Source organism: Streptomyces sp. NPDC026062 (genome assembly GCF_055568375.1).
On the sequence record NZ_JBVHOQ010000017.1, the window covers coordinates 29,987 to 143,906 of the forward strand.

Below are 113,920 nucleotides of genomic sequence, written 5' to 3' on the forward strand. Positions count from 1 at the left end.
CGTCAGCGCACGGCCGCGTCAGCGCACGGCCGCGTCAGCGCACGGCCGCGTCAGCGCACGGCCGCGTCAGCGCACGGCCGCGTCAGCGCACGGCCGCGTCAGCGCACGGCCGTGGGAAGGGAATCAGGCCCGGCGCCCGGCGCGGGGCCGCACCGCAGCCGACGCGGGAAGTGGACCGGAGCCGGCGTCCGGAGTGGATCAGGGTGTGCGGAGACGCGCTCAAAACGGTCCGCACCCTTGACCGGAAGTTATTTTCTGGATATCCGTGATCCTTGGCAGTTTCTTTCACCACGGTTTCTCTCACCGCAGTTCCATTCATCACCCCCTCGTCACCGAGTACGGCCGAAGGAGCTCACGTGCACGACCGCACCTCCAGACGCACCCTCCTCACCGCCACCGCAGCCACGGCTGTCGCGGCGGCCGCGGGTATGGCTGTCGCCCCCGGCGCCGTCGCCGCCCCGAAGTCCGCAAGCAGCAGCCACACCTCCGCCGCCACCACGCGTCGGCTGAAGAGGCTCATCTCCCGGATGAGCCTGGAGGAGAAGGTCGGCCAGCTCTTCGTCATGCGGGTCTACGGGCACTCCGCGACCGAGCCCGACCAGGCGGACATCGACGCCAACCTCGCCGAGATCGGGGTGCGCACCGCCGCCGAGATGATCGCCAAGTACCACGTGGGCGGCATCATCTACTTCGCGTGGGCGCACAACACCCGTGACCCGCACCAGATCGCCGATCTCTCCAACGGCATCCAGCGGGCCGGTCTGGCGGAGCCCAACGCCGTGCCGCTCCTCATCTCCACCGACCAGGAACACGGCATCGTCTGCCGGGTCGGCGAGCCCGCCACGCTGATGCCGGGCGCGATGGCGCTGGGCGCGGGCGGTTCGCGGTCCGACGCGCGGCGGGCCGGGCAGATCGCGGGCGCCGAACTGGCGGCGATCGGGATCTGCCAGAACTACGCCCCGGACGCGGACGTCAACGTCAACCCGGCCAACCCGGTCATCGGCGTGCGCTCCTTCGGCTCCGACCCGCAGTCCGCGGCCGCGATGGTCGCCGCCCAGGTGAAGGGGTACCAGAGCGCCGGGATCGCCTCCACGGCCAAGCACTTCCCGGGTCACGGCGACACCAGCACCGACAGCCACACCGGCCTTCCGGTGATCACCCACACCCGCGAGCAGTGGGCCGAGCTGGACGAGCCGCCGTTCCGGGCGGCGATCGCGGCGGGCATCGACTCGATCATGACGGCGCACATCGTGGTTCCCGCCCTGGACCCGTCCGAGGACCCGGCGACGCTGTCCAGGCCCATCCTCACCGGCATCCTGCGCGAGGAACTCGGCTACGACGGTGTCGTGGTCACCGACTCGCTCGGCATGGAGGGCGTGCGGACGAAGTACGGCGACGAGCGGGTGCCGGTGCTGGCGGTCCAGGCCGGCGTCGACCAGCTGCTCAACCCGCCGAGCCTGGATGTGTCCTGGAACGCCCTCCTGGCGGCCGTCAGGAGCGGCGAGGTCAGTGAGGCCCGCCTCGACGAATCGATCCTGCGCATTCTGCGGCTGAAGGCGAAGCTGGGGCTGTTCGACGACCCGTTCGTCAGCCACCGGGGGGTGGACCGTACCGTCGGCACCCGCTCGCACCTCGCCGAGGCCGACCGGATCGCGGAGCACACCACCACGCTGCTGGCCAACCCCGGTGCGCTGCTGCCGATTTCGCGCCGCTCGCACAAGAACGTGCTGGTGGTGGGCGCCGACCCGGCCTCCCCCTCGGGCACGACGGGCCCGCCGACCACCACGATGGCGCAGGAGTTCAACGCGCTGGGGTACACGGCCACCGCGCTGTCCACCGGCATCACCCCGACCAAGGCGGGCATCGAGGCGGCGGTGGCCGCCGCCCAGGGCAAGGACGCGGTGGTGGTGGGGACGTACAACGTCTCGGCGGCCAGTCCGCAGCGCGCCCTGGTGACGGCGCTGGCCGCGACCGGCGTGCCGGTGATCACGGTCGCGATCCGCAATCCGTACGACATCGCCCAGCTGGCCGGGACCGGATACGCGGCGAGCCTGGCCGCGTACTCCTGGACCGACGTCGAACTGCGGGCCGCCGTACGGGTGATCGCGGGCCGGGCCGAGCCGGAGGGGAAGCTCCCGGTGCCGGTGCAGCGCGCGGACGATCCCGCGCAGGTGCTGCACCCGGTGGGTTACGGGCTGAGTTACTGAGCGTTCCCGCGCCGGCGGCCCCTCGGAGGGGCCGCCGGCGCGGGGTTCCGCTACGGGCGCCGGACGCCGAGCCGGTGCTCGGTCGTCAGGTCCTTCTTGTCGAGCCGCGCGTCGAACTTCGCGAGCGGCTTCGCCTGCGAGGGGTCCGCCTGGACGGCGGCCGGGGCGACGCCCGCCCAGCGCAGGATCGCGGCGGTGGCCGTGGCGTTCTCCGCGGGGGCCAGACCGGCGACGTTGGAGCCGTGGTTGCCGCCGGGCACCGTGAAGACGTAGCTGTCACGGGCACCCGCGCCGAGCCGGAAGCGCTCGGCGCCCCACGGGTCGTTCTCGCCGTACACGTACAGCATGTTGCTGGCGTGGTGCTTCACCCAGGTGTCGATGTCGCGCATCACCGAGGGCTGGAACTTCATCGGGATGGAGCGCGGCACGAAGGTGCGCGGCGGCTGGTAGCCGTAACGGCTGAGCCCGCCGAGCCAGGGCTGCTTGATGTCGGGCGAGCCGAGCTGGGTGCCCGCCTGGTAGTAGTACGGCGTGTAGGTGGCCAGGCCCTGGTCCGCGTAGGCGGAGAAGCCGGAGATCGAGTCGATCGAGTCCCAGATCGCCTGGTCGGTGGCGTTCGGGGCGTCGGCCGGGATGGTGTCGCAGTCGGCGAGCAGGCTGTACTGCCAGTACGCCCAGACGTAGTCCATGACGACGGCCTCGTAGGCCTTGTCGAGAGTACCGACGGTGGTGAAGGTGTAGCCGTTGTCGGCGGCGTACTGCTCGTACTTCTTCTCCAGCGGCTCCCGGCGGACCAGTGCCTCGCGCTGTACGCCCTGGAGCCTGTCGCGGCACTCCTTGGTGCCGACGTTCGCGAAGAACCGGTCGTACGCCGAGTCCTCCTTGTTGACCGCGTCGTTGGGCGCGACGTACGCGACGACGCCGTCCATGTCCTTCGGGTAGAAGCGCTCGAAGTACGTGGCGGTCATGCCGCCCTTGGAACCGCCGGTGGTCAGCCAGTTCTTGGAGTAGATCCCCTTCAGCGCGGTGAAGACCCGGTGCTGGTCACTGGCCGCCTGCCAGATGTCGAGCTTGGACCAGTCGGCGGGCGACGGGCGCGACGGGGTGAAGAACCGGTACTCCAGCGAGACCTGGTTGCCGTCGATGATCCGGGTCGGCTCCGAGCGGCTGGGGTTGGTGGAGACGTTGTAGCCGCTGGTGTAGAAGACCGTGGGGCGGGAGGTGTCCTTGTGCAGCAGGGTGACGCGCTGCTGGAAGGTGCCCTTGGACGGGTGCCGGTGGTCGACGGGCTGGGTGTAATTGAGTACGAAGTAGCGGTACCCGGCGTACGGCTTCTCCTCGATCAGGCTCATTCCCGGGATGGCCAGGATGCGGTCCTTGATGTCCGTGCTCGTACCGCTGTCGCCGGCGGCGGTACGGACCGCGGCCGGTTCCGCGGCGGTGGCCGCCCCGGCCGAGGCGCCTGTCGCACTCACCGTGCCGATGAGCACCGCAAGCGACAGAAACCCTCTGAGCGCCTTACGCATTCACCCTCCCCAAGATTCACAACAGACGTCGTGAACCTAGCCGGGCGATACCCGCACCACCAGCCCCTGCCGCCCGGTCATGCACGCGTGTCGCCGGGTCGTGCGCTCGCGTCGCCCGGTCAGCACAGGATCCAGCTCGTGGTTCCGGTCTTTCCGGCGATCGTCCCCGAGGCCCGGACGCAACGGTTCAGCGCGTGGACGGTCACCGGTCCGGCCCGCTGGGTGAAGGAGCCGCTGTCGACGACGGGCCGGCCGCCGCGGGGCTGGATCTGTACGGACATCTGGCGGCGCTTGCCGGGCTTCGCCGCGACGGCGGTGGCACAGGCGTAGTCGCGGGTGCGGTAGACGCGGAGCTCTCCCGTCGAGAACTTCACCGTCTTCGCGGGCCGTCCGGCACACACCGAGGCGGCATGGGCGGTGCTCGCCTCCACACCGCCGGCGACGAGCCCCAGGCTGGTCGTCAGCGCGAGGACGAGCAGGCGGCGCGGGCCCCCGCCTCCCGTGCGCCCGCCGTGTCTTCCGGTCCCTCTGGTCACCAGCAGCCCCCTCACCTCATCGAACGCACACGCCCCTACCCGACCCCCGTACGCGCACACATGTATCTGCCTACGACGCGGAAGGCCGTCCGGAGGTTGCGTCCGCGTTCCGCCCGCTCACACCCCCGCGGGCTCGTCCTCCCCTATGAAGGTGCGCCACAGCACGGCGTAGTGACCGTCCAGGGCGAGAAGTTCGTCATGGGTGCCGTCCTCGACGACCCGGCCGTGGTCCAGCACCACGACCCGGTCGGCGCGGGCCGCGGTGGTGAGGCGGTGGGCGACGACGAGCGTGGTGCGGCGGCCCGCGAGGCGGTCGGTCGCCTGGTTGACCAGGGCCTCGCTGGCGAGGTCCAGGGACGCGGTGGCCTCGTCGAGCAGCAGGATGTCCGGGTCGACGAGCTCGGCGCGGGCGAGCGCGATCAGCTGACGCTGGCCGGCCGAGAGGTTGCGGCCCCGTTCGGCGACCTCGTGGAGGTAGCCGCCCTCCAGGGTGGCGATCATGTCGTGCGCGCCGACCGCCCGTGCCGCCGCCTCCACCTCGGCGTCGGTGGCCTCCGGCCGCCCGTACGCGATGGCGTCCCGCACCGGGCCTGCGAAGAGGTACGCCTCCTGCGGTACGACCCCGAGCCGGTGCCGGTACGCGGTCATGTCCAGTGCACGCAGATCGGTGCCGTCCGCCGTGATCCGGCCGCCCGTCGGGTCGTAGAAGCGGGCGACGAGCTTGACCAGGGTGGACTTGCCCGCGCCGGTCTCGCCGACGAACGCGACGGTCTGCCCCGCCGGGATCCGCAGGTCGATGCCGGTGAGCGCGGCCTCCTCGCCGCCGTACGCGAAGGACACGTCCTCGAACGCGATGTCGCCGCGCAGCGACCGCACCTCCAGCGGTTCGTCCGGTCCCGCGGTGGATGTCGGTTCCTGGAGGAGTTCCTGGATGCGGCCCAGCGAGACGGTGGCCTGCTGGTAGCCGTCGAAGACCTGCGAGAGCTGCTGCACGGGAGCGAAGAACAGATCGATGTAGAGGAGGTAGGCGACCAGCGCACCCGCGGTCAGTGTGCCGTTGTCGACCCGGCCCGCACCGACGACCAGTACGGCGGCGGCGGCCACCGAGGACAGCAGCTGGACGAACGGGAAGTACACCGAGATCAGCCACTGGCCCCGGACCCGGGCCTCGCGGTAGTGGTCGCTGCGCGCGGCGAACCGGTCGGCGCCGTCCCGCTCGCGGCGGAAGGCCTGCACGATCCGCAGACCCGAGACGGACTCCTGGAGGTCGGCGTTGACGACGCCGATGCGCTCACGGGCCAGCTCGTAGGCCTTGACGCTCTTGCGGCGGAAGTAGAACGTGCCGACGACGAGCACGGGCAGCGTCGCGAAGACGACCAGGGCCAGTTCCACGTCGAGGACCAGCAGCGCGACCATGATGCCGAAGAAGGTGACGGCGGAGACGAAGGCGGTGACCAGACCGGTCTGGAGGAACGTGGACAGGGCATCCACATCGGTCGTCATCCGGGTCATGATCCGGCCGGTCAGCTCGCGCTCGTAGTAGTCCAGTCCGAGGCGCTGGAGCTGGGCGAAGATCTTCAGCCGCAACGAGTAGAGCACCCGCTCGCCGGTGCGGCCGGTCATCCGGGTCTCACCGATCTGGGCGGCCCACTGCACGAGTACGACGAGGAGGCCGAAGGCGGAGGCGGTCCAGACGGCGCCGAGCGCGAGCTGGGTCACGCCCTCGTCGATGCCGTTCCTGATCAGGACCGGCAGGAGCAGGCCGGCCCCGGCGTCCATGGCCACCAGTACCAGGCTGACGAGCAGCGGCAGCCCGAAGCCGCGCAGCAGCCGCCGGAGCCCGTAGGAGTCCTCGGCGTGCACGGCGCGGGCCTCGTCGACGTCCGGGGTGTCCGTCGCCGGGGGCAGGGCCTCGACCTGGGCGAGGAGCTCGGGGGTGGCGGGGGCGCCGGCCGTGTCGGTGCCGCGCGCCTCCTCCTTGCGGACCCACAGCTCGGGGGTGATGCCGCGCTCGGCGTCGGACTCGGCGTCGATCTCCTCCTGGAGGGTGCGGTCGTCCTCGGGGTCCGGGGCGGCGGCCCCGAGCCGGTGACCGGGTGAGGTGCCGCCCAGCTCGTCCGGGTCGGTGAGCAGGCGCCGGTAGAGGGCGGAGCGCAGCTCCAGCTCCTCGTGGGTGCCGATGTCGGCGAGCCGGCCGTTGTCCAGAACGGCGATCCGGTCGGCGAGGCCCAGGGTGGAGCGGCGGTGCGCGATCAGCAGGGTGGTGCGGCCGGCCATGACCTGGCGCAGCGCCTCGTGGATCTCGTGCTCGACGCGGGCGTCGATGGCGGAGGTGGCGTCGTCGAGGAGGAGCAGCCGGGGGTCGGTGAGGATGGCGCGGGCGAGCGCGATGCGCTGGCGCTGACCGCCGGAGAGGGTGAGCCCGTGCTCGCCGACCGTGGTGTCGTACCCGTCGGGCAGCTCGGCGATGAACCGGTCGGCCCGGGCGGAGCGGGCGGCCTCCTCGATCTGTTCGTCGGTGGCACCGGGGAGCCCGTAGGCGATGTTGGCGCGGATGGTGTCGGAGAACAGGAAGCTGTCCTCCGGTACGAGTCCGATGGCGGCCCGCAGGGAGTCGAGGGTCAGTTCCCGGACGTCGTGTCCGCCGACGAGGACGGCGCCGTGCGTCACGTCGTAGAACCGGGGCAGCAGCAGCGAGACGGTGGACTTGCCGCTGCCGGACGCGCCGACGAGGGCGACGGTCTCGCCGGGTTCGATGGTCAGCGAGAAGCCGTCGAGGACGGGGCGCGACCCGGCTCCGCCTCCGAGGTCCCCGTCACGGGCGGGGACGGAGGGCGACGGAGCGTAGCCGAACCGTACGTCCTCGAACTCGACGCCGGCCGGGGCGTCGGCGGGGAGGTCCTTGGTGCCGTCCTGGAGGGACGGCTCGGTGTCGATCAGTTCCAGTACGCGCTCCACGCCTGCGCGGGCCTGCTGGCCCACGGTGAGGACCATGGCGAGCATCCGGACCGGGCCGACGAGCTGGGCGAGATAGGTGGAGAACGCGACGAAGGTGCCGAGGGTGATCTCGCCGCGGGTGGCGAGCCAGCCGCCGAGGGCCAGCATCGCGACCTGGCCGAGGGCGGGGACCGCCTGGAGCGCGGGGGTGTAGCGGGAGTTCAGCCGGACGGTGCGCAGCCGTCCGGCGAAGAGCCGGCGCCCGACCTCGCGCAGCTTGCCGGTCTCCTGGTCCTCCTGTCCGAAGCCCTTGACGACGCGGACGCCGGAGACGGCCCCGTCGACGACTCCGGCGACGGCAGCGGCCTGCGACTGGGCGTACCAGGTGGCGGGGAAGAGGCGGGAGCGGGAGCGGCGGGCGATGAACCAGAGGGCGGGGGCGACGGCGATGGCGACGAGGGTCAGCAGCGGCGAGAGCCACGCCATGATCACCAGGGAGATGAGGAAGAGCAGAACGTTCCCGATGGTCATCGGGAGCATGAACAGCAGGCTCTGGATCAGCTGGAGGTCGCTGGTGGCACGGCCGACGACCTGGCCGGTGGAGAGCTCGTCCTGGCGCTTGCCGTCGAGGCGGGTGATCGTCCCGTACATCTCGGTCCGCAGGTCGTGCTGGACGTCGAGGGCGAGCCGGCCGCCGTAGTAGCGGCGGATGTAGGTGGAGACGTACACGAGCGCGGCCGCCACGATCAGCAGCCCGGTCCAGACGGCCAGGGAACGGGTGTGGCCGACGACCACGTCGTCGATGATCACCTTGGTGACCAGCGGGACGAGTGCCATCACCGCCATTCCGGCGAGCGACGAGCCGAGCGCCAGCAGCACGTTGCGCCGGTAGCGCCAGGCATAACCGCAGAGCCTCCGCGCCCAGCCGCGCGGCTGCCCGCCGTTTCCTTGCTCCGCTGCGTCCGACACCCGGTGCCTCCCGTTCGACCTGCTCTGCCGGAAGGCACCAACGCGGTGGGCTGCGGATTTCATCCCGCCGCAACAAATACGGGACCTTCGGCGTAGGACCTCGGACGGGGCGTTCCGCGCGGGACTGCGGACAGGGCGGCGGCCGGGGCCCGCGTCGCTGGACCGCGGACAGGGCGGCCGGGCCCTCCGCTCAGGAGGACCGCGGACAGGGCGGCCGGGCCCTCCGCTCAGGAGGACCGCGGACGCGGTGGTCGGCGGCCTCCCGGCGGGCGTGGAACGCGACGGTCCGGGCCGGGCCGGTGGAGGCCGGTTCCCGTTCGTGGTGACCGGTGATGGCGGCCTCCTCGGCAAGCCGGAAATGTCCTCGCCGCCCCGGGCGGGGACATTCCAGTCCCACCCGGAATCTTCGGGCACGGGATTGCGATATCCGGTCGTCCGGCGTTCACCTGAAGGTCCTCAATCTGTTCGCATACACCGACAGGTTGTACAGAGATACGAAGCATCCGGCTTGAAGGGGTAAATCGCCGAGGTATCAGGACAGCCCAGGTCGCAGGGGTGAGTCCAGGGGGTTCGCGGGCTGTTGGATGAAGATTTTTTTCGTACGATGTGACAGCGCGCGTCGCGGTATACACGTAGATTGCCAACATCACTACGAGATGGAAATCGACCTGCCAACTACAGTTCACCGGCTGACATTTGGTGGTCAGTCAACATGTTGAGAGTTCCTGGCGAACACCGAGTCCGAGCAGTACGTCGGTCCGCAATCGAGCCCGGCAGGGCCGACTGCGCTGGACGGTCACGGTGTTCGCTGTCGTTTCCGACCTGATCCGGCTGTCCGGGGACACCCCCCATGCGGCCGGCCGAGAGCATGAGGAACGTTCTGTGAAAGTTCGCACGAGGCTGCCCAGCACCCTGATCGCCGGGGGGCTGGCAGCAATGTTATTGACGGGTTGCAGCTCTCAGGGCTCCGACAGCCGGATGGTCGTCGGGATGTCCGACGCCATCCTCGCCACGGATCCTGCCTCGGGATACGACCCGGGGTCCTGGCTGTTGTTCAACAACGTATTCCAGTCCCTGCTGAGCTTCCCGCCCGGAGCGTCCACTCCCGTGCCGGAGGCCGCCAAGGAGTGCAAGTTCTCCGGCGGCAGCAAAACGTACACCTGCACCTTGCGTGACGGGCTGAAGTTCAGCAACGGCAACAGCCTCACCTCGGAGGACGTCAAGTACTCCTTCGACCGGACGATCAGGATCAACGACCCGGCGGGCCCCGCCCCGCTGCTCTCCACGATCTCCTCGATCAGCACCCCGGACGACGAGACCGTCGTCTTCCGCCTCAAGGTGCCCGACGCGACGTTCCCCAGCAAGATCGCCTCGGGCGGCGGTTCCATAGTGGACAGTGAGGTCTACCCCGAGGACAGCCTGCTCGAGGGCGGCAAGGCGGTCGGTTCGGGTCCCTACAAGCTGAACTCCATCGACAAGGAGAAAGCCGTCTTCTCGGTCTACCCGGACTATCACGGGACCGCCGAGGTGAAGAACTCGGGCGTGACGCTGGAGCTCTACCGGGGCAACCAGCAGGCCTTGCAGTCCGCTCTGCAGAAGGGCGACGTCGACATCGCCTATCGCGGCCTCAGCGCCAAGGCGATAGCCGCTCTGGATACCTCGTCCACCGCGGCGAAGGGTGGCATCGAGGTGGTCCAGGGCAACAGCGCCGAAGTCCAGCACATGGTCTTCAACATGGACGACCCGGTCGTCGGCAGGCTCGCCGTCCGGAAGGCCATCGCCTACCTCGTCGACCGCAACTCCCTGGTCAGCGAGGTCTACGAGTCCACGGCCGCACCGCTCTACTCGATCATCCCGGTCGGCATCACCGGCCACGGCACCTCCTTCTTCGACACCTACGGGGACAGCCCGAAACCGAAGCAGGCGAAGGCGGAGCTGCGGGGCGCCGGCATCACGGACAAGGTGAGGCTCACCCTCTGGTCCACACCGGACCGGTACGGGCCCGCCACCGACGACGAATTGCAGACCATCGCCGATCAGTTGAACCGGAGCGGGCTCTTCGACGCCAGCATGAAGTCCGTCCCCTTCGACGAGTACGAGAAAGGCATCGCCGACGGCAAATACGGCATCTACGTCAAGGGCTGGGTGCCGGACTACCCCGATCCGGACAACTTCACCCAGCCGTTCTTCGGCAAGGGCAACGTCCTGTCGAACAACTACGACAACGGCGAGATCGTCGACCGGATCATCCCGCGGACCTCGTCCATGACGGATCGCGCGAGCACGCGGCAGGAGTACACGAAACTGCAGAACATCGTGGCGCAACAACTGCCGATTCTGCCGCTCTGGCAGGGCAAGCAGTACGCGGTCGCCCATGAGAACGTCCGAGGCCTGCAGAACTGCCTGGACACCTCGACCGTCTTCCGGTTCTGGGAACTCAGCACCGCTTACTGAGACGCGCCGCACGTCGAGTGAGCCGGACCCGAGGCATCAGAACTGCCTCAGGTCCGGCCCACTCGTCAGCTGACGGCTCCGGCGCCCGGCAGCGGGCGGGGGCGCCTCGTCGCGGAAACGGCCGGGACAGCCCTCAGGCCGAAGGCCCGGCGACGCCCTCCATATGCGTCGGCTCGAACATCCGCAGCAGCGCCGGCAGCACGACGACCGAGGGGCCGGGCCGCGCGAGCGCCTCGGCCAGGTCGTCGGCGAGCGTCCCGGGGCTCGTAAGGACCCCGGGGACACCGAAGGACTCGGCGAGGGCGACGAAGTCCGGGCGGGACAGTTCCGTCGCGCTGGTCTCGCCGAACGCCTCGGTCATGTACTCGCGCAGGATGCCGTAGCCGCCGTCGTCGACGATCAGCCAGGTGACCGGGAGGCCGTACTGGCGGGCCGTGGCGAGTTCCGCGATCGAGTACATCGCGCCGCCGTCGCCGGAGACCGCGAGGACGGGCTTCGTGCGGTCGGCGACGGCCGCGCCGATGGCCGCCGGGAAGGCGTAGCCGAGGCCGCCCGAGCCCTGGGCGGAGTGCATGGTGCCGGGCCGTCGGGCGTCGAAGGCGGCCCAGGCCCAGTAGGCGAGGATCGTCATGTCCCAGAAGCTGGGGGACGCGTCGGGCAGGGCGGCCCGGATCGCGGCGAGGAGGTGCTGTTCCAGGGTGCGTTCCTGGGCGGCGATCCGGTCCCGTACCCGCCCGAGCAGGGCAGTGACGCGCTCGGCGGCGGCCGGGTCCTCGCGCGGGGTGACCGCTTCGATGAGATCGGACAGCGCGTCGCGGGCGTCGGCGTGGATGCCGAGGGCGGGGTGGTTGGACTCCAGCTTCCCGGCGTCGGCCTCGATCTGCACGACCCGCCCGCGCGGGGCGAAGGTGTGGTAGTTCGAGGACAGTTCGCCGAGGCCGGAGCCGACGACGAGCAGGACGTCGGCGTCCTCCAGGAAGTCCGTCGTGTGCCGGTCCTCGATCCAGGACTGGAGCGAGAGCGGGTGCTCCCACGGAAAGGCGCCCTTGCCGCCGTAGGTGGTGACGACGGGGGCGCCCAGCTTCTCCGCGAGGACGCGCAGCTTGCCGGAGGCGTCGGAGCGTACGACTCCGCCACCCGCGATGACCGCCGGACGCTCCGCGTTCGACAGCAGGTGGGCGGCGACGGCGATGAGCTCGGGACGGGCGTGCACCTCGCGCGGGGCGGCGTCCATCGCCGTGACGACGGGCAGGGTCGTCACGGCGGTGAGCACGTCCTGCGGGATCTCGATCCAGACCGGGCCGTGCGGGGCCGTGAGCGCGGACTCCCAGGCGGCGGCGATCGCGGACGGGATCTGCGAGGCGGTGCGGACGGTGTGGACCGACTTCACGATGTCGCGGAACGACGCCTTCTGGTCGCGCAGCTCGTGCAGATAGCCGTGGCGTCCGCCGCCCAGGCCCGCGGTCGGGATCTGGCTGGAGATCGCCAGTACGGGTGCGGAGCCGGCCGCCGCCTCCTGGAGGGCGGCGAGCGAGGTGAGCGCGCCGGGCCCGGTGGACAGCAGGAGCGGGGCGACCTCGCCGGTGACGCGCCCGTACGCGTCGGCGGCGAAGCCCGCGTTGTTCTCGACGCGCAGGCCGACATAGCCGAGGGACGAGCGGCGCAGCGCGTCGAACATGCCCAGCGCGTGCTGACCGGGCAGGCCGAAGACGGTGGTCGCGCCGAGGCCCCGGAGCGTCTCGACGACGAGGTCGCCGCCGGTGCGTCCGGGCGGGGGGTCCAGTGCGGCGGCGATCTGCGCGGGGGTGAGCTCGGGCCGCTCGTCGTGGTGGTCGTGACTCACTTCTCGCGCGCCTCCGCGATCTGCCGGGTCATGATCGTCGTCAGTTCGTACGCGGTGTGCGAGGCGGCGACGGAGGTGATCTCGGCGTGGTCGTACGCGGGGGCCACCTCGACCAGATCGGCGGAGACCAGGTTGCAGGAGGACAGCCCGCGCACGATCTCCAGCAGCTCACGGGAGGTGAGGCCGCCGGCCTCGGGGGTTCCGGTGCCGGGGGCGTGTGCCGGGTCCAGCACGTCGATGTCGATGGAGATGTAGAGCGGCCGGTCGCCGATGCGCTGCCGCAGCTGGTCGGCGACCTCGTCGACGCCGCGCCGCATCACATCGGCGGAGGTGACGATGCCGAAGCCCATCTTGGCGTCGTCGGTGAGGTCCTGCTTGCCGTACAGCGGGCCGCGGGTGCCGACGTGGGAGAGCGCGGACGTGTCGAGGATCCCTTCCTCGACGGCCCGGCGGAACGGGGTGCCGTGGGTGTACGCGGCACCGAAGTAGGTGTCCCAGGTGTCGAGGTGCGCGTCGAAGTGGAGCAGCGCGACGGGTCCGTGCTTCTTGGCGACGGAGCGCAGCAGCGGCAGCGCGATGGTGTGGTCGCCACCGAGCGTCATCAGCCGGGCACCGGTGGCGAGAAGGTCGTCGGCGGCGGCCTCGATGGTCTCGACGGCCTCGTCGATGTGGAACGGGTTGGCCGCGATGTCCCCCGCGTCCGCGACCTGGGCCAGGGCGAACGGCGAGGCGTCCTGTGCCGGGTTGTACGGGCGGAGCAGCCGCGAGGCCTCACGGATCGCGTTGCCGCCGAAGCGGGCGCCGGGCCGGTAGGAGACACCCGAGTCGAAGGGCACACCGACGACGGCGACGTCCGTCGCGCCCACCTCGTCGAGGCGGGGCAGCCGCGCGAACGTCGCGGGTCCCGCGTACCGCGGGACGCGGGACGAGTCGACGGGGCCGCGCGGCGTTTCGTTGCTGCTCATGGGCGGGTGGCCTTTCCTTCGGTTACGCGCTGCTCGGAGTGTGCCGGATCTCCCGCGACGGCACGGCGGCGCTCAACGGCACGGAGCACTCGTACGGGTCCGTCGATGGCGCCGGGGCGGCGGGGCATCCCTCTGAAGCGTACGTTTCGCCCGTTCTCACCGGAGGAGGGGGATGACCGGTGAGGAGGCGGACCGGCGGGAGGACGGCCCATGGGCGGACGGCCGGGGACGGGGCGTCCGTACCGGCTTTCGGGGACCGGCCCGAACGGCCTTCTCCCCCGCCCGGACATCAGCTCGTGGCCGGCCACTGCGACCGTGCCAGCGAGGTGAGGGTGCGCAGCGCGGCCGTGGGGCGGCGGTCCTTGTGGACGACGAGGTAGATGCCGAGGACAGGGCGGTGCGCCCACGGCAAGGGGCTGAGCTCCCCCCTGGCGATCTCGTCGGCAACGGCGACGGTCGGCAGCAGCGCCACACCCAGTCCGGCCGCGGCGCAGCGCTTGAGGGCCTCCGTGCTGACGAACTCCATGGTCGCGGGCCGGATCGCGGCTCGCCCGAGCTCGCGGTCCATCACCTCTCTCTGTGCGCATCCCTTCTCGATGAGCAGCAGGGTCTCCTCGGCCAGATCCGCTGTCCGGACGGGGCCGCCGTGTGCCAGCCGGTGCTGGGGGCGGGCGACCAGGCTCAGCTCTTCCTCCGCAAGTCTCCCGGCGGTCACGTTGGGCCCGCTGACCTCCTCCTCAAGCAGGAACCCGGCATCCAGACTGCCTTCGCTGAGCGCGTTCATCAGGGCCGTCCTGCTCGCCGCGCCGAAAGCCACCTGGAGATAGGGGAAGCGGTCCTTCAGCGCTCCCAGCACGGTGGGCAGCCGGTGTGCGCACAGGCTCTCCGGTGCGGCGATGCGCAGCGTTCCCCGTACGCGCTGCGGGTCGCTGCTCGCGCCGCGCACGGCTTCGGTCGCTCGCTCCGCGTGATTGAGGAGTGTCCGGGCGTGCCCCCGCAGCTCGCGGCCGGCGTCCGTGAGGGTGACCCGGCGGCCGAGGCGTTCGAAGAGCGGAACGCCGAGATCTGTTTCGAGCGCCTTGATGTGTGCGGTGACGCTGGACTGCACGTATCCCAATTCCTCGGCCGCCCGGGTGAAACTCAGCCGCCGGGCGACCACGACGAATGTCGCAAGATGCTTCAGCTCCACCCATCGATCGTATTCATCGATCGAAACCATTGCAATCATTCGTTGGACGCGATGGATGGGAGTCGGAAGACTTCACGCATGGCCTTCTCCGCAACAAAGCGCGGCAAGAGCTCCGGCAGGAACACCCGCACCGGCCTGGCCGGGCGCGACTTCCTTCTCCTCCTGGCCGCGACGCTCGGCACCTTCTCCAACTACGCGCCGCTGTTGTCGGTCGCACCGCTCTGGTCCGCGGAGGGCGGCTCGGGCTACACCGCCGTTGGCGCCGCGACCGGTGTGACGATGGCGACGACGGTGGGCGTGCAGCTGTGCATGTCATGGCTGCTGAAGCGGGTGAGCCTGCGCCGGATGCTGGTCATGGGATCGCTCCTCCTGGGCCTGCCCACCTTCGTCTACCCGGTCTCGGCGGCCATGGAATGGGTGCTGGCCATCTCCGCCGTGCGAGGTGTCGGCTTCGGAATGGTCGCGGTGGCCGGCAGCGCGCTCGTCGCCGAGCTGATCCCGGCGGACAGCAGGGGCAGGGCGGTGGGCTGGTACGGCGTCGCCGTCGGTCTCCCCCAGGTGGTGTGTCTTCCCCTGGGGGTGTGGGCCGCCGAACACGTCGGGTTCACCGCGGTCTTCGTCACCGCGGGCGTCCTGAGTGTGCTGGCGGCGCCCCTTGCCGCCGCGATCAAGGTGCCCCCACCCGCCGACGGCGCCCCCCGGCAGCCCCGGGCCAGGACGGGCCCGCTCCGTCTGCGTGCGGTCGGCAATCCGTTCACCGTCCTGATCACGACCGCCTGTGCGCTGGGTGCGGTCACGTCCTTCCTCCCCCTCGCCCTGGCGCAGCCGTCCGCGGCCACCCCCGCGCTGTTCCTCCTGTCGGGCGCGGTCATCGCCGGCCGCTGGGTCGCCGGCATCGTCAGCGACCGCTCGGGCGTGGGCCGTCTGATGGGGCCGAGCGTGCTGGCGTGTGCCGTGGGAATGGGCGGCTTCGGGCTTGCCGCCGCGCACCCCGACGGTGTGGCGGTGCTGTCGGCCGCGGCGGCGGTGATCTACGGCCTGGGCTTCGGCGCGCTCCAGAACGACACATTGGTGCTGATGTTCCAACGCTCCGGCCGCAACGGCCACGGCATGGCCAGCACTCTGTGGAACATGGCCTATGACGCGGGCACCGGAGCCGGAGCCGTGGCGGTCGGCCTGACCTCCCATGCCCTGGGCATCGACGGCGCCTTCGCCGCGGCCGCGACCCTGATCCTTCTCGTCGTCCCCCTCGCGTTCCGCGACGCACGCGCCGCCCGCCTCCCGGACACGGCCTCCGCGCAGAGCCCTCCGGCCGAAACTGCCGCACGCAAGCAGCAGTAGGCATATGGCCAAAACCTGAAAGGCCTTCTTGTACCGGACCGAACCCGCCGACCATCCTTGTTCGAATGCAGCAGAAAGGCAGTCCCGATGGTGAACAGCTCACCTCTGCCCCGTTCCCAGGGCAGGTTCCGCCACGGCGGACCCGGAAACATGTTCATAGATCTCAGCCATGAGATCGTGCCCGGCACGAGCGCCTACCCGGGCCTGCCGCAGCCCGTCCTGACGAGCCAGATCTCCCGCGAGCAGTCGCGCGAGACATACGCGCCGGGGACAGAGTTCCACACGGGCAAACTCTGCCTGGTGGGCCAGACGGGCACCTACCTCGACGTGCCCTTTCATCGCTACGCGGACGGGTACGACCTCACGGCTCTCGATCTCGCCCGAGTCGCCGGTGTGCCGGCCACCGTGATCGAGACGGACAAACAGGAGATCTCCCCCGAGTGCTTCTCGGGCCATACCCTGCGCGGCCGTGCCGTGCTCATCAGGACCGGATGGTCCCGATACTGGGGCACGGACAGCTACGCAAGCGGTGAGCACCCCCACCTTTCCGCCGCTTCCGCCGCACTGCTCGCCGACGCGGGACCGGCGCTCGTGGGGATCGACTCCCTCAACATCGACGGTACGCACACGCGCGAACGCCCCGCGCACACCGAGCTGCTGGGTTCGGGAATTCCCGTCGTCGAGCACCTGACGAACCTGTCTCTCATTCCAGAACAGGGCGGAAAATTCACCGCGGTTCCCATCAAGGTGGCAGGCCTCGGCACATTCCCGGTGCGCGCGTTCCTCACGTACTCCCGCTGGATGTGACGTTGCTCGGCCCCTGAAGAGAGCGGAGTAATGGCCAACCTGCAGCAGTTCCGGACGTTACACACTGTGCACTCATACGGAGGCATCCATGCCGCGGCCAAAGCGCTCCATCTGTCGCCTTCCGCGGTGTCCCAGCAGATCAAGGTGCTCGGCGCGGAGTGCGGGTTTCCCCTGGTAGAGCCCGAGGGGCGCGGTATCAGGTTCACGGACGGGGGCTCCGTGATCGCTCAGGTGGCCTCGCAGATCGCCGAACTCTGGGAAACGTCCGTCTCGCGTCACCAGGACACCGAAACGGCTCAGCCCCGTAGCAAACCGACCGTCGCCCTCGGCTCCTTCCCTTCCGCCATGGGAAGTTGCGTACTCCCGGCCCTGGGCGGCGCCGGCGATCTGCCCTTCAATCTCCAAGTGTTCGAGACCTCGCCCCATGAGGGCCGCGACCTGGTCCAGGCCGGCAGCCTGGACGCCGCGGTTTCCATACAGGAGGCCGCCGAACACGAGGACGTGCGCTTTCGGACGGTGCCGCTGCGGCACGAACCCTTCCTGCTGGTCGGCCCGCCGAGTCTGCTCTCCACGGCGGTCCGGTCCGGCGCCGAGTCGCTGTCCATGCTTCCGTGGGTTCTGCCGCGCGTCGGCTCGGACTGCGACCGTCTGGTCACCTCGCACTTCGCACGCTACGGGGTTCTCACCCGCCCGGTCGGCCGCACCGACGACTGGGCCCTGGCACAGGAGATGGCCTTCGCCCTCCAGGCGATCACCTTCGTTCCCTCGTCGGCGCTCATCCGACGCGACGGACTGACCCGCTCGATGGACATTGCCGGTATACCCGCCCCCACCCGGACGATCGTCCTGGTCACCAAGGCGTCGGAAGCGCCGTCCAGTTGGTCCGTCATCCTTCAACAGCGGCTCAAGCGCGCCTATACCCGCACCTCAGGTTTCGCCCACGGTGGCTGAGAAGTCCCTACGGGTTCCGCAGACGCACCAGGCCCTCGTACTCGGCCTTGAGCTTCCAGTCGGGATCCGGCGTGACCCGGTCCGGGCGCGGGATGTACTTCGAGTACGCGCCGTGCCGCACGTCGTGCAAGTAGCGCGGGCAGTTCTCGAAGACCTGCCTCACCTCGACCTCGACCACGGCATCGGCCTCGGGGAACGAGGCGAGGACACGGTCCTCCGTCGACACCCGTGCCGTGCCGTTCACGCGTAACTTGATCGGCTTCTCGTAGTCGATGAACAGCAGTCCCACATGCGGGTTCTCCAGTATGTTTCCCAGACTCCGGAACATGCCGTTTCCGTCATAGCTGGGAAACCGGAGCAGGCCGGGAGTCGGCGCCTGCACAAATCCCGGCAGCCCGCCCTTGTACGAGCAGTCCGGGAAGCCCTGGGAATCAGCCGTGGCGAGATAGAAGCAATCCGCCCTGCCCACCAGGGTGAGCGCGGCCTCGTCCAAGCTGTCCGTGACGTAATTGGCCGCGATGTGATCGGCCACTCGCCGTGTGCCGAGATCGGCCTGGATCCGCCTCGCCCCGCTGTTGTAAAAATTCTCATTGCTCACGATTGGGACATCCTCCCTCGGTGCGTTCCCTGGGCGCCCGCGTGCCCGCATGCGTCGCCAGAGAGAATCATGCGGCCGTCACATACGGCCGGCAACAACCGTGCACATTTGCCGCATGGTTGTTCCCCGCGCATGGCCGGGCCGCGCGAAATTCCCCGGTGAGGCGCCACCCAGGATTTCCCCAGGTGGCACGTGTCCATATCTTCCGGGCCATCGACGCCGATCCCGAATGACCCGATTTCGATCGTTCCGATCTTCTGAAGAGTCCAGAGACCTCACGGCGAACGCCGGAATACTCTTCCGCAGCAGGTCAGCACAGCCCGGTCGAGCTGTGCACCACACCCGAACCGCCTCTGACAGGAGGAGATCATGCCGGCCTCGGATTGGGCAAAATTACTCGTGGATCAGCTCTTCGTGAGCGGGGACGTAACCGACCTGATCGACGACCAGAAGAGCTTCGAAAAAGAATGGCCAACTTTCGTCGAAAGCTGGTCCCGGCTCCCGGTGGACTCCTTCATGGCCCACGGCGAGACCTACCGCCTGCGGAGGCATTCCGTCTTCAATGTCTCGGGAACCGGGGACATAGAGGAGACGGCAGCGAAGCCCTACGTGCAACCGCTCGCCATCAACCACCTCAACGGTGACGTGCTACGGACTTATGAACCGATCGAGAAGGAGATCGCTCCGAGTGAATTGTTCCGGGGCCTCCTTATCGGAATAACATCGGTTCTGAATTCCGTTCACGACCCCCAGACATGGCACCATCAGTGCTTCCAGAACCGCATACTGGCCAGTAGCGAAAAATCCGGCAATCCGACTCCCGAAGGAATACACCGGGACGGCGTCGACTATGTGGTGACCTTGCTCGTGAACCGTCACAACATTGACGGTGGAGAAAGCGGGATCTACGACGCGGAGAGCCGGAGAAAAATTCACTCAGAAACACTCCTGCGCCCCGGAAGCATGCTGCTGGCGGACGACGCGAAGACACTGCACGACGCGACCCTCATCACACCGCAGCAGGACGGCGAGGAGGCCTTCCGAGACGTATTCATCGACGTCATCACGCGCGGAACCAGGCCTCACTGAAATTTCCACACCCTGTCCGTCGACAGAAAGGGAAAGCACCGTGACCACATTTTCCGCAGAACGCACATCCGCAACTTCCCACCAGGACCGGATCAACCAGGCATTTCCCCCCGAGGGTGGCACCCCCGACCCCACCGTGCGGGAAGCGCTACTGAGCCGGCTGCACACGCACTACATCGATTACATGTCGGGACCCGAGGATTTCTCCCGGATTCCTCGGCTCAATGCGGACCCGGAAATAGTCTCCATCGAGAATTCGTGGCTCGCCTGGGAGGACGCCCAGGTCGCCCCCCACTCGCTGCCCGGAAGCGGTGCCGAATTCCACGACTGGTTCCTTGAGGTGTCGGCGCAGCACACACAGCCCGAATTCTGCGACTACCTCGCCCGGAAAGCCACCATGGAAGAAATGGCACTCTTCTTCATGGGAGAGGAGCTGGTAGACAGTAAATTCGACGACCTCATGGCGATGGTGCAGATCGGCACCGAGGGCCACACAAAACTCACCATTGCCGAGAACTACTGGGACGAGATGGGCGAGGGGGACATCTCCCGCGTCCACACCCGCATGTTCGAGCACTCCGCCGTCTACATGCGGGCCCGGCTGGCAGACGCCGGCATAGGCCGGGAGGCACTGCTGTGCCCCGAGGCATTCGAGAATGCCTGCCTGCTGCTCATGTACGGCATCCACCGCCACCTCAATCCCCGCGCGCTCGGGGCGATGGGCGTGCTGGAGCAGAGTGCCTCGCCCCGCTTCCAGGCCATGGTGGACGGATGCAACCGCCTGGACGTTCCCCCGGACGTCATCGACTACCAGCGGGTGCACGTGCACGTCGACGCCGACCACGGCGCGGAGTGGTTCAAGGGCGTGTTCCTGCCGCTGGTGGACCGGTCGCCCGAGCTTCTGCGGGAGATCGCGCTCGGCGTCGCCACCCGGGTGCGGGTGGCCAACGCCTACTACGAACGGATCTGGGACGCGATGCGCAAGCTGTCCGGCTGAGAGGGGAGAAGAAGATGGCCGTCACCACGCCGAGCGGTTCGCCTCAACTGCTCTTCCGTAAGCGCCGGGTCTCGGACTGGGACCAGGCGGTCTTCACCACCAAGGTCGCGCTGGCCTGCTGTCTTGCCGTGGCCGCCGGGTATCTCGCGCTGAGCCCCAGGTGGCCGGTGGCGCTGACCGGCGCGCTGCTGCTCGGCGCCGTCTACACCCACATGGTCGAGCTCCAGCACCAGTGCCTGCACCATTCCGCCTTTCAGTCCGCGAGACTCCACCGGTGGGTGGGGGTGCCCCTGGGTATTCCCCTGCTGGTCACCTACAGCCACTACCGGGTGAGGCACCTCCAGCATCACCGGTACCTGGGGACCCCGCAGGACTCCGAGTTCTTCGGGTTCGACAACCGCAAGCCGATCACTCCGGGCCTGCTGGTGCGCGGCCTGCTGGACTACCCCCGGCTCGTCACGGTGCTCCGGGACATCATGCGCAGCTGGACCGGCAGGTGGTCGTACGACGTCGGCCAGATCGCCGAGCGGCGGCGACGGGAGATCGTCACCGAGTACCGGCTGCTCGGACTGGTGATCGTGGCGGCTGTCTCCGCTGCCGCCCTCGGTCTGGCCGAACCCCTGGTCCGGCTCTGGTTGCTGCCCCTGGTCTTCGCTGTTCCGCTCCACTTCCTGGTGGAGGTCCCGGAACACCTGATGTGCGAAACAAGCACCAGGGACGTGCTGCGCAACACGCGCTCGATCCGGGGCAGTTGGCTGTCCACCTGGTTCACCAACGGGAACAATCTGCACATCGAGCACCACGCGGCGATGGTCGTTCCGATCAACAGGCTGCGCGAACGCCATCATGAGGCGGAGGAACAGGGCGTCCACGTGGAGCGCAGCTACGGCACCTTCTTCCGCAAGCTGGCAGCAGTCGCGTGGCAGAACAGGAAGTCCACCGGCACGGCGTCGGACGGAGCCGCTCATGACTGACGTACGTCACCAGTACGCCGTGCTGGGCAGCGCCGTACGCCACGCGAGCCTGCTCGCCACCGAGGTCGTGCCCGACGCGGACAGGATGTCGTGCATCGAGGACGTTGTCCGTATCGAGGTGCGGGAAGGCGAATTCAGCATCCGGCTGGAGTCGTCGGCACCGGACTCGACACAGCTGCGGTTCCAGGCCACGTTCCGTGAGAACAAGTCCGCCGGTGGCACCTGGTGGTCGAGCTGGGAGGTCGAGGTGCCGTCGGGTCCGGGCTCCCCGGAAGTGGGCGAAGTCCTGGCCACCGAGATACGGCAGAGCCGGCGCGCGTTCGCCCGGGCGCTCAACGACACGAAGTACGGCCACGCCGCCTGACCGGACCGGACCGCGCCTCGGACCACCGGTCCGCGAAGCGCGCGCCGACGCCGGCAGGCCATCCCCTCAGGGGCGCCGCCCCGGAACGGGCCACCGGATCCTCCGGTGGCCCGTTCCGGGGTGGTCGGCTCCCGGCCCGCCCGGCCCGGCGCCCGACAGCAGCCGCAGGCGCGGCAGTTCGACGAGCAACCGGGCCTCGCCGGAGTGTCAGTGGCAGCGCCTAGGGTTCGGTCCATGAGTTCTTCCCTGAGCGTCTACCTGCTGGACGTCGCTGCCACCCGCGCCCTGGTCGGATCCCGCGACGACCAATTGCTGAACGTGATACGCACCAGGTTCGGGCAGGATCTGGCCCGCGACGACGACTACCACGGTGACGCGATCGAGCAGGGCTCTCCCACGGCGGACGAGGCACTCACCGCGGTCATCCACGGCGGCCCCTTCAGCGACAACCGGGACCATGCCTTCCAGTACGGCTACGCCTACCAGCGCATATGCTCGCTCACCGGCGTGTTCCTGCGCAACGACTGCTTCACACCGCACAGGGGCGACTGGCTGTCCGTCGTCGATCAGGGTCTGGAGGCCCTGGGCATCACCGCGGTGTCCGTGGACGCCTTCAGTCACGGCGGTCCGCCGGATCCACTGCCGTACACCTACACACCGGGCTGCGGCGAGTGGTCGCCCGAAGACATCGCCCTGGCGCTCCAGCAGTTCGAGGCCGCCAAGCGTGCCGCCGACGAGTCGGGGAAGGCGCCGGCGCTTGAGCCCGAAGTCCTTGAGGCCGTTATGCAGTGCGTCGCCTGGATGCGGCGCGCGAAGGCGCGACCGGGTTTCGGCGTCATCGGTTTCCGCATCTGATGTCAGGACCTGGACGGTGGGGGTGACCTGTCGTCCCCACCGGACGGCCGGGGCCCGACGAAAGCCGGTAGCACCGAGTCCGGGCGGCGGACACCGAGCGGCCCGCCCGGGCGAGCGATGACATCACCCCCCTGATGGAGATGGCTCCGGCCATGAGGCCGCCCGTCCCGGCACGGCGCGAAGGGCGATGAGCCCCTGTTCTCCGGTCCGCCCGCTGATCCAAAGAGGAGGCCCCGGCTCACTTGCGTTCGAGCGCGGCCCTCACGGCCTCGGCGTCCGTGTCCTCGGTTTCGACGAGGTTCACTGCCTGGTCGACGAGCCACTTGCCCCGTTCCCCAGGGACGAGCCGCAGCGCGGTGTGAAAAGTCGCGCCGCGTCCCTCTGCCCCGGTCTCCAAGGTCACCCGCAGCCCGATTCCCGCCGGGTGCGGGCCGAATGCCGGTACTTCGACCGTCTCACCGGTGCTCACCCTGCTGTCCGAGTAGTTGCCGATCCTGCGCGCAGCGGTGATCTCGACGCACTCGGCGATACTGTCCGCCCCCCAACTCAGCCGCAGACGTTCGGTCCGGCCCTCGCAGGCTGCCTCCCAGTCCTGGTTCACCGAAGCCTGCTGGTAGGTCCGTGCGGCTTCGATCGCAGCAGCCGCGCGCCCCTTGGCCCCACCTCCACCGCCGCCGCAAGCGGCCGACGGCAGAGCCATCGCCATCACAAGCACCGCGACAGCGCGTCCAGCCCGAGCAGCCACGTCCTGTCCCCCTCTCGCTCACCGGCCGTCCCCAGCACCGTTGGAGGATTACAGCACAGGGCCGTAGTCCGGCGGTCAGAGCGGAGCGGCGGGGACAGCCCTTTGGTCGCCGACCGGTGGATTCACAGCGGGTGATCGCCGACATGGAGAATGCCGGGGACCGGCCGACCAGCGGCGGAAGGGCCGGTGGCCGAGCCCCCGCACCCGCACCCCGCCCCGTCACTTCTCCCGCAACCGCGCGTCCCGCATCAGCCAGGCCACCAGGAAGGTCACGACACCCAGCAGCGCCGCGCCGAGCAGCACCCCGTGCAGGCCCTCCGTGACCGCTGTCCGTACCGCCTCCCGGATCCCCTCCGGCATCCCGCGCACCGCCTCGGGCGTCCAGGCCGTGCCGCCGTCAGGCATACCGGACGCGTGGAGGCGGCTCGTGTAGACGGCGCCGAGCACCGCGATGCCCAGGGAGCTGCCGATCGTACGGACGAGGGTGACGGTTCCCGTCGCGGCGCCCATGTCGCGCGGGGTCGCGGTGCTGATGGTGGCGAGCAGGGTGCTCTGCGTCAGCAGGCCCAGGCCCACGCCCAGGAGGAGGGTCATGGCTGAGGTCACCGCCGTGGGAGTGCCGCTCTCCACCGACAGCAGGACGAGCGCGCCCACGGCCGACAGCGCGCCGCCGATGATGGGGTACGGGCGGTAGCTGCCGCCGCCCGCGAGGAGCTTGCCGACCAGGATCTGGGCGCCGAACATGCCCGCCATCAGGGGGAGCAGCAGCATGCCGCTGACCGTCGAGGACGCGCCGCGTACGAACTGCATGTACAGCGGCAGATAGGTGGAAGCCCCGAGCATGACGGCACCGGCAAGGAACGTGAGCACCTGGGCGAGCGTGAAGTTGCGGTCGGCGAACAGGCGGGGCGGGATGACCGGTTCGGCCGCCCGTCGCTCGACCCGGACGAACCAGGCCAGGGCAAGGGCACCCGTCGCCCCGAGGCCGAGGATCTGCGGCGACGACCAGGCGTACGCCGTACCGCCCCAGCTGCCGACCAGGGTGAGGGCCAGGATCGCGGCGCAGAGCAGGCCGGCGCCCTCGTAGTCGATCCGCGCCCTCACCCGCTCGGTACGCAGGCGCAGGCCCAGCCCGACGGCGAGCAGGGTGAGCGCGCCGAATGGGATGTTGACGTAGAAGACCCAGCGCCAGTTCAGCTGGTCGGTGAGGAAGCCGCCGAGCAGCGGCCCGCCGACCAGGGCGACCGGCACGATCCCCCCGATCATCGCCTGCGAGCGGCCCGCCTGGGACGGCGGCAGCATGACACCGATGATGGAGACGGCGCCGACCATGAGGCCGCCCGCGCCGAGTCCCTGCACGGCGCGGAAGGCGATGAGTTGTCCCATGTCCTGGGCGAGTCCGGAGAGTACGGATCCGGCGAGGAACACCGAGACCGACCAGATGAAGCTGCCTTTGCGCCCGTACAGGTCGCCGAGCTTGCCCCAGACGGGAGTGGAGACGGAGGCGGTGAGCAGATAGGCCGTCACCACCCAGGACAGGTGGTCGAGGCCGCCCAGGTCGCCGACGATCGTGGGCAGGGCGGTGCCGACGATCGTGCCGTCGAGCAGGCCGAGCATCAGGCCGAGGAGAAGACCGAACAGGACGGTCTTCGACGGGCCTCCGCCTTCTTCGGCGGATGGCTGGGCGGCCTCCGGCCCCGGCCGGTCGTGCGTGTCCTTCGTGTCCTGGCTCATGGTCGTTGCCCCCGGATCCTCGATGTGTCGTCAGGCCGCGTACGGAGTGGCGGCCCTGGCGGCCCGCAGGGCGTGCGCCCACCAGGCGAGCTGGTCCAGCAGCGCCTTGGCCGCCGCGTCGACCCGGGCGTCGTCGACGGTCCCGTCCGTGCCGAACTCGCCGTAGGCGTTGTGGAAGCTGACCGTGTTGCGGATGGTCGTGGCGTTCAGCTCGGCCATCACGACGCGGAGCTGTTCCACCGCGCGCAGGCCGCCGTAGGAGACGAAGGCGACCGGCTTGGCGTGCCACTGCTCGTTGTGCCAGTCGATGCCGTTCTTCAGGGACGCGGGAAAGCTGTGGTTGTACTCCGGCGTGACGAAGACGAACGCGTCGGCCGCCGCGAGGCGCGGTGACACCAGGGCCAGGGCCTCCTCGGTGCCGGGCGCGGGCGGCTGTCCGAAGGCGGGGAGGACGGTGGGCAGCGGGGTCTCGGCGAAGTCGACGACATCCGCGGTCATGTCGTCGCGCTGGGACAGGTGCCCCTTCAGCCACTGGGTGACGACGGGCGCGAAGCGGCCCTCGCGGGTGCTGCCGACGACGACGGCGACGCGGAGCTGCGGACGGGTGCTGGTCATGGGTCCCCCTGGACGCGATGGCTGCGGAAGCCATTGATGTGTACGACGTATCTCGACGCGTACAACGTACACGCCGATGTGTACAGCGTCCACCGAGAGATACGTTGTACGCTGATCGCCCAGCGAGAGGAGCCCGCCCGTGGCCGAGAAGAAGAAGGACAGCAGCCGGGGCGACGGGCCCGGGCCGGACACCTCGCTCTGGCAGCGCCTGGAGCGGCCCGCGGCCGCACCCCGCACCGCACTGAACCTGGAGCGCATCGGGGCCGTCGCCGTCGAGATCGCCGACGCGGAGGGATTCGCCGCCGTCACCATGCGCAGGCTCGCCACGGAACTGGGCGTCGCCCCCATGGCCGCCTATCGGCACGTCTCCGGCAAGGACGACCTGTGGGCGCTGATGGCCGAGCGGGTGACCGCGGAGATGCGGATCCCCGGCGAGGTGACCGGATGGCGCGAGGTGCTGCGTGCCTTCGGCCTGCTGACCCGGGACATGATGCTGCGGCACCCCTGGATCGGGCAGCTGCCCACCCGCCTCTTCGTGCTCACGCCCGGCCGGCTGGCGATCGCCGAACGGCAGCTGGCGGCACTCGACGGCCTCGGCCTCGACGAGGACTCGATGATGGTCGCCTTCCGCACCGTCAGCGCCTTCGCCCACGGCGCGGCCCAGTCGGAGGTGGCACTGAAGGCGTGGACGACGTCAGCCGGCTGGTCCTCCGGCGACGAGACACGGCTGGGCCTGGCCCCGCAGATGACATATCTGATGGAGACCGGCCGCTATCCCACGTACGAGCGGTACGGACTGCGGGCGACCCGCAAGGACGACGCGACCTGGGCGTTCGAGACGGGCCTGGACTGCGTACTGGACGGGATCGCCGCCCGGTTCGGCATCTGAGCGGCCCACGGACGCGCCATCCGGCGCACCCGGTACCCGGAACGACCTGCCAACCGGCGCACCCGGTACCCGGAACGCCCCGCGAACGCGACACTCCGCACACCCCGGTTTCGGCAACCGGGGCGCCCCGCGAATGCGACACTCCGCACACCCGGCCCGACAGCCGGGGCGACTCGCGCACGCGGCGCCCCGCACCCCCGGCCCCGGCGTGCTCAGCATCACCCTGGACAGCCCAGTGACCGCCGGGTAACTTCTAGCCAAGGCTGAGCAAGCGCTTAGCCAAGCCGAGCGAAGCCGACCAGGGAGGCACCCCGTGCGCCGTACGGTATTCAACGAGGACCACGAGGCGTTCCGGGAGACCATCCGCGCCTTCATCGCGGCCGAGGTCGTGCCCGTGTACGAGGACTGGTTCGCGGCCGGCCAGGCCCCGCGCGACTTCTACCTCAAGCTCGGCGAGCTGGGTGTCTTCGGCATCAACGTGGACGAGGAGTACGACGGCGCGGGCATCGACTCGCACAAGTACGAAGCCGTCATCTACGAGGAGACCGCCCGCGCGGGCGTCTCCTTCGGCGGCTCCGGCGTGCACACGCTGCTCGGCCTGCCCTACATCAAGATGCTCGCCACCGACAAGCAGAAGAAGCGCTGGCTGCCGAAGTTCACCACGGGCGAGGAGATGTGGGCCCTCGCGATGACCGAGCCGGGCACCGGTTCCGACGTCGCGGGCATGAAGACCACCGCCAAGCTCTCCGAGGACGGCACGCACTACGTCCTCAACGGCTCCAAGACCTTCATCACCGGCGGCGTGCACGCCGACCGTGTGATCGTCTGCGCCCGCACCTCCGCCCCGCGCGAGGACGACCGCCGCTTCGGCATCTCCCTCTTCGCCGTCGACACCAAGTCCGCGGGCTACTCCATCGGCCGGAAGCTCGACAAGCTGGGCCTGCGGGTCTCCGACACCGCCGAGCTGGCCTTCGTCGACGTCAAGGTCCCGGTCGAGGACCTGCTCGGCGAGGAGAACAAGGGCTTCGGCTACCTCGGCACCAACCTGGCCTCCGAGCGCTGGGGCATCGCCTTCGGCGCGTACGCCCAGGCCGCGGCCGCCGTCCGGTTCGCCAAGGAGTACGTGCAGGACCGCACGGTCTTCGGCAAGACCGTCGCCTCGTTCCAGAACACCAAGTTCGAGCTGGCCGGCTGCCAGGCCGAGGTGGACGCGGCCCAGGCCGTCGCCGACCGCGCCCTGGAGGCACTGGACGCCGGCGAGCTGACCGCCGCCGAGGCCGCCTCCGCGAAGCTGTTCTGCACCGAGGTCGCGCACCGCGTGATCGACCGCTGCCTCCAGCTGCACGGCGGCTACGGCTTCATGAACGAGTACCCGATCGCCCGCCTGTACGCGGACAACCGGGTCAACCGCATCTACGGCGGCACCAGCGAGGTCATGAAGTCGATCATCGCCAAGTCCATGGGTCTCTAGAACGGTTACGTTCTCCCCCATGAGCGCAGCACTTGACCCACTGCACGACCTGCTCGATCTGCTCGACCTGGAGCAGATCGAGCAGGACATCTTCCGGGGCACCAGCCGTTCGGCGATCGTGCCCCGTGTCTTCGGCGGACAGGTCGCGGCCCAGGCGCTCGTCGCCGCGGGCCGCACCGTCCCCGCGGACCGGAGCGCCCACTCCCTCCACTCGTACTTCCTGCGGGCGGGGGACCCCGGGGCGCCGATCGTCTACACCGTCGACCGCATCCGGGACGGCCGTTCCTTCACCACCCGGCGGGTCGTCGCCGTCCAGCACGGACAGCCGGTCTTCCACCTCTCGGCGTCCTTCCAGACGTACGAGGAGGGGCTGGAGCACCAGGCGGAGATGCCGGCCGCACCCGACCCCGAGACGCTGCCCACGGCCGCCGAGATGCTGCCGAGGTACGGGGACCGGTTCAGCGGCCCCGGCGTGGTGGACCGGCTGATCGAGGCACGGGCCGCGGTCGACCTGCGGTACGTGGACGCCCCGCCGTTCGGCACCGTCGGCGAACCGCGCGAGCCCCGCTCGCAGGTCTGGTTCCGCACCAACGGGAAGCTGGCGGACGACCCGCTGCTGCACGTCTGCATGGCGACGTACGTCTCCGACATGACGCTGCTCGACTCGGTGCTCCTCGCCCACGGGCGCGGCGGCTGGGCCGTCGGCGACGTGGTGGGCGCGAGCCTGGACCACGCGATGTGGTTCCACCGGCCGTTCCGGGCCGACGAATGGCTGCTGTACGACCAGGAGTCGCCGTCGGCGTCCGGCGGGCGCGGGCTCGGCCAGGCCCGGATCTACACCCAGGACGGCCGGCTGGCGATCACCGTCATCCAGGAGGGCGTCGTCCGGGTCCCGCGCACGGACTGAACGGGCCGCACGCCGGCAATTCCGACATACTCCCCACCATGGGCGACGCGAAGGCCGATGCGGCCAAAGGTGCTGATGGTGCTGAACGTGCTGATGGTAGGGAGCCCGGCACGGCGTCCGGCGCATCCGGCTCCGGGGGATTCGGTCCCGGCGCATCCGGTTCCGGGGCGGCGAGCGGTGGCGAGTCCACGTTCACCGTCATCGTCGCGGCCGTGGCCAACCTCGGCATCGCCGTGGCGAAGGCCGTCGCGGGGCTGATCAGCGGATCGAGCGCGATGCTCTCCGAGGCGGCCCACTCCGTCGCCGACACCGTCACCGAAGTGCTGCTTCTCACCGCGCTCAAGCGCAGCGGGAAGCCGGCCGACGAGGACCATCCGCTGGGCTACGGCCCCGAACGGTACATCTGGGCGATGCTCGCGTCCGTCGCCACGTTCGTCGGCGGCGCGGTCTTCTCCCTCTACGACGGCATCCACACCCTGGTCGCGGGCGAGGACCTCGGCGACCCGCTCATCTCGTACATCGTGCTCGCCGTGGCCTTCCTCCTCGAGGGTTACTCCCTGCGCACCGGGCTGCGGCAGGTGCGCGGCGAGGCCTACCGGCTGGGGGCGCCCGCCAGGCGCTACTTCCGGCTCACCCCCGACACCGCGGTCAAAGCCGTCGTGATGGAGGACTCGGCGGCGCTGGTGGGTCTGCTGCTGGCCGCCGGCGGGCTGCTGGGCGGGCAGTTGTCGGGCTCCGGGGTCTGGGACGGGATCGCGTCGATCCTGATCGGCGCCCTGCTCGTGTACGTGGCCTGGGTGCTCGGCCGGTCCAACGCCCAGCTGCTGATCGGGCGGCCGGTCTCGCGGTCGATGCGGGCGGGGGTGCGCGAGGAGCTGCTTTCGGTGCCGCACATCATCGACGTACTGGAACTGACCACGCTCATCCAGGGGCCGACCGAGATCCTGATCGCCGCGAAGGTCGACTTCCGGGACGTGGCCAGTGCCGAGCAGGTCGAGTGGGCCTGCGAGGAGGCGGAGCAGCAGCTGCGGGAGCGGTATCCGACGATCCGGCGGGTGTATCTGGACCCGACGCCGGGCCTGGAGCAGCGGCGCCGGGCCCGAGCCGCCGCGGCCGCCGCCCCGGGCACCGACACCGGCCGCTGAGCCACCCGGCCGCCTGCGTCTCCTCCTCAGCCCCCGAGCAGCCCGGCCGTGTCCAGCAGGTACTCGGTCATCGGGTCGTAGAACCGCGGGTCCAGCACATGGTCGTCCAGTGGGACCGCCACTTGGAGGGTGCCCTCGGCCTCCCCCAGGAACAGCGCCGGGTCGTTGCAGTCCGCGTATCCGATGGCGTCCAGCCCGCGCTGCGCCGCGCACCCGGCCCAGCCGTGGTCGGCGACGACCAGATCCGGCAGCGGGCGTCCCTCCCGCTCCAGGCCGTCCAGGATCGCGGCCATCGGGGCCGGGGAGTGGGTGTGCCAGAGGGTCGCGCCGCGCTCCTGCACCGCGACGTCCGCGAACTGGAAGACCATGCCCTCGTCCGCCGTCAGCCCGGACGGAATCGTCACGATCTCGCAGCCCGCCGCCCGCAGCGCGTCCGCGGTCCGGCGGTGGACGTCCAGGAGTCCGCCCGGGTGACCGGTGGCGAAGAGCACCCGCTCCGAGCCCTCGGCGGCCTTTCGCAGCCGGGCCGCGGCCCGGTCCAGAGCGGCGACGGTGAGCTCGGGATCAATGGTGTCCTGGCCGAAGCGGTGCTCGGGGTCGTCGCTGACACCGCACTTCTCGGCCATGACCGCCAGGACGTCCTGCTCGTCGCGCCACCGGTCGCCGAGTTCGAGTCCCAGCCAGTAGTGGCGGTCGCCGTTGGCGAGCTTGCGGTAGTGGGAGAGGTTGTTGTCGCGCGGGGTCGCGACGTCTCCCGCTATGCGCGTGCGGACGAGCTGGTCGACGAGGGCGGCGCGGCTGGGTATCGGCATGAACCCATTGTGCCGTGGGATGTGCGCAGCGTGCCGGGTGTATTGCTCGGTGGGCAGCCCGCCGTCCGGAACGCTTCTGTGGCGGGCGGCCCACCCCGCGGTCGGCCCCGGCAGCGGGCGGCCCAGCGCCCGGGGTCGCTCATGGGCGGGCGGCCCGCCCCGGGGCCACTCGGGCCCCCGCCCCCTTCACACGGGCTTCGCCTCGCCCGCCGCCGCGAAGGCGCCCCGCGCCAGCCGGTGCAGGAGCGCCGCCGTGTCCGTGCGGCCGGGCAGCGCGCCGGGGCGGCCGAGGTGCGGGGTGGAGTTCAGCAGGCCGAACACGGCGTGGACGGTGGCCCGGGCCTCGTGCTCGGGGAGGGCCGGGTAGAGATCGCGGACGACGGTCACCCACACCTCGACGTACTCGCGCTGGAGCCGGCGCACCCGCTTGCGGTCGGTGTCCCGCAGGCGGTCCAGTTCGCGGTCGTGCAGGGTGATCAGGGACCGGTCGTCGAGGGCGAAGTCGATGTGGCCGTCGATGAGCGCGTCCAGAAGCGCCTCGGGGGATCCGGGGGAACCCTCACCGGACGCGTCCTCGGAGACCCGCTGCCGCCCGCCGGCCAGCAGCCGCTCGCTGATTCCGACGAGCAGCTCGGCGAGCATCGCGTCCTTGCCGGGGAAGTGCCGGTAGAGGCCGGGGCCGCTGATACCGACGGCGGCGCCTATCTCGTCGACGCCGACGCCGTGGAAGCCGCGCTCGGCAAAGAGGCGGGCGGCCTCCTTGAGGATCTGCTCACGGCGGGTGGGTGCCGCGACGCGGGCGGCGGCATGGGTGCTCATGACGAGTCATTCTAGACAGGCGCGTTAGCGGTCGTTAACCTGTGCAGGAACGTTAACGCTCACTAACCGCCTCTCCCGCTACCGATCAGGGGGAGGCCGTCACACTGCGGTACGGGCAAGGGGGCTCGACAGGATGCAGCAGGCACCGGTACTGGCGAGCGCGGCCGATCCCGCCTCGGAGGCCTGGCAGGCCAACGAGGCGGCGCATCACGCGCTCACCGACGAGCTGCGCAAGCGGCTCGCCACGGCCAGGCTCGGCGGGGGTGAGAAGGCCCGCGCCCGGCATGTGGCGCGCGGCAAGCTGCTGCCCCGGGAGCGGGTGGACACCCTCCTCGACGCGGGCTCGCCCTTCCTGGAGCTGGCCCCGCTGGCGGCCGAGGGGCTGTACGGGGGCGCCGCGCCGGCCGCCGGGGTGATCGCCGGGATCGGCCGGGTCAGCGGCCGGGAGTGCGTGATCGTCGCCAACGACGCGACCGTCAAGGGCGGCACGTACTACCCGATGACCGTGAAGAAGCACCTGCGCGCCCAGGAGGTGGCGCTGGAGAACCGGCTGCCCTGCCTGTACCTGGTGGACTCGGGCGGTGCCTTCCTGCCGATGCAGGACGAGGTCTTCCCCGACCGTGAGCACTTCGGGCGGATCTTCTACAACCAGGCCCGGATGTCCGGGGCCGGCATCCCGCAGATCGCGGCGGTGCTGGGGTCCTGCACGGCGGGCGGGGCGTACGTCCCGGCGATGAGCGACGAGGCCGTGATCGTCCGCGGCCAGGGCACGATCTTCCTGGGCGGTCCGCCGCTCGTGAAGGCCGCGACCGGCGAGGTCGTCACCGCCGAGGAGCTGGGCGGCGGCGAGGTCCACTCCCGTACGTCGGGGGTCACCGACCATCTCGCCGAGGACGACGCGCACGCGCTGCGGATCGTGCGGAACATCGTGGCCACCCTGCCGGACCGGGGCGCGCTGCCGTGGTCCGTCCAGCAGGTCGACGAGCCGAAGGTGGACCCCGCCGGTCTGTACGGGGCCGTCCCCGTCGACTCGCGCACGCCGTACGACGTGCGCGAGGTGATCGCCCGGGTCGTCGACGGATCGCGCTTCGCCGAGTTCAAGGCGGAGTACGGGACGACGCTGATCACCGGCTTCGCGCACATCCACGGCCATCCGGTCGGCATCGTCGCGAACAACGGCATCCTGTTCTCCGAGTCCGCCCAGAAGGGCGCGCACTTCATCGAGCTGTGCGACCAGCGCGGCATCCCGCTGGTCTTCCTCCAGAACATCTCCGGCTTCATGGTCGGCCGCGACTACGAGGCGGGCGGCATCGCCAAGCACGGCGCCAAGATGGTCACCGCCGTCGCCTGCACCCGGGTCCCGAAGCTGACCGTGGTGGTCGGCGGATCGTACGGGGCGGGCAACTACTCCATGTGCGGCCGGGCCTACAGCCCCCGCTTCCTGTGGATGTGGCCCAACGCGAAGATCTCCGTCATGGGCGGCGAACAGGCCGCGTCCGTCCTCGCCACGGTCAAGCGCGACCAGCTGGGCGACGACTGGAGCGCCGAGGACGAGGAGTCGTTCAAGGCCCCGATCCGCGAACAGTACGAGACCCAGGGCAACGCGTACTACGCCACCGCCCGGCTCTGGGACGACGGCGTGATCGACCCGATGGAGACCCGGCAGGTGCTGGGGCTCGCCCTGACCGCGTGCGCCAACGCCCCCTTGGGCGATGCCGGCTTCGGCGTCTTCCGGATGTGAGGAACAGATGACGATGTTCGACACGGTGCTCGTCGCCAACCGCGGCGAGATCGCGGTCCGGGTCATCCGGACCCTGCGCGAACTGGGCGTGCGCTCGGTCGCCGTATTCAGCGACGCGGACGCGGACGCCCGGCACGTACGGGAGGCCGATACGGCGGTACGGATCGGCCCCGCACCGGCTTCCGAGAGCTACCTCTCGGTGGAGCGGCTGCTGGAGGCAGCCCTGCGCACGGGCGCTCAGGCCGTCCACCCCGGCTACGGCTTCCTCGCCGAGAACGCGGGCTTCGCGCGGGCGTGCGCGGATGCCGGGCTGGTCTTCACCGGGCCGCCCGCCTCCGCGATCTCCCTCATGGGCGACAAGATCCGGGCGAAGGAGACGGTCTCCGCGGCCGGTGTCCCGGTGGTTCCCGGCTCCACGGGCAGCGAGCTGACCGACGGCCAACTGGCCGACTTCGCCCATGAGATCGGCATGCCGGTGCTGCTGAAGCCCTCGGCGGGCGGCGGCGGCAAGGGCATGCGGCTGGTACGCGACGCGGCGGCCCTCTCCGACGAGATCGCCGCCGCCCGGCGCGAGGCGCGCGCCTCCTTCGGTGACGACACGCTGCTCGTGGAGCGGTGGATCGACCGGCCGCGCCACATCGAGATCCAGGTACTGGCGGACGGCCACGGCAACGTGGTGCACCTCGGCGAGCGCGAGTGCTCGCTCCAGCGCCGCCACCAGAAGATCATCGAGGAGGCGCCCTCGGTCCTGCTCGACGAGAGGACCCGGGCGGCGATGGGCGAGGCGGCCGTCCAGGCCGCCCGTTCCTGCGGCTATGTCGGCGCGGGCACGGTGGAGTTCATCGTCCCCGGCAACGACCCGGCCTCGTACTACTTCATGGAGATGAACACCCGCCTCCAGGTCGAGCACCCGGTGACCGAGCTGATCACCGGTCTCGACCTGGTGGAATGGCAGCTGCGAGTCGCATCCGGCGAGCAACTCCCGTACTCCCAGGCAGACATCACCCTCACCGGGCACGCGGTCGAGGCCCGGATCTGCGCCGAGGACCCGGCCCGGGGCTTCCTGCCCTCGGGCGGCACCGTGCTGGCGCTGCACGAGCCGCGGGGCGGCGGAGTGCGGACGGACTCGGGGCTCTTCGAGGGCGGCGAGGTCGGCAGCCTGTACGACCCGATGCTGTCGAAGGTGATCGCGTACGGCCCCGACCGGGCGACGGCGCTGCGCCGGCTGCGGGCGGCGCTCGCGGACACGGTGGTCCTCGGCGTCCCCACCAACGCGGGCTTCCTGCGCCGGCTGCTCGGTCACCCGGCCGTGGTGGCGGGCGAACTGGACACGGGGCTGGTGGAGCGCGAGGTGGACGCGCTGGTCCCGGACGGGGTGCCGGAGGAGGTGTACGCGGCGGCGGCGCTGCTGCGGCAGCGCTCCCCCGCCGCCGCCCCGATGCCCGGGTCCTGGTCCGACCCGTTCTCGGCCGGTGACGGCTGGCGGCTCGGCGGCACCCCGGCGCGTACGGTGCGGCACTTCCGGATCCCCGGCCACGACCCGGTCCAGGTGGGCCTGCGGCCGTGCGGCGCGGGCGCGGAGCTGACGTTCGGTCATGTCGGGGAGGGCGCGCGGCCGCCGGCCCCCGAGTCGGGCACCTGCGGTCCGCTGGGCCCGCTGCCCGGCGGCGCGGAGACGGCCAGGACCCTGTCCGTCGACGAGGACCGGATCACGCTCGAACTCGCGGGTGTCACGCACTCGTTCGCGTACACCGCATCCCCGGAGGGCCACTGGCTCGGCCGGGACGGCGACACCTGGCACGTCCGGGACCACGACCCGGTGGAGGCGTCCCTGGCCGGCGCCGCCCGCTCCGGGGCGGACACGCTCGCCGCACCCATGCCCGGGACGGTCACCGTGGTGAAGGTGGCCGTGGGCGACGAGGTCGCGGCCGGGCAGAGCCTGCTCGTGGTGGAGGCGATGAAGATGGAGCACGTCATCTCCGCCCCGCACGCCGGCACCGTGACCGAACTCGATGTCACCGCCGGGACCACGGTGGCGATGGACCAGGTACTGGCGGTCGTGGTCCCCGCGACCGCCGCCGGGGAGGAAGCATGACGGCCAACGACCGCACCCTGCCCATGACCGTGGCGGCCCCGGACCTGCCCGCCCGGGTCCGTATCCACGAGGTGGGCGCCCGCGACGGGCTGCAGAACGAGAAGGCCGTCGTGCCGACCGAGGTGAAGGCGGAGTTCATCCGCCGGCTCGCGGTCGCCGGCCTGACCTCGATCGAGGCGACCAGCTTCGTCCACCCCAAATGGGTTCCCCAACTGGCAGACGCGGAACAGCTGTTCCCGATGCTCGGTGACATCGCGGACGTGGGCGACGTCGCGCTCCCGGTCCTCGTGCCGAACGAGCGCGGGCTCGACCGGGCGCTGGCACTCGGCGCCCGCGGGATCGCCGTCTTCGGCTCGGCGACGGAGACGTTCGCGGCCCGCAACCTCAACCGCTCGATCGACGAGTCGCTGGCCATGTTCGAGCCCGTCGTGGCCCGCGCCAAGGCGGACCAGGTGTATGTGCGCGGCTATCTGTCGATGTGCTTCGGCGACCCGTGGGAGGGGCCCGTCCCCGTCCAGCAGGTGGTCCGGGTCGCGAAGGCGCTGATGGACCTCGGCTGCGACGAGCTCTCGCTCGGCGACACCATCGGGGTCGCGACCCCCGGCCACGTACGGGCCCTGCTGTCCCTGCTGAACGAGGCGGGTGTGGGCACCGACGCGATCGGGGTGCACTTCCACGACACGTACGGCCAGGCGCTGTCCAACACCCTGGCCGCGCTCCAGCACGGCGTCTCCACCGTGGACGCCTCCGCGGGCGGCCTCGGCGGCTGCCCGTACGCGAGGAGCGCGACCGGAAACCTCGCCACCGAGGACCTGGTCTGGATGCTCGACGGCCTCGGCATCGAAACCGGGGTCGACCTCGACGAGCTCACCGCCACGAGCGTGTGGCTCGCCGGACACCTGGGCCGACCCAGCACGTCCCGTACCGTCCGCGCGCTCTCGGTGCAACAAACACAGTCCCACAAGGAGCAGTGATCCACCGATGTCCCTGGACCACCGGCTGACCGCCGAACACGAGGAACTCCGGCGCACCGTCGAGGAGTTCGCCCACGACGTGGTCGCACCGAAGATCGGCGACTTCTACGAGCGCCATGAGTTCCCCTACGAGATCGTGCGCGAGATGGGGCGGATGGGCCTGTTCGGGCTGCCGTTCCCGGAGGAGTACGGCGGGATGGGCGGCGACTACCTCGCCCTCGGCATCGCCCTGGAGGAGCTGGCCCGGGTCGACTCCTCGGTGGCGATCACCCTGGAGGCCGGGGTCTCGCTCGGCGCGATGCCGGTGTTCCGCTTCGGCACGGAGGAGCAGAAGCGGCAGTGGCTGCCGAAGCTCTGTGCGGGCGAGGCGCTCGGCGCGTTCGGCCTGACGGAGCCGGACGGCGGCTCGGACGCGGGCGGCACCCGGACGACGGCCGTACGCGACGAGGCGACGGGCGAGTGGGTGATCAACGGATCCAAGTGCTTCATCACCAACTCCGGCACGGACATCACCGAGTTGGTGACGGTGACGGCGGTGACCGGCCGCAAGGAGAACGGCGCCCCGCTCATCTCCTCGATCATCGTCCCGTCAGGCACCCCCGGCTTCACGGTCGCCGCCCCGTACTCGAAGGTCGGCTGGAACGCCTCGGACACCCGGGAGCTGTCCTTCTCGGACGTCCGCGTCCCGCTGGGGAACCTGCTGGGCGAGGAGGGCCGCGGCTACGCGCAGTTCCTGCGGATCCTGGACGAGGGCCGGATCGCCATCTCGGCGCTGTCGACGGGCCTGGCGCAGGGCTGTGTGGACGAGTCGGTGAAGTACGCCGCCGAGCGGCACGCCTTCGGAAAGCCGATCGGCGCCAATCAGGCGATCCAGTTCAAGATCGCGGACATGGAGATGCGGGCCCACATGGCCCGGATCGGCTGGCGCGACGCGGCGTCGCGACTGCTGGCGGGCGAGCCGTTCAAGAAGGAGGCGGCGATCGCCAAGCTGTACTCCTCGACCGTGGCGGTGGACAACGCCCGCGAGGCGACCCAGATCCACGGCGGCTACGGCTTCATGAACGAGTACCCGGTGGCCCGGATGTGGCGCGACTCCAAGATCCTGGAGATCGGCGAGGGCACGAGCGAGGTGCAGCGGATGCTGATCGCGCGGGAGCTGGGCATGTCAGCCTGACAGATCTCGGTGCGGGTGGGGCGGATCCGGGTGCCGGGTCCGGCGTACGAGCTGTCCGGGGACCGGCCCACCGCAGCCGGGTGATCCCACCCGCGCATCCCGGGCGGATGCCCCCGCCGGGGATACGCGCGGCCCCGCCGGGGGCCTCCGGGGGATGCCCGCAGGGCCCCGTCCCGCCGCCTGTCGCACCCGTCGCCGAGCAATCCGTTCGACAGCGGCAGGCCCGCCCCGGGACAGTCTGTCCATGAAGCCGCAGCACCGGCCCCCGTACAGGCTCCGTACGGGCTCCGTGGCCGCACCCCCGCCTGGAACCTCGCCTCCTGGAGCTGACGTTGCCGGCCGAGCCCTCCCCGGTCGCCGCCGACCGGGCGCATGCCCCGGATGTCCTGCCGTTCGCCGTTCCCCGGACCGGCTGTCCGCCCGTCGAGCGCCGGCGGGCGGTGTTTCGGCACGTGCCGAGTGCCGTCACCGACTGGTCCGCGCAGGACCGGCCGGGCGACCGCGTCACGCTCCGGCGGCCGCGCCTTGAACGGGCGCGCCGGGAGGGGCACCGCACGGCCGAGGTCACGGTCGAGGGGCTGGACGACTGCCGGGGGATGTTCGGATGAGCCTGCTGGTGCACACGTACGTACGCGGCCGGAGCGGCACCGACCACTTCCTGGAGGATCCCGAACACGGCCTCACCCTCGCCGGGTTCGAGAGCAGCCGCACCGAGCTGTGGGGCTCGCAGCCGGTGCGCGGCCTCGGGGCCCGGTTCCTCCCGGAGCTGGCCACCGCAGACCTCTGCGTCGATCCGGAGGACGTGCCGGCCTTCCTCGACGAGTGCGAGCTGCTGGGCGGCCACATCGCGGAGCTCGCCGCCCACAGCGGCTACGCCGAGGACTACGTGGCGGCCCGGCTGGCCAACATCAGGGCGGCCGCCGTGCGCGCCCTGGACGTGGGCGGTGGCGTCATCGTCTGGTGAGCGGGGGCGGGGGACGAAGTACCGGCACGGGGGCGTCCGCAGGCCCGACAGTTCGTGAGGTTAGGCTAACCTTCGCTCGAACTTGCTCGAACTGTCATCGGCCGGTCTCCGGCTCGTACGAAAGCGGACTCCGTCATGCGCACTGCCCGAGTGTCCACCCCCACCCGCCGCGGCCTGCTGGCCATGGGCGGCGCCGTTGGCCTGGGCGCTGTGCTGGCCGCCTGCGGTGACAGCGACTCGAAGGACTCCGGTTCGTCCGCCGCCAAGAACACCGACGCCGGGCCGTGGAGCTTCAAGGACGACCGGGGGCAGAACGCCGAGGCCAAGTCCGTCCCGAAGAACATCGTCGCCTTCACCGGTGTCGCCGCCGCCCTCCACGACTACGGCGTCGAGGTCAAGGCCGTCTTCGGACCGACGAAGACCAAGGACGGCAAGGCCGATGTGCAGGCCGGCGATCTGGACGTCAGCAAGGTCGAGATCCTCGGCAACGTCTGGGGCGAGTTCAACGTCGAGAAGTACGCCGCGCTCGGCCCGGATCTGCTGGTCACCGCGATGTGGGAGAAGGACGCCCTCTGGTACGTGCCGGACGCGTCCAAGGCCAAGATCCTGAAGCTCGCCCCGAGCGTCGCCCTGTGGGCGGCCCAGACCACGATCCCCAAGGCGATCCAGCGCCACGAGGACCTCGCCGCCTCGCTCGGCGCCGACGTCAAGGCCAAGACGGTCACCGACGCGAAGGCCCGCTTCGAGAAGGCCGCGGCCCGGCTGCGCGCCGCCGCGAAGGCCAAGCCGAACCTCAAGGTCATGATCGGCTCGGCCAGCCAGGACCTGTTCTACGTCTCGCTCGCCAAGATGTCCGCCGACACCCTGTACTTCCAGGAGCTGGGCGTGAAGTTCGTCGAGCCGAAGGTGGACGAGGCGGGCTTCTTCGAGTCCCTGAGCTGGGAGAACGTCGACAAGTACGGGGCCGACATCATCATGATGGACAACCGTTCCTCGGCCTTGCAGCCCGACGCCCTGACCTCCAAGCCGACCTGGACGCAGCTGCCCGCGGTCAAGGCCGGCCAGGTCGTCCCGCGCACGACCGAGCCGATCTACAGCTACGACAAGTGCGCGCCGATCCTCGAAGACCTCGCGAAGGCCATCGAGGACGCCAAGAAGACCGCCTGACCATGACCGCCGCCGCCACCCCCGCCGCCGATCCCTTCCGGCTCTTCGGGCTGACCGTTCTGCGTACCGAGCGGCTGGGGCCGTCCATGCTCCGGGTCACGTTCGGCGGACCGGGGCTCGACGGGTTCGCCTCCGGGGGCCGCGACCAGAGCCTGTCGCTGTTCCTTCCGCACCCCGGACAGCCGGAACCAATCGTTCCGGTCGACGACGAGGGCAACTGGTTCGCCCCCTGGCGGGCGCTTCCGGCCGAGGAGCGTGCGGTACTGCGCTCGTACACGGTGCGCGCCCAGCGTCGCGCGGACGGCGGTACGGCCACCGAGATCGACATCGATTTCGCGCTCCACGAGGACGGCGGTCCGGCCTGCCGCTGGGCGGCCGGCGCCTCCCCCGGTGACGTCATCAAGGCGCTCGGACCGGCCGTCGAGGACAACACGGCCGTCCGGTTCCGCCCGCCCGAGGACACCGACTGGGTGCTGATCTGGGCCGACGAGACGGCCCTGCCGGCCGCGACGGCGGCGCTGGAGTGGCTGCCGGCCCGGCTGCGGGCCCGGGTCTGGCTGGAGGTCCCGCACAGCGGGGACCGTCTGCCGGTCGCCACCTCCGCCGACGCCCGGATCAGCTGGCTGGTACGGGACGAGGCGGGGACGCCGGACGCCGTGGAGGCCGTGCGCGCGGCGGAACTGCCCGAGGGAAACCCGTACGTCTGGATCGCGGGCGAGGCGGCGAAGGTGCGCGCGATGCGGCGGCACCTGGTGCGCGAGCGCGGCTTCGACCGCAAGCGGGTGACGTTCGTGGGGTACTGGCGCCGCGGCCTGAGCGAGGAGCAGCTGCGCGCGGAGGCGGAGGCGACCACCACGTCGGGCGACTGAGCCCCGTCCGGCGCCCCCCTCCCAGCCGGTCCGGCACCTCAGGCCTGTCCGGCGGTTCAGGGCATCCCGGACGGCCCGTCCGACGCTCGGGGGCACCTTCCGACGGCCCGTCCGGCGGCCGGGGCCGCCGGACGGCCCCGCTCACCCCTCCACAGCCGGCTCATCCGGCCACGGCACCTGGGGCGACCGGTAGTAGTCGATCCCCAGCGCGGTGAACCTCGGCCCGAGCGCCGCCAGCCGCAGTTTGTACGTGTCCCAGTCGTGCGTCTCGGCCGGGGACCAGCCCAGCTCCGCCGCACCGGGCAGCCTCGGGAAGGCCATCGCGTCGATGTCGTCGCCGTCGGTCAGCGTCTCCGCCCAGATCGGCGCCTCGACCCCGAGCACCGCGTCCGGCGGGGTGTCGGCGAGGTACGTCGCCGGGTCCCAGTCGTACGAACGCCGCACCTCCACCAGGCCGGCCCACTTCAGGCCCAGCACGGTGTCCTCGTTGTACTTCATGTCGAGGTACACGCGGTCGGCCGGCGACAGCACCAGCCCGGTGCCGTTCTTCGCCGCGTCCGCCACCTTCTGCCGGTCCGCTGCGCTCGTCCTGTCGTAGCCCCAGTACTGGGCGACGGCGCCCTCCACCGGTGTCGCCCCGGTGAGCTGGTGCCAGCCCATCACGGTCTTGCCGTGCCTGCCGACGGCGGCCTGCGCCCTCTCCATGATCATGGCGTAGTCCTCGTGGCTGGTGGAGTGCGCCTCGTCACCACCGATGTGGATGTACCTGCCGGGGGTCAGCGCGGCCACTTCACCGATGACGTCGTCGATGAACCGGTACGTGACGTCCTTGGCCGCGCACAGCGAGCTGAAGCCGACCTTGGTCCCGGTGTAGAGCGGCGGCGCGACGCCGTCGCAGTTCAGCTCCGCGTACGAGGCGAGGGCCGCGTTGGTGTGGCCGGGCATGTCGATCTCCGGCACCACCTCCAGATAGCGGGAGGCCGCGTACCGCACGATCTCCCTGTACTGGCTCTTCGTGTAGTAGCCGCCGGGCCCGCCGCCGACCTCCGTGGAGCCGCCGTACGCGGCCAGGTTCGGCCAGGAGTCGACGGCGATCCGCCAGCCCTGGTCGTCGGAGAGGTGGATGTGGAAGGTGTTGATCTTGTAGAGCGCGATCTGGTCGATGTAGCGCTTGACCTCGTCGACCGAGAAGAAGTGCCGTGAGACGTCGAGCATCGCGCCCCGGTACGCGTAGCGCGGCGTGTCGGTGATGCTGCCGCCCGCGACCTTCCACGGCCCCTTCTGACGGCTGTCGCGCTCCACCCGGGCCGGCAGCAGCTGACGCAGCGTCTGGACGCCGTGGAAAAGCCCTGCGGGCTTGCGGGCGGTGATGGTGACGGAGCCGCGCCCCGCGGTCAGGGTGTAGCCCTCGGCGCCCAGCCCGCTGTCGTGCGAGCCGAGCCGGAGCCGGATGCCGTCCGGGCCGGCCCGTCCGGTGACCGGCAGGGCGTATCCGGTGGAGGGGCGCAACACGCCCGCCAGGTATTCGCCGATCTTCCGGGCCTCGCCGGACGAGCCGTCGACCCGGATCCTGGTGGCGCCGGTGATGGAGTACGGGGATCCGCCCGGCCTCACCGATGCGGGGGCGGGCACGACCTGGCCCAGCGGCCGGGGGGCCGACGCGGCGGAGCCACCGCTCGCCGCGGACGCCGCGGGGGTCATGCACGCGGTGGAGATACCGGCCGCCGTGACGAGAAGCAGCGAGCCGAGGAGACGGGGTAGAGCACGGGGAAGAGCACTGCGCTGCGCCGTGTGCGGTCTCACAAGCCGGGTCCCTTTCTACTGGTTCACACCTGGATCTCCTGACCATCCGGGCCGTCACCATGCGTACCGCGCACCTCACGGATGGTCAAGGCGTAGACCACTTCCCCGCATCGGCGGTGCTCGAACACGACCGGGCCATCAGAGGCATCCGGCCGAATCCGCCACACCCCCTTCCGCGCCTCCGCGCTCGACACAAGCGCACCCGGAGCGCACCCATAGGCGCCACATCCATCGACACAGGCGTAGCGAAGCCACCCGGAACGACGGAACGAGCACCACTTGACCGGATTCCTGCCCGATATCGGGCAGGAATGTTGCACTGGAGCTCCTTGCACCGCAATATCGACGAGTGCTCGAACGCCGCTCGTCGCATGACGACCTCATTGACCACCTGGTACGCAGTACCGCGCTCCCGCGCGGCGAAGCGGCCCGGGTGATTCTCGACGTGCTCGCCTATTTCGACGAGACGACCGACGCCTTCGTCCGCCGACGCCACCGTGAACTGCAGTCCGGCGGCCTGGTCAACACGGAGATCTTCGAACGGATCTCGGCCGAGCTGCCGCACCGGGCGGTCGCGCCGCCCGAGCTCTCGCTCCGGCAGCTGCGCCGCATGGTCTACGGCTGAGACGGGCCCGCGACCGGGCACCCGCCCACCTGTTCGCACCGGTTCACACCGGTGTGTCCTTACTTGTTTCACCTGTACGTCGATGGAGGGGCAGAGGCTCTATGTGCGGAATCGTCGGATACATCGGAAAGCGTGATGTGGCTCCGCTGCTGCTGGAAGGTCTGCAGCGGCTGGAGTACCGGGGCTACGACTCCGCGGGCATCGTCATCACCGGAAAGCCCGCGGCCGGCAAGCCCGCCACGCTGAAGACGGTCAAGGCCAAGGGCCGGGTCCGCGAGCTGGAGTCCCGGATCCCCAAGCGCTTCACCGGCACCACCGGCATCGCCCACACCCGCTGGGCCACCCACGGCGCCCCGAGCGACGAGAACGCCCACCCGCACCTGGACGCCGACAACAAGGTCGCCGTCGTCCACAACGGCATCATCGACAACGCCTCGGAGCTCCGCGCGAAGCTCCTCGCCGACGGCGTCGTCTTCCTCTCCGAGACCGACACCGAGGTGCTGGTCCACCTGATCGCCCGCTCGCAGGCGGACTCCCTGGAGGAGAAGGTCCGCGAGGCGCTGAAGTCCGTCGAGGGCACCTACGGCATCGCCGTCATGCACGCCGACTTCAACGACCGCATCGTCGTCGCCCGCAACGGCTCCCCGGTCGTGCTCGGCATCGGCGAGAAGGAGATGTTCGTCGCCTCCGACGTCGCCGCCCTGGTCGCCCACACCCGCCAGATCGTCACGCTGGACGACGGCGAGATGGCCACCCTCAAGGCCGACGACTTCCGTACGTACACCACCGAGGGCTCGACCACGACGGCTACGCCCACCACGGTGGAGTGGGAGGCCGAGTCGTACGACATGGGCGGCCACGACACGTACATGCACAAGGAGATCTCCGAGCAGGCCGACGCCGTGGACCGCGTGCTGCGCGGCCGCGTCGACGACCGCTTCTCCACCGTGCACCTGGGCGGCCTGAACCTGGACGCCCGCGAGGCCCGCGGGGTCCGCCGGATCAAGATCCTGGGCTGCGGCACCTCGTACCACGCGGGCATGATCGGCGCCGGCCTCATCGAGGAGCTGGCCCGCATCCCCGCGGACGCCGAGCCCGCGTCCGAGTTCCGCTACCGCAACCCCGTCGTGGACCCCGACACCCTCTACGTCGCGGTCTCCCAGTCCGGTGAGACCTACGACGTGCTGGCCGCGGTCCAGGAGCTCAAGCGCAAGGGCGCCCGGGTCCTCGGCGTCGTGAACGTCGTCGGCTCGGCGATCGCCCGCGAGGCGGACGGCGGCATGTACGTCCACGCGGGACCCGAGGTCTGCGTCGTCTCCACCAAGTGCTTCACCAACACCGTGGTCGCCTTCGCGCTGCTCGCCCTGCACCTGGGCCGCATCCGCGACCTGTCGGTCGCCGACGGCAAGCGGATCATCGAGGGACTGCGGAGGCTGCCCGAACAGATCGACCGCATCCTGGAGTCGGAGGGTGAGATCAAGAAGCTCGCCGAGGAGTACGCCGGCGCGCAGTCGATGATGTTCATCGGCCGGGTCCGGGGCTATCCCGTCGCGCTGGAGGCCTCCCTGAAGCTCAAGGAGATCTCGTACATCCACGCCGAGGCCTACCCCGCGTCTGAGCTGAAGCACGGCCCGCTCGCGCTCATCGAACCTGCGCTCCCCACGGTCGCGATCGTCCCGGACGACGACCTGCTGGAGAAGAACCGCGCGGCCCTGGAGGAGATCAAGGCCCGCAGCGGCCGCATCCTCGCCGTGGCCCACCGTGAGCAGGAGAAGGCCGACCACACGATCCTCGTCCCGAAGAACGAGAACGAACTGGACCCGATCCTGATGGGCATCCCGCTCCAGCTCTTCGCCTACCACACGGCGCTTGCCATGGGCCGGGACATCGACAAGCCGCGCAACCTGGCGAAGTCCGTCACCGTCGAGTAGGCGCGCCGCCACGAGCGCCGGCAGCGGCCCCGTACCCACACGCACACCGTGGGTACGGGGCCGCTCCGCTGCGCGGGCCGCTCTCCCGTACGGGGCCGCCGCTTCGGCCGGTGGCACGCTTCTCCGGCCACCGGGGCGGCGGTCGCTCCGCCCACGGCAGCGTTGCCGCCGATCCCGAATGCCAACAGTGTGAATCCCCGGGCGAGATGACCCGGAGGGGTGGATGCGAGGGCGCCGCCGACGGAGACTTCGTTGTCTACGACGGGCTCCGTTCCTGCGCGATCACCCTGTATCCAGTGGCGTTTATGCATCCTTCACAGGCGCACAATCCGCATCTACGGACCGGTAACCTTGTGTTTTCCCCTGTTTTCTTAGTCGAGTTGACGCCACACTCGCTCGACCGTGACGGAAAGAGACCGGCCGCCGGCTGAGGCTGATCACCACCGGACGTAAAACCGACCGGAAACAGACCAACCCCACGTGGCCGACGCGTTGGAAGGGCTCAGCGGCGGCCACGGGGCTCCGGCGGGCACGAAGTGCGGACCGGCATGGGCACGCGAGAGCGGCGTACACGGGGCACCGCGGCTACGGGCGGCCGTATCGGCGCCCGAGGGCCCTCGGCGCCGGCAGGCGAGGCGCAGCGGGCGGTTACGGCGCACCGGGCGGTCGCCGGACAGTCGTCGGCACGGCCGACAGCGCCCTGTTCAACGGGCGCGCGCCCCCGGCTCGGCGAACAGCAACGGGCCGACCGCTACGGGCTGGTGACAGGCGACAGCGGGGACGACGGCTACGGGTGACGGCTACGGGCTGGTGACAGGCGACAGCGGGGACGACGGCTACGGGATGACGACGACCGGGCGCTGCGCCCGGCGCGCCAGCCGGCCCGCCACCGAGCCGAAGATCCGGCCGACGATCCCGTGTGTGGAGCCCACGACAATCGCGTCGGCCGAGTACTCCCGGCCGACTTCCTCCAGCTCGTGACAGATGTCGCCGCCGCGCTCGACGAGCACCCACGGCACCTCGGAGAGGTAGTCCGCGCAGGCGAGCTCCAGGCCGAGGACCTCGGTGCGGTGATCGGGAACGTCCACGAAGACGGGCGGCTCGCAGCCCGCCCAGACAGTGGTGGGCAGCCGGTTGGCGACATGGACGATGATCAGGCCGGAGCCTGTCCGCCGGGCCATGCCGATGGCGTAGGCGAGGGCCCGCTCACTGGAGGTCGAGCCGTCGAAGCCGACGACGACACCATGCCGGAAGGCGGGATCGCAGGAATGACATGCCTCTTCGGCCGCCTGCTGGTCCGACCGGGGGTCGGCTACCTGCTTGCGGTCCGCGGGTTCGGGGATTTCGTGACCGGCCATCGGTGTCTCGGCGAAGAGAGTCCTCGTGAGGAGAGCGACGTGGAGAAGGTGCGTCAGCGGGCGGTGTAGTGGTGTCCGGGAATCATCTTCCCAACCCCTTACCCCCAAGGGTACGGCGCCACTCCTCCACCGCCGGACCCGCGCAAAGCGCGTGCGACGTTTCACGGAGCATGCCCGAGACCGCCCCGTATGGCAATGCCGGTTGCTCGATACACCGACGTCACGGGCCCCGGACCGCCGCACTCGGCGACCGGCCCGGAGCCGGTCCGCCGGCCACGTGACCGCGCCCGTGCACCCGCGTCGGCACCCTCCGCGTCCCGTCCCGGCCGGAGCGCCTCCCGAGCCGCCCCGGGTAGTACCCCGCGCCCGCATCCGTTCCGCCCGCCGAAGCGATCCGCGGGACGGCGTCCGGCTGTTCCCCGGGCGCCGGTTCGCCCTCCTCCCCCGCGACGATTCCGCGGGCGGCGCCGCGTCCGTCGCGCGGGCCCGGCCGCCGCCGCGGCCCGCCGGGCACCGCTCCGCCGGCCTGCCCGCACGACCACCACGAGCGTTCCGTTCCGAGCCACGTCCGGACCCCCGCCCGGGCTCGCGTCCGGACCCCGATGCGACTCCTCACGCGGGTTCCGCACGGGCCCCGGGACGGCCGAGGGGGCGCATAGGAGTGACGGCCCCGGGCGGGTAGTGCGCCGGTAGAACGACTGATTCCCGCACACGCGACCGTATGTTTTCAGCCAACTTCACAGCACAGTCGATTCCTTGTCGAAATGGCCGATCAGCCCCCTTGCCAGCAGGCAGGAAGAGACCAAGCGGTACGCTTCCACCCGATGGGGACGGGCCATGAACGCCAGGCGCACTTCCCTGCGCGACTCACGAGTGAAACGCTTCGTGATCGAATGCATCCCGCCAGGTTGCCTTGTCGACATAAAGCCGGTTGGTGAACTTGTCACAGCGGCACCACGGGACGCAGTAGATTCGATCTTGGGTGTCGAAGGCTGGGGACTCGTGCACTACCGAGGGGACATGTGCAGGTGCGACAGGCCCGTAAGGACCAGGAAGACGCGAACACCGAGGGGGGCTTAGCGTCATGAGCCAGGACTCCGCCATCGCAACGGAGGCTGTACGGAAGCTGAGCGGGCGCCGACGCCGCGAGGTGGTCGCCGTGCTGCTGTTCAGCGGCGGCCCCATCTTCGAGAGCTCCATTCCGCTCTCGGTGTTCGGGATCGACCGCCAGGACGCGGGAGTTCCGCGTTACCGGTTGCTCGTGTGCAGCGGTGAAGAGGGGCCGCTGCGCACCACCGGGGGACTCGAACTGACCGCGCCCTACGGGCTGGAGGCGATCAGCAGGGCAGGCACCGTCGTGGTGCCCGCCTGGCGCTCGATCACCTCACCGCCGCCCGTGGAGGCGCTCGACGCACTGCGCCGCGCCCATGAAGAGGGCGCGCGCATCGTGGGGCTGTGCACGGGAGCCTTCGTGCTCGCCGCGGCCGGCCTGCTGGACGGCCGCCCGGCGACGACGCACTGGATGTACGCGCCGACGCTGGCCAAGCGCTACCCGTCGGTGCATGTCGACCCGCGTGAACTCTTCGTCGACGACGGCGATGTGCTCACCTCCGCCGGAACAGCGGCCGGGATCGACCTCTGCCTGCACATAGTCCGCTCGGACCACGGCACGGAGGCCGCCGGGGCACTGGCCCGCCGGCTCGTCGTGCCGCCGCGGCGCAGTGGCGGCCAGGAGCGCTACCTCGACAGGTCTTTACCAGAAGAAATCGGCTCCGACCCGCTCGCCGAGGTCGTGGCCTGGGCGCTGGAGCATCTGCACGAGCAGTTCGACGTGGAGACGCTGGCCGCGCGCGCCTACATGAGCAGGCGGACCTTCGACCGGAGGTTCCGCTCGCTCACCGGGAGCGCACCACTGCAGTGGCTGATCACCCAGCGGGTACTGCAGGCGCAGCGGCTGCTGGAGACGTCCGACTACTCGGTCGACGAGGTCGCGGGCCGCTGCGGCTTCCGCTCGCCGGTCGCGCTGCGCGGGCACTTCCGGCGTCAGCTGGGCTCCTCACCCGCCGCGTACCGGGCCGCCTACCGGGCCCGTCGTCCGCAGGGCGGGGGCCCCGAGCCGGTCGTCACGGCGGTCGAGCCGGTGGTGCCCGTCCAGGGCATCTCCGCGATCCGTCGCACCCCGGCACCGGCACCGGCGGGCCAGTCCCCGACAGGCCCGGGCACGACCGTCATGGACGGGGGCCGGGGGGATCACGGACAACCGGGCTCCGAGGCGTACGCCGCGGGCCGCCCGGCCCTGCCCGGACAGCGGAGCGCCCCGTAGGGTGGGGCGCATGAACGACCGCATGGTATGGATCGACTGCGAGATGACCGGGCTCTCGTTGACGGACGACGCACTCATCGAGGTGGCCGCACTGGTCACCGACTCGGAGTTGAACGTGCTCGGTGAAGGGGTGGACATCGTGATCCGCCCGCCGGACGCGGCGCTGGAGACCATGCCCGAGGTGGTGCGGCAGATGCACACCACCTCGGGTCTGCTCGACGAGCTGGCCGGGGGCACCACCCTGGCCGACGCCGAGGAGAAGGTCATGGCCTACATCCGCGAGCACGTGAAGGAACCCGGCAAGGCCCCGCTCTGCGGAAACTCGGTCGGCACCGACCGAGGTTTCCTGTCGCGGGACATGCCGGCCCTGGAGGGCTACCTCCACTACCGGATCGTCGATGTCTCCTCGGTCAAGGAGCTGGCCCGCCGGTGGTACCCGAGGGCGTACTTCAACAGTCCGCCCAAGAACGGCAACCACCGGGCGCTCGCCGACATCCGCGACTCGATCACGGAGATGCGGTACTACCGCGAGACGGTCTTCGTCCCCCAGCCGGGGCCGGATTCCGAGCGCGCGAAGTCGATCGCCGCGCGCCTGTCGCGGCCCTCGGCCTAGGCCCTTGGGAAAGCCGCTGGTCACGCCCCTTTCGAGGGCCGGGACCGGCGGCTGAACAACGGGGGCGCGAGCACCCTCTCAGACCCTGTACACTTTTTCTCGGCCGGTCGGAAACGCCCGGACATGGTGGGTATAGCTCAGATGGTAGAGCACCTGGTTGTGGTCCAGGATGTCGCGGGTTCGAGTCCCGTTACTCACCCTTGAAGGGGAAGCCCCTGATCTGCGGAAACGCAGGTCGGGGGCTTCTTCGTGCTCTGGGCTGGCCAAACCACGGCCAAACGCGGCCGGATTTTCGCCCTGCCGTCTGCGCCATGGCAACGATCAGGGAGCGGGTCCGCAAGGACGGGACGGCGAGTTTCCAGGTCCGCTGGCTCCAGGGAGGGCGCGGCGGCACCTGGGAGGCCGAGAGGTTCGAGGACCCCGAGCAGGCGGACACGTTCAGGAAGCTCGCCGACGCCCACCAGCAGCAGTGGCCCTACGGGTGGATTCCCGGCCAGGGCTTCGTCGAGCCCGAGCAGGACCCTGACGACGTGCCCCTGACCGACTGGGCTCAGCGCTACGTAGACCGGCTCACCGGTATCGACCCGCGGACCCGGGACGACTACCGGCGCGAGGTGGATCGCCACATCTCCCTCATGGTGCACACCACCCGATCAGGACTCGTGACGCCGGCCACGATCGGCAACATCACCGCCGACGACGTCCAGGACTGGGTGCGGCTTCAGGAAGCGGGCCAGCCGGACGCGAAGGCAGGGCGGTGGGTCCGTCGACCGGCCTCGCCGAAGTCCACGGCCAATCGCCACGGCCTGCTCTGGTGCATCGTGCAGGCGGCGATCGATGCCGAGCCCCCTCTGCGCGCCAAGAACTGCTGCGCGAACACCCGCCTTCCTCGTGTCGACGACGGGACGTCCGAGGAGATGGTCTTCCTGGAGCAGGAGGAGTACCAACTCCTCCGCAAGCACCTCGCCGACTGGCTGATCGGTACCGGCATGCGGTGGGGCGAGGCTACGGCCCTCCAGGTGCAAGACCTTCGGCTGGGCGGCCCCGGGCCGACGGTCAACGTCCAGAGGGCCTGGAAGAGGTCGCCCAGGGGTGCGCAGACCTCGTTCTTCCTCGGACCCCCGAAGACGAGGAAAGCGCGCCGCCTGGTCGCGCTCGCCCCGACGCAGGTGGACCTTGCCCGGAGGCTGACGCAGGGAATGTCACCGGAGGCGTTCCTCTTCCGCACGCCGACGGGCAAAGCGTGGAGGCATTCCAACTTCTACAACCGGAAATGGATACCCGCCGTCGCTGCCGCGATGGAGACCGGCCTCCCCCGCCGGCCACGGATCCACGACCTGCGGCACAGCCACGTTGCCTGGCTGGTGGCCGCGAACATCCCTCTACCGGCGATCCAGGCCCGGCTGGGCCACGAGTCGATCCAGACCACGATCGACCGCTACGGCCACCTGGCCCGGTCGCTCGACTCGGACATCAGCGCCGCCGTGCAGGCGGCCATGGGAGGCCGCCTGCCGTCCGATCACGGCCTGCGATTGGTCAGCGCTTGAAGCACGCCCGGTGGCCCTACAACGACCCACGCATTACGAGGAATTGGAAGATCATCCCAGCTGGTGCTGGGCTGTGCCACCGAATCCCGTTTACGCTGATCAGAGGCTTGCACCCCCACTCGGCGAAGCCGGCGGCGAATAGCGCTCCCCGCCATGCTCATAGCGGTCGGCAGCAGGCTCACGGGTCCCGGGCCTTGCCGTTGCTGCACGATGCCACAGTCGGTTGGCTCGAGTACAACTCGCGCAGGCCGGTCAGGACTCGCCCGATGGGCATCGGAGCGACCTGTCGGCCGCCAAACCCTGACTCACCCAGGGCGCTGCTGGGACGAGCTGGAACCTCTGCCCAGACGATCTTCCCGGGGTGTGTCTGCGTGGGGGTGTAGCCCCAGCGCTTGGCCATGGTCTGGATGAGGACGAGTCCGCGGCCCCCGGTGGCGCCGGCGTCACTGGTGCGAGGTGTCGGCGGTCGCGGGTCGGGGTCGCTGACCGCGAGGATGATGCCGCCGTCGGTGGGCCAGAGCATGAGCACGATCGTGCCGATGTCGACGAAATGGGCGACCGCTTCATGCGTCTTCGCGGGGTATGCGTGTTGGATCGCATTGGTAGCCAGTTCCGAGACGAGAAGTCGGGCGCCTTCGATCCCCTCGTCGGGGAAGCGCCAGCGCTGGAGGATGTCGACGGTGTGGCGGCGGGCCCAGGCAACGGCGTTGGGGGTGGCGGCGAGGGTCAGCTCGCTGATGGACGGGGGGACTTGGTTCATGCGGATGGCTCCCTCGGCCGCGTGGCCGGGCGGGTGCGGGGCGCTGTGGCGTGGGTGGAGGCCCGCGAGGTAGGGACGGCTAGGAACGGGGCGTCTCGGCCTCGCGGGCTGCTTGAGGAGTTACTTCGTGGCGACGACGTAGACGCTGCCCCAGCGGCGCTTCGGGTTGGCCATGGTGGGGTTGAACGTCCAGGGCTCGACGGTGGTGAAGCCGGCCTCGGTGAAGAGCTGGACGAGCTTCTCGTGGTCGTAGGCCCACAGGTGCGGGGTGTACGTGAGGTCGTCGTCCTGGTCGCGGAAGACGAGGTTCACGAGGTCGAGCCGCGTGTTGATGTCGCCGCGGCAGTCGCGCTTGGCGTACCAGCGCTCGATCGTCTCGTCGGTGGCGTCGAGCGGGCCGGGGTACTGGCTCAGAGCGAAGGCGGCGTCGGGGACGCCGGTGATGATCCGGCCGCCCTGCGCGAGGATGCGGTGGGCCTCGCGGACGTACTGCTTGGCCGAACGCGGGTAGTCGATGTGCTCCAGAAAGTGTTCGGAGAAGATCTCTTCGACGCTGTCGTCCTGGAGCGGTACGCCCTCGCGGATGTCCCAGAGCAGGTCGGCCGGCGGTACGAGGTCGATGTTGAAGAAGCCGTCGATGCGGTGGGCTCCGCCGCCGATCTGCACCTTGGCGGGCTTGTCGTCGATCCGGCCGTTGGGCCAGACGCGGCGGCTGGAGTGGTGGTACCGGTGGAGTTCGATCTCCTCGGCGGCGGCCCGGAGGGTACGGGCGAGGCCGTGAGTGGTGGCGGGGTCGGCGAGAACGGAGGCGATCTGCTCACCGAGGAGGTCGACGGAGGGCATGCCGGAGGAACTCATCACGGGTCTCCTACGTGTGAGGTTGCTCGGGGTGTGGTGGGCCGCAGGCGGCGGTGGATCAGGCAGCGCTGGGCGCGGGGGCGGTCCATTGGTTGTTGCGCATGAGGGTGTACTTGATGTCCACCAGGCGCGGGGCGATGGTCAGCGAGAGCTCCTCGGCCGGGTGGAGGTGGCCGGCGCCGTCCTGCTCGGCGCGCCAGACGCGGTAGTCGAGGTTGGGGTAGGCCGGGTTGATGCCGATCTCGCCTTTGGGCATCGTGCCGTTGAACGGGGCGACGATGTCCATGTGGTTCCAGTAGTTCCAGGCTTGCAGTGCCTTGTGCTGGTCGAAGTAGAAGTAGAAGTCGGGGTAACGGCCGAAGGTGCGCAGTTCCCGGTGGATCAGGTGGCCCAGCAGAGGGCCGAGCTGGGTGGCGAGGGAGTCGAACGCCCAGCGCGTGCGGTGCCAGGCCTCGGGGGCGTCGCCGGGCGCGAAGAGGCGGGCGGCGACGAGGTAACTGATCCGCTCGACCAGGTACGAGCTCGCGTGGGTGGTGTCGATGGTCGGATCGACCTGATGGAGGAGCGCGGCCAACTGCTTCGGTCGGGGCCGGAACCTCGCCAGGTCGAACTTGCCGGCCATGGCAGGGAAGGAGGCGAACAGCATCTCCTTGTACAGCCAGTTGTTCAGCTCGCCAAGCTCGGCGAGGCGCTGCGTGTGGTGCGAGGTTGAGTGGAGCATCAGGTATTCGGCGACCGCCTCGAAGTACAGGTATCCGAGAATCGGCAGACGGGGGATCGTCTCGTCGAGCAGCCGGAGGTACGGCTCGGCGCCGACGCGGGTGCCCTGGTAGGCAACGGTCGCCGCGGTGGCAAGGAATGAGGCCGAGTTCTTGACGCGGCCTACGACGGTCTCGCGCAGCTGGTGCCGCTCGTTCTTGCTCAGCAGGTATTCGAGGTGGCTGTAGATCTGCAGGTGGATGATGCCGAGGCGCAGGTAGTCCACGCCGGCGAGCCCGCGATATGCCTGCGTCGGAGTGTCGATCTCGAAGATCAGCGGGGTGGGGACGCGATCGGTGACGCCGAGCTTGGCCAGGAAGGCTGGCGCTTCCTTGGTCAGGACGTAGGCGCCGAGGTTGTGCATGCGGAAGCCCTGGTCGGTCGCTGTGAGCGGTGCGCAGTAGATGCTTCCGACGAGGCAGCCGCCCGACGGGTAGAGAACTCCCTGCCGGCTGATCTCCTCCAGGGCGTGGGTGACGTGGAGCAAATACAGCTTGCCGTTTCCGCTCAGGGCCTCGAAGAGGGCGTTCCGCCGCAGCAGGTGGCCGTTCGGGGTCTCCTCGGCGAGACGCCGGTCCCAGCCCGCAGTCTGGGCAGCGAGCGGGTCGGTGTGATCGGACGGGCTGGGGATGAGGGTGGAGTCGAAGAAAGCGTGGGCGTCGGCCCACAGGTGGTAGGCGTCGAGGAAGTCCATGGTCAGACCAGGCCCTTCTCGGCGAGCGCGTAGCGGACGGCTGCGGTGCCGCTGGCCCCGGCGAGGTAGGCCCGCTCCGAGACCAGGACCAGGTCGAAGGCGAGGCCGCGCAGCTGGTCGAAGGCGGGCTCGCGGACGTACCGGGAGTCCGGCCACCACTTCAGCTTCGGCAGCCGGTAGCGGTCCAGGGCATCGGCGGCCTTGACCACGTCGGTGATGCGCTCGGCCCGGACGTGGTCGGACTTGTCGTCAGCGGTGAACGCCTCGTACGGAATGTCGTGCAGTCGGACGGCGGTGGCCGCCTGCACGATCCGTCGGGGCGTGGCGGCGAGGCCGAAGTGGCCCCAGACGGTGTGGGCGTTCGCGGCGAGCCAGATGGCCGCGCGGGCGCCATGCCCGCGGTCGTCCCGGTCGTGGCGCCGCTGGCAGTCGTGTACGGCGGCGGCGAGGATCGCTGCGGCGGTGTCGCCTTCGTCGAGGCCGTTCGCCTCGGCGAGGACGGCGGCCAGCGCCGCCGCCCTCATGGCGTGCCGGACGCCGTGGAGCGACGTGTACAGGCGGGGATCCGCCCACCACCGGGTAGACAGACCGCTGTGCGCGAGCAGCTTCTTCGACTGCGGGCGCAAGGCCGGCTGCGGTGCTTGCGGGAGGTCGGGCCTGTTGTCGCTGATCCACGCGATGGTGGCGTGGTCCATGTGCTGGTGGAGCGGGAGCTGCCCTCGGGCAGCCAGGTCGATCAGACTTGCGGTCAACGGGGTCGTGCTCACTCGTGCCCACCCCCTTGGTGGTCTCCGCGGTGATGTTCCCTACCGGATCGGCGCGGCCTGCTGCTCGCGCTCCTTGCGCTCCTGCTCGGCGGCCTCGAAGGCAGCGGTGAAGTCGGCCAGCTCCTGCTCCGTCATCAGGGTCACGCCGAGCGCCGTGGCGACGTCCGTGATCCTGGCCTCCGCCTCGACGCGGGCCGCGTCCGAGGCGCCGTCCTCCAGCAGGACCTCGAACTCGGCGTGGTAACCCCACGCCTCACTCCACTTGACCGCGATCTCGACCCCGTCGAAGCGGAAGTTGTGTCGGAAGTTGAACGCCTCGTGCATCGCCGTCTCGAAGCCGAGGGCGTTGAACACCTTCACCGCGGCGGGAACGTCGGCGGGGGCGATGGCGAACTCGGTCTCCGCGAAGGCCGCGCCCTGCCCGATCCTGCTCCCCTTGAGGGTGATCTTGGCGGTGCCGGCGGCAGTGTTGTCGGTGACCTTCAGGAGCTGGTCGGGCAGCACGTAGAAGTAGATGTGCTTGTCATCGGGGCCCAGGTCCTCCCCGTCCGCCTTCAGGCGGGTGACGAGCTGGTCGTGGACCTCCTTGGTGAAGCGGGCGCGCATCTCGATCTCGACGGCCACGGGGCTGCTGCCTCCTCGTTTCAGGCATGGCGAAGCCAGCCGGACCCTGCCGTGCGGGGGCTGTCCGGTCGGGCGATCGCTATGGGGTTGGTGGTCGAGCGCGGGGTGATGCGGCCGATGCGGGTGCCGGCCGCATCACCCCGGTGGATCGGCGGGTGTCAGCCGAGGGTGCCGAAGCGCTCCTCGACCACACCCGAGTGCAGGTATGTCGGCAGCTGGACGCCTCCCACCGACGTACGGCCGGTGGCGACCTGCTCCTCCGTCTCGCTGGGGAAGCCCTCCAGCAGACGCAGGCACTGCTGGGCCCATTCCTGCGACGCGGGCCAGTCACCCAGGTCGCGGTGGCGCACGGCCAGGGCGTACGCGGTCTCGGTGGCAGCCCACCGGTCGGTCGCCAGCTCACGCTGGAAGATCGACTCCAGCTCGTCGGTGGAGGCCAGGCGGGTCTGGTTGGTCATGGTGCCCTCTCGGTTCAAACGGTCGTGCCCCAGTAGTGATCAACGCCCCGACGTCCCCGCGGTGACGCCGTGACCCGCTGTTAGTACGTGTAGATCTCGGCCAGCGTCTTGTAGTCCTGCAGCTCGTCCTTGTCGAACCACAGCTCCACCTCCTGCTTGGCCTCCTCCGCGTTGCCGGAGGCGTGCACGAGGTTCGCGACCGCCTTGCCCGAGGCGATGCTGGCCGCCGCGCTGTAGTGCGAGAAGTCGCCCCGCACCGTGCCGGCCGGAGCCTGGTTCGGGTACGTGCTGCCGACGATCTTGCGGACGGTGGCGATGGCGTCGAAGCCCTCCAGCACCAGGGCGATGACCGGCCCCTGCTGCATAAACGTCGCCGTGACGCCGTAGACCTCCGAGCCCAGCCGTTCCTCGAGGTCGAAGTAGTGCTTACGGGTGAACTCCTCGTCCATCCACTTCATCTTGGTCCCGACGATCTTCAGCGCGGCATCCTCGAATCGAGTGATGACCCTTCCTGCCAGGCCACGCGCCAGCGCATCGGGCTTGAGCAGGACGAGCGTGCGCTCGACAGTGTGTGCCTGAACCTCGGCCATTGACTCCCTTTCGCCTTGCTAACAACCACACATGACGGATGATCAGCCGTCACTGGCTGAGATTACCGGCGCTGACAGAGCGGTTCGGGCGTACGGGCAAATGCCCCGGCCGGGCAAACGTGGGTGGGAGAACCGACGACCAGCCGAACATCAGGTCCGATTCAGCCAACTTCCCTGTCTCTGCTATCCGCCGGGAGTACGCACCTAGAATCCCCTTGTGGTCGTCTGGCGCTTTGGCGCCTCTTATGAGCCGCCCAGGGCCTGAGCCTTCGGAGGCGTCATTCCTTGGCCCCTGGTGTCTACGATTCTTCCGGGGCTTCTGCAGCGCGACCATGAAGCGCCAGTGCAGTGGGAGTGCACTTTCGGCGCGCAGGTTCCTGCACCGGAGCGGCGACGTGGGGGAGCTTTGTGGACGTGATCGAGCGCTGGAACGGCCGTTACGCCTGTCTGCTGCAGTCCGCCCTGCGGCTCGGCAACGAACAGTTCGCCGCGCGCCTGGGTATCGCCGTGAGGACCGTGGCCGCCTGGCACTCCGACGCGTCCGTCGTGCCTCGCAGGGAGATGCAGCAACTCCTCGATACGGCCCACGAGCAGGCTCCGGAGACTGTTCGACAGCGCTTCGCGCTCCTGCTGGCGAAGGAACAGACCCCAGCGGACTCGACACCGCCAGGCGCGCAAGCGCTACGGGTAGCCATCGCGGTGGTCGTCCGCGACAGCGATGTCCTCCTGGTGTGCCGGCGGGACGACGACGCCGCTGGAATCACGTGGCAGTTCCCGGCCGGCGTCATCAAGCCGGGAGGCAAGCCGGAGACCACCACTGTGCGGGAGACCTTGGACGAGACGGGTGTCCACTGCGCGGTCCGGCAGCGCCTCGGGAACCGCCTTCACCCCGTGACCGGCGTGCTGTGCGAGTACTTCCTCTGCGAGTACCTGGCCGGCGAGGCCACGAACAGCGACGCGGCCGAGAACATCGACGTCATGTGGGTCCCCAGAAACGCGGTGCCTCGCTTCATCCCCGTCGATACGATCTTCCCACCCATCCTGGCCGTCCTGGAGGAGCAGACATGACGAACCAGAGCACGGCCGAGCGCCCGGGCATCGCTGCCGCGATCGTCGTGAAAGAGGGCCGCGTGCTGATGGTGCGCCGCCGAGTCAGCGAAGGACAGCTGTCCTGGCAGTTCCCGGCTGGAGAGGTCGAGCCCGGCGAGGCCCGCGAGGACGCAGCTGTACGGGAGACCCAGGAAGAAACCGGGCTGATCGTGGCGGCCGTGAAGCTCCTCGGCGAGCGCGTCCACCCGAAGACGGGCCGGCTGATGTCGTACACCGCATGCGGGGTACTGGACGGCACGGCCCACGTCGCGGATACCGAGGAGCTGGCCGAACTGGCTTGGGTCGCCCATGGCGAGATCCCGAAGTACGTGCCGTACGGCCTCTTCGAGCCGGTGCAGGACTACCTCGACGCGGCCCTGCCTTCCTGAGCGGCCTTGGGCCACAGAAGTACGTGCGGGGGGGGCGCGGCGCATCGCCGTTGTCGGGGCTCGGACCGAACGGTGGAGCACGGCCGGTGGTCGGGGAAGGCTCTCGACCACCGGCCGCCGTTTCTGCAGGGGCGCGGTGCCTGTGCGCTCGGTCCTTGTTCGAGCGGAGGCGGTGAGCGCCCCCAGCGACGACGGTCTCCAACCGACCGTACGCGAGCAAGTCCTCGTGGGTCATGAAGGGGATAAGGGCTTCACGGTGCGGGATGACGTACGTGAACAGAAGCTCGGCCATCTCGTGTGTGGCTGCTTCGGCCTCGGCTCCGGCCTCGGGGTTATGCACGTGGACACCGACGGCCTGGAGTTCTTCGATGGTGGCGTCATCGACGAAAACCTGTTCCTCGTCGGTGACGGGGCGTCCGTCGAGGTGGCGGAAGGCGCGGGTGAGCTTGCTCCGCTTTGACGGACACCATTGGTGTGGTGGTCAGGCTGCGAGTGCGGTCTCGTACTCGGCGGGGCTGAGGTAGCCGAGGCTGCTGTGCAGTCGGTGCAAGTTGTACCAGCCTTCGATGAAGTCGAAGATCGCGGTGCGGGCTGCGGCCCGGCTGGGCCAGGCGGAGGTGCCGAGCAGTTCGCGTTTGATGGTTGAGAAGAACGACTCTGCGAGCGCGTTGTCCCAGCACTGGCCGGTGCGGCCGACCGACAGCCGACCTCGAACCGGGCTGCCAGGGCGGCGAATTGCTGGCTGGTGTATTGGCAGCCTCTGTCCGAGTGGAAGATCACGGGGTGGGTGGGGCGACGCTGCCGGCAGGCGGCTGTCAGCGCCTCGGCAACCAGCTCGGTCCGCAGGTGATCGGCGGTTGCCCAGCCGACCACGCGCCGGGAGGCGATGTCGATGACCGTGGCCAGATAGAGCCAGCCCTCCTCCGTCGGGACATACGTGATGTCGCCGCATCAGCGGGCATCGAGCCCGGTGCGGTCGGGCTGGAAGTCCCGGACGATGAGGTCGGGACGGAAGGCAGCCCGGGGATCAGGGATCGTGGTCACCTGCCGGCGTCGGCGGTGCCGGCCCTGCAGCCCGGCGGCCCGCATCAGTCGTGCGACACGACGACGGCCGCACCCGGCACCCCCGCGCAGGAGCACGGCATGCACCCGCGGCGCCCCATAGGTCCCGCGCGATCTCGCATGAATCTGGGTGATCTGCTTGGTCAGCTCGGCATCCCGCACCGCACGAGGACCGGGCAGACCCGAGCGACGGGCATAGAAGGCGGTCCGGGAGACCTTCATCAGCTCACACGCCCGCTTGACGCTGTGACCTGCACGCTTCTCCGCCTCGATGAACGGGTGCACCGTCACCGGGTCTCCTTCGCGAAGAAAGCTGTGGCCCGCTTGAGGACGTCGACATCCTCACGCAGCCTGCGGTTCTCCCGCCGCAACGCGGCCAGCTCCTCACGCTCACTGCTGGTCAGCCCGTTGCGCTCGCCCGCATCGACCTCGGCCTGCGCGAAGTGTGTCCTGACGCTGCCCTCCGCCCCTCACCAACGGCCCCGGAAGCTCTCCGGGGCCGTTGCGCTGTCCGCGTTCGCCGCTCGCCCAGAGAGGCGCGGTCAGAAGATTCGTCGCTCACCTTCAGCGCCACCTGGGCCTGCAGGACGGGGCGTTTGGCCATGGCCAAACCGAATCGCGGACAGCGTCACACCAGCGCACGCCGCGTCATACATCTGCCCCCATTCGTCCGCTTTCCCAGCAATGCCGCAGGTCACGATCGGAATGCGAAACAGGTTCGAGTCCCGTTACTCCCCCTGAATGATCAAAGGCCGATTCGCGAAAGCGGATCGGCCCTTCTTCATGTGTGCGGCCCGTGGCTCCGGGCCTCCGTTCCTCTCCCTCCCACTCACCCTGCCGGGTCCGCCCCGCTACGAGGGCTCTGGCATCGTGTGGCGTTCGAGCAGTCGACGAGAGGAACGTTCATGCGCGCCCGGAGTATCGGTACGGCCGCCGCAGCGGCACTGGCGCTGGTGGCGGCCCGCGACCTCGTCCAGAAGAAGCACGCGCTGCTGAGGAACTTCCCCGTGGTCGGTCACGCCCGGTACCTGCTGGAGAAGATCGGACCGGAGCTGCGGCAGTACGTCGTGACGTCCAACGAGGAGGAGCGCCCGTTCAGCCGCGACCAGCGCACCTGGATCTACGCGTCCGCCAAGGAGGAGAACAACTACTTCGGCTTCGGGACCGACATGGACGTCGAGCACATACAGGGGCACGCGTACGTGAAGCAGCGGACGTTCGCCGACGCGTTGCCCGACCTGCACGACCCGCAGAGCCCGCTGCCCTCGGCCAAGGTCCTGGGCGGCCCGCGCAGGCGCGCCAAGGCGTTCCGGCCGGCGAGCGTCGTGAACATCTCGGCGATGAGCTTCGGATCACTGTCCGGCGCGGCCGTCACGGCGCTCAACAAGGGCGCGGCGCTGGCCGGCGCGATGCAGAACACGGGCGAGGGCGGCCTCTCTCCGTACCACCGCAGTGGCGGCGACCTCATCCTGCAGATCGGGACGTCGTACTTCGGCTGCCGCGACGAGGACGGCTCCTTCAGCCTCGACAAGCTCAAGGACGTGGTCGCGGGCGCCCCGGTGAAGGCGATAGAGATCAAGCTCTCGCAGGGCGCGAAGCCGGGCCTCGGCGGGCTGCTGCCGGGGGCGAAGGTGACCCCCGAGATCGCCGGGATCCGGGGCATCCCGGCCGGCGAGGACTGCGCCTCGCCGTCCCGTCACACCACGTTCCACGACGTCGACTCGATGCTCGACTTCGTCGAGCTGATCGCCACCGAGACCGGCCTGCCGGTCGGGATCAAGAGCGCCGTGGGCGAGATGAGCTTCTGGGAGGAGCTGGCCACGCTGATGGCGCGCGGCGACCGCGGGGTCGACTTCGTGACCGTCGACGGCGGCGAGGGCGGCACCGGGGCGGCCCCCCTCATCTTCTCCGACTCGGTGTCGCTGCCGTTCCGGATGGGGTTCTCCCGCGTCTACGCCGCGTTCGCCGAGCGCGGTCTGACGGACGACATCACCTTCATCGGCTCCGGCAAGCTCGGCCTGCCCGAGAACGCCGTCGTCGCGTTCGCCCTGGGGGTCGACATGATCAACGTCGCCCGCGAGGCGATGCTGTCCATCGGCTGCATCCAGGCGCAGAAATGCCACACCGACAAGTGCCCCACCGGCATCGCCACCCAGGACCCATGGCTCGCACGCGGCATCGACGCGCCCTCGAAGGCCACGCGGGCCGCTCTCTACCTGCGCACGCTGCGCAAGGAGCTGCTGAAGGTCTCGGCCGCCGTCGGAGTCGCCCACCCGGCGCTCATCACCACCGGCGACATCGAGATCATGAACGGCGACTACGACGCCCGGAGCCTGGCGAGCGTCTACGGCTACAAGGACGGCTGGGGCGCACTCGGCCCCGAGCTCGCCCAGGAGATCACCGCACTGCTCACCACCACCGAGGACGCCGCCCCGGACCCCCACTGACGTGTGGCGGGGCGCACGCCCGCGCCGACGCCCGGCGCCCGACCGCCAGGTGCGCCCCGCCGGACTCCTGCGGCAGAACGGTGTCGGCGAGCCGGTTCGCGCAAAGGGCGCCGGGTGTCCCGCTCGCCCAGGCGCCCGCCCGTTCGGGCTACGAGCAGGAGGAGGGCGAGATCTGCCGCGTCCAGGTCGGCGAGGTCCCTGCCGCGTTCGGCCCCCCCGGCCGGAATGGAGGTCGTCCCCCAGGCTTCGCGCCGCCCGCTGCCCGGCCTCCGGCCAGGCCCTCGTCCACCCCGGCATCGCACGGCGCACGTGATCCTCCGGATACGCCTCCGGCCGGCGCCCGTACGCCTCACGACGAGTCCCGCACCACCAGTTCCGTCGGCAGCACGATCTGGGGGCGTTCCGTGTTCTCGCCGGCGATCTCGTCCAGGAGTACCCGGGTCATCACGCGGCCCATCTCCTCGATCGGCTGGCGCACGCTGGTCAGGGCCGGCTCCATGTGGCGGGCCACGGACGAGTCGTCGAAGCCGACGAGGGCCACGTCCTCCGGGATGCGGCGGCCGGCCTCGCGCAGAACCTGGCGGGCGCCCGCCGCCATCAGGTCGGACGCGGCGAAGACCGCGTCCACGTCCGGGCGGCGGGCGAGCAGTTCGCGCATGGCCCGGACGCCGCCCTCCTCGGAGAAGTCGGCCGGGGCGATCAGCCGCTCGTCGGGCTCGTGGCCCGCGTCGGAGAGGGCCTTGCGGTAGCCGTCGAGGCGGCGCTGGGCCGCGAAGACGTCCAGCCGCCCGGTGATGGTGGCGATGGAACGGCGGCCCCGTGAGATCAGGTGCTCGACGGCGCCCCGGGCGCCCTCGAAGTTGTCGGAGTCGACCGAGGGGAGCGACTCGGCCGCCGACCTGCGGCCGTTCATGACGGCGGGCATGCCGAGCTGTTCCAGCAGATCGGGCAGCGGGTCGTCGGCGTGCACGGAGACCAGCAGCACGCCGTCGACACGGTGCGCGGTGAGGTACTGAGCGAGTCTTCGGCGTTCACGGTCACTGCCGACGAGGGTGAGCAGCAGCTGCATCTCGGTGTCGGCGAGGGCGGCACCCACCCCTCGGACGATGTCGGAGAAGTAGGGCTCCGTGAAGAAGCGGCTCTCGGACTCGGGCACGACGAGCGCGACGGCGTCCGTCCGGTTCCCGGCCAGGGCACGGGCCGCGCGGTTGGGTACGTACCCGAGCTCGGCGACGGCGGCCTCCACCGCCTCCCGTGTGTGCGCGCTGACCCGAGGTGAGCCGTTGATGACCCGTGAGGCCGTACCGCGCCCCACCCCCGCCCGTGCCGCCACCTCTTCGAGCGTGGGCCGGCCCCCGCTCCGTACTCGCGCTGCCGCCATGGCTGCCTCCCGTTCGCGGTCAATTTCTCACAGTCGGATAACCAAACCAAGTCCTGGTGTTGGATCCCTTGACACTCAACGGGACCGGTCGGCCGCTCCCACGCCAGCCCGTGGGAGCGCTCCCACTCTACGCGCGTGGTCAAGCCGGTTCCGCAGGTCGTGGCGCCGGGGCGGGAAAACGGCCGGGGAAACGGCTGAGACCCGGCACGGGGCCGGGTCTCAGCGGTGGTGCGGTGGTGCGGCCGGCGGAGTCCGCCGGGCGGGCTGGGTCAGGAAAGGTCCGCCGACGGCAGGGCGTGACGGCGGATCACGTCGGAGTACCAGTAGGCGCTCGACTTGGGAATGCGGCGCTGGGAGGCGTAGTCGACGTACACGGTGCCGAAGCGCTTCGAATAGCCGTACGCCCACTCGAAGTTGTCCATCAGCGACCACAGGAAGTAGCCGCGTACGTCCGCTCCGTCGGCCACCGCCCGCTGCACGGCGTCGAGGTGGCCGTGCAGATAGGCGATCCGCTCGGGGTCCTCCACGCGGCCCTCGGGCGAGACGTAGTCGTCGAAGGCGGCGCCGTTCTCGGTGACCATCAGCGGCAGGCCGGGGTGGTCGCGGGTGACGTCCATCAGCAGGTTGTAGAGCCCGTTGGGGTCGATCGACCAGTCCATCGCGGTGCGCTCCTTCCCCTCGGCGAGGTGGAAGGCGACATGCTCGGAGCCGGGCCACGGGGAGTGGTCGCTCGCGCCGTGGACATCGTTGCCGGAACCGGTTTCGCCCTTCTCGGGCGTGGAGACCAGCGTCGGCGTGTAGTAGTTGATGCCCAGGACATCGACCGGACGCGAGATGGCGGCCAGGTCGCCGTCCTGCACCAGCTTCGACCAGTCCACCAGGTGCGCGGTGTCGGTGAGCAGGTCCTCCGGGTACTCGCCGCGCAGCATCGGGCCGGTGAAGATCCGGTTGCCGACCGCGTCGATCCGGCGGGCGGCGTCGGCGTCGGCCGCGCTCGCGGTCAGCGGGCGGACCTGGTGGAGGTTGAGGGTGACCGAGGTCTGCGCACCAGCGGGGAGTTGATCGCGCAGAACCTCGATCGCCCGGCCATGGGCGAGGTTGAGGTGATGGGCCGCCCGCAGGGCGGAGGCGGGCTCGGTGCGGCCGGGAGCGTGCACACCGGAGCCGTATCCGAGGAAGGCCGAGCACCACGGCTCGTTGAAGGTGGTCCAGGTCGCGACCCGGTCACCGAGGGCGCCTGCCATGATCGCGGCGTAGTCGGTGAAGCGGTCGGTGGTGACCCGCTGGGGCCAGCCGCCGGCGTCCTCCAGCTCCTGGGGCAGGTCCCAGTGGTAGAGGGTGGCGACGGGCGCGATGCCGGCCTCGAGCAGCTCGTCGACGAGCTTGCGGTAGAAGTCCAGGCCGCGCTCGACGGCGGGTCCTCGGCCGGTGGGCTGCACGCGGGACCAGGAGATGGAGAAGCGGTAGGCCTTCAGCCCCAGCTGCTTCATCAGCGCCACGTCGTCGCGGAAGCGGTGGTAGTGGTCGGCGGCGATGTCGCCGGTGTCGCCGTTGCGGACCTTGCCCGGTGTCCGGCTGAAGGTGTCCCAGATGGAGGGGGTGCGGCCGTCCTCGGCAGCGGCGCCCTCGACCTGGTAGGCGGCGGTCGCCGCCCCCCAGACGAAGCCCGTCGGGAATTGCGTTGCCTCGGGCGCCCGCTTCGGGGCGATGTCGGGTCGTACGGCAGTCATGCGGGAGCGCTCCCAGGTGTGGACGGACAGGGGCGGGAAAGAGGTGGAACTCCGGAACCCGTACAACCCGCGGTCAGGTACGGGCTGCACGGGAGTTCCGGGAGGAGGTGACCGGGGGAATGTCAGCCCTTGACGGCGCCGGACATGATCCCGCCGACGATCTGCTTGCCGAAGACGACGAACACCACGAGCAGCGGCAGCGTGCTGATCAGCGCGCCGGCCATCACGATGCTCTCGTCGGGGGTGTAGGACGCCTTCAGCTGGCCGAGGGCGACCTGAAGGGTGGGGTTCTCCTGATTCAGTGCGAGGTAGGGCCAGAAGAAGTCGTTCCAGGCCTGGACGAAGGTGAGCATGCCCAGCACCATCATCGCGGGGCGGGCCACCGGGAGCACGATGCTTCGCACAATACGGAAGTTGCTCGCGCCGTCGATCTTGCCGGCCTCGATCAGCTCGTACGGGAGCGCCTCGATCAGGTACTGCCGCATGAAGAACACGCCGAACGCGCTCACCAGCGTCGGGAAGATCACCGACTCCAGGCTTCCGCCCCAGCCGAGGTCGGACATCATCATGAACAGCGGGACGACGCTGAGCTGCGGCGGGATGGTCAGGGTCGCGATGACCCCGGTCATCAGCGCGCCCCGTCCCCGGAAGCGCATCTTGGCGAAGGCGTAGCCGGCCAGGGTGCAGAAGAACAGCGTCGCCGCGGTGATGCAGCCCGAGACGATGAAGCTGTTGACGATCGCCTTGCCCAGGTGGGCCTGGGTCCAGGCGGCTTCGAGGTTGTGGAACAGCCGCCCGCCGGGCAGGAACGGCGGGGTGGAGGCCAGTACTTCGTCCTGGGTGTGGGACGCGGCCACCAGGGTCCAGTACAGCGGCAGCAGCGAGCCGATGCCGACGACGGTCAGCGCGATGTAGGCGAACGGGCCGCCCTTCAGCTGCTGCCCGGCACCGGGCTTGAAGCGGCTGGGACGCTTCGGCGCACGATGCGCGCTGCGCGCCGGGAGGACGGTCCCCGGGGCTTTGGTGGGGCTGGTGATGGTCATGGATATCGCTCCCGGTCAGACCGCGGATTTGCGTACGAAGCGGCCGATGAGCCAGTTGACCGCGGCAATGATCAGCAGGAGGGCGAGCATCGCCCAGGCCACTGCGGCGGCCGGACCGAGATGCCCCAGGTTCCAGCCGTAGTTGTAGAGGTAGACGCTGAGGGTCTCGTACTGATTCTCGTTGCCGCCGGTCGCGCCGAGGGTGCCGCCCTCCAGCAGCAGCGGCTCACCGAACAGCTGCATGGAACCGATCGTCGAGATGACGATCGTGAACAGGATGGTGGGCCGCAGCGACGGGATGGTCACCTTGAGGAACTGCTGCCAGCGCGAGGCGCCGTCGAGCGAGGCGGCCTCGTACAGGTCGGACGGCACGGCCTGCATCGCGGCCAGGTAGATCAGGGTGTTGTAGCCGGTCCAGCGCCAGATCACGATCACGGAGATGGCGATCTTGGAGGTCCAGTGCCCGTTGGCCCAGTTGGTGTCACCGAGGCCGACGAACTCCAGCGCCCAGTTCAGCAGACCGCCGTCGGCCCGGAAGACCAGGGCGAAGACGAGGGCGGCGGAGGCCACCGAGGTGGCGTACGGGGTGAGGATGATCGTCCGCCAGAAGGTGCTGGCGCGGAGCTTGTAGTTCAGCAGGTGCGCCAGGCCGAGTGCGACCAGCAGCTGCGGAACCGTCGACATGACACCGATCAGGAAGGTGTTGGTGACGGCGGTCCAGAACTCGGAGTCGTGCAGGATCTTGTCGAAGTTGTCCCAGCCGACCCATTCCATCTGGTCCAGGCCGGTCATCTCGACCCGGTGCAGGGCGATCCAGCCGGTGTAGATCAGCGGATAGAGCCCGAAGGCACCGAAGACGAGGAAGAACGGGGCTATGTAGGCGTAGGGCGATGCCTTGTCGTCGAACCGCCAGAGGCGGCTCCGCCACTTCTGCCGGCTCGCTTCGGCCGGCTTCTTCTGGGGTGGCGGGGCGTATGCGTCCCGGGTGGGAGTCGAGGTGGCCACGGGCGGGAGTCCTTCCCTGGATTGCTTGGATACCCGGGTACGGGGCCGGGCCGGATGGGCCGGGGCCGTCGGCGACAAGCGCATGCGGTGGGCTTCCACGGGGCGGCCGGGAGATACCCCGGTCGCCTCGTGCAAGCCCTCCGCGGGGCTTACCGTTCCTCGGCCCGGTGCCCCATGGGTGGTGGGGGCACGCAGGCGCGGGCGGCCCGGAGGCCGCCCGCTGCCGCGAGCGTCAGCCGATCACCTTGTCGATCGCCTCGGTCGCCGCGTCCCATGCCTCGTCGGGCTTGGTACCGCGCTGCTCCATGTTGTTGATCTGGGTGGAGATGGTGTCCTTGATGGCCGCGTCCTTCGGGCCGAGGATCGTCTCGGGGATGGACTTGGCCTCGTCGGCGTACAGCTCACCGATCGGCGCGTCGTTGAAGTACGGGAGCTTGGCGCTCTTCACGTCGGCCAGCTCGTACGCGCCCTTGTTGGACGGGAAGCTGCCGATCGCCTTGAAGACTGCGGCCTGCTGCTCGGGGGCGGTCAGCCACTTGACGAGCTTGCCGGCCTCCTCGACGTTCTTGCCGGCCTTCGGGACACCGAGGAAGGAGCCACCCCAGTTGGCGGCCGTCGAACCCGGAGCGGTGGTGATGTCCCACTTGCCCTTGTTGCCGTCACCGGCGGCGACGGAGATCTGACCGGCCATCCAGGCGGGGCAGACCACGGTGGCCATGGTGCTCTTGCGCAGCGCGGCCTTCCACGGGTCGCTGAACTGCGCGAGGCCCTGGGTCAGCTTCTTGTCCGCGGCCTCGGCCGCCAGGTTCCAGCCCTGCTTGACGCTGGCGCTGTCCTTGTAGATCGCCTTGCCGCTCGCGTCGTAGTACTGCTCGGCGTTCGAGCTGACGACGGCGTTGTACATGGCGCTGGCGGAGTCCATGAAGTAGGTGCCCTCGGGCGCCTTCTTCTTGAACTCCTCACCGAGCTTGAGGTAGTCCTCCCAGCCACCGGCGATCTTCGCGGCGACTTCCTTGCGGTCGGTCGGCAGGCCGGCCTTCTTGAAGAGCTCCGTGTTGTAGCAGAGCGACATCGGGCCGATGTCGGTGCCCGCGCCGATCACCTTGCCGTCGGCGGTGGTGGCCTGCTTCTCCTTCCAGGACACCCACTCGCTGGTGTCGATGACCTTGCTCAGGTCGGCGAACTGGTCCGCCTTGGTGTCGACGAGCTCCTTGATGCGCCCGACCTCAAGCCCCTGGACGTCGGCCAGACCGCTGCCCGAGTTCAGCTGCTGGAGCAGCTTGGGGTAGTAGACCTTCTCATCGGCGGTGGTGTCTTCCTTCACCGTGATGTTCGGGTTCAGCTCGTGGTACTTCTCGAAGAGGCCGGCTTCCTTGTAGCCGAACTGCCCGAAGTCGGCGACGGTCAGCGTGATCTTCCCGTTCGCGTCGGCGCCCGTGCTGTCCGAGTCGTCCGAGTCGCTGCTGCAGCCGGTCAGCAACAGGGCCGTGGCTGTCAGGCCCGTGGTGGCCAGAACCGCGACTCTGCGGCTGCGACCGGCAACGGTGCGGGTGCTACGCATTCCACTACTCCTTGTTCCAAGGTGGGACTGGCTCACTGCGCGGCAAACGCACTGGTGGGTGCGGGTGCCGAATGGTTCAGGGGGGAGGACACGGGCAGTGCCGTTCGCACGAGAAATCCTCTTGCGATGTGGGAGCGCTCCCATGCGCCGATGTCGGAAGGTTGCTGCCTGGGAGGGGTGGGTGTCAAGAGTTGAAGACGCTTCCGTTGCGCGAGCGTGTCCTGCAAGTCACGAGACCGTGTCCGGCCGAAGGCTTGCCAAAGCGGACACCCTTGCGAATCGGACGGAAGGATTCCCGCATTTCCGCAGGTGGAAGCGGTGTTGGGAGTGGATCTTGCGCCCCACTCCGGGAAGTTGACCCGAGCGAGGCGGTTTTCGGGCAACCCACGGAAACACCCCCCGCTCCCCCCGATTTCCCCGACAGCGCCGTCCGGAAGGTGAACGGGACCTCCTGCCCAGGCGCCGCCTGGACCCACCCCCGCGTTCTTTCCCCGAACCCGAGTGCCGGACGGTGGCCGAAACAGCGGCCCACCCGATGACCGGAACACCGCGCCGCACGGGAGCCGTTGACACCCAGCGCGGCGGAAGACGAACCGGACATGCCGCCCACCCCACCCTCTGCTAATTTCTCACCTATGTACGGAATGATCACTTCTGTCACTCTGAGCGGGTGACGGCCGATGGGAGTAGTCCGCGACCATCCCGAACTCGCGCTCTTCCTCTGCCTGTCCCTGGGTTACCTCGTGGGGAAGATCCGCGTCGGCCCCATCACCCTCGGCGGCATCTGCGGCACGCTGATCGTGTCGCTGCTGATCGGGACCCGGCACGTCAGCGTCGACGACGACGTCAAGACGGTCTTCTTCGCCCTGTTCATCTTCTCGCTCGGCTATCTGGCCGGGCCTCAGTTCTTCGCCAACCTCAACCGCAAGAGCCTGCGCTTCTTCGCTCTCTGCCTGATCGAACTCGTCTGTGTGCTCGGCATCGCCTTCGGCATCGCCAAGGCGTTCGACCTCGACGTGGGGACGGCCTCGGGCATCCTGGCGGGCGCGGCCACCGAGTCCGCCGTCGTCGGTACGGCCACCGAGGCCATCGGCAAGCTCGACGACCTGACCGCCGCCCAGATCACCCAGTACCAGGGCCATGTGGCCACCGCGTACACCGTCTGCTACCTCTTCGGCCTGGTCACGATCGTGCTGTACACCAGCCAGATCATGCCGATGCTGCTGCGCATCAACCTGGCCGACGCCTCGCGCGAACTCTGGGAGAAGATGCGCGGCGGCGTGCGCGGCCTGGAGTCCGACGAGCGCGAGGCGCTGCCCGGGACGGTCGGCCGCACGTTCCTGGTGACCCTGGCGGACGGCCGCCGCATCGGCGAGCTGGAGGCCTCCCTGGGCGGCACCGTCACGGTGGAGGGCGTCAAACGCGGCAGTGTGCTGCTGGACCCCTCCCCCGACCTGGAACTGACGCTGAGCGATCTGGTCCAGCTGGTGGGCCGGCGGCGCGGGATCATCGAGGCGGGCCGGGAGATCGGCCCGGAGACCCCCTCGGTGCCCGGTCTCGACACCCCGCTGGCCACCCGTCAGGTGGCGGTGACCGAGAAGGCCACGGCCGGCTCCACCATCGCCCAGCTGGAGCACGCGCATCCCGAGTTCCGCCGGGACGGCGTGTACATCACCGATGTGCTGCGCAACGACCAGCATCTGCCGGCCTCGGCCGAGACCACGGTGGAGCGCGGTGACGTACTGACCCTGGTCGGCGCCCGCTCCGGTCTGAACAAGCTCGTCGCGAAGATCGGCGCGGTCGTGAAGAACGACGCGACGGACTTCATCTACCTGGGGCTCGGCATCGTGCTGGGCTCGCTGCTCGGCCAGATCGTGGTCCGCGTCGGCGACATCCCGCTGTCGCTGGGCACCGGTGGCGGCTGTCTGGTCTCCGGGCTCGTCCTCGGCTGGTTCCGCTCCCGCAAGCAGACCTTCGGGGCGTTCCCCCCGCAGGCCGCGAACACCCTGAAGGACCTGGGTCTGGCCGTCTTCATCGCCTGCACCGGGCTGACCGCCGGACCGCAGGCGTGGCCGCTGCTCAAGGAGTACGGCGCGCTGCTGCCGTTCGCCGGGATCGCCATGGTGCTGATCCCCGCCACCATCTCCCTGATCGTCGGCGTCAAGCTGCTCCACATCGACAAGCCGCTGCTGATCGGCGCCATCGCGGGCCAGCAGTGCTCGACCCCGGCGATCACCTCCATCACCCAGGTGGCCCAGAGCACCGTACCGTTGCTCGGTTACACGATCACGTACGCGCTCTCGAACTTCCTGCTGCCACTGACCGGTCCCGTCCTCGTCGGCGTCCTGGGAGCCTGAATGATCGATTTCCTCAACCGCAACATCTTCGAGCCCCATCCGGAGCTGCTGGTCTTCCTGGTCGTAGCACTGGGATTCCTGCTGGGGAAGGTCCGCTACAAGGCGATCGCGCTCGGCGCGGTGACCGGCTGTCTGGTCGCCGGACTGGTGCTGGGCGCCCAGTTCGGGGTCCAGATCGACGGCACGGTGAAGAACCTCTTCTTCATCATGTTCCTGTTCGCGCTCGGCTACCGCGTCGGTCCGCAGTTCTTCCGGGGGCTGCGCAAGGACGGGCTCCCGCAGGTCGTCAACGCGGTCGTGGTCTGTGTGACCGGCCTGCTGGTCTCCTGGCTCTTCGCCGTCATCCTCGGTTACGGCCCCGGGCTCGGCGCCGGGCTGATGAGCGGGGCGCTCACCCAGTCCGCCGCCATCGGTGTCGCCCAGGACGCCATCTCGACCCTGCCCGGCCTCTCCTCCGCCCAGGTGAAGTCCGAACAGAACCTGGTCGCGGTCGGCTACGCGGTCACCTACCCGCTCGGCACCATCCTGTGCGCGATGCTCCTCGCCAACGTGCTGCCCCGGCTCTACCGGAAGGACCTGGCGAAGGAGAGCGCGGAACTGGCCGCCGAACTCGACGCCCCGGACGAGAACCCGGACGAGGGCGAGGGCTACTACGAGACCGTGCTGCGCGCCTACAAGGTCGAGCGCCACGACCTCGTCGGCCGCAGCATCGCCGACTTCGAGGCCCAGCAGCGGTCGCTCGGCCGCCGTGTCTACATCACCCAGGTCAGACGGGAGGGGACCGTCCTTCCGCAGCAGCAGTCCCTGGTGCTGCGGGACGGTGACACCATCGCCGTCAGCGCGCTCCGCCACGACCTGGTGGAGTTCGACGCCCGTACGCACGTCGGTCCGGAGGCGGACGATGTGGCGCTGCTCGGGTACCGGACCGAGAGTCTGCACGTGGTGGCGTCCGAGAAGGCCCAGCTGGGCCGGACGGTGGAGGAACTGCGCCGTGAGCCCTTCATGGCCGGCGTCTACATCGAGAAGATCTACCGGGCCGGTGCCGAGTTCCCCTTCCGGCTCTCCACACCGGTGGAGCGCGGCGACACCCTGGTGCTGACCGGCCCCGAGCGGCTGGTCGGACCGGCCGGCAAGGAGCTCGGCAAGCCCGTGCCGACGAGCTTCGCGACCGACATGGTCTGGGTGGGCCTCGGCATCTTCCTCGGCGGCTGCATCGGCATTCCGGCGCTGACGGCGGGCGGGGTGCCGATCTCGCTCTCCACCTCGGGCGGCGGGCTCATCATGGGTCTGGTCTTCGGCTGGATCCGGGGCAAGTACCCGACGTACGGGAACGTGCCGCCGGGAGCCCAGTGGTTCATGGACACCCTCGGCCTGTGCATGTTCGTCGCGGTGGTCGGCATCAACGCCGGTCCCAGCTTCACGAGCGGGCTGTCGTCGGCGGGGTGGGGGCTGCTGCTCCTGGGGGCCGTCGCCACCGTCGTCCCGCTGCTCGTCGGGTTCCTGGTGGGCCACTACATCCAGAAGATCAGGTTCCCGATCCTGATGGGGGTCCTGGCCGGCGGCCAGACGACCACGGCCGCGATCGGCGCCATCAACGAGACCTCCAAGTCCCAGATCCCCACGCTCGGATACACGATCCCGTACGCCGTCGGCAATGTGCTGCTGACCGTGTGGGGCGCCGTCATCGTCATCCTCAACCACTGAACCGCGGGAGCGCAGACATGCCCAAGGCCAGCCTCAGCCGTACCGAGATCCGGTCGTTCGCCCAGCTCAGTCCGTTCGAGCTGAAGGACAGGTTCATCAGCATCGCGCAGTCCGAACAGAGCGACAAACCCGGCCAGAAGGGGAAGACGATCCGGACCATGCTGAACGCGGGCCGGGGCAACCCGAACTGGGTCGCCACCGGTCCCCGGGAGGCGTACCACGCACTCGGCTACTTCGCGATCGCCGAGTCCCGCAGGGTCTGGACGGCGGACAACCTGGGCGGGATGCCGGAGGAGGCGGGCTGCGCGGACCGCTTCGCCCACTTCGTCCGTACGCATCCGGAGCTGCCCGGGATCGAGCTGCTCCAGGCGTGCGTCGACCTGGCGGTGAAACGGTTCGGCTTCGTGCCCGACGCGTTCGTCCATGAGCTCGCGGACTCGTCGATCGGGGACAACTACCCGGTGCCGGGCCGGATCCTGCCGCATGTCGAGCAGGTCGTGCGCGGGTACGTGGCCGACGAGATGTTCGACCACCGGCCGCCGGAGGGGCAGAACCTCAGCCTGTTCGCGACCGAGGGCGGCACCGCCGCGATGTGCTACATCTTCGACTCGCTGATGAAGAACGGCATCCTGCACAAGGGTGACCGGATCGCCCTGATGGTGCCGGTGTTCACCCCGTACCTGGAGATCCCCGAGCTGGACACGTACGGCTTCGACGTCGTGCACGTGGAGGCGAACCTGTTCACCGAGACCGGGGTGCGGCAGTGGCGCTATCCGCCGGAGGAGATCGCCAAGCTGGCCGACCCCTCGGTCCGGATGGTCTGCTGCGTCAACCCGAGCAACCCGCCGTCCCTCGCGCTCGCGCCGAAGGTAGCCGAGCAGATCGTGGGCATCGTCGCCGAGAAGAACCCGGATCTGATCGTGGTGACGGACGACGTGTACGGGACCTTCGTCGAGGGCTTCCGCTCCCTCGCCGCCGAACTGCCGCGCAACTCCCTGCTCGTGTACTCCTACTCCAAGCACTACGGGGCCACCGGGTGGCGGCTCGGTGTCATCGGGCTGCACGACGACAACGTGATCGACGACATGCTGGGGGCGCAGAACGCCGAGGACAAGGCGCGCCTGGCCAAGCGGTACGGAACGCTGTCCCTGGAGCCGGAGCGGATGCGGTTCATCGACCGGCTGGTCGCGGACTCCCGGCAGGTCGCGCTCAACCACACGGCGGGCCTGTCGCTGCCCCAGCAGGTGATGATGACGCTCTTCTCCCTCTTCGACATGCTGGACGAGGGCCAGGAGTACAAGAACCGGATCCGCGGCATCGTGCGCCAGCGCCTGGAACTCCTGCTGGAGGGCGCGCACATGAAGATCTCCGAGGACCCCAAGCGGGCGTCCTACTACATCGAACTGGACCTGCTGGCCGAGGCGGAGCGCACCCTGGGCAAGGAGTTCGCCGACTATCTGGAGCAGAACTACGAGCCCGTCGACCCGCTGTTCCGGCTGGCCGAGCAGACGTCCGTGGTGCTGCTGAACGGGGGCGGCTTCGACGGTCCGGAGTGGTCGGTGCGGGTCTCCCTGGCCAATCTCGACGACCTGGACTATCTGAAGATCGGCCACCATCTGCGGGCGATCTTCGACGAGTACGCGCAGGAGTGGCGCGACTCGGGGGCCGGGGCGGGCGCCGCCTAAGGGCTGTCCCGGGCACGCGAGCCGAGCCCGGTCCGGACGGGAGGCCCGGATCGGCTCAGGCCGCGCGCAGGCGGTCCAGGGTGTGCCGCAGCTCCTCCTGGGCCGCCCGGCCCGCCGACTCGGCGTCGCCCGCCACCACCGCGGTGACCAGGGCCCGGTGCTGCGCCTCGCCGTGGTGGGGGTCGCCCCGGCGCAGGCCGAGCAGGTCCACCAGGTCGATCAGGGCCTGCCGCAGGGCCGGCGCGAACTCGGCGAAGAGATCGTTGAGTACGGGGTTGTGGGCGGCGGCCACCACGGTCCGGTGCAGGGCGATGTCGGCGTCCACGAAGGCCGCGTCGTCCGGCCCGGAGCCCGCCTCCCGCCGTGCCGTGAGCGCCGCGTCCAGAGCGATCAGGTCCTCGTCGGTGCGGCGCAGCGCGGCGAGCCGGGCGGCCTGGACCTCGATCAGCATGCGGACCTCGTAGACGTCGGTGACCTCGGCCCTGCGCAGCCGGACCGGCCACTCCAGCGCCTCGTGGCCGGCGATGACGAAGACGCCGGCGCCCTGGCGTGACCGGAGCAGGCCGAGCGTGGCGAGCGTACGCACCGCCTCGCGCACGGTCGAGCGGCCCACCCCGAGCGTCTTGGCGAGCGTGGTCTCGGCGGGGAGCTTCGTGCCGACCGGCCAGTGCCCCTCGGTGATCCGGTCGCGCAGATGGCGCGTGGCCTGTTCGACCAGAGGGCTTGGGCTGAGCGGGCCGAGCGACGACACGAGGTTCACCTGTCAGGTTGTCTGAGGACTTGCTGGGTGGTTACTGTACCGGCCATGACGTACCGCGGTCTCCTTCTTCTCGGCTGCCGCGGCGGGGCCTGAAGCGATCGGCACCCCGCCGCGGGGTGCCGTGCTGTGCCGGTCGCATCCGGCGATGCGAGAAGAGACCCCGCTCATGCCCGAGTTCATGTCCGCGTCCACGTCCGACGTCCTGTCACCGACACACAGCTTCCCCACCATCTGCACCCCCCTCGGTCCCGTGCCCGAGACCGCTCCGCGGTGGAATCCGCAACGCTCCAGCTCCATGCCGTCGCACCGCTACCGGCCGGCGTTCGACCGCGTCGACATCCCGCTGACCGGCCGGAGCTGGCCGCAGGCCCGTATCGACCGCGCACCGCTCTGGGTCCCCGTCGACCTGCGGGACGGCAACCAGGCGCTGGCCGAACCGATGGACACCGCACGCAAGCGCCGGATGTTCGACCTGCTCGTCGCCATGGGCTTCAAGGAGATCGAGATCGGCTACCCGTCCGCCAGCCGGACCGACTTCGGCTTCGTACGGCACCTGGCGGAGAGCGGGGCGGTGCCCGAGGACGTGACCGTGGTCGTCTTCACCCCGGCCAGGCCCGAGCTGATCGAGCGGACCTTCGAGTCCGTCGCCGGGATGGACCGGGTGGTCGTCCACCTCTACATCCCGACCGCGCCCGTCTGGCGGGACGTCGTCCTCGGCCGCGGCCGGGCCGAGGTGCACGGCGTGGTGCTGGACGCAGCGCGGCAGATGGACCGGCTGGCCCGGACCCGGCCCGGGGCGGACATCCGGTTCGAGTTCTCCCCCGAGGTGTTCGTCCTGACCGAGCCGGACTACGTCCTGGAGATCTGCAACAGCCTCACCGCGCTGTGGGACGCCTCCCCCGACCGGCCGGTCATCCACAACCTCCCGGCCACGGTGGAGATCGCGACTCCGAACGTGTACGCGGACCAGATCGAGTACATGCACCGGCATCTGGACCGGCGCGGCTCCGTGATCCTCTCCGTCCATCCCCACAACGACCGGGGTACGGGCGTGGCCTGCGCGGAGCTCGCCGTACTGGCGGGGGCGCAGCGGGTGGAGGGCTGCCTGTTCGGCAACGGGGAGCGCACGGGCAACGTCGACCTGGTCAACCTGGCGCTCAATCTGCACGCCCAGGGCGTCGACCCGATGATCGACTTCTCTGACATCGACGAGATCCGCCGCACGGTCGAGCACTGCAACCGGCTGCCGGTGCCGCCCCGCCATCCGTACGGCGGCGACCTGGTGTACACCGCGTTCTCGGGCACCCACCAGGACGCGATCAGCAAGGGGTTCGCCCACCACGCGAGCAGCGGCTCCGTGCTGTGGTCCGTGCCGTACCTGCCGATCGACCCGGCGGACGTGGGGCGTACGTACGAAGCGGTCATCCGGGTCAACAGCCAGTCCGGCAAGGGCGGCATCGCCCATCTGATGCGCAGCGGCCACGGGGTGGACCTGCCGCCGAGGATGCGGGCGGACTTCTCCCGCACGGTGCAGGACGCGACGGACGACAGCGGCCTGGAGGCCACACCGAAGGACCTGTGGAACCTGTTCGAGGCCACGTATCTGTCCCCCGGGCGGGACGGCTCGATCGCTCTGACCTCCTGGTCTGCGGAGAACGGCCCGGCCGGTGAGCGCCGCTTCGTCTGCACGTTGCGGGTGGACGGGCGCGAGGGCGACTACGAGGGCACCGGCGTCGGGGTGGTGCCGGCGTTCACGCATGCGCTGGAGGCCGCGGGGGTGAAGGCCGTGATCCTCGATTTCGCCGAGCAAGGGGCCGACGGGGGGACGGTGACCGCGTACGCGGAGTGCCGGATCGGCGAGCGGGTGTGCTGGGGCGCGGGGCAGGACGCGTCGGGCGTGGCCGCGTCGCTGGCGGCGGTGCTGTCGGCGGTGAACCGGGCCCGGGTGTAACGCGGTACGGGCGCCGGAGGGGGCGCGCGGACGGGGGAGGGTGGCTGCGGGCATACGGGAGCACGCTGGCCGCACCGGTGCGGACAAACGGCCGCGACGAGGACGGGCGTTGGCGCTCCTGGGGTGCGCTTGCCGGTCTTCTGCACGTGGAACGGCCATCCGCCGCAGGTCGAGATCGTGGCGTCCTGACTCCCGCTCCCTGCCGTGGAGTTCGGGGCGGGGGCTCGTGCCGGTGCCGTGCCGGGTGGCGTGGTTCAGTCGAAGGCGTTGGCGGGCGGTGCGGGGGACGGCCGGGCGTCCGCGTCGCGCACCGCGGCCGCGCCACCGGTGAAGTCGGCCAGCGCCCGCCCGTGTTCGACGCGCCCGGGGTGCGGGTCGGTCGCCACTCTGCGGGTCAGCTCCGCGGTCTTCGGCGCGACGTCAGAGGCGAGCAGCACGGCGTTGCCGAAGCGCCGGCCCCGGAAGACGGTGGGGTCGGCGGCCAGTGCCAGTTCGGGGAAGACGGCCGCGGCGGTGGCGATCTGGCCGCGCAGATGGGCCAGCGGCGGCCCGTCGGCGAGGTTGGCCACGTAGCTCCCGCCGGGCTTCAGGACACGGCGCACCTCGGCGAGGAACTCGGCGCTGGTGAGGTGGGCGGGCGTACGGGCCCCGCTGAAGACATCGGCGATGACGAGGTCGGCCCAGCCGTCCTGGATCTTCCCGAGCCCGGCGCGGGCGTCGGTGGCACGGACCCGGATCCTGGCCTGCGGGTCCAGCGGGAGTTCGCGGCGCACCAGCTGCACGAGGGCTGCGTCCACCTCGACGATCTGCTGGGTGGAGCGGGGGCGGGTCGCGGCGATGTAGCGGGCGAGGGTGAAGGCCCCGCCGCCCAGGTGCACGACGTGCAGCGGCTGCCCGGGGGGTGCGACCAGATCGGCGATGTGGCCGATCCGGCGCTGGTACTCGAACGAGAGGTACGTCGGATCGTCCAGGTCCACATGGGACTGCGGGGCGCCGTCGATCGTCAGGGTCCAGGCGCGCCGGCGTTCCCGGTCGGGCACGAGCTCGGCGAGGCCTCCGTCCACCGGCTCGGTGACGTTGCCCCCGGGGCGCTCGGAGCCGCGTGCCGCCTTGCGGTCGGTCCTGCGGTCCGCGCGCTGCTTGCGGTCGCCCGCACCGCCGGCCGCTCCTCGACGTGCCACTGCTCCTCGTCCCCGCTCACCGCTCATCGTGTTCCGGGACCGGTCGGGGACCGGCCGTGACGGGCCGGTCGAGCACCCGTCGTCCGGCCATTATGAGCTCCGGGGCCACCGGACACCTGCTCAGCGGCAGTTGTCCGCCGCCTCGATCAGCCGGGCCGCCTGGTCGAGCGCGGCCCGCAGCACGGCCGGGTCGGTGACCGGGATGTCGTCGGCGGGCGGCAGCAGCCAGCCGCTGCCGGGGGGCGGCGGCTCGGCGGGGATGCGCAGCCCTCGGCCGTCGGTCCGCGTACAGGCACTGCCCGGTACGTCCCAGGCCTGGGCGGTGCCGGGGGGCACCAGGAAGCCGAGAGTGGCGCAGGCGCCGTCGTGGATGACCGGCCCGACCGCCTCCTGGTCGGCACCGCGCCGCAGGATGTCGACGGCCTCCAGGCCCTGGCGGGCGGGGACGGTCACGAGATCGCAAGGCTCGGGCTCGGGCGTCACGAGATCGCAGGGCTCGGGCTCGGGAGGTGTTCCCGGGGCATCGGGTTCTTCGGCGGATGCCGTGGTGCCTGCCGCCGCGGTGGCGGCCTTGGCCGCGGTGTCTGCCGTCGCGGTGTCCGCCGTCCCGGTCGTCGCGGTCGGTTGCGATCCGGTCGCCGTGCCGAGGTGCAACAAGGGACCTCTCCTCTCATCGCCGAGCGGAGCCGGACTCCGTCTTCGATGGACCAACGCGCCGACCGCGTCAAGGGCTACGGTGCAGCACCGCCGCAAAGGGTGGCAGTTCATGGCGGATCACAGGCGAGATATCCGATTTGTAGGCAAACGCAGCGTGTGCGCCCCGTCACGCCAGGTACGTTCTTGCTCCGCCGGGACACCGGAAACAGGCGCCCGGCTCGCACCAGAGAGGGCCCCGCCATGGTGTCGCCACGGGCAGTTCCCAACTCCGCCTTCCGGCGGCTGCGCGGACAGCGCTCCGCCGGAGAGTTCGCTGCCGCGGTACGCAGGTCAGCTCGTGAGATCGGCGAGCAGGTCGCGTGCGACGCCCGGTACATCGGACGCGTGGAGTCCGGCGAGATCCGCTGTCCCAACTACGCGTACGAGCGGGTCTTCCTGCATATGTTCCCCGGGGCGACCCTGACGGACCTGGGCTTCTCACCGCGCGAATCGGTACGCGGCCGGGGCTCCCGGTCCGCGTCGGACGCCCCGCGCCCCCCGACTTCCCCGCTGCTCGTATTCGGCAGCGACACCGACGAGGAGAGCGACGTGCTGCGTCGCGCATTCATGACGAGCGGCACCACCACGGTGGCGGCCGCCTCCCTGGGCCTGGGCCTCGGCGGCCCGGCCGCCGCTTCCGTACCCGTACAGCGCCGGGTCGGCGAGGCGGAGGTGAGCGCCGTCGAGAAAGCGGTGCGCCAGATCCGCCTGCTCGACGACCGGCACGGTGGTGACGGCCTCTACCGGCGGGCCTCGCAGCCGCTGCGGGCGGCGTACGCGCTGCTCGACTCCGGCACCGCGGCCCGCCACTCCACCGCGGACCGGCTGCATTCGGGCGCCGGTGAGCTGGCCATCTCGGTGGGCTGGCTGGCCCATGACTCGGGCCGGTTCGACGACGCCCGCTCGCACTACGCGGAGGCGCTGGCCACCGCGCGGCTGGCCGGGGACCCGGGGCTGGAGGCGCACGCCTTCTGCAACACGTCGTTCCTGGCCCGCGACACGGGCCGGCCGCGCGAGTCCGTACGCGCGGCGGAGGCGGGTCAGCGGGCCGCCCGCTCCCTGGGCTCGCCCCGGCTGCTGGCCCTGCTCGCGCTGCGGGAGGCGGGGGGCCGGGCCGGGCTCGGTGACCGTACCGGCTGCGAACGGGCGCTCGGCCGGGCGCACACCGCGTTCGGGAAGGGCCGGTCCGCCGCGGACCCGGAGTGGATGACCTTCTTCCGGGAGGCGGAGCTGGAGATGCTGGAGGCGCAGTGCTGGTCGGCACTGGGCGAATGGTCCCGGGCGGCGCGCCACGCACGGCGCGCGACGCGGCTACAGGACCCGCACTTCACCCGCAACCTGGCGCTCTACCGCACCGAGCTGACCTGGGACCTGGCACGGGCCGACCTCGCGGAGGAGGCCGCGGCCACGGGGCACCGGGTGCTCGACCTGCTGGACCAGGTCCAGTCCTCCCGCATCCGGTCGATGCTGGCGGACGCGGTCACGGTCCTGCGCCCCCGGGGCCGGGGCTCGGTCGACGTCAAGGACTTCCTGGACCGCCACGCGATGTCCGCGACAGGCACACACCCCCGGCCCGCCCGGCCCTTCAGGACGGACCCGCGCGCCTGACCCCGCCGGGGCCGGAACACGACTCCGGCCCGCCCGGCCCTCGATGCCGGACCCGTCACGCGGCACCGGGCCCGTCCGGTGTCCGGGGGCGGAACCGTCAGCCCGAGGTCACGGGCGCGGAATCAAGCCCGGCGCTTGAGGACCGAGGACCCGCGCCCCGGACCGGGGCGCACGGTCCCGCCCGCGAACGCCGGACGGGCCCGAGCGCGCGCCGGAGCCGCCGGGCGCACCGCGCTACCCCTCCAGATGCCCCGTGTCGTTCCAGCGCTCCAGCGCCGGGTCCCCGTACGCCCATCCCAGGACCGACAGTGCCGTCGGCTCCAGCCGGAGACGTGCCGCGTACGACGCGTCCTCGCCCAGCCACCGCGCCCCCAGCACCCGCAGGATGTGGCCGTGGCCGAAGACCAGCACGTCACGGTCGGCCGAGAGCGCCCACTCGACGATCTCGTCGGCGCGGTCCGACACCTGGGCCAGGGTCTCCCCCTCCGGCACTCCGTCGCGCCAGATGAACCAGTCCGGGCGGCCCTCCTTGATCGCGGCCGGCGTCATCCCCTCGTACGCCCCGTAGTCCCACTCCATCAGCGCGTCCCACGGCTCGGCCCGGTCGCCGAACCCCGCGATCGCGCACGTCTCGGACGCCCGCACGAGCGGACTCGTGCGGACCTCCAGACCGGGCAGGTCCACCCACGGCCTGCGGTGCAGCCGCTCGCCGAGGAGCCTGGCCCCCTCGCGTCCCGAGTCGAGCAGCGGGATATCCGTCCTGCCGGTGTGATTGCCCTTGACGGACCATTCCGTCCGACCGTGCCGGGCCAGCAGGATGCGCGGTGCCATGTGACGGCTCTCCCTGAAAAACTGGGACCTGAGATGCGGGATCTGAGATCTTGGACATCGATGGACGAATCAGCCCGGAACGCAACGGGTGTGACGGGTGGAACCGGGAAACGGATCGTCCGGATTTCCATCATCGCGTACCTTCGCGGGAGGCAACCTGTGGGGCCGTACCGGCGTCCCACTGACCACAGATGAATCCGAGCAGCTGAGGGGTACCGAAAAGGCACCCCCGGGGGAATCGCGGCCGATCCGCACCGTACGGTTGAACGCCCGCCGTCGGCCGCATGAACACATGATGGAGAACTTCCGGATGCCGCATGCCACCACCGCGCCCGTGCCGGGCCACCGGCCCCGTTGGTGGACCGAGCTCCCGCTCCTGGCCCTGGTGTACGGGGCGTACTCGGGCGGCAGGCTTCTGGTCCGGGGAGACGTCTCCACCGCCGTCGACCACGGGCTGCGCATCCTGGATCTGGAGAAGGCTCTCTTCCTCAACGCCGAACACCCGCTCAACCGGCTGTTCACCGCGCACCCCTCCATAGGCATACCCGCCGACTTCGCGTACGCCTCCCTGCACTACCTGGTCACCCCGGCCGTCCTCATCTGGATGTTCCGCCGCCACTCGGCCGCCTACCGCCGGGCCAGGACCTGGCTGATGACCTCCACGATGCTCGGCCTCATAGGCTTCACGCTCATGCCGACCTGCCCGCCGCGGCTGCTGGCCGCCGGGCACGGTTTCGTCGACACGATGGCCCAGTACAGCTCGTACGGCTGGTGGGGCACCGAGGCGAGCGCCCCGCGCGGCATGGGCGGCATGACCAACCAGTACGCGGCGATGCCGAGCCTGCACGTCGGATGGGCGCTCTGGTGCGGCATCCTCCTGTGGCGCCACGCCAGGCATCCGCTCCTGCGGGCCGCCGGCATCGTCTACCCGCTGATCACCGTCATCGTGGTCATGGGCACCGCCAACCACTACTTCCTCGACGCTGTCGCCGGCGCCGCCGTCATGGGTGCCGGAGCGCTGCTGGCCAAGCCGGTTCTCCGCCTCGCCGACCGGGTCAAGCACGCCGCCGCGACCCGTTTCGCACGGGTTTCCACCGCCACGAAGTCCCCGGATGTCAGTGCCGGATGCAAGACTTCCGCGGGTGAGCGAATCCCCGGCCAGCGGACCACCTCCGCAGATCCCACCGAAGCAGCGGCACCAACCGGCCCACCTGCCCCGGCCGACTTCGCGGCCCCCGCAGGAAGAGCCGCGGGCGGTGACGCTGCGAAGGCGGCTCGCTGAGCTGAGGGGCCCGGCCGTCGCACCCCGTCCGCTGGACGCCCGTGCGCTGGCCGCCCTGGCAGCCAACCCCGGCTGCAAGCGCCGCGCCCTGCTGGACGGGGCCGGCGTCGACAAGGGCGCACTCGCCACCGCGCTCGGCTCACCGGCCCCCTTCGGCCAGTCCCAGTTCGCCTTCATGCGGGGCAACGCCTTCGAGGCCAGGGTCAAGGCCGACGGGGGTGCGGAGCTGATGCGCCTGCTGCACCAGGGATTCGGTGAGCCCGGCGAACCGCCCCGGGACGTACCGGTGCCCGATCTGACGGCCGCGGGCCCCGAGGGCCGCGCCGCCCGCACCGCGCTCGCCCTGCGCGAGGCGACCTCTTCCGGCGGCTGGGCGCTGCTCGACCACCCGATGCTGGCCCTGGAGGTGGCGGGCTCGCCCGCCTATCTGGAGCCGGACGCGGTGGTGGTGCACCCCGACGGCACCTGGACCGTCGTCGAGATCAAGTCCTTCCCCATGATCGACGGCTCCGCCGACGCCGCGAAGGTGGGCGCGGCCGCCCGCCAGTCCGCGGTGTACGTGCTGGCGCTCGAACGGGTCGCCGCGGTGACCGAAGGCGCGGAGGTCGGCCACCGGGTGCTGCTGGTCTGCCCCAAGGACTTCTCCAACCTGCCCACCGCGTCCGTCGTGGACGTGCGCAAGCAGCGCGCGGTCACCCGCAGACAGCTCACCCGGCTCACCCGGATCGAGGACATCGCGGCGGCCCTGCCCGAGGGCACCACCTTCGACCCGGAGTGCTCCGCCGAGGAGCTGGTCACCGCGGTCGAATCCGTCACGGCGGCGTACGCACCGGAGTGCCTGGCCGCCTGCGAGCTGGCCTTCCACTGCCGGGCCAGGGCCCGCGCCGCCGGTGCCGTCGAGGCGCTCGGGCGGAGTGTGCGGGGCGAGCTCGGCGGGCTGACCACGGTCTCCGGGGTGCTCGCCGCGGCCGCGGGCAAGGAGGGCGATCCGGCGGACCCGACGGTCGCCGCACTGCTCCGCGCGGCCGCGCTGCGCGCCGAGGCTCTGGAGGGCAGCACCGTATGTCGCTGATCGGCACCCTGGCCCGGCTGGAGGCCGTGGAGAGCGGCCGCGCCCAGCCGATGGCCACCGTCCGCCACCGTCACCTCGGCGACCGGCCGTTCGTGCTGGTGCCGCTCACCACGGCGGGCGAGGCCGGTGCCCCGCTCGGCGCGCTCGTCGGCACGGACCGGGACGCGCCCCGGCTGCTGGCCGTGGCCCAGCCGCGCGACCGGGACCTGCGGTTCGCGTTCCTGGCCGAGCTGGCCGAGGCGGTCCTGCCGTACATCGAGTCGTACGCCGACGTGGTCGAGTCCGCCGAACGGAACGAGACCGACCCCGCCACCGGCAGGAGGACGAAGGTCGAGACCGAGCTGTGCACGGACGCGGCGCAGCTGATCGTGCCGAGCCGGGCGGGCGTCGAGTTCGTCCGGCTGCTCGGCCGTTCCATGCGGTTCCGGCGTACCGCCGAGGACGACCCCGACACCCCGTATCCGGCTCCCGCCCGGGTGCCGCTCCTGGGCCGCTGGCTGACGCACTACGGCGAGCGGGCCCGGGTGCCGGGCTCCTCACTGCTGCCGGCCTGCACCGATCTGCTGAACCGGCACTGGGCGAGCGGCCAGTCCTCCCTGGAGGACCAGCATCTGGGCGCCCTGCTCGCCTGGATCGATCCGCCGGCCGGTGAGTCCGGGGCCGAGGCCGCGCTCCGCGCCGAGCTGGCCAGGGACGCCGGGGGCCAGCTGCTGTGCCCGCCGGCCGGACCGGCCACCGACCCCGACTTCGACAACCGGCTGCTGGCCCCCGCGATCGAGCGGTACGACCGGGCGCGCACCTCGCTGGCCGCCGCCGAGGACGGGCTGGCCGCCGATGCCCGGCTCGCCGAACTGACCTCGGCCGAACGGGAGATCAGGGGGCTGCTGGCCGGTGTGCTGCGGCCGACCTGGGACGCGGTGTGGCGGAGCCTGGACCTGCTGCGGGAGCTGCCCGAGGGGGCCAGGGCCGAGGACCGCTGGACCCGTGACCGCTGGTCGTTCACCGGCCACCGCGACCGGGTGCGGGCCGGCGAGCCGCCGCAGCCGCGCCGCGACGACGCGGTGACGGCGGCCCGCAAGCTGGCGGCCCGGGAGACGGCGCAGGCGCAGCTGGAGGCCCAGGAGGCACTGGACGATCCGCTGGTGCTGGCCGGGCGGCGGCTGGCGGGCGAGGCGTTCCTCGGCGAGGTGACGGCGGTGGAGATGGCGTACAGCGAGTCCAAGCGCCCCTCCCCGCGCCCGCTGGTCACGGTGCTCACGGCCGAGCAGCCGCAGCTGGGTGAGCGTGTGAAGGTCTACCGCTCGCTGGACGGCAAGCCGCAGACCGCCGAGTTCGCGGGCTACGGACCGGCCGAGGACGGCACGGCACCCGCGCTGGTGCTGCGGATCACCGACCGGATGGGCCGGGGCAAGGAGCCCGCCCCGGGGTCGGTGCCGGAGCCGGGTGACGTCATCGTCTGGACCCTTTTCGAGCACGACCAGCGCGGTGGCCCGCAGCTGCCGGACGCGGAGGAGACCCCGTGGACCCACGGCGGCCCGCCGGGCGGCGCCGCGGCTGCCGAGCTCCCCGACCCCGTGACCACGGAGGACCTGCTGTGACGGCCGTATTCGATCCGGGCGCGGCGGCGGGCCTGGCCACCGCCCGGATCCTGGACGACACACTGAACGGCTCGGCCCGGGGCATCGTGGTGGACTCCCCGCCGGGTGCGGGCAAGTCGACCCTGGTGGTGCGCGCCGCGCTGGAGCTCGCCTCGGCCGGACGCCCGCTGATGGTGGTCGCGCAGACGAACGCCCAGGTCGACGACCTGGTGGTGCGGCTGGCCGAGAAGGACCCGGGACTGCCGGTCGGCCGGCTGCACAGCAACGACTCCGACCCGTACGACAAGGTGCTGGACGGCCTGGCCAACGTACGGAAGTCGGCGAAGGCGGCGGATCTGGCCGGGCTCGACATCGTCATCTCGACGGCGGCGAAGTGGGCCCATGTGAAGAACGTCGAGCCCTGGGGTCATGCGATCGTCGACGAGGCGTACCAGATGCGCTCGGACGCGCTGCTGGCCGTGGCCGGGCTCTTCGAGCGGGCGCTGTTCGTCGGTGATCCGGGTCAGCTGGACCCGTTCTCGATCGTCGGCGCGGACCAGTGGGCGGGGCTGAGCTACGACCCGTCGGCCAGTGCGGTCTCCACCCTGCTCGCCCACAATCCGGAACTGCCGCAGCACCGGCTGCCGGTCTCCTGGCGGCTTCCGGCCTCGGCCGCGCCCCTGGTGTCGGACGCGTTCTACCCGTACACCCCGTTCCGCAGCGGCACGGACCACGGCGACCGGCGGCTGTCGTTCGGTGTCGCGTCGGACGGGTCGGCGGCGGACCGGGTGCTGGACGAGGCGGCGGAGTCCGGCTGGGGTCTGCTGGAGCTGCCTGCCCGGCACACCCCGCGCACCGACCCCGAGGCGGTGCGGGCGGTGGCCCTGGTGGTCCGCCGGCTGCTGGACCGGGGCGGGGCCGCGACCAGTGAGCGCTCCCCGGACGCGGCGCCGGTGACCGCGGACCGGGTCGCGGTCGGCACGGCCCACCGGGACCAGGCGGCAGCGGTGCGGGCCGCGCTCGCCGAGCTCGGGGTGACGGGAGTGGCGGTGGACACCGCGAACCGGCTCCAGGGCCGTGAGTTCGATGTGACGGTGGTCCTGCATCCGCTGTCCGGCCGCCCGGACGCCACCGCCTTCCATCTGGAGACGGGCCGGCTCTGCGTGCTGGCCTCCCGCCACCGCCACGCCTGCGTCGTGGTGTGCCGCGAGGGGGTGACGGAGCTGCTCGACGAGCACCCGTCGACGGAGCCCGTCCAGCTGGGGGTGACCGTGAAGTTCCCGGATGGCTGGGAGGCCAATCACGCGGTGCTCGCGCATCTGGCGGAACACCGGGTGCGCTGGGGACGTTGAGGTCGGGGTGCGCGGGCGGCCACGGCGGATCGGCAGTGGGCCGGTGCACGCCCCCGGGCACCCCGCGGGCAAGGCAGGACAGGACAGAACCGGAGGCGCCCTTGCGGCGAGCCGGACAATGGAGGGTGGCCGTCGGGGCCCACCGGAGGAGGAAGAACCACATGGCACAACCCGAGCGGAACGAGCAGCAGCGGCTGCGCCCCGCACCCCTGCTCTTCGAGCCGTCGGCAGCGGTCGCCGATCCTGAGCACTTCTTCGACCTGGAGTCGATGGAGGATCCGAAGGAGCTGCTGAGCCGCGCCACCGAGCTGACCCTGGCCTTCCGCGCCGCGACGGACCGGGCGGTCGAGTTCCAGGCGATCGCGGCGGCGCAGCTGGCGGACCCGCGCCGGTTCGACCGGCTGACGACCGCGGACATCGCGCGGCGGGCGGAGTGGACCGAGGACTACGCGGTGAAGATGGTCGAGTTCGGCCGCACCCTGCTGAACGAACCCGGACCCTGACGGCCGCCGCGGCGCCGATGCCTCGGTCCGGACGCGGCACCCTTACCGGTCCTTGCCCGTCCGGGAATCCGGTGGGCCGGTGCTCCTTGTCCGTCCGGGAATCCGGTGGGCCGGTGCTCCTTGCCGTCCGGGAATCCCGGGGCCGGTGCTCCTGCCGTACGCCGACGCCCTGACACAGCAGCCTCGCGGGCCCGCGTTGCCGGGGTGCCGGGGTGGTGAGGCGCTCTCGCCGCGCCGGGATCCGATGACGCGGCGACCCGTACGAGGGTCCGCGCTCACTCCGGGTGCGGCCGCTGGCATATGCCAGGCGCGCAAGATACCCCTCCCCACCCCAGGCTGTCCCGATTTCCGAAAACTCTCGGAACTCGATTGATCACTCCGGGTAGACCTGTGCATATGACCGCATGGCTGCCAGACGAAACGACACTGCATCACGGCGCCGGGCCCCACAGCCGGGCCCAGGACGCCGACATCTTCGCCGTCCTGCGCGAGCAGGCCGGGAATCAGACGGCCCAGGTGACCGCGGCCGGCGCCGCCTGGCTGGCCGGGGCAGCGGCATATCCGCGCAGCACCCTGGCCCAGTGGGAGTCGCACCCGTCCGCGCCCGGGGTGCTGCCGTGCGGTTCCGCCTTCGACGTGGTGAACGTGCCGACGCTCTTCGGGCGCCGGATGCTGGAGCATCTGTGGGCCGACGGTCCGGGCTCCGGCCCGGTCGCCACGCACCGCGGGCGGATGCTGCTGTTCGCCTCGCCCGGCACCGCCCAGCGGCTGCCTTCGCTGCTCGACTGGGAGGAGTGGGGCCCCGGCCGGGGAACCCGGCCCGGCCAGGACCCGCTGAGGTCGCGCGACGACGGCCCGAAGGTGCCGCCGCTGCTCTGCCACGGCGCCGGGGACGCGGTGACGGTCCCTCCCCTGACCTGCGATCCGGCCTCCCCCGGACCCCGTTGGCTGGTCGCCCCCGACACCCGCACCCCCTGGCTTCCCGGGCCGGACGTCCTGCTCTGGGCCTGTGTCCGGGTGGCCCGGTCGGTGCCCGCTCCGACGTCTCGTATTTCGATTTTTCCTCCCCCGGATCAGGGTGCTAAGGTCTACGACGTCAGCAGGCGCCGCTAGCTCAGTTGGTTAGAGCAGCTGACTCTTAATCAGCGGGTCCGGGGTTCGAGTCCCTGGCGGCGCACAGACAGGAGAAGCCCCCTCGCGAGAGCGAGGGGGCTTCTTCGTGTCGTCGACCGGTTTCAAGTGCCCGTGGTGATCCGGACGGTCCACGCGCCCGAGGGCGTCCGGTCGGCGACCTCGACGGTGGCGTGCCCGCCGGGGATGGAGTACTTCTCGCCGACCCTCAGCGGGGCGTCCGCGAGCGGCGGATAGACGGAGCGGTCCCAGCAGGCGTCGGTGCCGGGGTGGGTGTCGAGGACGTCGACCGGTCCGCCGCCCGACGGCGTGCCGTTGCGGACCCGGTAGAGCAGCACACCTTCGGTGCAGGTGGAACTGTCGTTGCCGGTGGCACTGCGGGCCTCGACGGCCACGGCGCTGCCCTCACCGGTCCTGATCACGGCGAGCCGGGTTCCGATGGACGCGCCCGGCACGGGCACGGCCGCCATCGGTTCCAGGGTGACGACCCGGTTCCCCTGGACGCAGATCACCTGCCGGTCGTCGAGCCAGCCCAGCTTCCACTTGTGCCAGCCGAAGAGATCCGGTGCGAGGCCGAACTGGCTGCCCATGACGTCCCAGTCGCCGACGTAGGTGTCCCAGTCCCCCTTGCCGTCCGAGGGCCGGTGGTAGAGGTCGGGCAGGTCGAAGACGTGTCCGGTCTCGTGGGCGAGGACGTTGTGGTCGGGCGGGTGCTGTTCGAAGACGGTGACCACCCGCCTGATGTCCGTACCGTCGGCCTGCAGCGGCCGGTCGAAGTTGACGACCTTGGTGGCGTCGGAGTCGACACCCGGGGCGTCCGGGTCGGCGACGAAATAGACCAGGTCGTACTTCGAGAAGTCCACCTCGGGGTCGGCCGCGTCGATCGCGTCCCGCAGGTAGGCGCTGCGCCGTTCGTCGTTCCAGTCGCGCTGTATCCCGTACTGGACCGAGGGCTTGGGCATCCGGATCCAGTGCCGCAGGGGGTGCGGGCGCAGGGTGAACTTGCCGTACGAGGCGCGCTGGAAGAACTGCGTGGTGGCGGGGAAGTGGTCGGCGGCGAGTTGGTCGGGGGTGGTGACGGGCCGGGCGTCGGGGAACGAGAGGAAGACCATGACCGCGTCGAGGGAGTGGCCGGGGCGCGGATAGGCACCGTTCCAATCGTCCAGTCCGAGTGAGTGGTGGGCCTCGGTCCGGGGCAGCGCGCAGGGGGCCGCGTCTCCGGTAGCGGCAGCGGCGGGGCCCGCGACGAGAGAGGTGGCGGCGAGCGCCAGGAGGGAGATCAGCCCGGCCGTCACCGCGCGCGGACTCGGTCTCTCCATCCTTCCGGGCCCTTGCTGACGCGGCACATTCACCTCCGGTACGGGTACGGACTCCAGGACCCTCTTGACCACCTTCTGGCGTTTCGGGAGGTACGTCCTGTTGAGCTGCCCCAGTCGGGTCAGCGGCCGAAGGCGGGCACACACCTCACAGTCAGTCACAATCGATCACCGACGCGGCGTGAGGGAACGGAGCCGCGCAGAATCGATCAGTGATGGACAAACCGGGTCACCCTGCGAATGGCTCAAGTGCAGCGGACAGGGGGTGACAACCGTCGGGGCGCTGGAACGGCCGAGGCGCCAGCCTCTATGCTTCACCTCGCTTTCCTGCGCGGTTTCCGCCTCTGACGACGGCGATCCACGCGGCGGGCCAGTCCGACCACAGGTGTCCGGGACAGAACTGCACGGCGGGAGCGAACGGTGAGCGGAACCTCCGAAGGGCCCAGGCCCGCGGCAGGCACAGCACCCACTTCCTCACCACCTACCCTCACGGAGCGTGACGGTTCGTGGCCGTGTGCCGGGAGCACGTCCGAGCCGCACGACTACCGGGCCGCGTTCCGGGCTGCCGCGCTCCCGATGGCCGTCGTCGACCACGAGGGCCTGATCGTCACCGCCAACGAGGCACTGGCCGCACTGACCGGCATCGGCGCGGCGGCGCTGACCGCGCAGTCCGCCTCGGATCTGGTCGACCTCGCCGCGGACGGCCGCTCCTGGCGCGCGTACCGCGAGGTGCTGCACGGCCGCCGCTCCTGGTTCCGCTGCACCCGTCGGCTCAAGCACCCCGACGGGCGCTCGCTGTGGGCCGAGATCACCGTCGTACCGATGGCCGCGGCGCCGGAGCAGGGGGGCGGGCCGGCCCCCGGCCAGGTGCTGCTCTCGGTCGCCGACGTCAGCGACCGGCGCGAGCTCAGGAAGAGGCTGCGCCACCTCCAGATGCACGACCCGGTGACCCGGCTGCCCAACCGGACGCTGTTCTTCGAGCGGCTCTCGGCGGTCCTGGAGACCGCGCCATACCAGGACGACAGCAGGCCCGGCCGGGGGCGGATCGGGCTCTGCTACCTGGATCTGGACGGTTTCAAGGCCGTCAACGACACCTTGGGCCACCGGATCGGTGACCGGCTGCTGGCCGCCGTCGCCGCCCGGCTCACGGACTGCGCCGGGCAGGAGGCCACGCACCCGGCCGGGGCCCATCTGGTGGCGCGTCTGGGCGGGGACGAGTTCGCGATCCTGGTCGAGGACTCCACCGGTACGCGGCAGCTGACCGATCTCGCCCGCACGGTGCTCGCCGCGTTGCAGCAGCCCTTCGACCTCGCAGGTCAGCGGCTCTCGGTCTCGGCATCGATCGGCGTGGTGGAGCGGCCCGTGGCGGGCACCTCGGCCACGGGACTGATGCAGGCGGCCGATACGACGCTGTACTGGGCGAAGGCCGACGGCAAGGCCCGCTGGACCCTCTTCGACCCCGAACGCAACGCCCACCGGATGACCCGCCAGGCCCTGTCGTCCAATCTCCGCCCGGCGGTCGAACGCGGTGAGTTCACCATCGAGTACCAGCCACTGGTCTGCATGGCCGACGGCGTCGTACGGGGCGTGGAGGCGCTGGTGCGCTGGAACCACCCGCAGTTCGGCCTGCTCTCGCCGAATCGGTTCGTCGCGATCGCCGAGGAGGACGGCTCGATCGTGCAGCTCGGCCGGTGGGTGCTGCGGGCGGCCTGCCGGCAGGCCAGGAGGTGGCAGCTGGACCATCCGGACGAGCCGCCGCTGTTCATCAGCGTCAACGTCGCCGTACGGCAGGTCTGGGACTCCGACCTGGTCACCGATGTCGCCGAGATCCTCGCGGAGACCGGCCTGGACCCGGCGCTGCTGCAACTGGAGCTGACCGAGTCCGCGGTGATGGGGTCGACGGGCCGGCCGCTTCAGGCCCTTCAGTCGCTCAGCGACATGGGGGTGCGGATCGCCATCGACGACTTCGGTACCGGGTACTCCAACCTCGCCTACCTGAGCCGCCTGCCGGTCTCCGTACTGAAGCTGGACGGCGCCTTCGTGCGTGGTTTCCGGTACGAGGACGGCACGCATCCCAGCCCCGCCGACGAGACGATCGTGGAGGCCATGGTCCAGCTGGCCCACCGCCTGGGCCTGACCGTCACCGCGGAGTGCGTGGAGACGGCCGGCCAGGCCGAGCGGTTGCGCCGGATCGGCTGCGACACCGGGCAGGGCTGGCTCTACTCCCGCGCGGTCGCCCCGGAGCGCATCGGTGAACTGCTCGGCGCCCGCGCCCTGAAGGCCTGAACGACCCCGGCTGCCTGCCCCGCCCCGGAAGGCCGAGCCGCCCGGCAGGAGGGCGTCAGGCCCCCGGCAGGCCGTACGCGTCCGCGATGAGGCCGTAGCTGTGCAGCCGGGCCTCCCCGCCGTGGGCGTTGGCGGTGATCATCAATTCGTCGGCGCCGGTGCGCTTGGCCAGGTCGTCGAGGCCGGAGCGGACCTCGTCCGCGGTGCCGTGGACGATGTTGACGAGCCAGTTGTCGACGAACTCCCGCTCCATCGGGCTGAAGGCGTACGCCTCCGCCTCCTCGGGCGTCGGGACCAGGCCCGGGCGGCCGGAGCGCAGCCGGAGCATCGACAGAGCGCCGGACAGCACCTGGCGGCGGGCCTCGCGCTCGTCGTCGGCGGCCAGGGCCGCGACGCCGATCAGGGCGTACGGGGCGTCCAGCACCGCGGACGGCCTGAAGGAATCGCGGTACAGCTCCAGGGCCGGAATGGTGTTCTGGGCCGAGAAGTGGTGGGCGAAGGCGAAGGGCAGGCCGAGCATGCCGGCCAGCCGGGCGCTGAAGCCGGAGGAGCCGAGCAGCCAGAGCGGCGGGCGGGCCGGGGACTGGACGCCGCCCTCGGAGGTGGCCTGGACGGGCCCGGGGACCGCGTGGATGCGGGCGTAGGGGTGGCCGTCGGGGAAGTCGTCGTCCAGGAAGCGGGTCAGCTCCATGAGCTGCTGCGGGAAGTCGTCGGCACCCTCGTTCAGCCGCTCGGTGCGGCGCAGGGCGGCGGCGGTGGCGCCGTCGGTGCCGGGGGCACGGCCCAGGCCGAGGTCGATACGGCCGGGGGCCATGGCCTCCAGCGTGCCGAACTGCTCGGCGATGACGAGCGGGGCGTGGTTGGGCAGCATGACGCCGCCGGAACCGAGCCGGATGCGCTCGGTGTGAGCGGCGGTGTGGGCCAGGATCACGGCCGGCGAGGAGGAGGCGACGCCGGGCATGGAGTGGTGCTCGGCGACCCAGTAGCGGTGGAAGCCGCGGCGCTCGGCGAGCTGCGCGATCTCGACACCGGTACGCAGGGCCTGGGACGCGGTGCGGCCCTGGCCCACGGTCACGAGGTCAAGGACCGAGAGGGGCACGGGTGCCGTCCCCTCCGTCTTGCCACGGATCTCGTCGCCTCGAATCTCGTCCACGTCCTGGCCTCTCCGATGGTGCTCGTCAGTCCTTCGTCGGTCCGGAGAGATGAAACAGGAGGTTGACTCCGTTTATTCCGGGTCCGGGCTTTGTTCCGGGTCCGGGCGACACCCTCACCCCTCCTCCCCCGCCGACACCCGTCCGCTGCTCCGCCTCCCTCACCGCGGCCTGCCGTGTGCGTACGCCCGTCCGCTCCCCCACTCCACCGGGGCCGGCGGCGATTCGCGGGCCGCGAAGAGTGCGCCCAGCCGGGGCTCCCACGCGGGGCGGTCGGCCAGCCGCAGGGCCTCCCGGACGGCCACCTGGTTCGCGGTGAGCACGGGTTTGCCGAGGAAGTCCTCCAGCTCGGCGAGGTGGCCGATGGTGTGCAGGGCCGTGTCCGGCAGCAGGACCGCGTCCGCCTCCGGCCGGTCCGCGGCGCGGGCCAGCTCCTTCACCTCGTCGATCCCCCAGGCCGCGGCCTCGGCGGCACCGGCCAGGCCCGCCGCGTGGGTGGCGGCCACCTCCATGCCCGCCGCACGGAGGAAGGCGGTGAAGCGCGCGGCGATCTCCTCGGGGTAGGTCGCGGCGACCGCGACCCGGTTGGCGCCGAGCTTCCGTACCGCGTGGACGAAGCCGATGGAGGTGCTGGAGGCCGGCACGCCCGCCGCCCGCGCCACCGCCATGACCTGCTCCCGGGCGCCCTCGGGGCCGTACAGGAAGCTGCCGCCGTCACACGCCCAGACGACTGACTGGACCCCGGAGCGCTGAAGCTCCTCGACACCGGCGGCGAGCCGGGCGGGGGCGCCGAGCTCGCGCAGGGCGTCCTCGCGGTAGGCGTCGTCCGGGCTCGCCGTGTGGCGGACGACGAGCCTGATGGTGCTGTCGAGCAGAATCTCCGTCCGCGGGTAGTCGTCCTCCGCGAAATGGCCCGGGTAGAGGAATCCGACGGTCGTCATGTCCACCCTTCCTGTTACTGCTCCTGCGCTGGTCCTGTGCCGCTCCCGTGCTGTGTGTCCGGTGCGGCGGACCGGCCGCCGCGGAGCGGGCGACGGCTCCGGCCGTCTTCCCCGCTCCTGTTCCAGTATTCCCCCATCCGGCCCGGTCACCGCTCGGGCCGGTTGACGGGGTGGGGTGCGGCTGCGAGCGTGGTGCGTCCGCGGCCTCAGCCGATCCAGCCGACGCGGAGGAGCCCGCCCCCATGCCGGAGCCCGTCCTGCTCGTCCTGGACGCCGATCCGCCGCCCCGCCTCGGCGCGCTGACCGGACGGGTGCGGGTGCGGCACACCGACGGGGCCGGTCTGGCGGACGCGCTCCCCGGGGCGGACGTCCTGCTGGTCTGGGACTTCACCTCGGACGCGGTACGAGCGGCCTGGCCCGGCGGCGGGCCGCGCCCCGCCTGGGTGCACACGGCGAGTGCGGGCGTGGACCGGCTGCTCTGCCCGGAGCTGGTGGACAGCGACACCGTGGTGACCAACGCACGCGGCATCTTCGAGCAGCCGATCGCCGAGTACGTGGCCGGCCTGGTGCTGGCGTTCGCCAAGGACCTCCCCGGCACCCTGGAGCTCCAGGGGCGCCGGCGGTGGCGCCACCGCGAGACCGCCCGGGTCGCCGGATCGCGTGCGGTGGTCGTCGGCGCCGGTCCGATCGGGCGCGAGATCACCCGGCTGCTGATGACGCTGGGCGTCGAGGTGGCCCTGGTGGGACGCACGGCCAGGCGCACGATCCACGGCGCCGGGGACCTCGACCGGCTGGCCGCCCGCGCCGACTGGGTGATCTGTGCAGCACCGCTGACCCCGCGGACGCGCCGGATGTTCGACAGCCGGTTCTTCGGGCTGATGCAGCCGTCGGCGGTGTTCATCAACGTGGGGCGCGGCCCGATGGTGGTCGAGGACGATCTCGTCGACGCGTTGCGCAAGCGGTGGATCACCGGGGCCGCGCTCGACGTGTTCGAGCGGGAGCCGCTCGTCCCGGACAGCCCGCTGTGGGACGTACCCGGCCTGATCGTTTCGCCGCACATGAGCGGTGACACGGCGGGCTGGCGGGACCGGCTGGGCGAGCAGTTCGTCGCGATGTACGAACGGTGGGCGGCGGGTGAGCCGTTGCCGAACGTGGTGGACAAGCGGCTCGGCCACATCCCGGGCACGGACCAGGACACCTGACCCGACCCGGGCACCCCACCCCAGCACCCCGCACAACCGCCCCAATTCACCCCGCATGACGGACATCTGGGGATAACACACCGTCATTCACCGCACCCCACAACGAAATACACCCCGCACATGCCCCGTCGCACTCCGCCCACATCCGGACACGGGAAGGTCAACCTCCGGACACTGTTCGGTTACATGCGGCCTCTTCCTGCATAGACGTACGGGATCGGGCAGGCGTCAACCCTGTCCGGACTGTTCGACCCGTTCGACCCCTTCAGGAGATTGCTAACCATGGCTGACTTCCCGAACCTGTCCCGCCGGGGCTTTCTCAACCGATCGGCAGCCGTGGGCGGTCTGCTCGTCGTCCCCGGCCTGCTCACCGCATGCAGCAAGACCGGCGCCGGTTCCGCGGACGGCGAAGGGGCGCTCGACAAGCTCCGCAAGCAGGGATTCGTCCGGGTCGCGTACGCCGACGAGGCCCCGTACGGCTACATGGAGGGCAAGGAGCTCAAGGGCGAGGCGCCCGCCCTGCACCGGGAGATCTTCAAGGCACTGGGTGTGGACGAGCTGCGCCCCACCCTCTCCGAATGGGACGGCCTCATCCCGGGGCTCCAGGCCGGCAAGTACGACGTGGTCAGCGCCGGTATGGCGATCACGCCCGAGCGCTGCGCCAACGCCCTTTTCTCGGAGCCGGAGTTCATCTCTCCGAGCGCGCTGATGGTGAAGAAGGGCAACCCGAGGAAGATCACCGACCTGGCGTCCGCGAAGGCCGCCGGGATCACCGTCGGCGTGATGGCGGGTACGGTCGAGGGCTCGTACGCCGAGGGTGCCGGGATAACCAAGGACAAGCTCAAGTCGCTCCAGAAGCCGCAGGACGGCGCGGACGCGGTCAAGGGCGGCCGGATCGACGCGTTCCTGCTGACCGGCATCTCGCTGCGCTGGCTGGCGAAGACCAACCCGGACACCGAGGTCACCGAGGCCTTCGTGCCGGAGCTCGACGGGGTGAAGCAGTACAGCCCCGGCGGCGCCGTCTTCCGCAAGGGCAACGAGGAGCTGCGGGACGCCTTCAACCGCGAGCTCAAGAAGATCGTCTCCGACAAGTCCCGCTATGTGGAACTGGTCCGGGAATACGGCTTCGGGGCCACCGAGCTCCCGCCGGCCAACCTGAAGACGGCCGATCTGTGCAAGGGCTGACAGGGACGGGACCCACCGCATGAGTGTTTTCTTCTCCGCCTTCGCCGACGATCTGCCCCAGCTGCGCTCGGGCCTGTGGGTGACGCTCCAGGTCACCTTCCTGGGTGCCCTGCTGGCCCTGCTCCTTTCGTTCGTCCTCGGCCTGATGTCGATCAGCCGGCTGCTGGTGTCGCGCGGCGTCTCGCGCGTGGTCGTGGAGTTCTTCCGCGGCACCTCGCTGTACGTCCAGCTGTTCTGGCTCTACTACGCGATGCCGTCGCTCACGGGGTACGAACTGACGCCCCTGCTCTGCGGGGTGATCGCCTTCGGCCTCAACTACGGTGCGTACGGCGCCGAGGTGGTGCGCGGCGCGATCACCTCCGTACCGCGCTCGCAGTACGAGGCGGCCGTCGCGCTGAACATGACGCCCCTGCACCGGATGCGCAGGGTGATCCTTCCGCAGGCGTGGGTGCAGATGATCCCGTCCTTCACCAACCTCCTGATCCAGCTGCTGAAGTGCACGCCGCTGCTGTGGCTGATCTCGGCGGCCGACCTCATGACCGCGGTCGAGAAGCTGCGCAGCCGTACGGGTGAGACCCTCACCGCGTATGTGACGCTGCTGGCCTGCTACTTCGTGCTCGCCTACGCGATGACCCTGCTGATGAACCTGCTGGAACGGTCGGCCAAACGGCGGCTCGGACTGGCGAGCGGCGGCGGAAGCCTGCTGAAGTCCCGCAGTGCCGTGACCGCCCCGGCCGCCGGAGGTGCCCGGTGAACGAAGGATTCGACTGGAACGCCGCGGGGGACGCGCTCCCCCTGCTCCTTCAGGGTTTCAAGGTCACCCTGCTCGCCACGGTGCTCGGCACGCTGGTCGCGGCGGTGCTCGGGCTGGCGATCGCGGTGGCCGGGCGGGCGCCCACCCGGTTCGTGACCGTGCCGGTGAAGGTGGTGATGGAGTTCATCCGCTCCACCCCGCTGCTGGTCCAGCTGGTCGGCGCGGCCGCGCTGTTCACTTCGGTGGAGCCGCTGACGATCGGCATCGTGGTGCTGGGCATCCATTACGCCACGTACACCTCGGAGGTGTACCGCGCCGGGATCGACGGTGTACCCAAGGGCCAGTGGGAGGCCTGCCGGGCCCTGTCGCTGCCGGCCCGGCGGACCTGGCAGGCCGTGATCCTGCCGCAGGCGGTGCGCAATGTGCTGCCCGCACTCGGGAACTACGCGATCTCGATGTTCAAGGAGACCCCGTTCCTCGCCGTGATCACGGTGCAGGAGATGGTCTTCGAAGCCCGCAAGTACGGGGGTGACCACTTCGCGTACACCGAGGTGTTCACACTCGCCGGACTGGTCTTCCTGGTCGCGAGCTACCCCACATCACTCCTGATGAGGAAACTGGAGAAGCGCCTTGGCCACTGAACCGCTCCCCCTGCAGAAGACCGCGGCCACGGCCCCCGAGGACCTCGTCGCGGTCCCCGCCCCCCAGGGCGCCGGACACCCGCTGATCCGCTTCGACAAGGTCGTCAAGCAGTACGGGGACCATGTCGTCCTCGACCAGCTGGACTTCTCGGTCGAGCGTGGCGAGCACGTCACCCTGATCGGGCCCAGCGGCTCGGGCAAGACCACGATCCTTCGGCTGCTGATGACGCTGGAGAAGGTCAGCGACGGCGTGATCCGGATCAACGGCGATCCGCTGTCGCACATGCGGGCGCCCGACGGCACGCTGAAGCCGGCGTCCGAGAAGCATCTGCGCGAGGCGCGGAAGAAGATCGGGATGGTCTTCCAGCAGTTCAACCTCTTCCCGAACATGAAGGTGCTGCAGAACATCACCGAGGCGCCCGTCAACGTCCTCGGCATGGACCGCGACAAGGCGGAGACCCGCGCGCGGGAGCTGCTCGACCTCGTCGGTCTCTCCGGGAAGGTCGACGCGCATCCCTCCCAGCTCTCCGGCGGTCAGCAGCAGCGGGTCGCGATCGCGCGGGCGCTGGCGATGGAGCCGGAGATCCTGCTCCTGGACGAGGTGACGTCCGCGCTCGATCCGGAACTGGTGGCGGGGGTGCTGGAACTGCTGGGCGACATCGCCAGGAACACCGACATCACCATGCTGTGTGTGACCCACGAAATGAATTTCGCCCGGGACGTCTCGGAGAAGGTACTGATGTTCGATTCCGGAAAGGTCGTGGAGTCAGGTTCGCCCGAAAAAATCTTCTCCGATCCCGAGCACGAACGTACTCGCGAATTCCTCAACGCGGTGCTGTGACCTCGGCATCCGCTGATCGCTGTTGACTCTGGCATATGCCAGAGGAGTGCGCCCCAGCCCACGGGCCGGGGCGCACCGGCGAGTAGTCAACACCCGCCCCCGAAGGCACTCTTGGCGGCTATCGTGGTGGCAAAGCTTGCGGTCACAACCTGGCAGGGGGACACCGTGGCGTTGAAGCCCGAACCAACCGCGCCATTCCATTCGGTGCAGTACGCCCTTCGCGTTCTCGAAACAGTTTCCAAGCACGGCAACGGCGTGACGGACGCCCAGATCGCCCGGGAGACGGGACTGCCCCTCGGGCATCTCACCTCCTTGCTGCTGACGCTGCGCCGCGAGGGGTACGTCGAGCAGATCACCGCCGGCGCGTACGTCACCGGCGCCTCGCTGCTGCTCCTCGGCTCGGGCGCGGCGCGCAGACAGGCCCTGGAGGCCAAGCTCCAGCAGACGCTGGCCCAGCTGCGGGACTCGGTGGGGGCGGCGGTCTACATCAGCCGGTACGTGGACGGCGAGATCCGCGTCACGCAGTACGCCGACGGTCCACGGACGCCCGCGGTCAACGAGTGGGTGGACTTCCGGTCCGCGGCGCACGCCTCCGCGATCGGCAAGTGCCTGCTGACGCAGCTCGACCAGAACGGGCGGCGCGACCACATCTCGCGGCACAAGACGGCCCGGCTGACATCGCGGACGATCACGAGCGAGAAGGTCCTCTTCTCCAAGCTGGACAGCCAGCCGGCCACGGTGCCGGTGCTCGACATCCAGGAGTACGCGGTCGGTACGGTGTGCGCCGCGGTGCCGCTGACAGCGGGGTCGTCGGCGGGATGCCTGGCACTCTCACTGCCGGTCGAGCACGCGCACCGGCTGCGCGAGGCGGCGGACACGCTGAACCGGCGGGCCGCGCCGGTGCTGCTCTCGCTGGCTCTCTGACTGCTTCGCGAGCCACATACGACGCCGCCCGGACCCACCCCGGCGCCACCGCGCCACCAGGATCACGGAAGGGCAGGTCGGCAGGGTCGTGGGCGCGTGTCATCAGCACCCCCGAAGAGCAGGTATTATTTTCGAGTCAGCAGGCGCCGCTAGCTCAGTTGGTTAGAGCAGCTGACTCTTAATCAGCGGGTCCGGGGTTCGAGTCCCTGGCGGCGCACAGACAGCACATGAGGCGGTCTCCGTTCAACGGAGACCGCCTCATGTGTTTTGTGCTGCCCGCGATGATGTACGGATGTTTTACACGCACGTACTAGACAGCCGTTTAATACGTTCGTATATTCCTCTCCATGCCCACCTCCTCGCACACCATCACCGCCCCCGGCGAGCTCGCCGGCCGTCGGGAGTGGACCGCCTTCGTGGTCCTGCTCCTCCCTCTCCTCCTGGTCTCGATGGACGTGTCCGTCCTCTTCTTCGCGATCCCCTCCATCGACCGGGACCTCGCCCCCAGCGCCACCCAGCAGCTCTGGATCTTCGACGTGTACGCCTTCGCGCTGGCCGGTCTCCTCATCACGATGGGCTCGCTCGGCGACCGGATCGGGCGGCGCAGGCTCCTGCTGTTCGGCGCGGTCGCCTTCAGCACCGCATCGGTCGGCGCGGCCTACGCGACCAGCCCCGACATGCTCATCGCGGCCCGTGCGCTGCTCGGGATCGGCGGTGCGACGCTGATGCCCTCGACCATGGGCCTGGTACGGAACATGTTCCGCGACGAGAAGCAGCGCGGCCGGGCCATCGGGATCTGGTCCGGTGCCATGGCGGGCGGGATCGCGCTCGGCTCGGTGCTCAGCGGCATCATGCTGGAGCACTTCTGGTGGGGTTCGGTCTTCCTGATCAACGTGCCGGCGATGGTGCTGCTGCTGGTCCTGGTGCCCTTCCTGGTACCGGAGTTCAAGGACCCGAACCCGGGACGCTTCGACTTCCTGAGCGTGCCCCTGTCGATGGGCTCCGTGCTCCCGGTCGTCTACGGGGTCAAGGAGACGGCCGCCGAGGGGATGGGCCTGCGCAACGGCCTGGTCATCGCCGCCGGGCTCGTCATCGGCTGGTTCTTCGTCCGCCGCCAGCGCGGCCGCGCCGACGCGCTGATCAGCCGGGAGCTCTTCCGCGACCGGAACTTCGCCGCCGGGATCGGACTGAACGCACTGGCCGCGTTCGCCATGATGGGCGCCTCCTTCTTCACCACGCAGTACCTGCAGTCGGTGCTCGGGATGAGTACGATGGAGGCCGCGCTGTGGAGCCTCGCCCCCTCGCTGGCGGTCGGCGCCGCCGCACCGGCGGCCACCGCGATCGCCCAGCGGACCGAACGCGCCCGGGTGATCTGCGCCGGCTTCGTCATCGCGGCCGCCGGATTCGGTGTCCTCGCCCTGTCGGGTACGGACTCCCTCGCCGTCCTGCTCATCGGCTCGGCCGTGATGAGCTGCGGGATCGTCACCGTGATGGCGCTCGTCTCGGACCTGGCCCTGTCCACCAGCCCGCCGGAGAAGGCGGGTTCGGCGGCCTCGCTGCTGGAGACGGGGCAGGAGTTCGGCGGGGCGATGGGGATGGCGCTGCTGGGTGCGGTGGCGACCGCGGTCTACACCGCGGACATGCCGGGCTCCGCCCCGGAGGTGGCCCGCAAGACGCTGCCGGGGGCGCTGTCCACCGGCGACGGCTCGCTGATCGCGGTCGGCCGGGACGCCTTCGTGCACAGCATGCAGTACGCCTCGGTGGCCGGCGGGCTGCTCCTGCTGGTGGGTGCGGTGCTGGCGGTCACGCGTCTGCGGCGGGCGACGGTCTCAGAACCCTCCACCGTGTGAGGACAGCAGCTCATGGCGCCCGTGCTCCTTGTACTCCCGCACCAGCGCGGCGAGTTGTCCGTCACCGAACGGTACGTACGTTCCGCCGCCCCCGCTCCACCACAGCGGCCCCCCGGACCAGAATCCCTCGCGCCGCAGCCCGACCCGGTGCACCTTGTTCGTCGCGGTCACCGGCATCGAGCCGACGACGCGTACGAACCGGGGGGCCATCTTCGTCCCCAGGTCGGGCTGGTCCCGCAGGAATTCGGCGAACGCCTCCGGATCGAACCGCGCCCCGTCGCGCAGTGCCAGCGCAGCCATGACCTGGTCCCCCGCGACCGGGTCGGGCACCGCGTAGACCGCCACGGCCGCCGCGTCGGCCCAGCGGGCCAGGATGTTCTCGATCATCGCGGCGGCCAGGTTCTCGCTGTCGACGCGCAGCCGGTCCTCCGTACGGCCCGCGAAGTACAGGAAGCCGTCGGCGTCGCGGCAGAAGAGGTCCCCGGTCCAGTACCAGCCGTCGCGCAACCGGGCGGCGTCCGCCTCCTCGTTGCGCCAGTACCCCTCGAAGGGGGTGCTGCCACGGTTGACCAACTCCCCTATCGACGCGGCTCCGTTGAGGAGAGTTCCGCCGGAGTCGAAGACCGCGGCGACCCGCTCCCGGCCACTCGTGGGGTCGACGACCGCGAGGTCGTCACGGTCCGACGCCCGGCCGATCGCACCGGGCGGGGTGTCGGGCGTCCGCTGGATCGACGCACCCCCCTCCGAGGAGCCGTACCCCTCGACCAGCCGGACCCCGAACCGCTCCCGGAAGCGGGCGGCGTCCACCGCTCCGGCCTCGGTGCCGAAGCCGAGGCGCAGCGGGTGCTCACGGTCGTCCGGGCGTTCGGGGGTGGCCAGCAGATACTGCACGGCACGGCCGACATACGTGAAGTACGTGGCGCCGTGCGCGCGCACGTCTTCGAGGAAGCCGGAAGCCGAGAAGCGGCGGCGCAGGGCGACGGCGGCGCCGGCGGACAGTGCGGGGGCCCAGTCGGCGATCACCGCGTTGCCGTGGAACATCGGCATGCAGATGTAGTGGACGTCCTCGCCCCGGATCCCGAAGTGGCCGACGAGCGAGTGCCCGGCCGCCGCCAGCCGCCCCTGGGTGCAGATCGCCGCCTTGGGCGCACCGGTGGAGCCGGAGGTGAAGTACAGGAGCATCCGGGTCGCGGGATCGGGCCGGTTCAGGACCGTGTCGCCCGGCCGCGCCCCGGCGTAGGGGGCGAGGAGTGCGGCGTACGCGTCGGTGTCGGTGACCAGCACCCGTACTCCCGGCAGCGCGAGGCCGTCGAGCAGGGGCAGATGTGCGCGCTCGGTGATCAGCACCCGGCATTCGGTGTGCAGGATGTCGCGGGCCAGTTCGGCGCCGCGACGGGTCGGGTTGATGCCTGCGACGGCGGCCCCGGCCAGGGCCGCCGCGCTCAACCACAGGGGGAATTCAGGGGTGTTGTCCAGCAGCACCCCGAGGTGCGGTTCGCTGCCCGCCGGCAGCAGATCCGCCAGGAGCGCGGCCCGTGCGGCTGCGCCCGAGGCGACCTGGTGATGGCTGAGGACGGTGTCCTCATGTCTCAACCCGGGCCGGTGGTCGCCCCATTGACGCTGAACGAGCTCCGCGACGGTGCCTGCGCTCCCCATGGCGCCGCACGGTAACCGACCAGGCGTCAGAACTGAACATCCGAGCACGAGTAGAACGCGTTGGCCGTGTCGGCGATGTTCCACACGCTGAGGATGATGTGCTTGCCGCTCTTCTGGGTGGGGATGGTGCCCTGCTGGGTCAGGGTGGCCGGCGGCTGCTTGCCGCCGTAGGGCACCGTCATGAACGGCTGCGACTCCAGGTCGGAGCGCTTGAGCGGCTTGGTGGGGTCCCAGCCGTCCTTGGTGATGTAGTAGCGGAAGTCCGTTGTGGCGTGCCGGGCGGTGAACTGCCAGCGGAAGCTGAAGCCCTGGCCCGCGGTGACGTTGGTGGCGGGCCAGTTCCCGCCGCGCGGGTCGTCGAGCTGGGCGAACTCACCGTGGCCGCCGGAGCAGATCGCACCGTCGGCGGGACCGGCCGCCGGGAAGCCCTTGGGGCCCTCGACGCTCTGCGGCTCCCACTGGATGTTGCCGCAGTTCGTGACCGTGCCGTTGGCACAGAGCTTCTGACGGCTGATGGGGTTGTCCGTGTAGCCGTGGCTGCCGGCGCTGCTGGTCGCGAACATCGAGACGCCCGCCACCGCGAGACCGACCAGAGCCACACCTGTCTTCTTACGCATTGCTGCCGCTCCTCGGAGACGTGGGGGAAGTTCCATGAGCACTGCTACGCGCGCGTTCTGCGGTCTAGACCAAGTCCTAGATTATTGACGCAGCATGAACATGTCCAGACCAATGAGAGCGGGATTCCGTTTGCCTCCGAGGCGTCGGTCAGGTCGGTTCAGGCACCGTCCCCACCGCCGCGGCCGGTGTAGAAGGCCACCGTCAAGTCCTTGACCAGGGACTTCCGTTCGTAGTCGTCGAGCTCCACGATGCCGCGGGCGGTCAGCCGGCTGACGGTGTCGTCCACGGCGTCCACCACCGAAGTCAGCACGCTGTCCCGGTGCTTGGCGTCGATGGCAGCGATCCGGCGACGCTGCATGGCCGCCGCCACCTCCGGCGCGTACTCGATTCCGGTCGGCTGCGCCGAGTACACCTCGATGCCGACCGGCTCGCAGTCCGCCTTCAGCATCCGGGTCAGCGCGTCGCCGACCGCCTCGGCGTTGCGCAGGGTGTGCGCGTCCTCGTGGAAGGCGTCGGCGGGCAGCTGGGACAGGACCCGCGCCATGGCCGCCTCGACCTGCTCGCGCAGATACTCCTCGTGGTCCTCGACCCCGAGCGTCGCCCGCACGGTGTCCTCGACCCGCCACACGACGAGAACGACGACCCGCAGCGCGGTGCCGTTGGCGTCCATCGCGGGCAGCGGCTCGCTGCGCCAGTGCCGCAGCCGTACGTCGACCCGGCGCCGCAGCAGCAACGGGCTGACCCACATCAGCCCGGTCCGCCGCACGGTGCCCCGGTACCGGCCGAAGAGCGTGAGCACCCAGGCATACCCGACCCGGCCCCGGCTCAGACCGCCGAACGCGAAGAGCACCACGGTCACGAGCAGCGCGAGCGCCGCCCAGGCACCGGTACCGAGTCCTTCGTACGGTCGCGAGCCGGCCCCGATCCGCGACAGGACCATGACCGGAAACGCCCCGGCCCACCACAGGACTCCACCGATCGCGGCGATCCCGACGGCTCCGGTGAGCACCGCGACCCAGCCGGGCAGCGCCGGTCCCGGCCGCTCATGGAGCCGGGGGTCGGCGACCGGCGCGGGCCGGGTCGAGGGCCGCACCTGAGGTGTTCTCGGCACCGGCGGCCGCCGGAGTCCGGCCGGCTGCTCGCTCCCGGGCGCCCTTCGTACGACGGTGGCCGGCAGCGTCACGGCATCCGCCCCGGCCTCGGCCTCCTCGCGGAAGAGCAGGTGCACGGGGATGGAGGCAGTGCGCTCGTTGGCGATGACCGCCTGATGCCGGCCGGTGTCCACACGGGGGTCGGTACGGAACTCGCCGGTGTCCTCGCCGGTGAGCGTCAGGGAGAGGGAGGCGGGCGCGAGCTCGGACGCGGTGTGCGGTGCGTCGCCCCGGCCGGAGACGGAGGCGGAAGCGAAAGGCGCGGGGGAAGCGGAGGGAGAAGGAGAAGAGGAGAGGGAGGGGGAGGCGGAGGGGTCGCGGGCCTCGGGGCCGTACTCCGCCGATCCGGCTCCCGCCATGACGAGCACACCGGCCTCGGCTGCCCGGTCCGGATTCGCGTCCGCGTCCGCGTCAGCCGCATCGGCATCGGCCGACGCGCCGGCCTCCGGCGCGGGGTCAGGAATGGGGTCAGGAGCGGGAGCGTGCAGCAGGCCGGCGGGGTCCGGCCGGGCGTCGCGCAGCGGTGGCAGCACACCGGTGTCGGGTACGTCGGCCGGCGGGTCCGCCCGGCCCCGGCCGACGCTCATCGGCGCCGGGTCCCTCTCCGCCGCCTCCGCGCCCCGGACCACCGCCCGCGCAGGGCCGGGGTCCGCTGCCGGGACCGACACCGAGGCCGAGGTCGCACCGTAGGAGAGGCCCGCACGCTCGCCCTCCCCCGGGACCAGGTCGAGCACGAGATCGACGACGGAGTCCGGCCCGGCAGTAGCGCCGGCCACTCCGGCTCCCTCGGCAGCACCGGACTTTCCGGCTCGCTCGAACACACCAGACCCATCAGACCCATCAGGCCAGCCGGCCGCACCGGACTCGCCGGACTCGCCGGACTCGCCGATCCCACCAGACCCGCCGCCCCCCAGCGGCCCGTCGAACCCGGCCGTCGTCCCCGAGGCTTCCCGGGCGGCGGCCCGCTCCCCCGCCTCGGCCCAGGCGTCGGTGACCCGGCCCGCCCCGTCCGGCCCCACCCACTCCCGCACCGGGACCGCCCCGTACCTCTGCCCCCCGTACTCCCGGTCCTCCCGGTCCTCCGGGTTCTCCCGGTTCTCCGGGTTCTCCCGGTTCCCGGAGCTGTCCGACACCGTGGATCGCATTCCCGCCTCCGTCATGTGCGTCGTGTCACGCGAAGAGTCGCCGCCAGGTCTCCGGGCCCGGATAGCCGTCGGCCTCCGTGCTCCGCCAGCCCTGGGCCTTCTGGAAGGCCTCGACATTGCGCCGGTCCGCCTCGGTCCACCGAGGGCTGGGGCCGGACAGGTAGTACTTGCCGTATCCCTTCTTCACCAACTGTTTGCCGAGCTTGTCGACATGGCTGTTGGACTGACCCGGCCGGAAATGGCCCCGCCCCGGGAAGCCCGGGACCGAGGTGGAACCGCCCCTCCCGGTGGTGCCGTCGGCGGCGGGGATGTCATGGCCGGTTCCGTTCGTCAGCAGGCGCCAGGTGTCGGGGCCGGGGAGGCCGTCGGCCTCCTTGCCCTTCCAGCCCTGGGCTCGCTGGAACGCCTGGGTCGCCTGCCGGTCGGCGCTGCTCCAGGTGGGGCCGGGCCCGACCTTGTAGAAGCGCTTGCCGCCCCGGTCGACGAGCATCCTGCCGAGCCGGGTGACGGAGTCGTTCTTCGCGCCCGCGCCGAACTTCGCGGTCCCCGGGAACGGCGTCGCCGCCGAGCCGCTGCCGGCGCTTCCGCTTGTCAGCCCCTTGTACCGGTAGGCGACGTAGCTGCCCGAGTTGTTCCAGTACGCCATGGGCGTCGTCTGCTTGCGGGTGTGCGGCTTGGTCTGCTCGTACGCCGTGTAATGGGTGTGCGTGTAGTCGGTCCAGCCGCCGAAGATCGTGACGTGCGAGCCCTTGGAGGGGTCGGCCGGGTTGTGGAAGAGCAGGATGTCGCCCGGCTGGAGTTCCTCGCGGGCGATGCGCGTGCCGTACGCGGCGAGGCTGCCGGTCCACTCGTTGCCGGCCAGGTTCCAGGCCATCGACACATAGCCGGAGCAGTCCTGGCGGTATCCGTCCGACCAGTACTTCTCCATGCTGTACGGGACCTTCGCGGTGACCCACTTCTTGGCGCGGTTGATGATGTCGGCCCGGGTGGTCGCGCGCAGCGCGGGCGCGCCCGTCTGGGACGACGGTGGCCCCGAGGCCCCCGCACCCTGCAACGGACCGGGTCCGCCCTGCGGACTGTCCGGCCCCGGTCCGGCCGGCCCGGCCTCCACGCCGCCGGTCGCGGCGCCGGTCACCGACGCGACACCGGTGACCGCGCCCGCCGCCTGACCCGGGCCCGTCACCGGGGCCGGATCGACCGCCGCGACCGCCGCCTCGGCGAGACCGGTACTGAGCACCACTCCGGCAGCGGTGACCAGCACCATCGCGCGCCGCGCGCCGTGTGCGGCCGGATGTCCTCCGTAACGCGTCGGCAGTCCGGAGGCTGCGGTTCGCCGCTGCGCGGCGCACCCCGCACAGGTGCAGTCGATGGCGGGTACGTACTCCTTGAAGGCCGGCACAGTCATGCGATTCCCCTCCGCACTCGTCAAGATCTTTGGGCGCATCTGTACGGGCGTCAGTGTCTCAACTCTGCTGACATATCGCATTTTGACGGACAGAAGAGAAAAAACGACCATCCGACAGGCCGTGATGGAGGGGAAATGGTCAGGAGCACAGCTGGAGATCGGGTAGAGTTTTCCAGGTCAGCAGGCGCCGCTAGCTCAGTTGGTTAGAGCAGCTGACTCTTAATCAGCGGGTCCGGGGTTCGAGTCCCTGGCGGCGCACGCAGAGTCAAGGCCCCTTCACCACGCGTGAGGGGGCCTTGCTCGTACCCACGCCCCCGCCGGCCCACAAGGGGCGTCACCGGATGAACGATTTGCTCACGCACAGTTCATACCCGCCCGACAGCGCAGCCACCCATCGACCGGTCAACTGCCCAACGCCCCCACGCCCCCCTTTACGCCTCCCCCGCACCCCTCCGCAAGAGCCCTGCAAATCGCGCATTTGAGCCGGTATTAACCCTTTTCATTCCTGCGATCGCAGCTCGGGGTCGGCCGATCCACCCGGAGGCTTCGATGCCAACCACGCGGGCAGGAGGCTCAGTTGAGGGAAGCGGAGGAAAGAACTCCAGCCGCTCCCGATGCGAGGAGGCAGCGTCGTGCGCAAGCAAACGCCGAGCAGTCGCCGCGCGGGCATCACACAGACATCGCACCGCATGACGCAGCGGGAGGGCGGACCGCCACCGAACCGCCGGTCGCGGTCCAGGGGGACGCGTGGCGAAGAGATGACCGAACCTCCTGGGGCGAGGCACTACGGCAACCCCTGTGACACCTGGACCCGGCCCGGTCCCGCACGACGGGGCGACGGGGCGACGGGGCGACGGGGCGAGCCGAACCCCGGCACGCACTCGGGCGCGGCAGCGCGGGCCACCGCCCAGGCCACCGCTCCCCCGACTACGCCCCGCCCCGCTCCGACCGCCGCCACCCGGCTCCCCGAGCCGCTTGACACAGGAGTACGTGCCGGCCAAGGGCCCGCACCGGCCTCCGACCCCCCGGTCGGCGGTGCCCGGACGGAGGCGATACGCGCCGCCGCGGGCGCCGGCCACCCCGGGAGAGCCGCCCGCGGTCACGGCTTGGGATCCCGCGAGCGGAAGCGCGGCGCCTCACCCCGCCGCGCACCCCCCGCATACCCCCGCGTACCCCCGCGCGCCGAACCGGCCGTTGTCGCTGCCGCGCACCCGCTCCCCCTCGCGGGCGTCGCCACACCTCACCGCGTCGCCGTCCGTCCTGGCACCGGGGCCGGAGCCGGCCCGGCGCGTCACATCAGCGCCGGGGCACCGTTACGGCGGTTTCGGCATGCTCTGCCCGACCTGTCCGGGTGCGGAGGGTGACCGGTTATCGACGTACCGTCAGAAATCCGCTGGGCGTCGTAGGGCCGCGCCCCTACAGTGGGGGCTTGCGGCGGCCCTCAACGCCTCCGACCTCCCGTGTCCGCGCCGGGCCACTCCCGCGGCCCGCGCCCCGCGGTCGAGGACGGCCCGGCCGGCGCCCGGAGAACCGGGCGCCGGCCGGGCCGGGTACCGAAAGGGTCAGCCGCCGGTCGGCGCGCCCGCCTTGCCGACCGCTTCCTCCCGCTCTTCCTCCTGCGCCGTTTCCCGCGACTTCTCGCCCGTCAGATAGGCCGAGACGACCACGTTCGCCGTGTACGACTTCGACGCACGGTCGTACGTGCCGCCGCAGGTGATCAGCCGGAGCTCGGCCCGGCCGTCCTTGCGCGGGCCGTAGGCCTTCTCGGCGTTGAAACGTTCGCGGGTGAAGACCTGGACGTCGTCGATGGTGAACTCGGCGACGGTGCCGTCGGTCCGGGTCACCTCGACCGTGGCGCCGGGGCGGGCCGCGCTGAGCCCGTAGAAGACCGCCGGCTTGGTCTCGGTGTCGACATGGCCGACGAGGAGCGCCGGGCCCTTGGCGCCGGGCTCGGTTCCGCCGCCGTACCAGCCCACCGTCTGGGGCGTGTCGAAGGACGGCGGCGTGATCGCCCCCTCCTCGTCCAGGTCCCGGGAGACGACAGGGGCCCGGACCCCGATCGACGGGATCTCGACGCTCTGCGGCGCGACGCCCTCGATGGGGTCATGGGCCGGGGGCAGCGGCACACCGAGCGGACGCCCGACCGCGGCGACGTCGCCGGTGGTCGGGGCGGAACTGGCACCGGAGCCGCCGGTGATACCGCGGCCCCAGAGCCACAGGCCCAGTAGCAGTACGGCCCAGGCCACTCCGGTGAGCAGCCTGCCGTGCCCCGCCGGGCGTTCCGAGGCGGACACGTCAGTCGGCGGCCGGGCGACGGCGCCGCGCGCTGCGGAAGGCGACGGCGACGGCCGCGACGGCGGCAAGCGCGAAACCGACCACCGCGTGAACGGTGCCGGGGCCCTCCTGCTGGGCGGCCTGGTCGGCGAGTACGGCGGTGCCTCCGCCACCTGCGCGGACCGGGGCGACGGGCATGGGCCGGCCGCGGTGGACGACGGTCAGCACGGCGGTCGCCTTGGCGTGCTTGTCGCCCTTGCAGACCACCTGGACGTCGTAGTCGCCGGGCTCGGCATCCGAGCGGACCCGGGCCTCGGCGGAGAGCGTCCGGCCGTCACCGGGCGAGAAACGCGCCTCGGAGACGAAGGCGTCGGAGCTCCCCTTGGCCTCCTTGCCCTTGCAGCCGTCGGCCTCCAGGTCGACCTCGCCGCCCGGGGAGACGGAGGACGGGGAGAGGGTGAGCGTGACGCGGGACCGCGAGTCCTCGTGGTCCGATTCGGAATCGGCCAGGGCGGCGGAAGCGGGCATCAGGGTCGCCGCGACCACCGCGGCGGAACAGAACGTGAGGGGTATTGAACGCATCGTGAACCTCCTTATGGAAGGTTCACGCGTGGAGCGGCGTTCCGCATCCGCAGCGGGCCGGACACTGGGCCGGTGGAGTGCGGGGAAGCGCCGCGCCCGGCGCCGGAACCGGGCCGGCCCGCCTCGGCCCGCCTCGGCCCGAGCGGCCGGATCGGCCAGGTCCGCCCGATCGGCGAGGTCGGCGAGGGAGTCGACGGCAAGGGACGGCCGGAACGGGTATGTGTCGGTGTCCGCCACCGCGGTGGGACCGGTCAGCACCAGCGAGGACCGCGTGCCCGCCTCGGACCGGCCGGTACATCGGTCCGTCCGGACGCCGATCATGGCGCCTGACTCGAAGTGGGCGCCGATCGCGCCGGCACTCCTGTCACGAAGCGCCCGCTCACCCGGATCGCGCGACACGGAAAGCGCGGTGGCGGTACGCAGTCGATGACCTGACGTCTTTGCCGGACAGCCGTGGAGCCTTCCGGACTGCTCCGGCAACAGCCGGCCGGGCGGACGCCGGAGGCCGCTCGGTCAGCCCATGCCGGGCAGATGCCCGTTGACCGCCTTCGCCTCGGCGGCGAGTTCGGGCAGTTCCACCACCGTCACGCCGGCAGCCCGGAGCCGCTCGACGCCTACGCAGTCGTCGACGAACAGTGCGGGTTCGCGCCAGGCGATCACGACTCGCGGCAGACCGGCGTCGAGGACCAGCCGGCTGCACGGGTGCGGACGTGACCGGCGCTGGGAGCACGGTTCCAGGGTGCTGTAGATGGTCGCAGTCCCGAGACGCGGATCATCCGTCGGAAGCTTCGCGAGCGCCGACTCCTCCGCGTGGATGTGCGGATCGCTCTCGCGGCTGTACCCGTAGGAGAGTTCGGCGCCGTCGGCTCCGACGATCACCGCGCCGACGGAGTACGCACCCTCGGAGGGAGGGCACATCGCGGCAAGCTCGATCGCCCTGCGCATCCAGTGCAGGTCACGGTGGCGAACGGGGTCGCCCGCCGTGACGCGTTCCTTCGGCCCGTAACGGAGCAGCACGACGTCGCCGATCGCCCTCGTCTCCAGCAACCGCATCCGCGCGGTCGGACCGCCGGGGTAGTCGGCGGAGCCGAGGAACCTCTGGGCATTCGGCTGCCCCACGAGCAGCGGGGCGACGACCAGGTGCAGTTCGTCGGCCAGGTCCTGGGCCATCAGCTGGGTATGAAGGGTGCCGCCGCCCTCCACGACGAGCCGCCCGATGCCGCGGCGGCCGAGTTCGTCGAGGACCCGGCCCCAGTCAAGTTCGGTGCCCGTACTGACCACTTCGGCCAGACCGTCCAGATTCGCCCGCACCTTCTCGACCGCCGAGTCCACGGTGAGGACGAGCTTGTCTCCCCCGTTGTGCCAGATCCTGAGGCCGGCGTCGAGCCGGCCGGAGGCTGTGACAGTGACCTTCAGCGGGTGCTCGGGCAGCCCGCGTGCCAGCCGGCCCGCCCGGCGTTCGGCGCTGTTCACCAGGAGCCGCGGATCGTCGCGGCGTACGGTCGTGGCACCTACCAGGATCGCGTCGCTGCCCGCCCGGACTTCGTCCACACGGTCGAAGTCCTCGGCATTGGACAACAGCAGCCGCTGATCGGTGGCGTCGTCCAGGTAGCCGTCGACGCTCATCGCGGCAGACAGCACGACGTACGGGCGGCTGGTCATCGGATCTTCCGTTCTGTGGGAACTCGCGCGGGAGCCAGGTCCGTCACGGCGGGGCGACGGACCGGGTGGACAGGAGTGGTGGTGGTCGGACCGTGACTGCGGCGCCGGAGCGGCACGGCGGGTGGTGTCAGGGGTGGCCGGGAAAGAGTACCCACGAATTCGGAGAATGCAACAGCACACATTTTCAAGGCAGTTGATGCCACAGCTGCGGACGAAAAGAGGTATATACGGAACAGGTCTCCGTCGACGCGATATCGCCGTCCGGTCCTCCCCGGTGGAGGCTCGGAGCTAGCTTGTGCGGATGACCTCGAAGACGAACACACCTGCGGACGCCGGATCCGTGACACCGGCGCACACCCTGCCGGATGGCAGTGGGTGGGCATCCACAGAGCGACAGACAGAGCCTCGCACGAAGCTGCTGATGCTCCGTCATGGCGAGACGGTGCTGACCCCCGAGAAGCGGTTCTCCGGCAGTGGCGGCACCGACCCCGGACTGTCCGAGGTGGGACGATGGCAAGCGGGCCGTGCCGCCGGGTCCACACTCCTGGCGGGCGCCGGCGTCGACGCGGTGGTCTGCTCCCCTCTCCTCCGCTGCCGCCAGACCGCCACGGCCGTCGCCGACCGTCTCGGCCTGGAGCCGGTGATCGAGGACGGGCTGCGGGAAGCCGACTTCGGGGAGTGGGAAGGGCTGACCTACGACGAGGTCAGGGCCCGTTTCCCCGAAGACCTGGCAGCGTGGCGCGCCTCCACCGGGACGGCACCCACCGGGAGCACGGAGAGTTTCTCCGATGTGGCCCGGCGGATGGCCCCGACCAGGGATGACCTGATCTCGCGGTACGCGGGACGGACGATTCTGGCCGTCAGCCACGTCACGCCGATCAAGGTGCTGATCCAGATGGCACTCGACGCCCCGGGCGAGGCGCTGTTCGCGATGGAGCTCTCCCCGGCATCCTTCTCAGGTGTCGCGTACACCGGAATGACGGCGTCCCTGCGTCTTTTCAACGATACGTCCCATCTGCGCTGAGTTGCCGGTACGGAATTCCCGATTCCGAAGGATCGTCACGGAAAAGGGTCGGCCCGCACCTTCGGAGATGTCCGATTCGTGGCACGCGGGTGAACATGGACGGAAGGCCCGCGTCGACAGCGATACGGAATTCCGCATTCCAGCGGGCGGCAGGCCGGAGTCAGTTCTTGCCGCCTACCAACGACGCTCGTCGGGAATCGACCAAAACGTCTGACCAGGGATTCTTCGGGGACGGAAGATTTCCCCGACCACGGGACAGACCCGGTCGGCCGAAGAGGGGCATGAACAAGATTCGTTGACGCGGACGTAGGTTTATGCAAGGTTGTGGGAGCGCTCCCGCATCACGAGGGGAGGGGGCCGAGGACCGTCCCGCAATTCCTGGTGGATCAGCGCACGGCGTCAGATGCGGTGCATCGCAAGGCGGAGAGGCGCCCGCATACTGGACGTATTCGGGCGTTTCGACAACGCGGCGAGGCCCCGTAGCCGACGCCGCGCGCCCGCCAGGAATTGCGGTACAGCCCTTGGCGGGAATTCCCTCGCACCGCGGACAGGCGGGGGAACGCTTGGTCTTGACGAGGCGGACGAATTGTCGCCTCAAGCTGTCAACGGGGGAATTGAGCACTGTCATGGGTTTACCGAGACATCACGATCATTTTGTCACCGAAAGCTGCCGTACGCGCCGGGAGCGGGCACCCTTTTCCCGACCGGCTTTTTTCCGACGGCCCTGACGACCGTTGCCGCCCGAGCGATGCCATGCCCGCTCGCGGCAATTCCGCCCTGCGCACCCGATAATTCCTGCCGCCCGTCGGCACGGGTCCCGACGGGCGATCCTTCGGCAGTACCGATGCTCGCGTGAACGCGTCCGGCGGGGCCGGACGGCGATGCGCCTCACCTTCCGGGTCATGCGTGCTCGCGACGCCGTCACGCACTCGGCCGGTCACGCTGCCTGATCACCTCACCGTCAGCACGGACGGCCGCCGTTCGCATGCTGCCGATTCGCCACGAGGGCTCCCTCCAGCACGCATTGAATAAGCCGCCGATATCGAGAGAGGAACGACACATGACCCAGGACACGCTGACACCAGAAGTCGGCCAGGAACGAGCGCCGTTAACTGTTCGCACGAGGGTGAACGTACCGATCGCGCTCAAGGACGGCCGGGAGGCCACTCCCTCCGTCGTCTCCTTCGGGGGCCTGCCGGCCGGTTGGCCCGTCGACAAGGAGCCCCTTGCCCTGGTGTTCGGCGACCCTGGACCCGTGCCGCTGGTCCGTCTGCATTCGGAGTGCCTGACGGGTGACGTCTTCGGATCACTGCGCTGCGACTGCGGTCCCCAACTCGCCGAGACACTGCAGATGTTCGCGGAGCAGAGCGGAATCCTTCTTTACCTGCGCCAGGAGGGGCGGGGCATCGGTCTGTACAACAAACTGGACGCCTACGTCCTCCAGGACTCGGGCATGGACACCTTCGAGGCCAACCGGGAGCT

The 113,920-nt window shown here is 70.5% G+C and carries 95 protein-coding genes, 4 tRNA genes and 2 pseudogenes (1 of these 101 only partly in view); 56 read left to right on the forward strand and 45 right to left on the reverse strand.

Annotated features, from left to right (window positions below):
* The first annotated feature begins 356 nt into the window (after positions 1–356).
* On the forward strand, positions 357–2,207 hold the full coding sequence (locus ACZ4LX_RS17425) for a glycoside hydrolase family 3 protein (protein WP_467645025.1): 1,851 nt from the start codon (positions 357–359) through the stop codon (positions 2,205–2,207).
* Positions 2,208–2,257: 50 nt separating this feature from the next.
* Here the strand turns inward: ACZ4LX_RS17425 and ACZ4LX_RS17430 are convergent, their stop codons facing one another.
* The 3 genes from ACZ4LX_RS17430 to ACZ4LX_RS17440 form a co-directional block, all read right to left on the reverse strand.
* Positions 2,258–3,733: a S28 family serine protease gene (locus ACZ4LX_RS17430; RefSeq protein WP_467645022.1), complete on the reverse strand. Its 1,476-nt coding sequence runs from the start codon at positions 3,731–3,733 to the stop codon at positions 2,258–2,260.
* Positions 3,734–3,852: 119 nt separating this feature from the next.
* A complete protein-coding gene (locus tag ACZ4LX_RS17435) occupies positions 3,853–4,269 on the reverse strand; it encodes a hypothetical protein (protein ID WP_467645019.1) in 417 nt (138 codons plus the stop codon).
* A gap of 117 nt (positions 4,270–4,386) precedes the next feature.
* Entirely contained in the window at positions 4,387–8,175 is a 3,789-nt protein-coding gene (locus ACZ4LX_RS17440; protein ID WP_467645015.1) for an ABC transporter ATP-binding protein, read from the reverse strand.
* 882 nt (positions 8,176–9,057) lie between these two features.
* Here ACZ4LX_RS17440 and ACZ4LX_RS17445 point away from each other — a divergent pair.
* Positions 9,058–10,629, forward strand: a complete 1,572-nt coding sequence (locus ACZ4LX_RS17445) for an ABC transporter substrate-binding protein (RefSeq protein ID WP_467645130.1) — start codon at positions 9,058–9,060, stop codon at positions 10,627–10,629.
* A 133-nt stretch (positions 10,630–10,762) separates the two neighbouring features.
* Here the strand turns inward: ACZ4LX_RS17445 and ACZ4LX_RS17450 are convergent, their stop codons facing one another.
* From ACZ4LX_RS17450 to ACZ4LX_RS17460, 3 genes are all read right to left on the reverse strand, one after another.
* Complete coding sequence (locus ACZ4LX_RS17450) at positions 10,763–12,472, reverse strand: thiamine pyrophosphate-binding protein (RefSeq protein WP_467645010.1); 1,710 nt, start codon at positions 12,470–12,472, stop codon at positions 10,763–10,765.
* Positions 12,469–13,437: an agmatinase gene (gene speB / locus ACZ4LX_RS17455; RefSeq protein ID WP_467645004.1), complete on the reverse strand. Its 969-nt coding sequence runs from the start codon at positions 13,435–13,437 to the stop codon at positions 12,469–12,471. Before speB ends, ACZ4LX_RS17450 begins: the two co-directional genes overlap by 4 nt.
* Positions 13,438–13,726: 289 nt before the next feature.
* Positions 13,727–14,626 (reverse strand): LysR family transcriptional regulator, encoded by a 900-nt coding sequence (locus tag ACZ4LX_RS17460; RefSeq protein ID WP_467645000.1) that lies wholly within the window; start codon positions 14,624–14,626, stop codon positions 13,727–13,729.
* 78 nt (positions 14,627–14,704) lie between these two features.
* On the opposite strand from ACZ4LX_RS17460, the gene ACZ4LX_RS17465 reads away from it, so the two are divergent.
* From ACZ4LX_RS17465 to ACZ4LX_RS17475, 3 genes are all read left to right on the forward strand, one after another.
* A complete protein-coding gene (locus ACZ4LX_RS17465) occupies positions 14,705–15,967 on the forward strand; it encodes an MFS transporter (protein WP_467644996.1) in 1,263 nt (420 codons plus the stop codon).
* Positions 15,968–16,117: 150 nt separating this feature from the next.
* Complete coding sequence (locus ACZ4LX_RS17470) at positions 16,118–16,774, forward strand: cyclase family protein (protein ID WP_467644992.1); 657 nt, start codon at positions 16,118–16,120, stop codon at positions 16,772–16,774.
* Positions 16,775–16,804: 30 nt separating this feature from the next.
* Positions 16,805–17,725, forward strand: a complete 921-nt coding sequence (locus ACZ4LX_RS17475; RefSeq protein ID WP_467644986.1) for a LysR family transcriptional regulator — start codon at positions 16,805–16,807, stop codon at positions 17,723–17,725.
* A 7-nt stretch (positions 17,726–17,732) separates the two neighbouring features.
* On the opposite strand, the gene ACZ4LX_RS17480 is transcribed toward ACZ4LX_RS17475, so the two are convergent.
* A complete protein-coding gene (locus ACZ4LX_RS17480) occupies positions 17,733–18,323 on the reverse strand; it encodes a pyridoxamine 5'-phosphate oxidase family protein (RefSeq protein ID WP_467644981.1) in 591 nt (196 codons plus the stop codon).
* Between the two features lie 369 nt (positions 18,324–18,692).
* Between ACZ4LX_RS17480 and ACZ4LX_RS17485 the strand changes: the two genes are divergently transcribed.
* From ACZ4LX_RS17485 to ACZ4LX_RS17505, 5 genes are all read left to right on the forward strand, one after another.
* Entirely contained in the window at positions 18,693–19,412 is a 720-nt protein-coding gene (locus tag ACZ4LX_RS17485) for a 2OG-Fe dioxygenase family protein (protein ID WP_467644977.1), read from the forward strand.
* Positions 19,413–19,452: 40 nt separating this feature from the next.
* Positions 19,453–20,409: an iron-containing redox enzyme family protein gene (locus ACZ4LX_RS17490; protein WP_467644974.1), complete on the forward strand. Its 957-nt coding sequence runs from the start codon at positions 19,453–19,455 to the stop codon at positions 20,407–20,409.
* Between the two features lie 14 nt (positions 20,410–20,423).
* Positions 20,424–21,383: a fatty acid desaturase family protein gene (locus ACZ4LX_RS17495; protein ID WP_467644969.1), complete on the forward strand. Its 960-nt coding sequence runs from the start codon at positions 20,424–20,426 to the stop codon at positions 21,381–21,383.
* Entirely contained in the window at positions 21,376–21,747 is a 372-nt protein-coding gene (locus tag ACZ4LX_RS17500; protein ID WP_467644964.1) for a hypothetical protein, read from the forward strand. Before ACZ4LX_RS17495 ends, ACZ4LX_RS17500 begins: the two co-directional genes overlap by 8 nt.
* Before the next feature lie 234 nt (positions 21,748–21,981).
* The gene (locus ACZ4LX_RS17505) at positions 21,982–22,602 is read left to right on the forward strand and encodes a DUF7691 family protein (RefSeq protein ID WP_467644960.1); all 621 of its coding nucleotides are present in this window, start codon (positions 21,982–21,984) and stop codon (positions 22,600–22,602) included.
* Between the two features lie 238 nt (positions 22,603–22,840).
* Here ACZ4LX_RS17505 and ACZ4LX_RS17510 read toward each other — a convergent pair whose 3' ends face one another.
* The 3 genes from ACZ4LX_RS17510 to ACZ4LX_RS17520 form a co-directional block, all read right to left on the reverse strand.
* Positions 22,841–23,347, reverse strand: a complete 507-nt coding sequence (locus ACZ4LX_RS17510; RefSeq protein WP_467644954.1) for a hypothetical protein — start codon at positions 23,345–23,347, stop codon at positions 22,841–22,843.
* Positions 23,348–23,566: 219 nt separating this feature from the next.
* A complete protein-coding gene (locus tag ACZ4LX_RS17515; RefSeq protein WP_467644947.1) occupies positions 23,567–25,081 on the reverse strand; it encodes an MDR family MFS transporter in 1,515 nt (504 codons plus the stop codon).
* 30 nt (positions 25,082–25,111) lie between these two features.
* The gene (locus ACZ4LX_RS17520) at positions 25,112–25,696 is read right to left on the reverse strand and encodes an NADPH-dependent FMN reductase (protein WP_467644942.1); all 585 of its coding nucleotides are present in this window, start codon (positions 25,694–25,696) and stop codon (positions 25,112–25,114) included.
* Positions 25,697–25,835: 139 nt separating this feature from the next.
* Here ACZ4LX_RS17520 and ACZ4LX_RS17525 point away from each other — a divergent pair, with 139 nt between their 5' ends.
* The 4 genes from ACZ4LX_RS17525 to ACZ4LX_RS17540 all read left to right on the forward strand — a co-directional run bounded on the left by ACZ4LX_RS17525 (position 25,836) and on the right by ACZ4LX_RS17540 (position 30,108).
* Positions 25,836–26,585 (forward strand): TetR/AcrR family transcriptional regulator, encoded by a 750-nt coding sequence (locus ACZ4LX_RS17525; RefSeq protein ID WP_467644938.1) that lies wholly within the window; start codon positions 25,836–25,838, stop codon positions 26,583–26,585.
* A 313-nt stretch (positions 26,586–26,898) separates the two neighbouring features.
* Complete coding sequence (locus ACZ4LX_RS17530) at positions 26,899–28,056, forward strand: acyl-CoA dehydrogenase family protein (RefSeq protein WP_467644933.1); 1,158 nt, start codon at positions 26,899–26,901, stop codon at positions 28,054–28,056.
* 19 nt (positions 28,057–28,075) lie between these two features.
* Positions 28,076–28,963, forward strand: a complete 888-nt coding sequence (locus tag ACZ4LX_RS17535; RefSeq protein ID WP_467644929.1) for an acyl-CoA thioesterase — start codon at positions 28,076–28,078, stop codon at positions 28,961–28,963.
* A 38-nt stretch (positions 28,964–29,001) separates the two neighbouring features.
* Positions 29,002–30,108: a cation diffusion facilitator family transporter gene (locus tag ACZ4LX_RS17540; protein WP_467644926.1), complete on the forward strand. Its 1,107-nt coding sequence runs from the start codon at positions 29,002–29,004 to the stop codon at positions 30,106–30,108.
* A gap of 26 nt (positions 30,109–30,134) precedes the next feature.
* Here ACZ4LX_RS17540 and ACZ4LX_RS17545 read toward each other — a convergent pair whose 3' ends face one another.
* The gene (locus ACZ4LX_RS17545; RefSeq protein ID WP_467644922.1) at positions 30,135–30,920 is read right to left on the reverse strand and encodes a phosphatase; all 786 of its coding nucleotides are present in this window, start codon (positions 30,918–30,920) and stop codon (positions 30,135–30,137) included.
* Positions 30,921–31,106: 186 nt separating this feature from the next.
* Positions 31,107–31,739, reverse strand: coding sequence for an SACE_7040 family transcriptional regulator (locus tag ACZ4LX_RS17550; protein ID WP_467644918.1), 633 nt, complete (start codon positions 31,737–31,739; stop codon positions 31,107–31,109).
* A gap of 133 nt (positions 31,740–31,872) precedes the next feature.
* Here ACZ4LX_RS17550 and ACZ4LX_RS17555 point away from each other — a divergent pair, with 133 nt between their 5' ends.
* From ACZ4LX_RS17555 to ACZ4LX_RS17590, 8 genes are all read left to right on the forward strand, one after another.
* Complete coding sequence (locus ACZ4LX_RS17555; RefSeq protein WP_467644913.1) at positions 31,873–33,480, forward strand: carboxyl transferase domain-containing protein; 1,608 nt, start codon at positions 31,873–31,875, stop codon at positions 33,478–33,480.
* A 13-nt stretch (positions 33,481–33,493) separates the two neighbouring features.
* Positions 33,494–35,575: an acetyl/propionyl/methylcrotonyl-CoA carboxylase subunit alpha gene (locus tag ACZ4LX_RS17560; protein ID WP_467645128.1), complete on the forward strand. Its 2,082-nt coding sequence runs from the start codon at positions 33,494–33,496 to the stop codon at positions 35,573–35,575.
* Entirely contained in the window at positions 35,572–36,549 is a 978-nt protein-coding gene (locus ACZ4LX_RS17565; protein ID WP_467644908.1) for a hydroxymethylglutaryl-CoA lyase, read from the forward strand. Before ACZ4LX_RS17560 ends, ACZ4LX_RS17565 begins: the two co-directional genes overlap by 4 nt.
* A 7-nt stretch (positions 36,550–36,556) precedes the next feature.
* Entirely contained in the window at positions 36,557–37,723 is a 1,167-nt protein-coding gene (locus ACZ4LX_RS17570; RefSeq protein WP_467644905.1) for an acyl-CoA dehydrogenase family protein, read from the forward strand.
* A 332-nt stretch (positions 37,724–38,055) separates the two neighbouring features.
* Positions 38,056–38,331: a hypothetical protein gene (locus ACZ4LX_RS17575; RefSeq protein ID WP_467644899.1), complete on the forward strand. Its 276-nt coding sequence runs from the start codon at positions 38,056–38,058 to the stop codon at positions 38,329–38,331.
* A complete protein-coding gene (locus ACZ4LX_RS17580; protein ID WP_467644895.1) occupies positions 38,328–38,687 on the forward strand; it encodes a hypothetical protein in 360 nt (119 codons plus the stop codon). Before ACZ4LX_RS17575 ends, ACZ4LX_RS17580 begins: the two co-directional genes overlap by 4 nt.
* Positions 38,688–38,822: 135 nt before the next feature.
* Positions 38,823–39,854 (forward strand): ABC transporter substrate-binding protein, encoded by a 1,032-nt coding sequence (locus tag ACZ4LX_RS17585; RefSeq protein ID WP_467644890.1) that lies wholly within the window; start codon positions 38,823–38,825, stop codon positions 39,852–39,854.
* A gap of 2 nt (positions 39,855–39,856) precedes the next feature.
* On the forward strand, positions 39,857–40,723 hold the full coding sequence (locus tag ACZ4LX_RS17590) for a siderophore-interacting protein (RefSeq protein ID WP_467644885.1): 867 nt from the start codon (positions 39,857–39,859) through the stop codon (positions 40,721–40,723).
* Between the two features lie 141 nt (positions 40,724–40,864).
* On the opposite strand, the gene ACZ4LX_RS17595 is transcribed toward ACZ4LX_RS17590, so the two are convergent.
* Positions 40,865–42,526: a beta-N-acetylhexosaminidase gene (locus ACZ4LX_RS17595; protein ID WP_467644880.1), complete on the reverse strand. Its 1,662-nt coding sequence runs from the start codon at positions 42,524–42,526 to the stop codon at positions 40,865–40,867.
* A 349-nt stretch (positions 42,527–42,875) separates the two neighbouring features.
* On the opposite strand from ACZ4LX_RS17595, the gene ACZ4LX_RS17600 reads away from it, so the two are divergent.
* Together ACZ4LX_RS17600 and glmS are read left to right on the forward strand one after the other, a co-directional pair.
* Positions 42,876–43,151 (forward strand): hypothetical protein, encoded by a 276-nt coding sequence (locus tag ACZ4LX_RS17600; RefSeq protein ID WP_467644874.1) that lies wholly within the window; start codon positions 42,876–42,878, stop codon positions 43,149–43,151.
* Between the two features lie 101 nt (positions 43,152–43,252).
* Positions 43,253–45,082, forward strand: a complete 1,830-nt coding sequence (gene glmS, locus ACZ4LX_RS17605; protein WP_467644867.1) for a glutamine--fructose-6-phosphate transaminase (isomerizing) — start codon at positions 43,253–43,255, stop codon at positions 45,080–45,082.
* 836 nt (positions 45,083–45,918) lie between these two features.
* Here glmS and ACZ4LX_RS17610 read toward each other — a convergent pair.
* Together ACZ4LX_RS17610 and ACZ4LX_RS17615 are read right to left on the reverse strand one after the other, a co-directional pair.
* Complete coding sequence (locus ACZ4LX_RS17610) at positions 45,919–46,440, reverse strand: universal stress protein (RefSeq protein ID WP_326736299.1); 522 nt, start codon at positions 46,438–46,440, stop codon at positions 45,919–45,921.
* Positions 46,441–47,177: 737 nt separating this feature from the next.
* A complete protein-coding gene (locus ACZ4LX_RS17615; RefSeq protein WP_467644861.1) occupies positions 47,178–47,339 on the reverse strand; it encodes a hypothetical protein in 162 nt (53 codons plus the stop codon).
* A 185-nt stretch (positions 47,340–47,524) separates the two neighbouring features.
* Here ACZ4LX_RS17615 and ACZ4LX_RS17620 point away from each other — a divergent pair, with 185 nt between their 5' ends.
* The 4 genes from ACZ4LX_RS17620 (at position 47,525) to ACZ4LX_RS17635 (ending at position 50,923) form a co-directional block, all read left to right on the forward strand.
* Positions 47,525–48,763, forward strand: coding sequence for a GlxA family transcriptional regulator (locus tag ACZ4LX_RS17620; protein WP_467644856.1), 1,239 nt, complete (start codon positions 47,525–47,527; stop codon positions 48,761–48,763).
* Positions 48,764–48,773: 10 nt separating this feature from the next.
* Positions 48,774–49,376 carry an oligoribonuclease gene (gene orn / locus ACZ4LX_RS17625; RefSeq protein ID WP_467644853.1) on the forward strand — a complete coding sequence of 201 codons (603 nt, stop codon included), beginning with the start codon at positions 48,774–48,776 and terminating at the stop codon, positions 49,374–49,376.
* Positions 49,377–49,502: 126 nt separating this feature from the next.
* A tRNA-His gene (locus ACZ4LX_RS17630) sits at positions 49,503–49,575 on the forward strand.
* A gap of 112 nt (positions 49,576–49,687) precedes the next feature.
* Complete coding sequence (locus ACZ4LX_RS17635; protein ID WP_467644849.1) at positions 49,688–50,923, forward strand: tyrosine-type recombinase/integrase; 1,236 nt, start codon at positions 49,688–49,690, stop codon at positions 50,921–50,923.
* A gap of 178 nt (positions 50,924–51,101) precedes the next feature.
* On the opposite strand, the gene ACZ4LX_RS17640 is transcribed toward ACZ4LX_RS17635, so the two are convergent.
* The 7 genes from ACZ4LX_RS17640 to ACZ4LX_RS17670 form a co-directional block, all read right to left on the reverse strand.
* Positions 51,102–51,683, reverse strand: coding sequence for an ATP-binding protein (locus ACZ4LX_RS17640; RefSeq protein WP_467644844.1), 582 nt, complete (start codon positions 51,681–51,683; stop codon positions 51,102–51,104).
* 120 nt (positions 51,684–51,803) lie between these two features.
* Complete coding sequence (locus tag ACZ4LX_RS17645) at positions 51,804–52,541, reverse strand: class I SAM-dependent methyltransferase (RefSeq protein ID WP_467644841.1); 738 nt, start codon at positions 52,539–52,541, stop codon at positions 51,804–51,806.
* 58 nt (positions 52,542–52,599) lie between these two features.
* Positions 52,600–53,994 carry a hypothetical protein gene (locus ACZ4LX_RS17650; RefSeq protein ID WP_467644836.1) on the reverse strand — a complete coding sequence of 465 codons (1,395 nt, stop codon included), beginning with the start codon at positions 53,992–53,994 and terminating at the stop codon, positions 52,600–52,602.
* 2 nt (positions 53,995–53,996) lie between these two features.
* Positions 53,997–54,761, reverse strand: coding sequence for a hypothetical protein (locus tag ACZ4LX_RS17655; protein WP_467644831.1), 765 nt, complete (start codon positions 54,759–54,761; stop codon positions 53,997–53,999).
* A 39-nt stretch (positions 54,762–54,800) separates the two neighbouring features.
* Positions 54,801–55,385 (reverse strand): CYTH domain-containing protein, encoded by a 585-nt coding sequence (locus ACZ4LX_RS17660; protein ID WP_467644829.1) that lies wholly within the window; start codon positions 55,383–55,385, stop codon positions 54,801–54,803.
* 158 nt (positions 55,386–55,543) lie between these two features.
* Positions 55,544–55,843, reverse strand: coding sequence for a hypothetical protein (locus ACZ4LX_RS17665; protein ID WP_003955012.1), 300 nt, complete (start codon positions 55,841–55,843; stop codon positions 55,544–55,546).
* An 80-nt stretch (positions 55,844–55,923) separates the two neighbouring features.
* The gene (locus ACZ4LX_RS17670) at positions 55,924–56,433 is read right to left on the reverse strand and encodes a nucleoside-diphosphate kinase (RefSeq protein WP_467644823.1); all 510 of its coding nucleotides are present in this window, start codon (positions 56,431–56,433) and stop codon (positions 55,924–55,926) included.
* A gap of 408 nt (positions 56,434–56,841) precedes the next feature.
* On the opposite strand from ACZ4LX_RS17670, the gene ACZ4LX_RS17675 reads away from it, so the two are divergent.
* The 3 genes from ACZ4LX_RS17675 to ACZ4LX_RS17685 all read left to right on the forward strand — a co-directional run bounded on the left by ACZ4LX_RS17675 (position 56,842) and on the right by ACZ4LX_RS17685 (position 58,371).
* Entirely contained in the window at positions 56,842–57,501 is a 660-nt protein-coding gene (locus ACZ4LX_RS17675) for an NUDIX hydrolase (RefSeq protein ID WP_467644820.1), read from the forward strand.
* Positions 57,498–57,911 carry an NUDIX hydrolase gene (locus ACZ4LX_RS17680; protein WP_467644816.1) on the forward strand — a complete coding sequence of 138 codons (414 nt, stop codon included), beginning with the start codon at positions 57,498–57,500 and terminating at the stop codon, positions 57,909–57,911. Before ACZ4LX_RS17675 ends, ACZ4LX_RS17680 begins: the two co-directional genes overlap by 4 nt.
* Positions 57,912–58,083: 172 nt before the next feature.
* Positions 58,084–58,371 carry a hypothetical protein gene (locus ACZ4LX_RS17685; protein WP_467644812.1) on the forward strand — a complete coding sequence of 96 codons (288 nt, stop codon included), beginning with the start codon at positions 58,084–58,086 and terminating at the stop codon, positions 58,369–58,371.
* Between the two features lie 21 nt (positions 58,372–58,392).
* Here ACZ4LX_RS17685 and ACZ4LX_RS17690 read toward each other — a convergent pair whose 3' ends face one another.
* The 3 genes and pseudogenes from ACZ4LX_RS17690 to ACZ4LX_RS17700 all read right to left on the reverse strand — a co-directional run bounded on the left by ACZ4LX_RS17690 (position 58,393) and on the right by ACZ4LX_RS17700 (position 59,264).
* On the reverse strand, positions 58,393–58,719 hold the full coding sequence (locus tag ACZ4LX_RS17690) for a transposase (RefSeq protein ID WP_467721215.1): 327 nt from the start codon (positions 58,717–58,719) through the stop codon (positions 58,393–58,395).
* Positions 58,614–58,853, reverse strand: a pseudogene (locus tag ACZ4LX_RS17695) (transposase); the annotation flags it as partial. The pseudogene ACZ4LX_RS17695 and the gene ACZ4LX_RS17690, both read right to left, overlap by 106 nt.
* Before the next feature lie 9 nt (positions 58,854–58,862).
* Positions 58,863–59,264, reverse strand: coding sequence for an IS3 family transposase (locus ACZ4LX_RS17700; RefSeq protein ID WP_467644808.1), 402 nt, complete (start codon positions 59,262–59,264; stop codon positions 58,863–58,865).
* 614 nt (positions 59,265–59,878) lie between these two features.
* Between ACZ4LX_RS17700 and ACZ4LX_RS17705 the strand changes: the two genes are divergently transcribed.
* Positions 59,879–61,420 (forward strand): FMN-binding glutamate synthase family protein, encoded by a 1,542-nt coding sequence (locus ACZ4LX_RS17705; RefSeq protein WP_467644806.1) that lies wholly within the window; start codon positions 59,879–59,881, stop codon positions 61,418–61,420.
* 349 nt (positions 61,421–61,769) lie between these two features.
* Here ACZ4LX_RS17705 and ACZ4LX_RS17710 read toward each other — a convergent pair whose 3' ends face one another.
* The 5 genes from ACZ4LX_RS17710 to ACZ4LX_RS17730 form a co-directional block, all read right to left on the reverse strand.
* Entirely contained in the window at positions 61,770–62,801 is a 1,032-nt protein-coding gene (locus ACZ4LX_RS17710; protein ID WP_467644803.1) for a LacI family DNA-binding transcriptional regulator, read from the reverse strand.
* Between the two features lie 269 nt (positions 62,802–63,070).
* Positions 63,071–64,531: a GH1 family beta-glucosidase gene (locus ACZ4LX_RS17715; protein WP_467644798.1), complete on the reverse strand. Its 1,461-nt coding sequence runs from the start codon at positions 64,529–64,531 to the stop codon at positions 63,071–63,073.
* 122 nt (positions 64,532–64,653) lie between these two features.
* Complete coding sequence (locus tag ACZ4LX_RS17720) at positions 64,654–65,574, reverse strand: carbohydrate ABC transporter permease (protein ID WP_467644796.1); 921 nt, start codon at positions 65,572–65,574, stop codon at positions 64,654–64,656.
* Positions 65,575–65,589: 15 nt separating this feature from the next.
* Entirely contained in the window at positions 65,590–66,579 is a 990-nt protein-coding gene (locus tag ACZ4LX_RS17725) for a carbohydrate ABC transporter permease (protein ID WP_467644791.1), read from the reverse strand.
* Between the two features lie 232 nt (positions 66,580–66,811).
* Positions 66,812–68,140, reverse strand: a complete 1,329-nt coding sequence (locus ACZ4LX_RS17730; RefSeq protein WP_467644788.1) for an ABC transporter substrate-binding protein — start codon at positions 68,138–68,140, stop codon at positions 66,812–66,814.
* A 680-nt stretch (positions 68,141–68,820) separates the two neighbouring features.
* Here ACZ4LX_RS17730 and aspT (ACZ4LX_RS17735) point away from each other — a divergent pair.
* Genes aspT (ACZ4LX_RS17735) through ACZ4LX_RS17745 form a run of 3 tightly spaced genes read left to right on the forward strand, consistent with a single transcriptional unit; the run spans position 68,821 to position 73,886 of the window.
* Positions 68,821–70,497 (forward strand): aspartate-alanine antiporter, encoded by a 1,677-nt coding sequence (aspT, locus tag ACZ4LX_RS17735; protein WP_467644785.1) that lies wholly within the window; start codon positions 68,821–68,823, stop codon positions 70,495–70,497.
* Entirely contained in the window at positions 70,498–72,201 is a 1,704-nt protein-coding gene (gene aspT, locus ACZ4LX_RS17740) for an aspartate-alanine antiporter (protein ID WP_467644782.1), read from the forward strand.
* Positions 72,202–72,218: 17 nt separating this feature from the next.
* A complete protein-coding gene (locus tag ACZ4LX_RS17745; protein WP_467644780.1) occupies positions 72,219–73,886 on the forward strand; it encodes a bifunctional aspartate transaminase/aspartate 4-decarboxylase in 1,668 nt (555 codons plus the stop codon).
* Positions 73,887–73,941: 55 nt separating this feature from the next.
* Here ACZ4LX_RS17745 and ACZ4LX_RS17750 read toward each other — a convergent pair whose 3' ends face one another.
* Positions 73,942–74,646: a FadR/GntR family transcriptional regulator gene (locus tag ACZ4LX_RS17750; protein ID WP_467644778.1), complete on the reverse strand. Its 705-nt coding sequence runs from the start codon at positions 74,644–74,646 to the stop codon at positions 73,942–73,944.
* A 166-nt stretch (positions 74,647–74,812) separates the two neighbouring features.
* On the opposite strand from ACZ4LX_RS17750, the gene ACZ4LX_RS17755 reads away from it, so the two are divergent.
* Positions 74,813–76,597, forward strand: coding sequence for a 2-isopropylmalate synthase (locus tag ACZ4LX_RS17755; RefSeq protein WP_467645123.1), 1,785 nt, complete (start codon positions 74,813–74,815; stop codon positions 76,595–76,597).
* 254 nt (positions 76,598–76,851) lie between these two features.
* Here ACZ4LX_RS17755 and ACZ4LX_RS17760 read toward each other — a convergent pair whose 3' ends face one another.
* Both ACZ4LX_RS17760 and ACZ4LX_RS17765 read right to left on the reverse strand, forming a co-directional pair.
* On the reverse strand, positions 76,852–77,778 hold the full coding sequence (locus tag ACZ4LX_RS17760; protein ID WP_467644774.1) for a spermidine synthase: 927 nt from the start codon (positions 77,776–77,778) through the stop codon (positions 76,852–76,854).
* Positions 77,779–77,898: 120 nt separating this feature from the next.
* Entirely contained in the window at positions 77,899–78,261 is a 363-nt protein-coding gene (locus tag ACZ4LX_RS17765) for a hypothetical protein (RefSeq protein ID WP_467645121.1), read from the reverse strand.
* Positions 78,262–78,675: 414 nt separating this feature from the next.
* Here ACZ4LX_RS17765 and ACZ4LX_RS17770 point away from each other — a divergent pair, with 414 nt between their 5' ends.
* A complete protein-coding gene (locus ACZ4LX_RS17770) occupies positions 78,676–80,082 on the forward strand; it encodes a tetratricopeptide repeat protein (RefSeq protein WP_467644771.1) in 1,407 nt (468 codons plus the stop codon).
* 234 nt (positions 80,083–80,316) lie between these two features.
* Here the strand turns inward: ACZ4LX_RS17770 and ACZ4LX_RS17775 are convergent, their stop codons facing one another.
* Complete coding sequence (locus ACZ4LX_RS17775) at positions 80,317–80,913, reverse strand: histidine phosphatase family protein (RefSeq protein ID WP_467644768.1); 597 nt, start codon at positions 80,911–80,913, stop codon at positions 80,317–80,319.
* 310 nt (positions 80,914–81,223) lie between these two features.
* On the opposite strand from ACZ4LX_RS17775, the gene ACZ4LX_RS17780 reads away from it, so the two are divergent.
* The 7 genes from ACZ4LX_RS17780 to ACZ4LX_RS17810 all read left to right on the forward strand — a co-directional run bounded on the left by ACZ4LX_RS17780 (position 81,224) and on the right by ACZ4LX_RS17810 (position 87,876).
* A complete protein-coding gene (locus tag ACZ4LX_RS17780) occupies positions 81,224–82,195 on the forward strand; it encodes a phosphatase PAP2 family protein (RefSeq protein ID WP_467645118.1) in 972 nt (323 codons plus the stop codon).
* The gene (locus ACZ4LX_RS17785) at positions 82,125–83,267 is read left to right on the forward strand and encodes a hypothetical protein (protein WP_467721216.1); all 1,143 of its coding nucleotides are present in this window, start codon (positions 82,125–82,127) and stop codon (positions 83,265–83,267) included. Before ACZ4LX_RS17780 ends, ACZ4LX_RS17785 begins: the two co-directional genes overlap by 71 nt.
* Positions 83,258–84,865, forward strand: a complete 1,608-nt coding sequence (locus ACZ4LX_RS17790) for a hypothetical protein (RefSeq protein WP_467644762.1) — start codon at positions 83,258–83,260, stop codon at positions 84,863–84,865. Before ACZ4LX_RS17785 ends, ACZ4LX_RS17790 begins: the two co-directional genes overlap by 10 nt.
* Entirely contained in the window at positions 84,862–86,196 is a 1,335-nt protein-coding gene (locus ACZ4LX_RS17795) for an AAA family ATPase (protein ID WP_467644759.1), read from the forward strand. The genes ACZ4LX_RS17790 and ACZ4LX_RS17795 overlap by 4 nt, the downstream gene beginning before the upstream one ends.
* 161 nt (positions 86,197–86,357) lie before the next feature.
* Positions 86,358–86,699 (forward strand): hypothetical protein, encoded by a 342-nt coding sequence (locus ACZ4LX_RS17800; protein ID WP_467644755.1) that lies wholly within the window; start codon positions 86,358–86,360, stop codon positions 86,697–86,699.
* 396 nt (positions 86,700–87,095) lie between these two features.
* Positions 87,096–87,812, forward strand: coding sequence for a hypothetical protein (locus ACZ4LX_RS17805; RefSeq protein WP_467644750.1), 717 nt, complete (start codon positions 87,096–87,098; stop codon positions 87,810–87,812).
* Positions 87,803–87,876: transfer RNA gene (locus ACZ4LX_RS17810), tRNA-Lys, on the forward strand. Before ACZ4LX_RS17805 ends, ACZ4LX_RS17810 begins: the two co-directional genes overlap by 10 nt.
* 58 nt (positions 87,877–87,934) lie before the next feature.
* Here the strand turns inward: ACZ4LX_RS17810 and ACZ4LX_RS17815 are convergent.
* Entirely contained in the window at positions 87,935–89,149 is a 1,215-nt protein-coding gene (locus tag ACZ4LX_RS17815; protein WP_467644746.1) for a M6 family metalloprotease domain-containing protein, read from the reverse strand.
* A 417-nt stretch (positions 89,150–89,566) separates the two neighbouring features.
* Between ACZ4LX_RS17815 and ACZ4LX_RS17820 the strand changes: the two genes are divergently transcribed.
* Positions 89,567–91,432, forward strand: coding sequence for a putative bifunctional diguanylate cyclase/phosphodiesterase (locus ACZ4LX_RS17820; protein WP_467644741.1), 1,866 nt, complete (start codon positions 89,567–89,569; stop codon positions 91,430–91,432).
* A gap of 55 nt (positions 91,433–91,487) precedes the next feature.
* Here ACZ4LX_RS17820 and ACZ4LX_RS17825 read toward each other — a convergent pair whose 3' ends face one another.
* Complete coding sequence (locus ACZ4LX_RS17825; protein ID WP_467644735.1) at positions 91,488–92,585, reverse strand: LLM class flavin-dependent oxidoreductase; 1,098 nt, start codon at positions 92,583–92,585, stop codon at positions 91,488–91,490.
* Between the two features lie 159 nt (positions 92,586–92,744).
* Positions 92,745–93,524: a maleate cis-trans isomerase family protein gene (locus ACZ4LX_RS17830; RefSeq protein WP_467644729.1), complete on the reverse strand. Its 780-nt coding sequence runs from the start codon at positions 93,522–93,524 to the stop codon at positions 92,745–92,747.
* Between the two features lie 242 nt (positions 93,525–93,766).
* Here ACZ4LX_RS17830 and ACZ4LX_RS17835 point away from each other — a divergent pair, with 242 nt between their 5' ends.
* The 8 genes from ACZ4LX_RS17835 (at position 93,767) to ACZ4LX_RS17870 (ending at position 100,921) form a co-directional block, all read left to right on the forward strand.
* The gene (locus tag ACZ4LX_RS17835) at positions 93,767–94,726 is read left to right on the forward strand and encodes a D-2-hydroxyacid dehydrogenase (RefSeq protein ID WP_467644723.1); all 960 of its coding nucleotides are present in this window, start codon (positions 93,767–93,769) and stop codon (positions 94,724–94,726) included.
* Positions 94,727–95,008: 282 nt separating this feature from the next.
* The gene (gene ehuB, locus ACZ4LX_RS17840; protein WP_467644719.1) at positions 95,009–95,911 is read left to right on the forward strand and encodes an ectoine/hydroxyectoine ABC transporter substrate-binding protein EhuB; all 903 of its coding nucleotides are present in this window, start codon (positions 95,009–95,011) and stop codon (positions 95,909–95,911) included.
* A 19-nt stretch (positions 95,912–95,930) separates the two neighbouring features.
* Positions 95,931–96,665 (forward strand): ectoine/hydroxyectoine ABC transporter permease subunit EhuC, encoded by a 735-nt coding sequence (ehuC, locus tag ACZ4LX_RS17845; protein ID WP_467644715.1) that lies wholly within the window; start codon positions 95,931–95,933, stop codon positions 96,663–96,665.
* Positions 96,662–97,306 (forward strand): ectoine/hydroxyectoine ABC transporter permease subunit EhuD, encoded by a 645-nt coding sequence (ehuD, locus tag ACZ4LX_RS17850; protein ID WP_467644711.1) that lies wholly within the window; start codon positions 96,662–96,664, stop codon positions 97,304–97,306. The genes ehuC and ehuD overlap by 4 nt, the downstream gene beginning before the upstream one ends.
* Positions 97,296–98,147, forward strand: coding sequence for an ectoine/hydroxyectoine ABC transporter ATP-binding protein EhuA (gene ehuA, locus ACZ4LX_RS17855; RefSeq protein ID WP_467644707.1), 852 nt, complete (start codon positions 97,296–97,298; stop codon positions 98,145–98,147). Before ehuD ends, ehuA begins: the two co-directional genes overlap by 11 nt.
* A gap of 165 nt (positions 98,148–98,312) precedes the next feature.
* Positions 98,313–99,071 (forward strand): IclR family transcriptional regulator, encoded by a 759-nt coding sequence (locus ACZ4LX_RS17860; RefSeq protein ID WP_467644703.1) that lies wholly within the window; start codon positions 98,313–98,315, stop codon positions 99,069–99,071.
* Between the two features lie 143 nt (positions 99,072–99,214).
* A tRNA-Lys gene (locus ACZ4LX_RS17865) sits at positions 99,215–99,288 on the forward strand.
* Between the two features lie 130 nt (positions 99,289–99,418).
* Positions 99,419–100,921: an MFS transporter gene (locus tag ACZ4LX_RS17870; protein WP_467644701.1), complete on the forward strand. Its 1,503-nt coding sequence runs from the start codon at positions 99,419–99,421 to the stop codon at positions 100,919–100,921.
* Here the strand turns inward: ACZ4LX_RS17870 and ACZ4LX_RS17875 are convergent.
* From ACZ4LX_RS17875 to ACZ4LX_RS17890, 4 genes are all read right to left on the reverse strand, one after another.
* Positions 100,901–102,577 (reverse strand): AMP-binding protein, encoded by a 1,677-nt coding sequence (locus ACZ4LX_RS17875; protein WP_467644698.1) that lies wholly within the window; start codon positions 102,575–102,577, stop codon positions 100,901–100,903. The genes ACZ4LX_RS17870 and ACZ4LX_RS17875 overlap by 21 nt on opposite strands.
* Before the next feature lie 26 nt (positions 102,578–102,603).
* On the reverse strand, positions 102,604–103,194 hold the full coding sequence (locus tag ACZ4LX_RS17880; RefSeq protein WP_467644695.1) for a lytic polysaccharide monooxygenase auxiliary activity family 9 protein: 591 nt from the start codon (positions 103,192–103,194) through the stop codon (positions 102,604–102,606).
* 158 nt (positions 103,195–103,352) lie between these two features.
* A complete protein-coding gene (locus tag ACZ4LX_RS17885) occupies positions 103,353–105,491 on the reverse strand; it encodes an SPFH domain-containing protein (RefSeq protein WP_467644692.1) in 2,139 nt (712 codons plus the stop codon).
* 25 nt (positions 105,492–105,516) lie between these two features.
* A complete protein-coding gene (locus ACZ4LX_RS17890; protein WP_467644688.1) occupies positions 105,517–106,896 on the reverse strand; it encodes a peptidoglycan-binding protein in 1,380 nt (459 codons plus the stop codon).
* A 184-nt stretch (positions 106,897–107,080) separates the two neighbouring features.
* On the opposite strand from ACZ4LX_RS17890, the gene ACZ4LX_RS17895 reads away from it, so the two are divergent.
* Positions 107,081–107,154: transfer RNA gene (locus tag ACZ4LX_RS17895), tRNA-Lys, on the forward strand.
* A gap of 1,304 nt (positions 107,155–108,458) precedes the next feature.
* On the opposite strand, the gene ACZ4LX_RS17900 is transcribed toward ACZ4LX_RS17895, so the two are convergent.
* From ACZ4LX_RS17900 to ACZ4LX_RS17915, 4 genes and pseudogenes are all read right to left on the reverse strand, one after another.
* Positions 108,459–109,190: a class F sortase gene (locus ACZ4LX_RS17900; protein WP_467644684.1), complete on the reverse strand. Its 732-nt coding sequence runs from the start codon at positions 109,188–109,190 to the stop codon at positions 108,459–108,461.
* 1 nt (position 109,191) lies between these two features.
* Positions 109,192–109,752, reverse strand: coding sequence for a hypothetical protein (locus tag ACZ4LX_RS17905; RefSeq protein WP_467645114.1), 561 nt, complete (start codon positions 109,750–109,752; stop codon positions 109,192–109,194).
* Between the two features lie 186 nt (positions 109,753–109,938).
* Positions 109,939–110,151, reverse strand: a pseudogene (locus ACZ4LX_RS17910) (HAD hydrolase-like protein); the annotation flags it as partial.
* A gap of 114 nt (positions 110,152–110,265) precedes the next feature.
* Positions 110,266–111,414: a dihydrofolate reductase family protein gene (locus tag ACZ4LX_RS17915; RefSeq protein WP_467644682.1), complete on the reverse strand. Its 1,149-nt coding sequence runs from the start codon at positions 111,412–111,414 to the stop codon at positions 110,266–110,268.
* Between the two features lie 421 nt (positions 111,415–111,835).
* Here ACZ4LX_RS17915 and ACZ4LX_RS17920 point away from each other — a divergent pair, with 421 nt between their 5' ends.
* Positions 111,836–112,438: a histidine phosphatase family protein gene (locus ACZ4LX_RS17920; RefSeq protein ID WP_467644678.1), complete on the forward strand. Its 603-nt coding sequence runs from the start codon at positions 111,836–111,838 to the stop codon at positions 112,436–112,438.
* Positions 112,439–113,564: 1,126 nt separating this feature from the next.
* On the forward strand, positions 113,565–113,920 hold the 5' portion of the coding sequence (locus ACZ4LX_RS17925; protein ID WP_467644675.1) for a GTP cyclohydrolase II. The gene runs 247 nt beyond the window's last position; the window shows 356 of its 603 coding nt (coding positions 1–356); its start codon is at positions 113,565–113,567; its stop codon lies beyond the right edge, outside the window.

What these genes read in the sequence shown, in the direction of transcription:
- ACZ4LX_RS17620 (WP_467644856.1), top strand. Translation starts at nt 47,525, where the DNA reads ATGAGCCAGGACTCCGCCATCGCAACGGAGGCTGTACGGAAGCTGAGC.
- ACZ4LX_RS17715 (WP_467644798.1), bottom strand. Translation starts at nt 64,531, where the DNA reads ATGACTGCCGTACGACCCGACATCGCCCCGAAGCGGGCGCCCGAGGCA.
- ACZ4LX_RS17815 (WP_467644746.1), bottom strand. Translation starts at nt 89,149, where the DNA reads ATGGAGAGACCGAGTCCGCGCGCGGTGACGGCCGGGCTGATCTCCCTC.
- ACZ4LX_RS17870 (WP_467644701.1), top strand. Translation starts at nt 99,419, where the DNA reads ATGCCCACCTCCTCGCACACCATCACCGCCCCCGGCGAGCTCGCCGGC.
- ACZ4LX_RS17730 (WP_467644788.1), bottom strand. Translation starts at nt 68,140, where the DNA reads ATGCGTAGCACCCGCACCGTTGCCGGTCGCAGCCGCAGAGTCGCGGTT.
- ACZ4LX_RS17500 (WP_467644964.1), top strand. Translation starts at nt 21,376, where the DNA reads ATGACTGACGTACGTCACCAGTACGCCGTGCTGGGCAGCGCCGTACGC.
- ACZ4LX_RS17710 (WP_467644803.1), bottom strand. Translation starts at nt 62,801, where the DNA reads ATGGCGGCAGCGCGAGTACGGAGCGGGGGCCGGCCCACGCTCGAAGAG.
- ACZ4LX_RS17745 (WP_467644780.1), top strand. Translation starts at nt 72,219, where the DNA reads ATGCCCAAGGCCAGCCTCAGCCGTACCGAGATCCGGTCGTTCGCCCAG.
- ACZ4LX_RS17830 (WP_467644729.1), bottom strand. Translation starts at nt 93,524, where the DNA reads ATGACGACCGTCGGATTCCTCTACCCGGGCCATTTCGCGGAGGACGAC.
- speB (WP_467645004.1), bottom strand. Translation starts at nt 13,437, where the DNA reads ATGAGCAGCAACGAAACGCCGCGCGGCCCCGTCGACTCGTCCCGCGTC.
- ACZ4LX_RS17465 (WP_467644996.1), top strand. Translation starts at nt 14,705, where the DNA reads ATGGCCTTCTCCGCAACAAAGCGCGGCAAGAGCTCCGGCAGGAACACC.
- ACZ4LX_RS17915 (WP_467644682.1), bottom strand. Translation starts at nt 111,414, where the DNA reads ATGACCAGCCGCCCGTACGTCGTGCTGTCTGCCGCGATGAGCGTCGAC.
- ACZ4LX_RS17580 (WP_467644895.1), top strand. Translation starts at nt 38,328, where the DNA reads ATGAGCCTGCTGGTGCACACGTACGTACGCGGCCGGAGCGGCACCGAC.
- ACZ4LX_RS17905 (WP_467645114.1), bottom strand. Translation starts at nt 109,752, where the DNA reads ATGCGTTCAATACCCCTCACGTTCTGTTCCGCCGCGGTGGTCGCGGCG.
- ACZ4LX_RS17550 (WP_467644918.1), bottom strand. Translation starts at nt 31,739, where the DNA reads ATGAGCACCCATGCCGCCGCCCGCGTCGCGGCACCCACCCGCCGTGAG.
- ACZ4LX_RS17645 (WP_467644841.1), bottom strand. Translation starts at nt 52,541, where the DNA reads ATGAGTTCCTCCGGCATGCCCTCCGTCGACCTCCTCGGTGAGCAGATC.
- ACZ4LX_RS17780 (WP_467645118.1), top strand. Translation starts at nt 81,224, where the DNA reads ATGCCGCATGCCACCACCGCGCCCGTGCCGGGCCACCGGCCCCGTTGG.
- ACZ4LX_RS17470 (WP_467644992.1), top strand. Translation starts at nt 16,118, where the DNA reads ATGTTCATAGATCTCAGCCATGAGATCGTGCCCGGCACGAGCGCCTAC.
- ACZ4LX_RS17555 (WP_467644913.1), top strand. Translation starts at nt 31,873, where the DNA reads ATGCAGCAGGCACCGGTACTGGCGAGCGCGGCCGATCCCGCCTCGGAG.
- ACZ4LX_RS17515 (WP_467644947.1), bottom strand. Translation starts at nt 25,081, where the DNA reads ATGAGCCAGGACACGAAGGACACGCACGACCGGCCGGGGCCGGAGGCC.
- ACZ4LX_RS17670 (WP_467644823.1), bottom strand. Translation starts at nt 56,433, where the DNA reads ATGGCCGAGGTTCAGGCACACACTGTCGAGCGCACGCTCGTCCTGCTC.
- ACZ4LX_RS17485 (WP_467644977.1), top strand. Translation starts at nt 18,693, where the DNA reads ATGCCGGCCTCGGATTGGGCAAAATTACTCGTGGATCAGCTCTTCGTG.
- ACZ4LX_RS17545 (WP_467644922.1), bottom strand. Translation starts at nt 30,920, where the DNA reads ATGCCGATACCCAGCCGCGCCGCCCTCGTCGACCAGCTCGTCCGCACG.
- ACZ4LX_RS17540 (WP_467644926.1), top strand. Translation starts at nt 29,002, where the DNA reads ATGGGCGACGCGAAGGCCGATGCGGCCAAAGGTGCTGATGGTGCTGAA.
- ACZ4LX_RS17720 (WP_467644796.1), bottom strand. Translation starts at nt 65,574, where the DNA reads ATGACCATCACCAGCCCCACCAAAGCCCCGGGGACCGTCCTCCCGGCG.
- aspT (WP_467644782.1), top strand. Translation starts at nt 70,498, where the DNA reads ATGATCGATTTCCTCAACCGCAACATCTTCGAGCCCCATCCGGAGCTG.
- ACZ4LX_RS17585 (WP_467644890.1), top strand. Translation starts at nt 38,823, where the DNA reads ATGCGCACTGCCCGAGTGTCCACCCCCACCCGCCGCGGCCTGCTGGCC.
- aspT (WP_467644785.1), top strand. Translation starts at nt 68,821, where the DNA reads ATGGGAGTAGTCCGCGACCATCCCGAACTCGCGCTCTTCCTCTGCCTG.
- ACZ4LX_RS17520 (WP_467644942.1), bottom strand. Translation starts at nt 25,696, where the DNA reads ATGACCAGCACCCGTCCGCAGCTCCGCGTCGCCGTCGTCGTCGGCAGC.
- ACZ4LX_RS17835 (WP_467644723.1), top strand. Translation starts at nt 93,767, where the DNA reads ATGCCGGAGCCCGTCCTGCTCGTCCTGGACGCCGATCCGCCGCCCCGC.
- ACZ4LX_RS17650 (WP_467644836.1), bottom strand. Translation starts at nt 53,994, where the DNA reads ATGGACTTCCTCGACGCCTACCACCTGTGGGCCGACGCCCACGCTTTC.
- glmS (WP_467644867.1), top strand. Translation starts at nt 43,253, where the DNA reads ATGTGCGGAATCGTCGGATACATCGGAAAGCGTGATGTGGCTCCGCTG.
- ACZ4LX_RS17770 (WP_467644771.1), top strand. Translation starts at nt 78,676, where the DNA reads ATGGTGTCGCCACGGGCAGTTCCCAACTCCGCCTTCCGGCGGCTGCGC.
- ACZ4LX_RS17570 (WP_467644905.1), top strand. Translation starts at nt 36,557, where the DNA reads ATGTCCCTGGACCACCGGCTGACCGCCGAACACGAGGAACTCCGGCGC.
- ACZ4LX_RS17805 (WP_467644750.1), top strand. Translation starts at nt 87,096, where the DNA reads ATGACCGCATGGCTGCCAGACGAAACGACACTGCATCACGGCGCCGGG.
- ACZ4LX_RS17535 (WP_467644929.1), top strand. Translation starts at nt 28,076, where the DNA reads ATGAGCGCAGCACTTGACCCACTGCACGACCTGCTCGATCTGCTCGAC.
- orn (WP_467644853.1), top strand. Translation starts at nt 48,774, where the DNA reads ATGAACGACCGCATGGTATGGATCGACTGCGAGATGACCGGGCTCTCG.
- ehuC (WP_467644715.1), top strand. Translation starts at nt 95,931, where the DNA reads ATGAGTGTTTTCTTCTCCGCCTTCGCCGACGATCTGCCCCAGCTGCGC.
- ACZ4LX_RS17875 (WP_467644698.1), bottom strand. Translation starts at nt 102,577, where the DNA reads ATGGGGAGCGCAGGCACCGTCGCGGAGCTCGTTCAGCGTCAATGGGGC.
- ACZ4LX_RS17560 (WP_467645128.1), top strand. Translation starts at nt 33,494, where the DNA reads ATGTTCGACACGGTGCTCGTCGCCAACCGCGGCGAGATCGCGGTCCGG.
- ACZ4LX_RS17615 (WP_467644861.1), bottom strand. Translation starts at nt 47,339, where the DNA reads ATGCATTCGATCACGAAGCGTTTCACTCGTGAGTCGCGCAGGGAAGTG.
- ACZ4LX_RS17920 (WP_467644678.1), top strand. Translation starts at nt 111,836, where the DNA reads ATGCTCCGTCATGGCGAGACGGTGCTGACCCCCGAGAAGCGGTTCTCC.
- ACZ4LX_RS17505 (WP_467644960.1), top strand. Translation starts at nt 21,982, where the DNA reads ATGAGTTCTTCCCTGAGCGTCTACCTGCTGGACGTCGCTGCCACCCGC.
- ACZ4LX_RS17665 (WP_003955012.1), bottom strand. Translation starts at nt 55,843, where the DNA reads ATGACCAACCAGACCCGCCTGGCCTCCACCGACGAGCTGGAGTCGATC.
- ACZ4LX_RS17800 (WP_467644755.1), top strand. Translation starts at nt 86,358, where the DNA reads ATGGCACAACCCGAGCGGAACGAGCAGCAGCGGCTGCGCCCCGCACCC.
- ACZ4LX_RS17880 (WP_467644695.1), bottom strand. Translation starts at nt 103,194, where the DNA reads ATGCGTAAGAAGACAGGTGTGGCTCTGGTCGGTCTCGCGGTGGCGGGC.
- ACZ4LX_RS17565 (WP_467644908.1), top strand. Translation starts at nt 35,572, where the DNA reads ATGACGGCCAACGACCGCACCCTGCCCATGACCGTGGCGGCCCCGGAC.
- ACZ4LX_RS17680 (WP_467644816.1), top strand. Translation starts at nt 57,498, where the DNA reads ATGACGAACCAGAGCACGGCCGAGCGCCCGGGCATCGCTGCCGCGATC.
- ACZ4LX_RS17475 (WP_467644986.1), top strand. Translation starts at nt 16,805, where the DNA reads ATGGCCAACCTGCAGCAGTTCCGGACGTTACACACTGTGCACTCATAC.
- ACZ4LX_RS17890 (WP_467644688.1), bottom strand. Translation starts at nt 106,896, where the DNA reads ATGACTGTGCCGGCCTTCAAGGAGTACGTACCCGCCATCGACTGCACC.
- ehuB (WP_467644719.1), top strand. Translation starts at nt 95,009, where the DNA reads ATGGCTGACTTCCCGAACCTGTCCCGCCGGGGCTTTCTCAACCGATCG.
- ACZ4LX_RS17755 (WP_467645123.1), top strand. Translation starts at nt 74,813, where the DNA reads ATGCCCGAGTTCATGTCCGCGTCCACGTCCGACGTCCTGTCACCGACA.
- ACZ4LX_RS17885 (WP_467644692.1), bottom strand. Translation starts at nt 105,491, where the DNA reads ATGCGATCCACGGTGTCGGACAGCTCCGGGAACCGGGAGAACCCGGAG.
- ACZ4LX_RS17610 (WP_326736299.1), bottom strand. Translation starts at nt 46,440, where the DNA reads ATGGCCGGTCACGAAATCCCCGAACCCGCGGACCGCAAGCAGGTAGCC.
- ACZ4LX_RS17430 (WP_467645022.1), bottom strand. Translation starts at nt 3,733, where the DNA reads ATGCGTAAGGCGCTCAGAGGGTTTCTGTCGCTTGCGGTGCTCATCGGC.
- ACZ4LX_RS17640 (WP_467644844.1), bottom strand. Translation starts at nt 51,683, where the DNA reads ATGAACCAAGTCCCCCCGTCCATCAGCGAGCTGACCCTCGCCGCCACC.
- ACZ4LX_RS17705 (WP_467644806.1), top strand. Translation starts at nt 59,879, where the DNA reads ATGCGCGCCCGGAGTATCGGTACGGCCGCCGCAGCGGCACTGGCGCTG.
- ACZ4LX_RS17775 (WP_467644768.1), bottom strand. Translation starts at nt 80,913, where the DNA reads ATGGCACCGCGCATCCTGCTGGCCCGGCACGGTCGGACGGAATGGTCC.
- ACZ4LX_RS17635 (WP_467644849.1), top strand. Translation starts at nt 49,688, where the DNA reads ATGGCAACGATCAGGGAGCGGGTCCGCAAGGACGGGACGGCGAGTTTC.
- ACZ4LX_RS17590 (WP_467644885.1), top strand. Translation starts at nt 39,857, where the DNA reads ATGACCGCCGCCGCCACCCCCGCCGCCGATCCCTTCCGGCTCTTCGGG.
- ACZ4LX_RS17790 (WP_467644762.1), top strand. Translation starts at nt 83,258, where the DNA reads ATGTCGCTGATCGGCACCCTGGCCCGGCTGGAGGCCGTGGAGAGCGGC.
- ACZ4LX_RS17495 (WP_467644969.1), top strand. Translation starts at nt 20,424, where the DNA reads ATGGCCGTCACCACGCCGAGCGGTTCGCCTCAACTGCTCTTCCGTAAG.